93 protein-coding genes and 3 pseudogenes (1 of these 96 running past the window's edge) are annotated in these 104,847 nt (G+C 59.2%); 41 read left to right on the top strand and 55 right to left on the bottom strand.

The window, feature by feature from the left end; all coding sequences use genetic code 11:
- Window positions 1-249 precede the first annotated feature (249 nt).
- Together guaB and guaA are read left to right on the top strand one after the other, a co-directional pair.
- Window positions 250-1,719 (top strand): IMP dehydrogenase, encoded by a 1,470-nt coding sequence (guaB, locus tag AAEZ05_RS13525; protein WP_045062144.1) that lies wholly within the window; start codon window positions 250-252, stop codon window positions 1,717-1,719.
- A 99-nt stretch (window positions 1,720-1,818) separates the two neighbouring features.
- Window positions 1,819-3,396, top strand: coding sequence for a glutamine-hydrolyzing GMP synthase (guaA, locus tag AAEZ05_RS13520; protein WP_045062146.1), 1,578 nt, complete (start codon window positions 1,819-1,821; stop codon window positions 3,394-3,396).
- Between the two features lie 268 nt (window positions 3,397-3,664).
- Here guaA and AAEZ05_RS13515 read toward each other — a convergent pair whose 3' ends face one another.
- The 6 genes and pseudogenes from AAEZ05_RS13515 to AAEZ05_RS13490 form a co-directional block, all read right to left on the bottom strand.
- Complete coding sequence (locus AAEZ05_RS13515) at window positions 3,665-4,210, bottom strand: hypothetical protein (protein WP_082069250.1); 546 nt, start codon at window positions 4,208-4,210, stop codon at window positions 3,665-3,667.
- Window positions 4,211-4,234: 24 nt separating this feature from the next.
- Window positions 4,235-4,561 (bottom strand): hypothetical protein, encoded by a 327-nt coding sequence (locus tag AAEZ05_RS13510; RefSeq protein WP_045062148.1) that lies wholly within the window; start codon window positions 4,559-4,561, stop codon window positions 4,235-4,237.
- Window positions 4,562-4,585: 24 nt separating this feature from the next.
- On the bottom strand, window positions 4,586-4,897 hold the full coding sequence (locus AAEZ05_RS13505) for a hypothetical protein (RefSeq protein WP_010655636.1): 312 nt from the start codon (window positions 4,895-4,897) through the stop codon (window positions 4,586-4,588).
- Between the two features lie 872 nt (window positions 4,898-5,769).
- Window positions 5,770-6,081 (bottom strand): hypothetical protein, encoded by a 312-nt coding sequence (locus AAEZ05_RS13500; protein WP_045058059.1) that lies wholly within the window; start codon window positions 6,079-6,081, stop codon window positions 5,770-5,772.
- 103 nt (window positions 6,082-6,184) lie between these two features.
- A pseudogene (locus AAEZ05_RS13495) lies at window positions 6,185-6,526 on the bottom strand (hypothetical protein).
- Between the two features lie 67 nt (window positions 6,527-6,593).
- Window positions 6,594-7,388 carry an AraC family transcriptional regulator gene (locus AAEZ05_RS13490; RefSeq protein ID WP_045058058.1) on the bottom strand — a complete coding sequence of 265 codons (795 nt, stop codon included), beginning with the start codon at window positions 7,386-7,388 and terminating at the stop codon, window positions 6,594-6,596.
- An 88-nt stretch (window positions 7,389-7,476) separates the two neighbouring features.
- Here AAEZ05_RS13490 and AAEZ05_RS13485 point away from each other — a divergent pair, with 88 nt between their 5' ends.
- On the top strand, window positions 7,477-8,724 hold the full coding sequence (locus tag AAEZ05_RS13485; RefSeq protein ID WP_045058057.1) for an MFS transporter: 1,248 nt from the start codon (window positions 7,477-7,479) through the stop codon (window positions 8,722-8,724).
- Here the strand turns inward: AAEZ05_RS13485 and AAEZ05_RS13480 are convergent.
- On the bottom strand, window positions 8,637-9,548 hold the full coding sequence (locus AAEZ05_RS13480) for a LysR family transcriptional regulator (RefSeq protein WP_045058056.1): 912 nt from the start codon (window positions 9,546-9,548) through the stop codon (window positions 8,637-8,639). The genes AAEZ05_RS13485 and AAEZ05_RS13480 overlap by 88 nt on opposite strands.
- Window positions 9,549-9,693: 145 nt before the next feature.
- On the opposite strand from AAEZ05_RS13480, the gene AAEZ05_RS13475 reads away from it, so the two are divergent.
- Genes AAEZ05_RS13475 through AAEZ05_RS13465 form a run of 3 tightly spaced genes read left to right on the top strand, consistent with a single transcriptional unit; the run spans window position 9,694 to window position 12,476 of the window.
- Window positions 9,694-11,091 carry an amidohydrolase family protein gene (locus AAEZ05_RS13475; RefSeq protein WP_045058055.1) on the top strand — a complete coding sequence of 466 codons (1,398 nt, stop codon included), beginning with the start codon at window positions 9,694-9,696 and terminating at the stop codon, window positions 11,089-11,091.
- 11 nt (window positions 11,092-11,102) lie between these two features.
- Window positions 11,103-11,576 (top strand): DMT family transporter, encoded by a 474-nt coding sequence (locus AAEZ05_RS13470; RefSeq protein WP_045058054.1) that lies wholly within the window; start codon window positions 11,103-11,105, stop codon window positions 11,574-11,576.
- A 39-nt stretch (window positions 11,577-11,615) separates the two neighbouring features.
- Window positions 11,616-12,476 (top strand): SMP-30/gluconolactonase/LRE family protein, encoded by an 861-nt coding sequence (locus tag AAEZ05_RS13465; RefSeq protein WP_045058053.1) that lies wholly within the window; start codon window positions 11,616-11,618, stop codon window positions 12,474-12,476.
- Window positions 12,477-12,810: 334 nt separating this feature from the next.
- Here the strand turns inward: AAEZ05_RS13465 and AAEZ05_RS13460 are convergent, their stop codons facing one another.
- The 3 genes from AAEZ05_RS13460 to AAEZ05_RS13450 all read right to left on the bottom strand — a co-directional run bounded on the left by AAEZ05_RS13460 (window position 12,811) and on the right by AAEZ05_RS13450 (window position 16,698).
- A complete protein-coding gene (locus AAEZ05_RS13460) occupies window positions 12,811-15,114 on the bottom strand; it encodes an autotransporter family protein (RefSeq protein WP_045058052.1) in 2,304 nt (767 codons plus the stop codon).
- A gap of 327 nt (window positions 15,115-15,441) precedes the next feature.
- A complete protein-coding gene (locus AAEZ05_RS13455) occupies window positions 15,442-16,278 on the bottom strand; it encodes an alpha/beta hydrolase (RefSeq protein ID WP_082069120.1) in 837 nt (278 codons plus the stop codon).
- Between the two features lie 108 nt (window positions 16,279-16,386).
- A complete protein-coding gene (locus tag AAEZ05_RS13450) occupies window positions 16,387-16,698 on the bottom strand; it encodes a hypothetical protein (protein WP_045058051.1) in 312 nt (103 codons plus the stop codon).
- A gap of 275 nt (window positions 16,699-16,973) precedes the next feature.
- Here AAEZ05_RS13450 and AAEZ05_RS13445 point away from each other — a divergent pair, with 275 nt between their 5' ends.
- The 3 genes from AAEZ05_RS13445 (at window position 16,974) to tadA (ending at window position 19,560) form a co-directional block, all read left to right on the top strand.
- Complete coding sequence (locus tag AAEZ05_RS13445; protein ID WP_225569511.1) at window positions 16,974-17,531, top strand: hypothetical protein; 558 nt, start codon at window positions 16,974-16,976, stop codon at window positions 17,529-17,531.
- Window positions 17,532-17,692: 161 nt separating this feature from the next.
- The gene (locus AAEZ05_RS13440; RefSeq protein WP_045058049.1) at window positions 17,693-19,069 is read left to right on the top strand and encodes a multicopper oxidase family protein; all 1,377 of its coding nucleotides are present in this window, start codon (window positions 17,693-17,695) and stop codon (window positions 19,067-19,069) included.
- Window positions 19,069-19,560 (top strand): tRNA adenosine(34) deaminase TadA, encoded by a 492-nt coding sequence (gene tadA, locus AAEZ05_RS13435; RefSeq protein ID WP_045058048.1) that lies wholly within the window; start codon window positions 19,069-19,071, stop codon window positions 19,558-19,560. The genes AAEZ05_RS13440 and tadA overlap by 1 nt, the downstream gene beginning before the upstream one ends.
- Window positions 19,561-19,682: 122 nt before the next feature.
- Here tadA and cmoB read toward each other — a convergent pair whose 3' ends face one another.
- The 7 genes from cmoB to AAEZ05_RS13400 all read right to left on the bottom strand — a co-directional run bounded on the left by cmoB (window position 19,683) and on the right by AAEZ05_RS13400 (window position 29,402).
- A complete protein-coding gene (cmoB, locus tag AAEZ05_RS13430; RefSeq protein ID WP_045058047.1) occupies window positions 19,683-20,639 on the bottom strand; it encodes a tRNA 5-methoxyuridine(34)/uridine 5-oxyacetic acid(34) synthase CmoB in 957 nt (318 codons plus the stop codon).
- Complete coding sequence (cmoA, locus tag AAEZ05_RS13425) at window positions 20,636-21,415, bottom strand: carboxy-S-adenosyl-L-methionine synthase CmoA (protein ID WP_177328525.1); 780 nt, start codon at window positions 21,413-21,415, stop codon at window positions 20,636-20,638. The genes cmoB and cmoA overlap by 4 nt, the downstream gene beginning before the upstream one ends.
- Before the next feature lie 141 nt (window positions 21,416-21,556).
- Window positions 21,557-22,198: a lysoplasmalogenase gene (locus AAEZ05_RS13420; RefSeq protein WP_045058046.1), complete on the bottom strand. Its 642-nt coding sequence runs from the start codon at window positions 22,196-22,198 to the stop codon at window positions 21,557-21,559.
- 2 nt (window positions 22,199-22,200) lie between these two features.
- Window positions 22,201-22,593 carry a protease inhibitor I42 family protein gene (locus AAEZ05_RS13415; RefSeq protein WP_045058045.1) on the bottom strand — a complete coding sequence of 131 codons (393 nt, stop codon included), beginning with the start codon at window positions 22,591-22,593 and terminating at the stop codon, window positions 22,201-22,203.
- Window positions 22,594-22,786: 193 nt separating this feature from the next.
- On the bottom strand, window positions 22,787-25,204 hold the full coding sequence (lon, locus tag AAEZ05_RS13410; RefSeq protein WP_045058044.1) for an endopeptidase La: 2,418 nt from the start codon (window positions 25,202-25,204) through the stop codon (window positions 22,787-22,789).
- A 191-nt stretch (window positions 25,205-25,395) separates the two neighbouring features.
- Window positions 25,396-27,807 carry a glucose/quinate/shikimate family membrane-bound PQQ-dependent dehydrogenase gene (locus AAEZ05_RS13405; RefSeq protein ID WP_350647726.1) on the bottom strand — a complete coding sequence of 804 codons (2,412 nt, stop codon included), beginning with the start codon at window positions 27,805-27,807 and terminating at the stop codon, window positions 25,396-25,398.
- Window positions 27,808-28,019: 212 nt separating this feature from the next.
- A complete protein-coding gene (locus AAEZ05_RS13400) occupies window positions 28,020-29,402 on the bottom strand; it encodes a carbohydrate porin (RefSeq protein WP_045058042.1) in 1,383 nt (460 codons plus the stop codon).
- Window positions 29,403-29,823: 421 nt separating this feature from the next.
- On the opposite strand from AAEZ05_RS13400, the gene AAEZ05_RS13395 reads away from it, so the two are divergent.
- The 3 genes from AAEZ05_RS13395 to AAEZ05_RS13385 all read left to right on the top strand — a co-directional run bounded on the left by AAEZ05_RS13395 (window position 29,824) and on the right by AAEZ05_RS13385 (window position 32,182).
- The gene (locus AAEZ05_RS13395; protein ID WP_045058041.1) at window positions 29,824-30,054 is read left to right on the top strand and encodes a VF530 family protein; all 231 of its coding nucleotides are present in this window, start codon (window positions 29,824-29,826) and stop codon (window positions 30,052-30,054) included.
- Complete coding sequence (locus tag AAEZ05_RS13390; RefSeq protein ID WP_045058040.1) at window positions 30,051-30,689, top strand: Pr6Pr family membrane protein; 639 nt, start codon at window positions 30,051-30,053, stop codon at window positions 30,687-30,689. Before AAEZ05_RS13395 ends, AAEZ05_RS13390 begins: the two co-directional genes overlap by 4 nt.
- A gap of 278 nt (window positions 30,690-30,967) precedes the next feature.
- A complete protein-coding gene (locus AAEZ05_RS13385; RefSeq protein WP_152644238.1) occupies window positions 30,968-32,182 on the top strand; it encodes a hypothetical protein in 1,215 nt (404 codons plus the stop codon).
- A 71-nt stretch (window positions 32,183-32,253) separates the two neighbouring features.
- Here AAEZ05_RS13385 and AAEZ05_RS13380 read toward each other — a convergent pair whose 3' ends face one another.
- From AAEZ05_RS13380 to AAEZ05_RS13370, 3 genes are all read right to left on the bottom strand, one after another.
- A complete protein-coding gene (locus tag AAEZ05_RS13380) occupies window positions 32,254-32,454 on the bottom strand; it encodes a hypothetical protein (RefSeq protein ID WP_152644237.1) in 201 nt (66 codons plus the stop codon).
- A gap of 67 nt (window positions 32,455-32,521) precedes the next feature.
- Complete coding sequence (locus AAEZ05_RS13375; RefSeq protein WP_045058038.1) at window positions 32,522-33,307, bottom strand: siderophore-interacting protein; 786 nt, start codon at window positions 33,305-33,307, stop codon at window positions 32,522-32,524.
- Window positions 33,304-33,879, bottom strand: coding sequence for a PadR family transcriptional regulator (locus AAEZ05_RS13370; protein ID WP_045058037.1), 576 nt, complete (start codon window positions 33,877-33,879; stop codon window positions 33,304-33,306). Before AAEZ05_RS13370 ends, AAEZ05_RS13375 begins: the two co-directional genes overlap by 4 nt.
- A gap of 306 nt (window positions 33,880-34,185) precedes the next feature.
- Between AAEZ05_RS13370 and AAEZ05_RS13365 the strand changes: the two genes are divergently transcribed.
- Window positions 34,186-34,509 carry a hypothetical protein gene (locus AAEZ05_RS13365; RefSeq protein ID WP_045058036.1) on the top strand — a complete coding sequence of 108 codons (324 nt, stop codon included), beginning with the start codon at window positions 34,186-34,188 and terminating at the stop codon, window positions 34,507-34,509.
- Between the two features lie 65 nt (window positions 34,510-34,574).
- Here AAEZ05_RS13365 and AAEZ05_RS13360 read toward each other — a convergent pair whose 3' ends face one another.
- A complete protein-coding gene (locus AAEZ05_RS13360; RefSeq protein ID WP_350647722.1) occupies window positions 34,575-37,694 on the bottom strand; it encodes a transglycosylase domain-containing protein in 3,120 nt (1,039 codons plus the stop codon).
- A gap of 635 nt (window positions 37,695-38,329) precedes the next feature.
- On the opposite strand from AAEZ05_RS13360, the gene AAEZ05_RS13355 reads away from it, so the two are divergent.
- The 4 genes from AAEZ05_RS13355 (at window position 38,330) to AAEZ05_RS13340 (ending at window position 42,742) form a co-directional block, all read left to right on the top strand.
- Window positions 38,330-39,751 carry an amino acid permease gene (locus tag AAEZ05_RS13355; RefSeq protein WP_045058034.1) on the top strand — a complete coding sequence of 474 codons (1,422 nt, stop codon included), beginning with the start codon at window positions 38,330-38,332 and terminating at the stop codon, window positions 39,749-39,751.
- A 168-nt stretch (window positions 39,752-39,919) separates the two neighbouring features.
- Window positions 39,920-40,294, top strand: a complete 375-nt coding sequence (locus AAEZ05_RS13350; RefSeq protein ID WP_045058033.1) for a GtrA family protein — start codon at window positions 39,920-39,922, stop codon at window positions 40,292-40,294.
- A complete protein-coding gene (locus tag AAEZ05_RS13345; protein WP_350647719.1) occupies window positions 40,291-41,232 on the top strand; it encodes a glycosyltransferase family 2 protein in 942 nt (313 codons plus the stop codon). Before AAEZ05_RS13350 ends, AAEZ05_RS13345 begins: the two co-directional genes overlap by 4 nt.
- A gap of 1 nt (window position 41,233) precedes the next feature.
- Window positions 41,234-42,742 carry a glucosyltransferase domain-containing protein gene (locus AAEZ05_RS13340; RefSeq protein ID WP_045058031.1) on the top strand — a complete coding sequence of 503 codons (1,509 nt, stop codon included), beginning with the start codon at window positions 41,234-41,236 and terminating at the stop codon, window positions 42,740-42,742.
- Between the two features lie 27 nt (window positions 42,743-42,769).
- Here the strand turns inward: AAEZ05_RS13340 and AAEZ05_RS13335 are convergent, their stop codons facing one another.
- The 4 genes from AAEZ05_RS13335 to AAEZ05_RS13320 are packed head-to-tail and all read right to left on the bottom strand — an operon-like array spanning window position 42,770 to window position 48,817.
- Window positions 42,770-44,134 (bottom strand): ATP-binding protein, encoded by a 1,365-nt coding sequence (locus tag AAEZ05_RS13335; RefSeq protein WP_045058030.1) that lies wholly within the window; start codon window positions 44,132-44,134, stop codon window positions 42,770-42,772.
- A complete protein-coding gene (locus AAEZ05_RS13330; RefSeq protein ID WP_350647717.1) occupies window positions 44,131-45,942 on the bottom strand; it encodes a DAHL domain-containing sensor histidine kinase in 1,812 nt (603 codons plus the stop codon). The genes AAEZ05_RS13335 and AAEZ05_RS13330 overlap by 4 nt, the downstream gene beginning before the upstream one ends.
- Window positions 45,939-46,898: a cytochrome-c peroxidase gene (locus AAEZ05_RS13325; protein ID WP_045058028.1), complete on the bottom strand. Its 960-nt coding sequence runs from the start codon at window positions 46,896-46,898 to the stop codon at window positions 45,939-45,941. The genes AAEZ05_RS13330 and AAEZ05_RS13325 overlap by 4 nt, the downstream gene beginning before the upstream one ends.
- A gap of 44 nt (window positions 46,899-46,942) precedes the next feature.
- Entirely contained in the window at window positions 46,943-48,817 is a 1,875-nt protein-coding gene (locus AAEZ05_RS13320; protein ID WP_350647715.1) for a putative bifunctional diguanylate cyclase/phosphodiesterase, read from the bottom strand.
- A gap of 262 nt (window positions 48,818-49,079) precedes the next feature.
- On the opposite strand from AAEZ05_RS13320, the gene nosR reads away from it, so the two are divergent.
- The 3 genes and pseudogenes from nosR to AAEZ05_RS13305 form a co-directional block, all read left to right on the top strand.
- Window positions 49,080-50,447 carry a response regulator c-di-GMP phosphodiesterase, NosR family gene (nosR, locus tag AAEZ05_RS13315; RefSeq protein WP_350647713.1) on the top strand — a complete coding sequence of 456 codons (1,368 nt, stop codon included), beginning with the start codon at window positions 49,080-49,082 and terminating at the stop codon, window positions 50,445-50,447.
- Window positions 50,448-50,523: 76 nt separating this feature from the next.
- Window positions 50,524-50,952 (top strand): NUDIX hydrolase, encoded by a 429-nt coding sequence (locus AAEZ05_RS13310; RefSeq protein WP_045058025.1) that lies wholly within the window; start codon window positions 50,524-50,526, stop codon window positions 50,950-50,952.
- Window positions 50,953-50,976: 24 nt separating this feature from the next.
- Window positions 50,977-51,159, top strand: a pseudogene (locus AAEZ05_RS13305) (LysE family translocator); the annotation flags it as partial.
- A gap of 200 nt (window positions 51,160-51,359) precedes the next feature.
- On the opposite strand, the gene metR reads toward AAEZ05_RS13305, so the two are convergent.
- Window positions 51,360-52,277 (bottom strand): transcriptional regulator MetR, encoded by a 918-nt coding sequence (gene metR, locus AAEZ05_RS13295; RefSeq protein ID WP_350599818.1) that lies wholly within the window; start codon window positions 52,275-52,277, stop codon window positions 51,360-51,362.
- Between the two features lie 121 nt (window positions 52,278-52,398).
- Here metR and metE point away from each other — a divergent pair, with 121 nt between their 5' ends.
- The 3 genes from metE (at window position 52,399) to AAEZ05_RS13280 (ending at window position 56,625) form a co-directional block, all read left to right on the top strand.
- Entirely contained in the window at window positions 52,399-54,711 is a 2,313-nt protein-coding gene (gene metE, locus AAEZ05_RS13290; RefSeq protein WP_045058022.1) for a 5-methyltetrahydropteroyltriglutamate--homocysteine S-methyltransferase, read from the top strand.
- A gap of 167 nt (window positions 54,712-54,878) precedes the next feature.
- On the top strand, window positions 54,879-55,898 hold the full coding sequence (locus tag AAEZ05_RS13285; RefSeq protein WP_045058021.1) for an alpha/beta fold hydrolase: 1,020 nt from the start codon (window positions 54,879-54,881) through the stop codon (window positions 55,896-55,898).
- Window positions 55,899-55,956: 58 nt separating this feature from the next.
- Complete coding sequence (locus tag AAEZ05_RS13280) at window positions 55,957-56,625, top strand: DsbA family oxidoreductase (protein WP_045058020.1); 669 nt, start codon at window positions 55,957-55,959, stop codon at window positions 56,623-56,625.
- 1 nt (window position 56,626) lies between these two features.
- Here AAEZ05_RS13280 and AAEZ05_RS13275 read toward each other — a convergent pair whose 3' ends face one another.
- From AAEZ05_RS13275 to AAEZ05_RS13225, 11 genes are all read right to left on the bottom strand, one after another.
- A complete protein-coding gene (locus AAEZ05_RS13275; RefSeq protein WP_163019478.1) occupies window positions 56,627-56,956 on the bottom strand; it encodes a GlpM family protein in 330 nt (109 codons plus the stop codon).
- An 8-nt stretch (window positions 56,957-56,964) separates the two neighbouring features.
- Window positions 56,965-58,293 (bottom strand): two-component response regulator AauR, encoded by a 1,329-nt coding sequence (aauR, locus tag AAEZ05_RS13270; protein ID WP_045058018.1) that lies wholly within the window; start codon window positions 58,291-58,293, stop codon window positions 56,965-56,967.
- Window positions 58,290-60,191 carry a two-component sensor histidine kinase AauS gene (gene aauS / locus AAEZ05_RS13265; protein WP_205891653.1) on the bottom strand — a complete coding sequence of 634 codons (1,902 nt, stop codon included), beginning with the start codon at window positions 60,189-60,191 and terminating at the stop codon, window positions 58,290-58,292. The genes aauR and aauS overlap by 4 nt, the downstream gene beginning before the upstream one ends.
- Before the next feature lie 153 nt (window positions 60,192-60,344).
- Complete coding sequence (locus tag AAEZ05_RS13260) at window positions 60,345-61,079, bottom strand: amino acid ABC transporter ATP-binding protein (protein ID WP_045058016.1); 735 nt, start codon at window positions 61,077-61,079, stop codon at window positions 60,345-60,347.
- Window positions 61,076-61,747, bottom strand: a complete 672-nt coding sequence (locus AAEZ05_RS13255) for an amino acid ABC transporter permease (protein WP_045058015.1) — start codon at window positions 61,745-61,747, stop codon at window positions 61,076-61,078. The genes AAEZ05_RS13260 and AAEZ05_RS13255 overlap by 4 nt, the downstream gene beginning before the upstream one ends.
- On the bottom strand, window positions 61,747-62,493 hold the full coding sequence (locus tag AAEZ05_RS13250) for an amino acid ABC transporter permease (RefSeq protein ID WP_205891654.1): 747 nt from the start codon (window positions 62,491-62,493) through the stop codon (window positions 61,747-61,749). The genes AAEZ05_RS13255 and AAEZ05_RS13250 overlap by 1 nt, the downstream gene beginning before the upstream one ends.
- A gap of 190 nt (window positions 62,494-62,683) precedes the next feature.
- On the bottom strand, window positions 62,684-63,598 hold the full coding sequence (locus tag AAEZ05_RS13245) for a glutamate/aspartate ABC transporter substrate-binding protein (RefSeq protein WP_045058062.1): 915 nt from the start codon (window positions 63,596-63,598) through the stop codon (window positions 62,684-62,686).
- Window positions 63,599-64,089: 491 nt separating this feature from the next.
- The gene (glpD, locus tag AAEZ05_RS13240) at window positions 64,090-65,628 is read right to left on the bottom strand and encodes a glycerol-3-phosphate dehydrogenase (RefSeq protein WP_045058013.1); all 1,539 of its coding nucleotides are present in this window, start codon (window positions 65,626-65,628) and stop codon (window positions 64,090-64,092) included.
- A gap of 243 nt (window positions 65,629-65,871) precedes the next feature.
- Window positions 65,872-66,627 carry a DeoR/GlpR family transcriptional regulator gene (locus AAEZ05_RS13235; RefSeq protein WP_045058012.1) on the bottom strand — a complete coding sequence of 252 codons (756 nt, stop codon included), beginning with the start codon at window positions 66,625-66,627 and terminating at the stop codon, window positions 65,872-65,874.
- Window positions 66,628-66,723: 96 nt separating this feature from the next.
- The gene (glpK, locus tag AAEZ05_RS13230; protein ID WP_045058011.1) at window positions 66,724-68,229 is read right to left on the bottom strand and encodes a glycerol kinase GlpK; all 1,506 of its coding nucleotides are present in this window, start codon (window positions 68,227-68,229) and stop codon (window positions 66,724-66,726) included.
- 77 nt (window positions 68,230-68,306) lie between these two features.
- On the bottom strand, window positions 68,307-69,158 hold the full coding sequence (locus AAEZ05_RS13225; RefSeq protein ID WP_045058010.1) for an MIP/aquaporin family protein: 852 nt from the start codon (window positions 69,156-69,158) through the stop codon (window positions 68,307-68,309).
- Window positions 69,159-69,454: 296 nt separating this feature from the next.
- Here AAEZ05_RS13225 and ybaK point away from each other — a divergent pair, with 296 nt between their 5' ends.
- Window positions 69,455-69,925, top strand: coding sequence for a Cys-tRNA(Pro) deacylase (ybaK, locus tag AAEZ05_RS13220; RefSeq protein ID WP_045058009.1), 471 nt, complete (start codon window positions 69,455-69,457; stop codon window positions 69,923-69,925).
- 139 nt (window positions 69,926-70,064) lie between these two features.
- Here ybaK and AAEZ05_RS13215 read toward each other — a convergent pair whose 3' ends face one another.
- Together AAEZ05_RS13215 and argF are read right to left on the bottom strand one after the other, a co-directional pair.
- Window positions 70,065-71,174 (bottom strand): ABC transporter ATP-binding protein, encoded by a 1,110-nt coding sequence (locus tag AAEZ05_RS13215; RefSeq protein WP_045058008.1) that lies wholly within the window; start codon window positions 71,172-71,174, stop codon window positions 70,065-70,067.
- On the bottom strand, window positions 71,171-72,091 hold the full coding sequence (gene argF / locus AAEZ05_RS13210) for an ornithine carbamoyltransferase (protein ID WP_045058007.1): 921 nt from the start codon (window positions 72,089-72,091) through the stop codon (window positions 71,171-71,173). Before argF ends, AAEZ05_RS13215 begins: the two co-directional genes overlap by 4 nt.
- A gap of 396 nt (window positions 72,092-72,487) precedes the next feature.
- Between argF and plzR the strand changes: the two genes are divergently transcribed.
- The 3 genes from plzR to grxD all read left to right on the top strand — a co-directional run bounded on the left by plzR (window position 72,488) and on the right by grxD (window position 75,460).
- Window positions 72,488-72,778, top strand: a complete 291-nt coding sequence (plzR, locus tag AAEZ05_RS13205; protein ID WP_045058006.1) for a PlzR type 4 pili assembly inhibitor — start codon at window positions 72,488-72,490, stop codon at window positions 72,776-72,778.
- A gap of 134 nt (window positions 72,779-72,912) precedes the next feature.
- A complete protein-coding gene (locus tag AAEZ05_RS13200) occupies window positions 72,913-75,021 on the top strand; it encodes a molybdopterin oxidoreductase family protein (RefSeq protein WP_350647708.1) in 2,109 nt (702 codons plus the stop codon).
- Window positions 75,022-75,118: 97 nt separating this feature from the next.
- The gene (grxD, locus tag AAEZ05_RS13195) at window positions 75,119-75,460 is read left to right on the top strand and encodes a Grx4 family monothiol glutaredoxin (RefSeq protein ID WP_045058004.1); all 342 of its coding nucleotides are present in this window, start codon (window positions 75,119-75,121) and stop codon (window positions 75,458-75,460) included.
- Between the two features lie 207 nt (window positions 75,461-75,667).
- Here grxD and bfr read toward each other — a convergent pair whose 3' ends face one another.
- Together bfr and AAEZ05_RS13185 are read right to left on the bottom strand one after the other, a co-directional pair.
- Window positions 75,668-76,141 (bottom strand): bacterioferritin, encoded by a 474-nt coding sequence (gene bfr, locus AAEZ05_RS13190; RefSeq protein WP_045058003.1) that lies wholly within the window; start codon window positions 76,139-76,141, stop codon window positions 75,668-75,670.
- Window positions 76,142-76,340: 199 nt separating this feature from the next.
- The gene (locus AAEZ05_RS13185) at window positions 76,341-76,559 is read right to left on the bottom strand and encodes a bacterioferritin-associated ferredoxin (RefSeq protein ID WP_008057530.1); all 219 of its coding nucleotides are present in this window, start codon (window positions 76,557-76,559) and stop codon (window positions 76,341-76,343) included.
- Between the two features lie 302 nt (window positions 76,560-76,861).
- Here AAEZ05_RS13185 and AAEZ05_RS13180 point away from each other — a divergent pair, with 302 nt between their 5' ends.
- A complete protein-coding gene (locus AAEZ05_RS13180) occupies window positions 76,862-77,464 on the top strand; it encodes a peroxiredoxin (protein ID WP_017340570.1) in 603 nt (200 codons plus the stop codon).
- Window positions 77,465-77,533: 69 nt separating this feature from the next.
- Here the strand turns inward: AAEZ05_RS13180 and rnt are convergent, their stop codons facing one another.
- Both rnt and pyrC read right to left on the bottom strand, forming a co-directional pair.
- Window positions 77,534-78,208 (bottom strand): ribonuclease T, encoded by a 675-nt coding sequence (gene rnt, locus AAEZ05_RS13175; protein WP_045058002.1) that lies wholly within the window; start codon window positions 78,206-78,208, stop codon window positions 77,534-77,536.
- Window positions 78,205-79,251: a dihydroorotase gene (gene pyrC / locus AAEZ05_RS13170; RefSeq protein ID WP_045058001.1), complete on the bottom strand. Its 1,047-nt coding sequence runs from the start codon at window positions 79,249-79,251 to the stop codon at window positions 78,205-78,207. The genes rnt and pyrC overlap by 4 nt, the downstream gene beginning before the upstream one ends.
- 159 nt (window positions 79,252-79,410) lie before the next feature.
- Here pyrC and AAEZ05_RS13165 point away from each other — a divergent pair, with 159 nt between their 5' ends.
- From AAEZ05_RS13165 to AAEZ05_RS13155, 3 genes are all read left to right on the top strand, one after another.
- The gene (locus AAEZ05_RS13165; protein ID WP_045058000.1) at window positions 79,411-80,328 is read left to right on the top strand and encodes a flagellar protein MotY; all 918 of its coding nucleotides are present in this window, start codon (window positions 79,411-79,413) and stop codon (window positions 80,326-80,328) included.
- A gap of 129 nt (window positions 80,329-80,457) precedes the next feature.
- Complete coding sequence (locus AAEZ05_RS13160) at window positions 80,458-81,675, top strand: argininosuccinate synthase (protein WP_008032151.1); 1,218 nt, start codon at window positions 80,458-80,460, stop codon at window positions 81,673-81,675.
- A gap of 667 nt (window positions 81,676-82,342) precedes the next feature.
- On the top strand, window positions 82,343-82,969 hold the full coding sequence (locus AAEZ05_RS13155; protein WP_045057999.1) for a response regulator transcription factor: 627 nt from the start codon (window positions 82,343-82,345) through the stop codon (window positions 82,967-82,969).
- Window positions 82,970-83,034: 65 nt separating this feature from the next.
- Here AAEZ05_RS13155 and AAEZ05_RS13150 read toward each other — a convergent pair whose 3' ends face one another.
- The 8 genes and pseudogenes from AAEZ05_RS13150 to metG all read right to left on the bottom strand — a co-directional run bounded on the left by AAEZ05_RS13150 (window position 83,035) and on the right by metG (window position 89,626).
- Window positions 83,035-83,214, bottom strand: a complete 180-nt coding sequence (locus AAEZ05_RS13150; protein WP_030128194.1) for a PA3496 family putative envelope integrity protein — start codon at window positions 83,212-83,214, stop codon at window positions 83,035-83,037.
- A gap of 106 nt (window positions 83,215-83,320) precedes the next feature.
- A complete protein-coding gene (nth, locus tag AAEZ05_RS13145) occupies window positions 83,321-83,959 on the bottom strand; it encodes an endonuclease III (RefSeq protein WP_045057998.1) in 639 nt (212 codons plus the stop codon).
- 24 nt (window positions 83,960-83,983) lie between these two features.
- Complete coding sequence (locus AAEZ05_RS13140; protein ID WP_236695831.1) at window positions 83,984-84,460, bottom strand: Rnf-Nqr domain containing protein; 477 nt, start codon at window positions 84,458-84,460, stop codon at window positions 83,984-83,986.
- Window positions 84,461-84,486: 26 nt separating this feature from the next.
- Window positions 84,487-85,095 (bottom strand): RnfABCDGE type electron transport complex subunit G, encoded by a 609-nt coding sequence (locus AAEZ05_RS13135; protein ID WP_045057996.1) that lies wholly within the window; start codon window positions 85,093-85,095, stop codon window positions 84,487-84,489.
- A complete protein-coding gene (locus tag AAEZ05_RS13130) occupies window positions 85,092-86,084 on the bottom strand; it encodes an RnfABCDGE type electron transport complex subunit D (RefSeq protein ID WP_350647704.1) in 993 nt (330 codons plus the stop codon). Before AAEZ05_RS13130 ends, AAEZ05_RS13135 begins: the two co-directional genes overlap by 4 nt.
- Before the next feature lie 424 nt (window positions 86,085-86,508).
- Window positions 86,509-86,883: pseudogene (rsxB, locus tag AAEZ05_RS30760) on the bottom strand (electron transport complex subunit RsxB); the annotation flags it as partial.
- 17 nt (window positions 86,884-86,900) lie between these two features.
- Window positions 86,901-87,470, bottom strand: a complete 570-nt coding sequence (locus tag AAEZ05_RS13120; RefSeq protein ID WP_045057994.1) for an electron transport complex protein RnfA — start codon at window positions 87,468-87,470, stop codon at window positions 86,901-86,903.
- 104 nt (window positions 87,471-87,574) lie between these two features.
- Window positions 87,575-89,626, bottom strand: coding sequence for a methionine--tRNA ligase (gene metG, locus AAEZ05_RS13115; RefSeq protein WP_350647702.1), 2,052 nt, complete (start codon window positions 89,624-89,626; stop codon window positions 87,575-87,577).
- Between the two features lie 259 nt (window positions 89,627-89,885).
- Between metG and apbC the strand changes: the two genes are divergently transcribed.
- Entirely contained in the window at window positions 89,886-90,980 is a 1,095-nt protein-coding gene (gene apbC, locus AAEZ05_RS13110) for an iron-sulfur cluster carrier protein ApbC (RefSeq protein WP_045057992.1), read from the top strand.
- Window positions 90,981-91,105: 125 nt separating this feature from the next.
- On the opposite strand, the gene AAEZ05_RS13105 is transcribed toward apbC, so the two are convergent.
- Window positions 91,106-91,864 carry an SDR family oxidoreductase gene (locus AAEZ05_RS13105; RefSeq protein WP_045057991.1) on the bottom strand — a complete coding sequence of 253 codons (759 nt, stop codon included), beginning with the start codon at window positions 91,862-91,864 and terminating at the stop codon, window positions 91,106-91,108.
- A gap of 164 nt (window positions 91,865-92,028) precedes the next feature.
- Between AAEZ05_RS13105 and AAEZ05_RS13100 the strand changes: the two genes are divergently transcribed.
- From AAEZ05_RS13100 to groL, 4 genes are all read left to right on the top strand, one after another.
- The gene (locus tag AAEZ05_RS13100) at window positions 92,029-92,760 is read left to right on the top strand and encodes a HugZ family pyridoxamine 5'-phosphate oxidase (RefSeq protein ID WP_350599801.1); all 732 of its coding nucleotides are present in this window, start codon (window positions 92,029-92,031) and stop codon (window positions 92,758-92,760) included.
- 66 nt (window positions 92,761-92,826) lie between these two features.
- Complete coding sequence (locus AAEZ05_RS13095) at window positions 92,827-93,303, top strand: FxsA family protein (protein WP_045057989.1); 477 nt, start codon at window positions 92,827-92,829, stop codon at window positions 93,301-93,303.
- A gap of 248 nt (window positions 93,304-93,551) precedes the next feature.
- On the top strand, window positions 93,552-93,845 hold the full coding sequence (locus tag AAEZ05_RS13090; RefSeq protein WP_019827816.1) for a co-chaperone GroES: 294 nt from the start codon (window positions 93,552-93,554) through the stop codon (window positions 93,843-93,845).
- A gap of 49 nt (window positions 93,846-93,894) precedes the next feature.
- On the top strand, window positions 93,895-95,538 hold the full coding sequence (groL, locus tag AAEZ05_RS13085) for a chaperonin GroEL (RefSeq protein ID WP_045057988.1): 1,644 nt from the start codon (window positions 93,895-93,897) through the stop codon (window positions 95,536-95,538).
- A 203-nt stretch (window positions 95,539-95,741) separates the two neighbouring features.
- On the opposite strand, the gene AAEZ05_RS13080 is transcribed toward groL, so the two are convergent.
- Both AAEZ05_RS13080 and AAEZ05_RS13075 read right to left on the bottom strand, forming a co-directional pair.
- Complete coding sequence (locus AAEZ05_RS13080) at window positions 95,742-96,485, bottom strand: phosphatase PAP2 family protein (RefSeq protein ID WP_045057987.1); 744 nt, start codon at window positions 96,483-96,485, stop codon at window positions 95,742-95,744.
- 53 nt (window positions 96,486-96,538) lie between these two features.
- Window positions 96,539-98,488: an LTA synthase family protein gene (locus AAEZ05_RS13075; protein ID WP_045057986.1), complete on the bottom strand. Its 1,950-nt coding sequence runs from the start codon at window positions 98,486-98,488 to the stop codon at window positions 96,539-96,541.
- Between the two features lie 196 nt (window positions 98,489-98,684).
- Between AAEZ05_RS13075 and colR the strand changes: the two genes are divergently transcribed.
- From colR to AAEZ05_RS13050, 5 genes are all read left to right on the top strand, one after another.
- Window positions 98,685-99,368 (top strand): response regulator transcription factor, encoded by a 684-nt coding sequence (colR, locus tag AAEZ05_RS13070; RefSeq protein WP_205891663.1) that lies wholly within the window; start codon window positions 98,685-98,687, stop codon window positions 99,366-99,368.
- A complete protein-coding gene (locus AAEZ05_RS13065) occupies window positions 99,358-100,641 on the top strand; it encodes a sensor histidine kinase (protein WP_350647699.1) in 1,284 nt (427 codons plus the stop codon). Before colR ends, AAEZ05_RS13065 begins: the two co-directional genes overlap by 11 nt.
- Before the next feature lie 161 nt (window positions 100,642-100,802).
- Complete coding sequence (locus tag AAEZ05_RS13060) at window positions 100,803-101,471, top strand: class I SAM-dependent methyltransferase (protein ID WP_045057983.1); 669 nt, start codon at window positions 100,803-100,805, stop codon at window positions 101,469-101,471.
- 4 nt (window positions 101,472-101,475) lie between these two features.
- Window positions 101,476-102,189 (top strand): lipopolysaccharide kinase InaA family protein, encoded by a 714-nt coding sequence (locus AAEZ05_RS13055; RefSeq protein ID WP_045057982.1) that lies wholly within the window; start codon window positions 101,476-101,478, stop codon window positions 102,187-102,189.
- A gap of 2 nt (window positions 102,190-102,191) precedes the next feature.
- Window positions 102,192-102,419: a hypothetical protein gene (locus AAEZ05_RS13050; RefSeq protein ID WP_045057981.1), complete on the top strand. Its 228-nt coding sequence runs from the start codon at window positions 102,192-102,194 to the stop codon at window positions 102,417-102,419.
- A 158-nt stretch (window positions 102,420-102,577) separates the two neighbouring features.
- Here AAEZ05_RS13050 and AAEZ05_RS13045 read toward each other — a convergent pair whose 3' ends face one another.
- Window positions 102,578-104,847: the 3' portion of a multidrug efflux RND transporter permease subunit gene (locus AAEZ05_RS13045; RefSeq protein ID WP_045057980.1), read on the bottom strand. 757 nt of this gene lie beyond the right edge of the window; the window shows 2,270 of its 3,027 coding nt (coding positions 758-3,027); the start codon falls outside the window, past its right edge; it ends in the stop codon at window positions 102,578-102,580.

Here is a 104,847-nt window from a genome sequence, read left to right as displayed (position 1 = left end):
AGCACCAACGAGCTTAGACCTCTCTCGCTGGGTGCTGGGTCAACATACAAGGAGCTGCCGCAGGCTGCGATCTTTTGATTTTGATCTTCATAAAGCAAGATCAAAAGATCGCAGCCTGCGGCAGCTCCTACAGGGGCGATATGTTCCGTATATCTATAAGGTTGATAATAGACAGAGTTTTACATTGAACCCGAGGGGGTGTCTGACTATAATGGCGCGCTTCCATTTTCCCGCTCGGGAGCCCCCGCGATGCTGCGTATCAGCCAAGAAGCTCTGACATTCGACGACATTCTCCTAGTGCCCGGTTATTCCGAGGTGCTTCCTAACGAAGTCAGTCTCAAGACCCGCCTAACCCGTGGCATCGAGCTGAATATTCCTCTGGTTTCTGCCGCCATGGACACCGTCACTGAAGCCCGACTGGCAATTGCCATGGCTCAGGAAGGTGGCATCGGTATTATCCACAAGAACATGACCATCGAGCAGCAAGCTGCCGAAGTGCGCAAGGTCAAGCGTTACGAAGCCGGCGTGGTCAAGGATCCGATCACCATCGAGGCTGACGCCACGGTGCGTGAACTGTTCGAACTGACCCGCCTGCACAACATCTCCGGTGTTCCGGTACTGCACGATGGCGACCTGGTCGGCATCGTCACTTCCCGTGACGTGCGTTTTGAAAATCGTATGGAAGCCACTGTCCGTGAAGTGATGACGCCTAAAGAGCGCCTGGTCACGGTCAAGGAAGGCGCCGACAAGAACGACGTTCGCGAGCTGTTGCACAAACACCGCATCGAACGCGTCCTGATCGTCGACGGCAAGTTTGCCCTCAAGGGCATGATGACCGTCAATGACATCGAAAAAGCCAAGGCTTACCCGCTGGCCAGCAAGGACGATCAAGGTCGTCTGCGCGTAGGCGCTGCAGTCGGCACCGGTAAAGACACCGGCGATCGCGTTGCGGCGCTGGTAAATGCCGGCGTTGACGTGGTGGTGGTCGACACCGCCCACGGTCACTCCAAGGGTGTGATCGACCGCGTTCGCTGGGTCAAGCAGAACTTCCCTGACGTGCAGGTCATCGGCGGCAACATCGCCACCGGCGCTGCCGCCAAGGCCCTGGCCGAAGCGGGTGCTGATGCAGTCAAGGTCGGTATCGGCCCTGGCTCGATCTGCACCACCCGTATCGTCGCTGGTGTAGGCGTGCCGCAAATCAGTGCCATCGCCAACGTCGCCGCAGCCCTTGAAGGCACCGGCGTTCCGTTGATCGCCGACGGCGGCATCCGTTTCTCCGGTGACCTGTCCAAGGCCATCGTAGCCGGTGCTTCCTGCGTGATGATGGGCTCGATGTTCGCCGGTACTGAAGAAGCGCCGGGCGAAATCGAACTGTTCCAGGGCCGTTCGTACAAGGCTTACCGTGGCATGGGTTCGCTGGGCGCCATGTCCCAGGCCCAGGGCTCTTCCGACCGCTACTTCCAGGATTCCTCGGCAGGCGCCGAGAAGCTTGTACCTGAAGGCATCGAAGGGCGTGTTCCGTACAAGGGCACCCTGAGCGCCATCATTCACCAGCTGATGGGCGGCCTGCGTTCCTCGATGGGTTACACCGGCAGTGCCGACATCGAAGAAATGCGCACCAAGCCCGAGTTCGTGCGGATCACCGGCGCCGGCATGGCCGAGTCCCACGTGCATGACGTGCAGATCACCAAGGAAGCGCCAAACTACCGCGTAGGTTGAGGCTTCAAGCACAAAGTTAAGTAACCGGGGCTGTTTTCTTCAGCCCCGAGTTGTTTCTGAATCACGACTGTTTCTGAATTACTTAGACGAGACTGAATCATGTCCCTCGACATTCACGCTCACCGCATCCTGATCCTCGACTTCGGTTCCCAGTACACCCAGCTGATTGCCCGCCGCGTGCGTGAGATCGGCGTGTACTGCGAACTGCATCCGTTCGACATGGATGAAGACGCGATTCGCGAATTCGCTCCGAAAGGCGTCATTCTCGCCGGCGGCCCCGAGTCCGTGCACGAAGCCAACAGCCCGCGCTGCCCGCAGGCGGTGTTTGACCTGGGCGTGCCGGTCTTCGGTATCTGCTACGGCATGCAGACCATGGCTGAACAGCTGGGTGGCAAGGTTGAAGGTTCCGAGCTGCGTGAGTTCGGTTACGCCCGTGTCGACGTGGTCGGCAAGAGCCGCCTGCTCGACGGCATCGAAGACCACATCGACGCTGACGGCCTGTTCGGCCTCGACGTGTGGATGAGCCATGGTGACAAGGTCACCAGGATGCCGCAGGAATTCCACATCCTGGCCAGCACTCCAAGCTGCCCGATCGCCGGCATGTTTGACGACGCTCGCGGCTACTACGGCGTGCAGTTCCACCCGGAAGTGACCCACACCAAGCAGGGCGGTCGCATCCTGTCGCGTTTCATCCTCGACATCTGCGGCTGTGAAGCCCTGTGGACTCCGTCGAAGATTGCCGAAGACGCCATCGCCAACATCCGCGCCCAGGTGGGTACCGACAACGTACTGCTGGGCCTGTCCGGCGGCGTCGACTCCTCGGTGGTTGCGGCCCTGTTGCACAAGGCCATCGGCGACCAGCTGACCTGCGTCTTTGTCGACAACGGCCTGCTGCGCCTGCACGAAGGTGAGCAAGTGATGGCCATGTTCGCCGAGAACATGGGCGTCAAGGTGATCCGCGCCAACGCTGAGGACCAGTTCCTCAACAACCTGGCTGGCGAAAGCGACCCGGAGAAAAAGCGCAAGATCATCGGTCGCACCTTCATCGACGTGTTTGATGCCCAGTCCAACAAACTGGACAACATTAAATACCTCGCCCAGGGCACCATCTATCCGGACGTGATTGAGTCGGCTGGCGCGAAAAGCGGCAAGGCCCACGTGATCAAGTCGCACCACAACGTGGGCGGCCTGCCGGAAGAAATGAACCTCAAGCTGGTTGAACCCCTGCGCGAGCTGTTCAAGGACGAGGTCCGTCGCCTGGGCCTGGAACTCGGCCTGCCGTACGACATGGTCTACCGTCACCCGTTCCCGGGCCCGGGCCTGGGCGTGCGGATCCTCGGTGAAGTGAAGAAGGAATACGCCGACCTGTTGCGTCGTGCCGACCACATCTTCATCGAAGAACTGCGCAAGGCCGACTGGTACCACAAGGTCAGCCAGGCGTTCGTAGTGTTCCAGCCGGTGAAATCGGTTGGCGTGGTTGGCGATGGCCGTCGTTACGCCTGGGTCGTGGCCCTGCGTGCCGTGGAAACCATCGACTTCATGACCGCGCGTTGGGCACACCTGCCCTACGAACTGCTGGAAACCGTCAGCGGCCGGATCATCAATGAAATCGAAGGCATCTCCCGCGTGACCTACGACGTGTCGAGCAAGCCGCCAGCGACCATTGAGTGGGAGTGAGGTTTGGTTTCAACTATCTGATTTTATTGTAAAAATAAGAATTGATAGTGATCTTCACTACGTCATCAATGGCGTTTTTAATGGCGCCCATCGTACGTATGTGAGAGAGCTACATCGATACCATGTCCCGGACAAGGAATGCCGGCATGGTATCGAGAACGCTTAGCAGCGCAGATGTCAGCAATAACTGTTTGCCCATCTCCCCTATGGTGTTGGCGTGTGTTTTGAAGAACTTTACGCGCAACCTTCAACCCGCGCAGATTTCCGGCTAGAAGTTATCAATCGCGTTGCACATCGACACCTTCCCTGCTGGCTGCGGTTGGACCATCGCCCACTGCTTGCCGCCCGCCTCCAATTCATCCAGCTGGAACGAACAGTCCGCCGACATGGTGGCCTGCACCATGTAGTCCACGCCAGGCCGAGGGACGAAGGTCATGGTCTTGGCACACTGCCGGGAATATTGCAGGCGCCCCAGGTAATGGAACGCGATCGGCTTGTTCGCCGGCACCACCAGCTCCGACGAGACCGCACCGGCCCACGAAAAGATCGGTCCGGGAATGCCGAGGTTTTCGCCGTTATGGTCGGGGAAGCCGGGTTTCGCCGACGCCATCACCCCCGCGCCGGGCACGTTCCAGTCGAGGCAATCACGCTCCGGCACGGCGCGCACCAGGCCGTCGGTGAGCAGGCGGATACGCGCGGTCTCGCCGCCCTGCGGGGGCACATAGCCGGTGGACAGCGAACGCACGTTCGCCACTTGGCCGCAGCCGCCGAGCGATAGCAGCAGCACGGCGGGGATTACAGGCAACAGTCTCATCAGGAATCGACTCGTAGGGGGAAGTTAAGGCTGGCGGCAGTTCTGGTTGACCGACAGATGTGGCGCCGGCTCATAGCTCACGCGCTGCAAACCATCGGCGTCCTGGAACAGGAAGTATTTGACGCGACAGTCCTTGAACATCCCTGAGTAACCCTCCGCCCGGAAGCCTTGGCCATCGACCTGTTTGGTCACGGTATTGTTGCGGCTGACCACCGCGAGCACCTTCTGATAGCTGTCGCCCATGTTTACCCCAGGCTCGCCGGTGATCGCGGCCGAGGAGGCGCAACCACCCAGCGCTGTTGCCGCCAGGGCCAATGCGGCACCATACAATCCGTTGCGTAGATTGTTCATTCCCTGTGTCCTTTTGGTGATGGATTAACGGCGGCCGTCGCACACCGGCGATTCGCCAATACGACCGAGCTTGCACATGTCCAAGTTATCTTTGCGTTTGTAGCCTGCGTCTTTCATGCAATAGAAGTTCAGTAACCTCACATCGATTGGCGACCTGTCTCCTGCGCCGTCAACATTGGTATATCCGCACGCACGCATCGCAGCAATGATCCCGGTCTGCGATACGCCCTCCTTGTACCATTTTGTGTAATCCGGAGCCGGCGGTTGAAAGCCCCTTCCCGTGCAGCCAACCAGTAACACAGCGCAAAAACTCAGCAACAGGCTCCTCGTGAACATGGCGTTCTTCCTTATGGGTTGACTCGGATAAGTGTGGGACGCCGTAGGGTGAGTCGCTCTAGAAGGGTTTGCAAGCGGCCCCGGCATCCTCATAGCGGTTATGCACTGTTTGATTGCCGTCCAGCACGTTCAGTCATTCCCATAGGCGAGCATGTTTCAGCTTATGAAGTATTGGTCCATTTACCAACATTTCACTGACCGTAACTCCTGGTCTGCGAGTACTTTCCGGTATTGGATCTTGAGTCAATATAGGATCAGTGCGGAATTGGCAGACGGGTCAATTCCCCAGCCGAGCATGACATCGCATGAATGATGCATTGCGTGTGAAAACAGGTTTTCGTTTATGATATTTTTCGTGGTATCAGCAGAGATGATCAAAATAAAGATATGATTTATATTGGTTTTTTAAGATTGTTTATGTTCGAGTGGGAGTAGGCTGATTCGCAACTATTTGATTTTTATCTAAAAAATAAGAATAGATAGTGATGTTTGCTACGTTGTCAATGGCGTTTTTAATGGCGCACATCGTAAGTATTTGAGAGCGCTAGATCGATACCATGTCCCGGATAAGGAATGCCGACATGGTATCGAGAACGCTTAGCCGAGCAGATGTCAGCAGTAACTGTTTGCCAGTCTCCACTTCGAGTAACTCTCCGCACGGAAGCCTTGGCCATCGATCTGTTTGGTCACGATATTGCCGTTGCTGACCACGGCGAGCACCTTTTGATTGCCGTCCCCATGTTCACCCCAGGCTTGCCGTTGATAGCGGTCTAGGTGGTGCAACCACCCGGCGCTGATGCCGCCAACACAAGTGTAGTGCCGTACAGTCCGTTGCGTAGATCGTTCATTCCCTGCTTTCTTTTGCTGATGGGTTACCGGCGGCCTTCACACACCGGCGATTCGCCGATGCGGCCTTCCTTGCACAGATCAATGTTATCTGTGCGCTTGAAACCGGAGTCTTTCATGCAATAAAACTGCGTGAGTACCTCGTCAATAGGCGTCGTGTCCCCCGTCCCTGTCAGGTTGGTATAGCCGCATGCGGTCATAGCGCTCTTGACACCCTCTTGCGAGACCCCGCTTTTTTTCCAATTGGTAAATTCCGGCGGCGGCGGTTGAAAGCCCCTACCTGTGCAGCCGATCAGTAACAACGCGCAAAAACTCAACAGCAGGTTCCTGGTAAACATGGCGTCTTCCCTGATGGTATGACTCGGAAAGCATGTGATACGCCGTCGTCTGACTCTTTCTAGACAGGTCTGCGCATTCCCACGCGGAGTGTGCGAACAATCATTACCGGCGGCCTTCGCACACCGGCGATTCGCCAATGCGGCCTTCGCACACCGGCGATTCGCCAATGCGGCCTAGCTTGCACAGGTCGAGATTATCCCTGCGCTTGAACCCTGCGTCCTTCATACAGTAGAACCGCGTCAGCACAACATCAATCGGCGAGGTGTCTCCCGCGCCATGAAGATTGGTATACCCGCAAGCACGCATGGCGTTGTCGACGCCCGATTGGGTTACCCCCTTTTTCTACCACAGTGTGTAGTCCCCGGGTGGCGGTTGAAAAGGGGTACAGCCCCCAACTACTGCCAGAAGGCTCAGGCCCAACAACTGATTTCGAGTCAGCAACATCACATTCTCCATGTCCATGAGCGCCCCGGACTGTGCCCTGTTGACCCAATATTAGCGCTGCAGAGCGCTAACGTAGCGAGGAAAAATACTGTGTAGGCGGTTTACCCAGGGCTTTCTTGAACATCGTGATGAAGGCATTAACAGAGTCATATCCCAGAATGCCCGCCACACGCTGCACGGATACCCCCTCCGCCAAATGGCTCAGCGCGATCATCAAATGCAACTGTTGGCGCCAGCGTCCGAAGCTCAGCCCGGTCGTGCTTTCTACAAGCCTGGCCAGCGTTCGTTCACTGGTTGCAAGACGAGTGGCCCACTCGCGCAACGTGGTTCGGTCGCCTGGATCTGAGAAGAGCGTATCCGCGATTTGTTTGATCTTGGGGTGGTCTGATATCGGCAAATGCAACTCTTTCAGCGGAGCATCGGAAAGCTGCTCAAGCAGCACTGCAACCAGCCGCGCTGTCTTGCCCTCGGAATGGTAAGCAGGTTCCTGTTCAGCGAGATGCAGGATCATCTCCCGAACAAGGGGCGTAATGGCAACCGTGCAGCATTCTTCAGGCATGGCTGCCGCACCGGGCTCAACGAACAGAAAGCAGGTCCGGGCGTTTCTGGTCACTCGGCAACTGTGCGGCGTGCCGCCCGGGATCCATACGGCGTGCTGGGGAGGGACAAGCCAGAGTGCATTTTGCAGCTCACAGCTCACTGCGCCATGCAAAGACAGGATCAGCTGGCCTTTACGATGATCATGCGGGCGGGCACCCGAATCATTGAGGTCAGGCGCAACCTTGAGGGCAATCGCTGCCTGGGCGAAAAGATCTGAATCGAAATCTTCCGGCGAGGAAACGATATTTTTTGAGCTTGGCATAATTTAGGTATCTAGTGTCTTGATATCTATATTATACAGTTCTGAAGTTCTCTACAGTTGTCTTCTTTCAAGAGGACAGATAAAGAATATGTCAAATACAAAAAACAAGTGGCATGCCATCGCGCTCGTCGCAGGCATTCTGCTTATTGCCGTGAACCTGCGCGTTCCCTTTACCAGCATCGCGCCCGTTTTGCCGCTGATCCAGAATGATTTTGGCTTGAGCGCCTCAGCTCTAGGCCTGCTTACTTCACTGCCATTACTTGCCTTTGCAGCCTTCTCCCCGCTCAGCGCATCGGTCGCCCGCAGGTTCGGCATCGAGCGCACGCTTTTCGGTGCACTGTTGGTCATTTCAGCGGGCATCCTGCTCCGCTCCGCAGGCAGCGCGTGGGCGTTGTACGCCGGTACGATATTGATAGGCACTGGGATCGCCCTGGGCAACGTGCTGCTGCCCGGCCTTATCAAACGCGACTTCTCGACAAAAATGGCGTCCATGACCGGCGCTTATTCCATCACGATGGGCGCAGCGGGCGCTGTCGGTTCAGCCGTAATAGTTCCGCTGACCCAATCATGGGGATGGCCGATTGCCCTGAGTTTGTTGGTCGCAGCCCCGTTGTTGGCGCTGGTGGTGTGGCTGCCGCAGTTGAAAAAACACGAACACGTAAATCTGTCCGGTCCGAAACAAGCGCCAACCGTGGCCGTCTGGCGTTCGCCGCTGGCATGGCAGGTCACACTGTTCATGGGGCTGAACGCGATGCCTTTTTATGTCGCCGTCGGCTGGCTGCCGACCATTCTGATGGACCATGGCATATCCCCGGAGCAAGCAGGCACGGTACACGGCACGCTTCAACTGACCACGGCCATTCCCGGCTTGATTCTGGCGGCCACGCTTCGCCGTCTCAAAGACCAGAAACTGGCAGCCGCTACCGTCAGCCTGTTAACCGCCTCATCCCTGATCGGGCTCATTTACGCGCCAGACTTCGCCATGTTGTGGGCCGCGTTCCTGGGCTTCGGCTCTGGTGCCAGCATGATGCTCGGCCTGACCTTCATCGGCCTGCGCACAAAAAATGCCGGTGACACGGCGGCACTGTCAGGAATGGCGCAGTGCGTCGGCTACCTGATGGCAGCCGCAGGCCCCTTGCTGCTAGGCCAACTGCACGACTGGACCGGTGGCTGGACAGCACCGCTGCTGATCACAGCCGCAATCTCCGTAGCCGGCGCATTCATCGGAATGCTGGCCGGGCGCAACGTTCAACTTGAACCTGCTGAATCATCGTCGCGAACAAGACCAGCAATCCAGTCAGCGAATGCGCTCACAGCTGGCGATAGAAAGCGCTGATGCGGGTATAGCAGGTGCACAGGAACCGATGCGGGCTGCCAGTCAGCAAGTACTTCAACCAGCCGCCCTTTTCGCAGATGCTCGCTGACCACGTTCTCAGCGAGCTGCACCAGCCCTAAACCTTCAAGGCACATTTTGATGTAAAGCCCAGTCTCGTTGACAGCCGCTGTGCCGTTCACCGGGACTGAGATTTTTTCGGTGCCACGGGCAAAGCGCATTTCACCTGCTTGCCTTGCACGGCCCGAGAAGTAATGAATGGCCCGGTGGTGAGACAAATCTTGCGGATTTTGCGGAGTACCGTTCTCTTCGAGATAGGCGGCAGACGCACAGGTCACCCAGCGAAACCGACCGAGTGGGCGCGCAACGAGCGTTGAGTCATCGAGCTCGCCTGTACGAATAACGCAATCGACACCCTCTTGAACCAGATCAACCTGCCGATCGTTGACGCCTATCATCAGGTAGATATCCGGGTAGCGCCTGTAGAAGTCTTGCAGGTTTGGCATGACGATGAAGTGTGCAATGCCACCCGGCATATCGACACGCAAACGCCCCTGTGGCCGTTTTACGGAATCCGTCAGGCTGGTCTCTGTGTGTTCGATCAGCTCCAATATTTCCCTGCATTGCGCCAGATATTGAGCGCCCTCATGCGTCAGGCTGACCCGTCGCGTTGTTCTGTTCAGCAGGCGCACCTGCAAGTACTTCTCAAGATTTTTGACGCTGCTGGTAACTGTCGAGGCCGGCAGAGAGAGCGTCTGCGCCGCCTGGATAAAGCTTTCTGCTTCAGCCACACGAACGAAAACCTGCATCGCTTGAATACGGTCCATGACTGTTAGCAGCCTCAAAGCAGTGATCGGGGGAAGTCGTTATTATTCGTAAATATTGAATAATAAAAACAGTTTAACCATCTTTTTCCCGTAGTACCGCATTGCGTACATTGCTTCCAACGAAATTTGAAGAGGTGTACAGAAAATGGCTGAATATAACCGCAGCATCGTGCAGGCCCCGGCCGCTCCGGCCGCCCGCACCCTTATCCGCGGCGCCACTGTGCTGAGCATGGATGGTGATATCGGCAATCTGGCGCGCGGCGATATCCTTATCGAAGGCAGCACCATCACGGCCATAGGTGAAAACATTGAGGCCGGCGACGCTGTTGTTATCGAGGCATCCGGCATGATTGCCATGCCCGGCATGGTCGATACGCATCGTCACTCCTGGGAGGGCCAACTGCGTCGAATCAATCCGAATGCCGAAACCCTGGAAGATTACTGCAACGCCACGCACTTCTCGTTCGCCAAATACTATCGCCCGGCTGACATGTATATCGGCAACTTGCTGACTGCGCTGGGCTGCATCGATGCCGGCATCACCACCGTGGTCGATAACTCGCACAACAGCCGCACCGGCTCGCACTCCGATGCTGCGGTAGAGGCGCTGCTTGATGCTGGTATCCGATCTGTACACGCCTCTGGTGCGCCAGTTTCCGGTGAGTGGGACAAAGCCCACTGGCCCGGCAACCTGGAGCGCCTGCAGGAAAAATACGTCAAGAACGGCGACAATCCACTGCTCTCGCTGGCGGTGATGGCGCAGCTGGAGCCTGAGCTATGGGCTGAAGCCCGGCGCTTGGGGCTGCCGATCATTACCGAATTTTTCGGCGGGGACATGGCAGCTGAGTTGGAGGGTTTGCATCGCGAGGGTCTGCTGCGCCCCGATAACATCTTCAACCACTGCACAGCGCTGCCGGACGCCGGCTGGAAAATCCTTCGCGAGGCTGGCGTGCGGGTCAACGTATGCCCGCGTTCAGATGCCCACTACGGCATTGAATATGGAATGTTCGCCATGCAGTCGGCCCAGCGTCACGGCATCAGTCCGGGGCTGAGTGTCGATAACGAAACCTCCTACAGCGGTGACATGTTCATGGAGATGCGGGTGGCGTTCTACCTGCAGCGCGTCATGGGCATGCACCAGCAGCGCTGCTGCGGCGCAGAACATCATCCGGTGACCCTGCCTGCTCATGGCCTGCTCAAAGCCGCCACTCTCGACGGCGCTACCTGTGCCGGATTGCAGGACAAAGTCGGCAGCCTGGCCCCCGGCAAACAGGCCGACCTGATCCTTATCAATGCGCAGGACATCAACCTTTACCCGTCGGGTAACGCATTCGGCACCGTGGTACACGCGGCCGAACGCAGCAATGTCGACACGGTCATGATTGGCGGGCGCATCGTCAAGCGCGGCGGCAAGGTGCTGGGCGTGGACAGCGAAAGGCTGCGTGCAGCAATCGACGAATCCCGTGAGCATCTGTTTGCTGCCGCAGGCTACCAGCCGGATATTTTTGCCGAGACATTTATGCCGCTTGAGTCAGCCAAGTAAGGAGACGCGAGATGAACGCAGCCTACTACCTGCTGGCCATCGCCGCAGGGCTTGGCATAACCCTGCAGACCACGCTGAATGGTCAACTCGCTAAAGGTGTGGGTGGAGATTCCGTAGCGGCGGCGCTGTTCTCATTTACTGCCGGTGCGGTATGCCTGGGCGTCTTTTCATTGATGCGCGGCGGGATAGTGGCCTCACTGGCGGCTATACCTGCCCAGCCCTGGTGGAGCCTGCTGGGCGGTCTGCTGGGTGCCGGTGCCTTGCTTAGTTATGTGGTGCTTGCGCCAAAAATCGGTCTGTCAGCCCTGCTGGGCCTCGCTATCGCAGGGCAGATTGTCTCGTCACTGGTTATCGATCATTTCGGAATGATGGGGGCATCGGAAAGGCCGGTGTCTCTCGTCAAGTTGGCCGGGTCGATGGTGATGCTCGCAGGCTTGGCCATCGCCCTGTTCGGTGACAGGTGGTCAGCGCTGTTCTCCAACTGACTGCCTTGTTTACCCCATCCTGTTTCGTAGGACGCAACCATGTTTAAAACCCTAACCGACACCACCAGCCTCCTTGGCGAGTGCCCTATCTGGTGTGAAAGAACGGAACGCCTGTTCTGGACCGATATCCCAGGTTGCGAACTGCTTGCTCTGGACCCCGAAAGCGGCGAAGTGCAGCGTTGCTCCCTGCCAGAGCCGCTAGGGTCATTTGCCCTCACGGCAGACGAAGACATATTGCTGATGGGACTGGCATCCTGCCTGGGCTACTACAACCTGAGCACCGGTCGTTTCAGCAAAATCACAGCCACCCCTGGCGTGGCAGGAACCCGGATCAATGATGGTCGCTGCGACCGTATGGGAAACTTCGTATTCAGCACTATGGACACCGGCGAGCCGGTGCAAACCATAGGCAGATTTCACCGGCTCAATGCCGCGACGCTCGAGACAGAAACGCTGGACCTTCTCGAAGTGGCGATCCCGAACAGCATCTGTTTTAGCCCGGGCGGTTCCACCATGTATTACGCGGACTCCCTGCAAGGATGCATTTTCTGCTGTGATTACCCGTCGCTAGAAAACCAGCGTGTATTCACTACAGTCAACGGTCAGGGTGCTCCAGACGGTTCTTGTATTGATGCGCAGGGTTTTCTCTGGAATGCGGAATGGGGCGGTAGCAGAGTCGTGCGTTACGCGACTGACGGCAAAGTTGACAGCGTGATCGACTCCCCGTGTATTCAGACCACTTGCCCGGTGTTAGCGGGACCTGATTATGAAACGCTTTACTGCACCAGCGCACGGATAGGGCTGGATAAGCCGGCAGATTTCGATGGCACGCTGATAAAAGCCGAAGCGATTGTCGCTGCGGGACTTCCAGAAGAACGATTTACAGGGCTACTGAACTGAGTAGCTAAGCGTCAGCTCTCGGCAGCCTTTGCCCCGAGAGAGGCTAATCCGACTTCTTGAACGGTTTACTGTGCATGGCATTTTTCATGGTTGTTTAATTATCCAATGTCTGAAAGCTCTGTTTTATAAAGTTTTTTTCGATCAATTGATAATAGAGTGGGAATGATTGGACGTCCGGCATTGTCCGGCACCAACTAGCAAGAAATGCCCTGAAGCCCGCGTAATTGCGGGCTTTTGGCTTTTTGGGTCTGGCAAATTCTGGCAGCTTTGTGCATCAGCCTGAAACAACAAAGCCCGCCAATGCGGGCTTTGTTGTTTCAGGCGAAGACGTTGATCAGAAGTCGTAACGCACGTTCGCAGTGAAGGTGTCGGCGTCGAAACCACTGCTGGTCAGGTAGTTGTACGTTCCTCCCACACTCCACGCACCCACGCGGTAGTTCGCGCCCACTCCCAGCTCATAGCTGTCGCGCGCCGGTGTCGCGCCTGTGGTGGTGAACGGGGTACCGCCGAGCACGAAAGTGGAGGTGGTGGCGGCCTTGTCGCCGATGAAATCGTGCCAGGCCATCAGCTTGGCTTGCGGTTCCAGGCTGCCCACACCTACGTCAAAAGCAGCTGCCAGACGGGCACCCAGGCCCATTTCGCCGATTTCATAGCGCTGGCTGCCGACGTCGAGGGCGGCTGAGCTACCTTTTTCACGGTACGAATCCATCGATACGTTGGCATAGCGCGCACCGATCTGTGGTTCCAGCAGCCACTGCTTGTCGAGCTGGAAAGTATAGCCAGCCAGTGCGTTGACGCCGAAGATCTCACTGTCGTAGTCGGCTTTGGCGCGGGTACCGGCGATGTAGCGTTTGGACTCGTTGTCGTTCCAGCCATACATCAGCGAGGTGTCGACAAAGAAGTTGTCACGAGCCCAGTTGCCGTACAGCGTCAGTGCATGGCCGCTGACGTCGGTTTTTTTGCCCAGATCGGATTTGACGTCGCTGGTCAGGTAGCTGTAAGCCAGGCCCACCGTGGTATCGGCGTTGAGCTTGCCGTCGGCACCCACGGCGATGCCGTTGGTATTTGCGTCGTAGCCGTCGACACCATGGCGGGTGTCCTGGTTGGCATCGCTGGACAGTGCTTGCATCCATACGCCTTGTTCTGCCAAGACGTCACCGGAGGACAGACCGCTACGCGCTTTGCTGGCGCGGCGGTTGATGGCACTTGCGACCAGGTTCTGGCTGTTGGTGGCGGCGTTGATGACTCCACGGCTGACGTCCGGGGTCAGAGTTTCGGCAAGTTTGGCCAGGTCTTCACTGGTGGCTGCGTTGGCGAAACTCTGGAATACCGGGTCGCTTTCGTCCATCTGGCCCATGACCGTGTTCTTGACCGGCTTGATGGCGTTTACCGCGTTGCCCGAACCACTGGCACCCTGCAGGTCTTCCGTGATCACCTCATCACTGCGGGTGGCAACCAGTGCTTTCACGTCCTGGCCTTCAATGCCGAAGTTCCTCACCTCAAGCAGCGCCGATGAGGAAACCACGGACAGATTCTGCGGGTCTTCCCAAGTGCCAGAGTTGATGAGGGTGTAGCGCGTGCCCTGGGCTGACGTGCGGAAGTCGTCGGTTCGAGCCTGCAGTTCGATCTGGCTACCTGGAGAGAAGAAAGTATTACCGGTGACTTTCAGGATCGGCGTATTGGGCAGTGTGTTGTTATCCAGCAGCAGGCGCAGGCGCGCTGTTTCGCTGTCCATGTCGAGGTCGCCCACGATCGTAGTCTGCGGGCGAAGCAGCGTCAGGCGGCCACCGTCGATATCGACGAAACCGGCGCGGATGGTCGAGCCATCGAACATCGCGTCCCCTTGTACCAGTACACCACTCAGGCCCAGCAGGTCACCCTTGACCTGGCCACCTTGCCAGTAGAAATACGAAGGGGAGGCATTGTCGTCCGCCAGAATTGCTGCAGTGCCGCCTTCGATCAGGCCGCCTGTCTGCCTGATGGATAGGGTGTTGAAACCGCCGGAGGTGTCAAGACTGCGAAAGCGGATACCGACCCCGTCAGCGGAGATAGTCCCGCTGTTGTTGATATCGCTCTGGAAGGGAGCGCCTGTCATCTGACCGGTAAAGCGTGCCTCTTCGATGTCGATACCCACAGAGTCGATGCCGCGCGCGGTGATAGTGCCCGAGTTATTGATGCGCGCCTGGGTCGAGGTTATCAGCATGCCTTCGGCTTGTTCGCCAGCCACAGTGATGTTGCCGTTGTTGTTCACTTCACCTGCGATCTTCGCCAGATACAGGTCCAGGCCGACGACGGCGTTGCCGCTCACCGTAATGTCGCCATTGTTTATCAGGTCGCCACCGACGTTGGAATTGAGGGTCATGGCGATACCGGACGGGAAGTCGGTGGGGTTCGCAGCCGTCAGGTTAATTTTGCCCTGGTTGACCAGGTTACCCGCCAGGGTCACGTTGATCAGCTCTACACCTGCGTTTTGCGACGTCCCGGTGAAGGTGGCGTTATTGAAAACATCACCGGAGCTGCTGTATGCCCCTGTGCTCAGGTCGTGGTTGAAGTCGGGTGCGGGTGCGGCATGGACCGTGGCAGTAGTAGTCGCGACGGACAGCGCCAACAACGAGCGGCGCAGGTGGGAAATGTTCAAGGCAGTATCCTTACAGGGCAGAAACCGGCAGGGAACAACCCACGCGTCAGCGTCTGTTTTAGGCATCCCTGCCAGCTTGTCAGTGAAGTGCTGATTCAAGCGCGCTCAAATTTACACGATGCTTGTAGGATAATTCATCAAAAAAAGAACAAATGACGAGAAAATAGCTAAAAAATGTGACGCTACAGTTGTTTGTTTAGGCTTTTCGGGGTTATTCAGCAATAAATGGAACTTTAGGGTCGCAGTTGCGGTCGCGCCCGGGTCAGGCCCCAGGGGGATAGGATTCGGATGTTTTAAACGAACCTGCCCACCCTGAGTTTCATGATTTTAATGTGCCAACGGAGTGTTAGCCCATCGGCTCCATGTCGCTTCCCACCCCTTATCATGGCTTACTCTTAGTACATGGACGCACTGGGAGAGCGGCGAGCCAAGCGCCTGTTGGTACCTGTCAGCTAAACTACCTGGAATAATCAGGTCTGCTTCTGCGATGAGATGACGCTGGGGTAATAGGGCGAGTCGATTACGATAGTCCAGCGGATCCAGTGAACCGTTGAGTGGCGACAGTCCTTTCATCTTCGCCCACAGACGTGGACTGAGATTGCCAGCAAGGGTTTGCACCTGGGTAACATCATTGCGCTGCGCCGCTAACAATAATGCGAGAGCGGCGCCACCTGAATACCCCACTAGTTCGAACTCCCTATTGCCATATCGCTGTTTTAATTGATCCAGCGCCTGGCTGAGGCGGGTGACCACTTCCTGAGAAAATCGTCGATTGGTCCAGAGTGCTGATTGACAGGCTGCGGCCATGACGAACTGGCAGGGGCGTGCCAGGTACGTATTCGGTGTCGGATCATCGACCGCCAACCGTGGCACTAACAGATTGTGTGGGCTCGGATCCAGGCTGGGTTGAGTGGCCGTCGCCCAGGAATGGCCATCGCCTTCCAGGTAGACACGCAGGCGAGTCATCTTTTCTGCAGTTTGCGGCGCAAGTAACAAGAGGGGGAAGGCGTGTCCCGGCAGGACCTCCAATTGTCGGCCGTGCTCATCAGCCAGTTGTTGCAGTGCCTCGCGCGGCGATTGGCAGGCGATGAGAAGCGCGCTGATCGTCACCATCCAGGCTTTAGAGAGGCCGGTGCGACAGCAAGGAAAGTATCTACTCATCATATGTCATAGTGCACCATTGCCAATGGAGGCCTCGGCAGGTTACACCAGTGTGGTGCCGTACAGTCCGTTGCGCAGATCGTTCATTACCTGCTTTCTTTTGCTGATGGGTTACCGGCGGCCTTCGCACACCGGTGATTCTCCGATGCGGCCTTCCTTGCACAGGTCAATGTTATCTGTGCGCTTGAAACCGGAGTCTTTCATGCAATAAAACTGCGTGAGTACCTGGTCAATCGGCGTCGTGTCCCCCGTCCCTGTCAGGTTGGTATAGCCGCATGCGGTCATAGCGCTTTTAACACCCTCTTGCGAGACCCCGCTTTTTTTCCAATTGGTAAATTCCGGGGGAGGCGGTTGAAAGCCCCTTCCCGTGCAGCCAACCAGTAACGCAGCGCAAAAACTCAACAGCAGGTTCCTGGTAAACATGGCGTTCTTCCTTATGGTTTGACTCGGGTTAATGTGAGACGCCGTAGGGTGAATCTCTCCAGAAGGGCTTGCAAGCGGTCCTGCCATCGTCATAGCAGCTGTGCGCTGTTTTATCGCCGTCCAGTACGTCGGTCATTGGATCTTGAGTAAATATTATAAGGTCAGTGTGGTATCGACAGAGCGGTCAATTCCACAGCAGCACCGATAGAGTACAAGGAACTTTTACTCTGCAAATGGCTCCATACAGTCCTTCTTTTAGACGGTTCAGGGATTGAATGAAAATTTCTTTGGCGTTTCCGTTAGCAATCACTTTCGCTCTTATCATGACGGGCTGCAGCAGCCGTGAGTCGGGTGACCTTACTTCAGAGCCGGTAGTTCCACTGGCCATGAATGACCATCAAGCAAGCGTGACTTTCCGTACAATAGGCGGCGAGGGTGATCGTCCTGTCAGTTATACCTACGGGTATGCCAATGCTGGATTTGTGAGCGCGGGTGAACGGGTTTATGACTCTGCTTACTTCAAGCGTGTACCGGCTTATCTGAAGAAAATCGCAGGTGGTACTGACAGCATCAGTAAGCTGGTCGAGGCGGACAAAACTATGTACGTGCAAGGGGAGGTCAAGGACAAACCGTTTACCTTTAACGGTATTCCCATGCCTACGCCGTTCGACAAGGAGCAGCCTGTTGCGCAGCAATTCACGCCGCAAGCCAAGAGGAATTATGTGGTTGAAACCGTGATCGCCGACACCTGGGTCATGAACGTGTACGAAGTCTCCGCAACGGGTGAACGCAAAACCATTGGCGTTCCAAAAAGAGATGCCGGCGCAAACTGACCGCGCAGGGATCTTGGAGAGGCAAAGATCTTTTTCGGCTAGGCCCGCCTCCGGCTGCGGCCATCCGCCGCGCCGCCCTTACTGTTTCTCAACTGCAGGTGTATCGTATTCGCCTTTTACCGGCCCCCGGGCCGGTGCAGATAAGTGAGGTAGCTGAGTTCATGTCCTTTACCCGTCGCCAAATTCTCGGTGGCCTGTCCGGTCTTGTTGTCGTTGGTCTCGGAGCGGGTGGCGCCTCGCGGTACTGGCTGGGCAAGATGGCTGACGCCGACGCGGGTCATGACTACGAATTGATCGCGGCGCCACTGGACGTCGAACTGGTCCCTGGGCACACCACCCAAGCCTGGGCGTTCGGCCCTTCGGCGCCGGGCACCGAGTTGCGCGTGCGCCAGGGCGAATGGCTGCGAGTGCGTTTCATCAACCACCTGCCGGTCGCCACGACTATTCACTGGCACGGCATCCGCCTGCCGCTGGAGATGGACGGCGTGCCCTATGTGTCGCAGCTCCCGGTTCTGCCGGGTGAGTATTTCGACTACAAGTTTCGTGTCCCCGATGCCGGCAGCTATTGGTATCACCCCCACGTAAACAGCAGCGAAGAACTTGGCCGTGGCCTGGTCGGTCCGCTGATTGTGGAAGAGCGCGAGCCTACCGGTTTCAAATATGAAAAGACCTTGAGCCTGAAGAGCTGGCACGTCGATGAAGAGGGCGCGTTCGTTGCGTTCAGCATCCCTCGCGAAGCGGCCCGGGGTGGCACCGCAGGGCGCTTGTCGACCATCAACGGAGTGTCCCAGGCGGTGATCGATTTGCCCGCCGGGCAGATCACCCGCGTGCGCCTGCTCAACCTCGACAACACCCTGACCTATCGACTGAACATTCCCGGCGTTGAAGCGCAGATCTACGCGCTGGATGGCAACCCTATCGAACCGCGCCCGCTGGGCAAGGAGTACTGGCTCGGCCCGGGCATGCGCATTTGCCTGGCGATCAAGGCGCCTGCCGCGGGTGAAGAGTTATCCCTGCGCAACGGCCCGGTCCGCCTGGGGACCTTGCGCTCGGTGGCCAACACCGACGCGCCGAGCCAATGGCCCCCCGCACTGCCGCCCAACCCGGTGGCCGAGCCGGACCTGGCCAATGCCGAGAAACTCAACTTCAATTTCGAATGGGTGGGCTCGGTGTCGGTCAACGTCGATAACGGCAAGCCGCCCAGCCTTTGGCAGATCAATGGCCAGGCCTGGGACATCACCGATAAAACCTGCGCCGACCGGCCGATTGCCAAGCTCGAAAAGGGCAAGAGCTACATCTTCGAACTGAAAAACATGACCCAGTATCAGCACCCGATCCACTTGCACGGCATGAGCTTCAAAGTGATTGCCTCAAACCGTCACAAGGTCATTCCGTACTTCACGGACACCTACCTGCTGGGCAAGAACGAGCGCGCACAGGTCGCCCTGGTGGCGGATAATCCCGGCGTGTGGATGTTTCATTGTCATGTGATCGACCACATGGAAACCGGCCTGATGGCCGCCATCGAGGTGGCGTGATGCGGCAGATTCGCCCTGCTGCGATCATCGATCGCAGCCGTGACCAGGATTTCATGCGCGAGGCGCTGGCCCTCGCGGCCCAAGGCGCGGCATTGGGAGAGGTGCCCGTCGGTGCGGTGCTGGTGCAGGATGGAGAAATCATCGGTCGTGGCTTCAATTGCCCGATCAGCGGCAACGACCCCAGCGCCCATGCCGAGATGGTCGCGATCCGCGCTGCGGCATTGGCCGCCAGCAACTACCGCCTGCCCGGCAGCACGCTCTACGTAACCCTTGAACCATGCAGCATGTGCGCGGGGTTGATCGTGCATTCGCGGATTGCGCGGGTGGTGTACGGCGCCCTGGAGCCCAAGGCGGGGATTGTGCAGAGCCAGGGGCAGTTCTTTACCCAGGGTTTTTTGAATCACCGGGTGGTGTTTGAAGGCGGGGTTTTGGCCCAGGAGTGTGGCGCAGTGCTGAGCGAGTTCTTCAAGGCGCGCCGGGCCAAACCCTAATCACCAATCCCCTTGTAGGAGCGAGCTTGCTCGCGATGGTCGTCAACGAAAACGCTGGGAGCCTGATTCCCCACGGCGCTCTCGAGTTCATCGCGAGCAAGCTCGCTCCTACAGGGGGAAGTTTATTTGCGGGCTACGATGACGGCACGCATCGGCGCCGGCAGGCCTTCGATCGTCTTGCTGTGATCCTCTGGATCAAGGAAATCGTTCAACGACTGATACTTCATCCACTGCGTCCCGCGCTGTTCCTCGACAGTGGTCACGCTCACATCCACGCACTTCACTTCGGTGAAACCGGCGCGGCGCAACCAGAGCATAAGCGCCGGAACCGACGGCAGGAACCATACATTGCGCATCTGTGCGTAACGGTCTTCGGGTACCAGCACCTGCTGCTGATCGCCTTCGATCACCAGCGTCTCCAGCACCAGTTCGCCACCCTTGACCAGGCAATCCTTCAGCGCCAGCAAATGCTCGATCGGCGAACGGCGGTGGTAGAACACGCCCATCGAAAACACCGTGTCGAAGCCTTCCATGTTCGGCGGCAGGTCTTCGAACGGAAACGGCAGGTGCCAGGCATTCGGTTCGGACAGGTAACGCTGCACGGCCTGGAACTGGCAGAAGAACAGCCAGTTCGGATCAACGCCAATCACACTGTCGGCACCGGCACCGAGCATGCGCCACATGTAGTAGCCATTGCCGCAGCCGACATCGAGGATGCGTTTGCCCTTCAAATCCAGATGCGGCGCAACCCGCGACCACTTCCAGTCCGAGCGCCACTCGGTGTCGACGTGCACGCCGAACAAATCGAACGGCCCCTTGCGCCACGGTGACAAACCCATCAGCGCCGTGCGCATCTGCGCGCGGGTGTCGTCGTCGCAATCGGTGTCCAGGGTCAGGCCGTTGAGCAAATCGACTTCACTCGGCTGGATCTTCGGCAAGGCGTCCAGCGCGCTTTGCCAACGCTCCAGATCGCCATGGCCTTTTTCCATTTTCTTGTCGAGCTGGGCTTGCAGCGTGTTGGCCCAATCGGCCAGCGGGGTGCCAGCGAGACGGCGGGCGAGGGGAGACAAATCAATCATGGCAAGGCAATCAACGAGGCAAAGTTAAGACACTGGAACCACGGCACGACTTTCGAGAACCCGGCCGCGAGCAGGCGCTCCCGGTGTTCTTCGAGGCTGTCGGGCTTCATGACGTTTTCGATGGCGCTGCGCTTCTGGGCAATCTCCAGCTCGCTGTAGCCGTTGGCGCGCTTGAAGGCGACGTGCAGGTCGGTGAGCAGCGCATGTTCTTCAGGATCGTTGAAGCGCAGTTTTTCCGACAGAATCAGCGCGCCTCCCGGAACCAGAGCCTGGCGGATACGCGCGAGCAGCGCGGTGCGCTGCTCCGGGGCGATGAATTGCAGGGTGAAGTTAAGCGCCACCACCGAGGCCGGCTGGAACTCGAGCGCCAGGATGTCGCCTTCGATCACCTCCACCGGCAACAACTCCTGAAACATCGAGTCCTGGCCGTTGAGGTATTCGCGGCAGCGTTCAACCATGGCCACCGAGTTATCCACAGCGATCACGCGGCAGCCGTCCGTGCGCACGTGCCGGCGCAACGCCTGGGTCACGGCACCGAGGGACGAGCCCAGGTCATAGAGCACGCTGTCGGGCTGGGCAAACTGCGCGGCGAGCACCCCGAGATTCTCGACGATGGTTGGGTAACCCGGCACCGAGCGCTTGATCATGTCCGGGAAGACCCGCACCACATCCTCGTTGAAGGCGAAGTCAGGCACCTGGGCCAACGGCTGGGCGAAAAGGCGATCGGGTTCTTTGCTCACGGCGGTTCCAGCGGCATGGGTGGAAAAGGCCGGCATTTTAGCCAACTTGGCGCGCTGATGCGCGGGTTGTCTGATAAACCGTAAATCAAAAGATCGCAGCCTGGCAGCTCTTACCTTGCAACGCGATCCCCTGCAGGCGCTGCCGCAGGCTCGGGTCGCGTGCGGACGATTTTTTTCTCAGGCGCGGCGCGGTTCGGTGGCGAACGCCGAAGCCGCAATCCCCCACTGCCCCAGCCAATAGCTCAGGATGATCACATACGGCGCCGCCTCGAACGGCATCACGAAGCGACTGATGCCGATCACGCTGTCGGAAAACACGAAGGCCACTGCGCCGGCCGCCGCCAGCATGGCCGAACGTTGCGGCACATCGGTGCCCAGGCGGGCCAATGCGCGCCAGAGCATCGTGCTGATCGCCAGGCCGTAGACAATCACCGGGATCAGCAAAGGCCCCAAACCACTGGCAATCAGAATCCCCAATAACAGGGCACCGACAACCAGGGCCAGGATCAGCGGCATTACCGCCAACCGGCGGCAATCACTCAGATACGCCTTCAAGTACGCCAGATGCGCGACCAGAAAGGCCCCGAGACCAAAAACGAACAAATCCATCGGCCACGCCAGCAACACATCGCCCAGCAGGGAGAAAATCAGGCCGAGGCTGATCCAGCGGCGATATTCACTGGGCGGCGCATCATGCAACCAGCCGAGCAGGGCCAGTATTGGCAATGGCTTGACCAGCAGACACAGCAGCGTGGCATGCACGCTGAGGCCGTACAGGAACGTCACCGCGCCCATCAGCGCCAGAATCAGCCAGCCCATGGTCAGTTCACCGAGATCGCGCAGTCGAAGGTGTCTACCGGCAACACCTCAGGTGCCCAGGGTTGCTGGGAGGTCAGGCGCAGGCGTCCGGTGCCGGTGGCGAAGGCCTGGAAGCGCCAGGTCGAAATCCCTGCGGAGCCGACGATGCCGGCGTCTTCAGGGTTGCTGTACACCTCGGGGCCGAGGGCGTGCAGCACGCCGCCAGCCGAGTCCTGAATCGCCCAGCGGTAGCCCGTGGTCGGGTTGCTGGGCAGCGTCACAATCAGGTTCTGCCCGTTATGCAGCTTGGCCGGGCATTGGCTCTGTTTTTCCACGGTCAGGTTCTGACCCGGTTGCGAGGAGCAGGCGGCAAGCAGAGCGAGGCTCATGGGAACAAGCAGGCGAATCGGGGACATGGGCTCAACGGCTCCGGCGGTGACGACGAACGGCGAGCATAACTGAAGATGAGACAGAGTGTGACAGTCGCTCGGAGGCGACCAGGAAGAGGGTGGCGTCACTGCCGACGCTATCGCGAGCAAGCTCGCTCCCACAGGTTTGTCGCAATCCCTGTGGGAGCGAGCTTGCTCGCGAACGGTATTGCAGGCGCGATCAGAACAATATCTTCGCCACATCCGCAAAACGCTTGGCAAAGTGCACGGTGATCCCTTCCTTCAGGTACTCCGGCAACTCCTCAAAGCTCCCGCGATTGGGCTCCGGCAAGATCAATTCGAAAATCTTCTGCCGACGCGCCGCAATCACTTTCTCGCGCACCCCGCCAATGGGCAGCACGTGCCCGGTCAAGGTCAGTTCACCGGTCATTGCCACGCCTTTTTTCGGCGGCTGGTTGCGCGCCAGGGACAGCAGGGCGCTGGCCATGGTGACACCCGCGCTCGGGCCGTCCTTGGGCGTGGCGCCCTCTGGAACGTGCAGGTGCACAAAGGCTTCGTCGAAGAACTTCGGATCGCCGCCGAAAGACTTCAGGTTCGAGCTCACGTAGCTGTAGGCAATCTCTGCCGATTCTTTCATCACATCGCCCAGTTGACCGGTGAGCTTGAAGCCACGGTTGAGCGTATGGATGCGGGTTGCTTCGATCGGCAAGGTCGCACCGCCCATGCTGGTCCAGGCAAGACCGGTAATGACACCCGTACCGGAGAGCACTTGCTCGTTGCGGAACACCGGGTGACCGAGGGAGGCTTCGAGGTCTTTCGGGCCGAGCTTGATCACCGCTTTGGGTTCGTCGATCAGCTTCACCACCGCCTTGCGCACCAGTTTGCCCAGTTGTTTTTCCAACTGGCGCACCCCGGCTTCACGGGCGTAGCCATCGATCAACGCTTTCAGCGCGCTGTCGCTGATCGACAGGCTGCCCTTGGAGACGCCGGCTTTTTCCAGCTGCTTGGGCCACAGGTGACGCTTGGCGATGGCGATTTTTTCTTCGGTGATGTAGCCCGACAGGCGAATCACTTCCATCCGGTCCAGCAGCGGGCCGGGAATTGAATCCAGGGTGTTGGCGGTGCACACGAACAGGACTTTGGACAGGTCCATGCGCAAGTCCAGGTAATGGTCGAGGAATTCGACGTTCTGTTCCGGGTCCAGGGTTTCCAGCAGCGCCGAGGCCGGGTCGCCCTGGTAGCTCTGGCCCATCTTGTCGATCTCGTCGAGCATGATCACCGGGTTCATCACTTCGACGTCTTTGAGCGCCTGCACCAGCTTGCCCGGTTGTGCGCCGATGTAGGTGCGCCGGTGGCCCTTGATCTCGGCTTCGTCGCGCATGCCGCCGAGGCTGAAGCGATAGAACGGACGACCCAGGGACTCGGCGATGGATTTGCCGACACTGGTCTTGCCCACACCGGGCGGGCCGACCAGCAGCACAATGGAGCCACTGATTTCGCCTTTATAGGCACCCACGGCGAGGAATTCGAGGATGCGGTCCTTGATGTCGTCCAGGCCGGCGTGGTGTTTGTCCAGCACCTTGCGGGCGTGCCTGAGGTCCAGTTTGTCCTTGCCGTAGACGCCCCAAGGCACCGAGGTCGCCCAGTCGAGGTAGTTGCGGGTGACCGCATACTCCGGCGAGCCGGTTTCGAGAATCGACAGCTTGTTGATTTCTTCGGCAATGCGCTTCTGCGCCTGAGCCGAGAGTACCTTGCCTTCCAGGCGCTGTTCGAACTGTTCGATGTCGGCGCTACGGTCGTCCTTGGTCAGGCCCAGCTCCTGCTGGATGACCTTCAACTGCTCCTTGAGGAAGAACTCGCGCTGGTGTTCGCCAATCTTGCGGTTCACCTCGGCGGAGATTTCTTTCTGCAGGCGCGCGACTTCGACTTCCTTGCGCAGCATGGGCAGGACTTTTTCCATGCGCTTGAGCATCGGCACACAGTCGAGCACTTCCTGCAGCTCGTTGCCGGTGGCGGAAGTGAGGGCGGCGGCGAAGTCGGTCAGGGGGGATGGATCGTTGGGGCTGAAGCGATTGAGGTAGTTCTTCAGCTCTTCGCTGTACAGCGGGTTGAGCGGCAACAGTTCCTTGATCGCGTTGATCAGCGCCATCCCATAGGCCTTGACCTCGTCGGTCGGCTCGGTGGGTTGGTGCGGGTATTCGACTTCCACCAGATAAGGCGGGCGGTGGTGCTTGAGCCAGGTGCGAATGCGCACGCGGGTCAGGCCCTGGGCGACGAACTGCAGTTTGCCGTTTTCGCGGCTGGCGTGATGCACCTTGACCAGCGTGCCGTAGAGCGGCAGCGCCGAGGTGTCGAAATGGCGCGGGTCTTCCTGGGGCGTGTCCATGTAGAACAGGGCCAGGGAGTGATGCTCGGATTTGCTGACCAGATCCAGGGTTTCCGCCCAGGGTTCTTCATTGACGATGACCGGGAGTACCTGGGCCGGGAAGAAGGGGCGGTTGTGGATCGGGATGATGTAGACCTTGTCCGGCAGGTTCTGGCCGGGGAGTGCGAGGCCTTTGCCGGTGGAGTGGTGCTCGGCGTTCTCGGGGTCCGCGTACTCGCTGGGGTCTTCGGGGAATTCTTGCTGGTCGCTCATGGGGCACCTGCGCAATGGGATATGGGTCTTAGATGGGGCAGGTGGGGGGTGGTTTCAATGGCGAGGGATATTTCAGGGTATGTGTTCAGTGTTTTGACAGCATGGAGTCTTCGAATGCCGGACAAAATCCCGGGGCACAAAAAAGGCGACCCCCTCACAGGGGTCGCCTTTCGTTTAACCGCCGCTAATACTTACTCGGACAGTTTATAAGCAATTACGTAGTCACCCTGCTTGGTGCCCAGCGAGCCATGACCGCCGGCCATGACCAGCACGTACTGCTTGCCGTCCTTGCCGGTGTAGGTCATCGGCGTGGTTTGCGCGCCGGCAGGCAGGCGGCCTTCCCACAGCTGCTTGCCGTTCTTCACGTCGTAGGCACGCAGGTACTGGTCGAGGGTGCCGCTCAGGAAGCCCACGCCACCGGCGGTGACGAAGGTCCCGCCCAGGCTCGGAACGCCCATGCTCAGCGGGATCGGTACTGGCGAGCTGTCACGCACGGTGCCGTTCTTGTGCTTCCACAGGACTTTCGAGGTGGTCAGGTCGATCGCTGCCACGTAGCCCCAGGCCGGTGCCTGGCACGGCAGGCCCATTGGCGACAGCAGGGCTTCGAGGACGACGCCGTATGGCGCGCCTTTGTTTGGCTGCACGCCTTCGGTTTCGCTTTTACGCGGGCCTTGGGCAGCGATTTCGGCGGCCGGGATCATTTTCGATTTGAACGCCATGTAGCTTGGGTTCACGAAGGCGATCTGGCGCACCGGGTCAACCGAGATACCGCCCCAGTCGAACACGCCGAAGTTGCCTGGATACACGATCGAACCCTGCAGCGATGGCGGCGTGAACGGGCCGTCGTAGCGCATGGATTTGAAATCGATCCGGCAGATCAGTTGATCGAACGGGGTCACGCCCCACATGTCACGCTCCTGAAGCGGTGGTGGCATGAGGTTCAGGTCGGATTTGGGCTGGGTCGGCGAGGTGTGGTCACCTGCAACAGCGCCTTGCGGTACCGGCACTTCGTTGATCGGCACGATCGGCTTGCCAGTGCTGCGGTCCAGTACGTAGATGCTGCCCTGCTTGGTGGAGGCGAGCACCGCTGGCTTGACGCCATCAGCGGTTTTCAGGTCCATCAGGGTAGGCTGGCCACCGACGTCCATGTCCCACAGGTCATGGTGGGTGAACTGCATGTGCCAGCGCACCTGGCCAGTGGCGATATCCAGTGCGGTCAGGCCGGCAGCGTGCAGTTCCGACTCAGGAGTACGATCGCCACCGAATTGGTCCGGGGTCTGGTTGCCCATTGGCAGGTAGAGCATGCCGAGTTTTTCGTCGACCGCGAACATCGACCACATGTTTGGCGAGTTGCGGGTGTAGACCTGGCCTTCGGCAATCGGTGTGGTGTCGTCGGGTTTGCCGCTGTCCCAGTTCCACACCAGCTTGCCGGTGTGCACGTCGAACGCGCGAATCACGCCGCTTGGCTCGTCGGTGGAAACGTTGTCGGTGACGTGACCACCAATCACGACCAGGTCTTTGGTGACGGCGGGTGGCGAGGTGGAGTAGTAACCGCCGGCATTGAAGCCGCCGATGTTGGCGCTCAGGTCGACCTGGCCACCGTTACCGAAGTCTTCGCACATCTTGCCGGTGTCGGCGTTCAGGGCGATCAGGCGGGTGTCGGCAGTTGGCAGGAAGATGCGACGCGGGCAGGCGTTGCTGGCCGGCGCCGGGCTGGCAGTACCGGTCGGGCTTTGCTCGGAAGCGTAGACGGCGTCGTCGTGATACGACACGCCGCGGCAGGTCATGTGCGCCCAACCCTTGAAGTTCGCCGCGTTCTGCGTGGAGAGCTTCGGATCGAAACGCCAGATTTCCTTGCCGGTGTCCGGATCAAGAGCGATCACCTGGCTGTGCGGCGTGCACACATACAGCATGCCGTTGACTTTCAGCGGGGTGTTTTCCGCAGTGGTCTCGCCTGGATCGTTCGGCCCCGGGATGTCACCCGTACGGTATTCCCAGGCCGGAACCAGTTTGTGAACATTTTCCGGGGTGATCTGCGCCAATGGCGAATAGCGATCGCCGTGAGCGCTACGGCCGTAGGAGTTCCAGTCACCGTCCGGCATGGCCGGGGCGGTGTTGGCCATGCCCGGCACGCTGTCGCGGTCCAGTTGGCCCTTGATTTCACCCGGGTTGGTGAACTGGCTGGCCAGTGCGGTTGCACCGGCGATCACCACGGCCACGGCCAGAACGCCAGTGGTCATGGGGCCCGTGCCTTCGCGCAACATCGGACGGCGGAACCACGGCAGCAACATGGCGATGCCCAGGGCAAACAGCAGCGCCAGGCGTGGCACCAGTTGCCACCAGTCCAGGCCCACTTCCCACAGCGACCAGACGGTGCTGGCGAACAGCACCAGTGCGTACAGGCTCAGCGCAGCACGTCGTGCAGCGATCAGCAGCGCGCCGGTCAGCGTCAGGCCAATACCGGCCAGCAGGTAGTAAAGCGAGCCGCCCAGCATGCTCAGCTTGATTCCCCCGGCCAGCATGGCCAGGCCCATTAGCAAAAGCAGAATGCCGAGCAGAGTCGGCAATAGACGGCTTCGACTCAAAGCACCATCAGTGCTCATAGTGTGGTTCTCCGTGACGTTTTAAGTAGTCCCGCGCAAGTTCACTGTAGATGACGATCTGGCGTGGGCATGGTTCAGATAAAAAACGGCCCTCTGTAGGAGCGAGCTCGCTCGCGATGGTCGTTAACGATGACGCTGGGTGTCTGGTGCCCTGCGGTGTTCTCGGGTCCATCGCGAGCAAGCTCGCTCCTGCAGTGGGGTTAGGGTGTTGTTTAGAACGAAGACTGGATCTTGATCCCGCCAATCAGCGCGTCATCGACCTTGTCTACCCCACCCGGGTGGCGGATGTACTGCAGGTTCGGGCGCACGGTCAGCCAGTCGGTGACGTGCACGCCGTAATAGAGTTCGGCGCTGTATTCGGTGTCCTGCGGCGGCAGGTAGGTCGGATCGTCGAAGTCGGACACGGCGCGGGCCTGGTTGGTCGCCTCGGCGTTCTTGCGATAAGCCGGGTTGACGTGCACTCGCGCCATGGCGAAACCGATATCGTCCTTGGCCCGTGCATCGAACAGGCCCTTGTAAACGACCCCGGCCTGGACGTAGTTGTCGATGGCGTTGGTCTTCTTGTCGTGCATCGTGCCGTTGGCGAACACGCTCAGCCCCCGGGAGTTGTCACTGGCACGGCTGGTCAGTTGCTGCTGCACGCCTAGCCATAGGCCATGTTTGCTCGAAGCGCTGCGGTAGGCCTCGCCGCTCAGGGCTGCCGGCTGGCCATTGCTGTCCTTGTAGGCATCGGTGGCCTTGGCGTTGCTGTAGTAATAGCCGACGCGGTACTCGCCTGGCAGGCCCTTGACCTTGGGTGACCACACCAGCTCTACCGGCAGGATCGCCCCCTGGGTGCCGCTGCCACTGAGCTTGAAGCCATTGTTGCGGTCCAGGTTGGACGGGTTCTGTTCGTACGCCCCGACCTGCGCGTACAACTCCGGTGTCAGGTGATATTTGACGCGCAGGGCCCACTGGCTGACCGGCCAGTTGTACCAGATACCACCGACCCAGTTGCCGACCTGGGAGCCGCAGAACGCCAGGTTCTGGAAGTCGCACGGGAAGCTGTTGAAGTCTTCGCCTTCGCCGAAGCGGCCGGCCTTGATGTCGAGCTTCTGGTCGAAGAATTTTTGCTGGTACCACATTTGCGTCAGGCGCCAGGTCTGCCCGCGTCCCCAGACTTCCTGGGCCGAAGTAAACCCGCCGACGCGCGGGTCGTTGATGCGGTCATTACTGATGTTGTTGCCGCTGCGTTCGGTGACGGTCAGCTGGAATTCGGCCGCGTCCCAGCCGAGAATTTTCTGCAGGTCCAGATGGCTGCCCAGACCGAACTGGTCGCTGTAGCGTGCGGTGCGATCGTGGTCGTAGCCACCGTGCAGGTTGCTGCCCATTTCACCGGTGTAATCGACCTTGAAGTCATAGCCTTTTTCCGCAAGCTCGGTGCGGCTGCCGTTCCAGTCACCCAGCATCCAGGGCGATTCGCTATCGAAGGCAGGGGCGGCCTGGGCACAGGTAACCAGGCTCATCGCGGTGAAGCCGCCGATCAGGTGGAGCATTTTCAGGCGGGCAACAGGCGCACAGACAGCGCTGTCTTGCGAAACGTGCAAATCGGGCATGGGAAAAATTTCTTTGATCTTTTTCTGGGGGATGAACTGAAAAGCGCAAGGGTGGAGCAGGCAGCAGAAGCGTTTCAGCCGGGAAGGGCGTAAGGATAATGTTCTGTTACAAATAGAGAAAGCGCTTTTGCTGAGATGCAGCCTTTCGGATTTGGTAACAGTCGTGTGCGACCCCTTGCCGCAGGGATTGACAGGCAAAAACACACCCTATGGGAGCGGTCTCACATATTCCCAGGCGCCGGTATACGCCCCGGATGGCGATCACCCGGCGCATCGCGAGTCAGGCAAGTGCGCAAAACCGGAGCTGCCGAAGGCTGCGATCTTTTCTGGTTGGCCTACAGTTAATTGAGCCCTTTCACCAATCGAAGCCCTCGGCTAAGGTGCGCGGCTTCTTTATTCTTTCTTCGCGCAAAGGCCCGGCATGACCGAACAGAACAACAACCCGCTGCACGGCGTGACCCTGGAGCAAATCCTCAACGCCCTGGTCGAGCACTATGAATGGTCGGGGCTGGCCGAGCGTATCGACATTCGCTGCTTCAAGAGCGATCCGAGCATCAAGTCGAGCCTGACCTTCCTGCGTAAAACGCCATGGGCGCGGGAAAAAGTCGAGCAGTTGTACATCAGGTTGATGCGCACCAAGCGACCGCTTTGAACAGGCTCGCCCAAGCCGTGGCAAGGCGCCGTTTCGTCGCCGTGGCAGCCGTGCTCGGCTGGGCAGGGTTGAGCATTCAGCTGTACCTGATTCTCTATTCGCGCTTCACCCTTGAGGCCAGCCTGATGGGCGGGCTGGTGAGTTTCTTCAGTTATTTCACCGTGCTGAGCAACACCTTGGTGGCCACGGTCCTGACCTGTGAGCTGACCTCCCGGGAATCAGCCACGCGACGCTGGTTCCTGCAGCCGTGGGTGAGCAGCGGGGTGATGGTAAGCATCGTCGTGGTCGGGGTGGCGTACAGCCTGTTGCTGCGACATCTGTGGCACCCTGAAGGCTGGCAGTTCCTGGCCGACGAGCTGATGCACGACGTGATGCCGTTGCTGTACCTGGCCTATTGGTGGTTCTGCGTACCCAAGGGCACGTTGCGCCTGCGGCACATTGGCCTGTGGGTGATTTACCCGATAATTTACTTCGTGTATGTGCTGTTTCGCGGACACGCGTTGGCGGTGTACCCCTATCCGTTCATCAATGTGGACACGTTGGGTTATCCACAAGTCCTGATCAACGCCAGTGGCGTATTGGCCGGGTTCGTGGCGAGCGCGTTGATCGTATTGTGGTTGGATCGGCATCGCTAACAGCAAGTTTCGCAGCATGAAAACTCTTGAGTAGGCTGCTACGTAATAGTCAATGACGGCGGTCATTGTACCTGCGGATTCGCTGTGAGATTTCGGAGTATTCCTATATCACTTGATTGGGTGACGTGTATATCTAGCAGTGTTCTTCCTTCATTGCAGATGCGCAGTCGGATTTTTCGATTTCTCATAAACTTTGCTGTCTGGATTGCATCCGTAATGAAAGCGCTGAGTTAATGGAGGTCGGTGCCGTATTTAATGTTTAAAGGGAAGCAAGATAAATGGACCTATCGCGTATTTCTACTTCAATACTTCTTCGCGGTTTACTGGTAGCTGTCCTCGCAGGCGCTGCAGGGATAGCCTGTGCGGCTAACGTTGATATTGATTTTGAGTTTGTGCCAGACAAGGGCGCTCCCGACAAAAAATTCACTAACAAATCGTCTATCACCGGGATCTGTGCAGAGCACCCCGATAAGTGCGCCGCACCGCACACAGGAAGTTCGAAAGTAAATGTCCGGTTCAACAGTGGCCCCATCTATGACCTCCGAGAAAATACGGTCCAGTTCAGGATACCGTCTGCCTCGCGCTTCTCGGTAAAAGGCGTCAACGGAAAGCAATATTCGGTAACACTTCATATACGCGGTGTTGGTGCCCGATATGATCTTAGCCCTGCGACCGTCTTGTCTATCACGGGCAAGAACCCACCAGAGGGGCATAAGTCTTTGTGGGTCGGTGGATGGTTTCAGGACATCAATGCTCCATGCCGCGCTGTACCTGGCCTTGATTCGGGAAAGTCGATGGGTTTGTACAATTTTTTCTGGTACGGCCCGGAGGGGGCAGTCTGCGGGAAAAAGACACGGTACAGTCTTCCCGGGCTGTATCTTGACTCGATGAACTTTATTTATGAGGTCGATACACCCAACCCTTATGAAATGGATGCAGGGATCTACGAAGGCCTCATTAATTATAATGTGGCGACCGAGTTTGAACCTGGTTATTTTCTGACGCCGTATCAGAGCAATATCTCGGTGAAAGTCACGCTGAGAGTCACTCACGTGTTGCGGGTCAATATCTTTGGTGGCAATAAAGTGGTGCTTTCCCCTCCGAGAGGCTGGGATCACTGGGAGAGCATTGGGCGACCGCCAACATTTTTGCTGGGTCAAACTGGCTTCCATCTCGACGCTTCTTCACCGTTTACCGTGAAATTACGTTGCGAGATGACCCTGTCTAGTGACTGCGCTTTGAAAAGTACGACTGGCAAGCTTGTAAAGCTGGATACCTTTTTCCAAGCGCCTGCAGGCCTGATAGATGAGGCGGGAGGCTGGGTGCCAGTTTATAAGCTCTCGGCATTGATCCCGAAAAAATTCAAAGTTTCCAATTACGTTTCAGCTCCGGGGAGACTGTCTTTTGAAATCCCGGCCAGTAGGGTCCCATCGATGGAGACCGGTACGACGTATTCGGGCACTGTCACGGTGATCTGGGATTCGCAGGTTTGAACGCAGAACCAGCCACCGTCGAGTGACTGGTTTGCCAGCGGATCAGGAACCCCGCATTTAAAGGTCGAGATCTATGATTCTAATGTAACGTTCAGCATTTTGAATTCCTCCAGCGCCTGAATCAACGCCGGCATATCGTCGTAATTCCGACGCGCATGGAGCGGGTCGCAGGCGGCCTGCTGATCCAGGCCGGGCAGCCACTGCTGGGCTGGATTCGCCGCCGTAATGCCGCATACATGAGGACAATCTTTTTTCTTCAGTACCTGCCGCAATCCCCGGTAAGGCTCGGCAGGTCAGCGACGCTTTGAGGGCGGCGTTATGCGTTGCCCTGCGCCAGCTTCATTGTTCAACCGTGTCGTCCAGCCGCCAGTAACCCGCCGCCTTGACGAATTGATCGTCCAGCCCATGCTCATCCAGCAGCACCCGGCGAATCTGCCGCGAGGTCCTGGCCTCGGTCGCCACCCAGGCGTAAAGGTTGCCTGCAGGTACCTGCAGTTGTTTGACCGTGCGCAACAGGTGGTCCTTGCCACCTTCGCGCAAGACCCAGATCACCTGGACCTCGGCCGGGCTTTCAAGCTTTTGCTGCTCGGCGCCGTTCTCCACTTCGACGATCACCAGGGCCCGCCGATTGGCCGCCAGGCCTTCCAGGCGCCGGGCGATGGCGGGCAGGGCGGTTTCGTCGCCGATCAGCAGGTAACTGTCGAAGATATCCGGCACGATCATCGACCCCCGTGGCCCGCCGATGTGCAGGAACTGCCCGGGTTCGGCCTGTTCGGCCCAGGTCGCGGCGGGGCCGTCGCCGTGCAGCACGAAGTCGATGTCCAGCTCCAGCGTATCCAGGTCGTAGCGACGCGGGGTGTAGTCGCGCATGGCCGGCAGCGGTTGCTCGGTTTTGCCGGCGCCGAGTACCAGGGTTTCCAGCGCCGCTGTTTCAGCCGCATTCTGTGGGAACAGCAGTTTGACGTGGTCATCGGTACCGAGGCTGATGAAGCCCGCCAGTTCCGGCCCGCCCAAGGTAATGCGCCGCATGCGTGGTGTCAGGTCGACCACGCGCAAGACTTCCAGGCGCCGGCGTTTAATCTCGTGCGTGACACGGTGAATGGTTTGGGTCTGCACTGCAGTCATTCGGCTTTCTCCTGGGCTGCTTGAACGGCAGGGCCGTCGACGATGGCTTTGGCGGTGTTATTGAGCAGGCTGGCGACACGGACGATTTCTGCCGCGCTCCAGCGACCGTGGTGCAGTTGCAGGGCATGGCGCAGGTTATGCACCGCTTCGTGAATTTCAGCGGGGCGGTCATGGCCGCGTAACGACCGTTTGCTGACATCGATGCGCATGCGCACGCCGTCCAGCGCCACGGCTTGCTCGCTCAGGGACAAGCGGCCGGCGTCGGTGATGCGGTAACTTTTTTTCCCGCCGTCGGCGTCGCCCTGAATCATTTCGCTTTCTTCAAGGAAGGTCAGGGTCGGGTAGATCACTCCGGGGCTGGGGCTGTAGGCACCGTCGAACAGGCCTTCAATCTGGCGGATCAGGTCATAACCATGGCAGGGCTGCTCGGCGATCAGCGCCAGCAGCAGCAGCTTCAGGTCGCCCGGGGCGAACACCCGTGGGCCACGGCCGCCCCGCTCGCGGCCTGGGCGTTTTTCGAAGCCGTCGCGGCCATCGCCGTGTTCACGGTGGGGGGAATGATGGTCTCTCATTTTTCTTGCTCTATGTCGTGTTTAGATAGAGCGTAAGATATATCTTATTGATGGGCAATGTCGCTCGACGAACGGTTGCCTGGCAGGCAATACCCTAAAAGCGTTTTGCGCAGGCGAGTGCGAGGGCATGCGTGGGCGGCCGCTTATTGAAGCCAGGGAGCGGTTTATGAATGCGCCGTTCAAAAGGTTGTCAGGATGCTTACGCTCTTGATTTTGATAAGCTTTGCCAGCGATGTTTCCATGCAATGCGCTACGTGAGGTGCAAGCCCCAAGTTGTCCTTTATCTCAAGACCTTCCTGAACGCTCGTGCGCCGGGCCGCCTTCAGCCGGCGCCAGTGTACGGTTTTTGCGCACCTGGCTTGGAAGGCCCTGACTCATGTCCTGGATCAACTGATCTTCGATGGCTTGCTGGTCTTACGAGACCTCAAGGGCGCTGCCGATGAACACAAGGCGTTGCTGCAGGGCAATTACACCCGTCAGCACCAACTGCAACAACTGGCGGAGGCTCTTGAGCGCTTTGCGCAAAGGGTTGCCGACACTCCTGGGCCGTCACGGCAGACCTGCATGCGCTGGGCGCTTGCCTGGGCCGGATCGGCACCTGGCTCAAAAGCGTCGGCGATCAGTGGCTGACGCTGGAATTGCTCGTCTAGCAGGGTCATGCACAGCAACCACTGCTGGACAAGGCGGCGTCGCGATTAGTTCGAAGAAAGCCGAGAAACCACCGGCGGCTGGCACTGGGTCTGGCTACCGGGTTGCAGGTAGGGCGTGAGTATCGGCGCCATCCCCTTGAGCACCTGCACCGGCAGGGCAGAAGTGAACTTGAACGCTTCAGCCGTGCGACCGGGTACGAATGCGGTCATGGTGCCGAAGTGGGTATCGCCGATAAAAAACACGAAGGTGGCCGTGCGGTTGATCGACTTCGAACTGAGTATCCGCCCGCCCGAACCGATGGCTTCGATACGGTTATCCCCGGTGCCTGTCTTGCCGCCCATGGCCAATGGTTTGCCGTCGGGCGTGATGAAACTACCGGAGACCCGTTTGGCCGTGCCGGCATCTACCACCTGCGACAGGGCTTCGCGCATGGCCCTGGCAACCTCGGTTGGCATGACCCGTTTGCCGGCATCCGGATTACTGATCAAGCTGGTTTCATAGGGCGTGTTCACCGCGAAGTGAAGGCTGTCGATGCGCAGCGTCGGCATGCGCACACCGTCGTTGAGAATGGTCCCGATCAGCTCAGCCAGCGCCGCCGGGCGATCGCCCGAGCTGCCGATGGCAGTGGCCAGTGAGGGCACCAGGTGATCGAACGGATAGCCGACTTTCTGCCAGCGCTGGTGAATGTCGAGGAAAGCCTCGATCTCCAGCATGGTGCGGATGCGACTGTCCCGGGCGCCTTTGTGTCGGCTCTTGAACAGCCAGCTGTAGACTTCCTGGCGCTCGAACTGGCTGGCCTTGACGATCTGGCTGAACTTGGCGTCGGGGTTGTTGAGCAGGTAACCCATCAACCACAGGTCCAGGGGGTGGACCTTGGCGATGAAGCCCTGGTCGGGCAGGTCGTAGGCGCCAGGACGATAGTTTTCGTAGAGCCGCTCAAGGCGTTCGTCCGTGAGTTTTTCCGTGAGCTTGGCGCCTTTGAGGTGCGAACGGACGAAGCTGTTGAAGCTTTCCTGGCTGGCTTGCGGCAGCAGGTAACGATGCACTGCGGCCATGCGAATCGGCGTCGGCCGCATGCCGTCGAGGAAGGTTTCGAGGCGCGCCTGGGTGTCCTTGTTCTTGTACTTTTTCCAGAATTTCAGCAGGAACGAAGTGCCTTCGCGGTCGGCGAAACTGGCCAGGTACTCTTGGCGTCTGGGGTCGCGGTCGTCCTTGAGCAATTCGGCACTGTTGTTCGGGCCGGAGTAGGTGGTGTAGCGCACCAGGTCGCGCATCAGGCGGATGAAAGGCAAGTTGATCGACTCACGCAGCGCGTCGCGCAAGGTGGGCAGGCGTCCGTTGTCCTCTTTGCGAAAGTTGTTGAAGGTGTGCAATCCGCCGCCGGTGAAGAAGGCTTCGCCGGGGCTGGCGGAGTATTTTCGATCAAGCGCGGCACCGAGCATGGTTTGCAGGTTGCGGTCCTTGTTCTGGATGAAGTAATCGATGGCCCAGCGGCTCAGGCGATCCTGGTCCGGGACCTCGACTTTCTTCAGTTCCGGCACGGTCATGGCGGCATATTTATCATGCAGCTCGGCGATGATTTGCAGATAAGTCGTCATCACCCGCATTTTCGCGGTTGAGCCCAGCTCCAGCTTGCTGCCTTCGTTGATGTCGAAGGGCTGGTCGGTGCTGTCGGTCTGGACTCGTACCCGGGAACCGTCCGGGGTCAGTTCGAACAGGGTGAAGCTGTAGCGCACCTGGGCGGTGCTGGTGGGGGTCAGCAGACGTTCGCCCATCAGGCCGATTTGCGCGGCGAAGACGGGGTCGGCCAAGTGCTTGAGGTACTCGGTGGCCTGGGTTTGCAGGTCGCCTTGCAGGGTGCTGGTGGCCGACAGGTCAAGCCGGTCGAGATCGTACAGCGGACGGTTGAGCAGGCCGCCGAGACGACTGCGGGCGACGCTGATGCCTTTATTGGTTTCGATCGGCTGGATAGTCGGCTGCGTGGCCCAGTCGCGATAGGTGACTTTGCTGGCCAGTGCGGCGGCCGACAGCGGCGCGTCGATCACGCCATTCTGCGCCAGTAAGCGAATGTGGCTGTCGGTGAGGCTGGCCAGTTCATCGTGGCCTTTGGTCAGGTAATGCGAAGGGCGGCGCTGGGCGATCATCAGCGATAACATTTCGCGCAGGGCCAGGCCTTTTTCCGCCAGGCTTTTCGGATCCGTCTGAGTGCTGGCCAGGCGTTGGTTGGCCTGGTTGAAATCGGCTCCGTACCAGACGCGCAAACCCTCGGCCATGCCGTGCACTTCGCCATGCCCGGGCACGGCGGACAGGGGCACGCTGTTGAGGTAGTCACGCACAACGTTTTGCCGGGCGACCAGGGTGTCGGGCCCGGCCTGATAAGCGCGCACGGTGGCTGAAATCATCTGCCGGATCTTTTCCGCACCGGACACCGTCAGGCCATCGGGCGAATGCCGGTATTTTTCCAGCTGGGTCGCCAGTGTGCTGCCGCCTGCCGACTGACCGGGCATGTGCAGCAATTTTGCAACCTGCGACCAGGCGGCCATGCCGAACCGTGGCCAGTCCACCGCCGGGTTGGCATGGGGCTGACGCGGGTCGAGCAGGAAGCGGTTTTCGATAAACAGCAGGCTGCTGACCACCACTGGCGGAATCGCATCGAAGCTTGCGTACAACTGTTGCGGGTATTTGTATTGATACAAGGGGGCCGCCCGGCAGTCAGTGATTGACAGCCCGGCCTGGATTTTTTCCGCGTAGGGGACAAACAAGCCTTTGTCGCTGTAGTCCATCAACGCCTGGGAGAAACGGGTTTGCGACTTCACCACGTAATCACGCTTGATCAGGCGTGGTAGAAATTCCCCGAGGGAGCTGTAGCCCAGGCGCAGGTCAAAAGGACCCGCGCCGGGATAGCGAATGGCATCGCTTGGACCGGGTTGCAGGTCGTAATTGAGCGTCGCGGCATACTTGCTGACCTCCCTGGACTGGAATTTCGAGGTGCGCATTTCCTTGGCGGCCGCCAAGCCGACGACGATGAGGATAATCAACAGCAACAGGAAAAAAGCCTTCCACCCATGTTTTGAACCACGGGGTTTTTCAGGTGACGGCGCTTCATCCACAGCTTCAGTCTGGACCACGGTTTTACTCGAATCGGTTTGCCACAAAGCGCCCATAGTCGACTGATCCATTCACGCAGATTGATCGGACTTGTCTGAAGCTTAGTCGGTGGTTGGCGATGGCGAAAAAATTGTGAACAAGCTTGTGCGCAGGAGCCTACAGGAGCCCGCAGGAGCCCGTAGGAGCTGTCGAGTGAAACGAGGCTGCGATCTTTTGATCTTGTGTTTAAAAAAACGGATCAAAAGATCGCAGCCTCGTTTCACTCGACAGCTCCTACAAGTTGTATTGCAAGTTGGAATGCAGGTTGGAATGCAAGTAATGCCCAGGATTTGCCCGACAGGCTTGAGATAGAGCTGTTCGCGGGTAAATACGGCCTAAGTAGGGACATGACGACGCACCAATAGCGTGCAATACTTCGCGCCGTTTTAGCTGCGAAAATTCCTACAAGGTCCAGGTAATGCCCCTCCGCAAACCGGTCTTTCCCCGAGAGTTCTCGCTGAATGTCGTGGTTTATAGAGTGAAAAACCCTGCCGTAAGCTTTTTATACTGCACGCCCCGCTGATCTTGGAGGTTTTGTCCTACAAGACGGTTCTGCCCACGAAGCAGGTCCGGTTTCAGGCAAGCAATGGCGACCCGCCCGCGCTTGGTTACTCGGTGGTCATATCCAATAACAAGACGAGGTTGTACCCCCATGCCAGTCGGCAATCACCTGCCCCACGGCGAGACCGCTCAGGGCGGCCCGCTTAAACGCGAACTCGGCGAACGGCATATTCGCTTGATGGCGCTCGGTGCCTGTATCGGCGTCGGTCTGTTCCTTGGTTCGGCCAAGGCCATCGAAATGGCCGGCCCGGCCATCATGCTTTCCTACATCATCGGCGGTCTGGCGATCCTGGTGATCATGCGCGCGCTCGGTGAGATGGCCGTGCATAACCCGGTCGCCGGGTCTTTCAGCCGTTACGCTCAAGATTACCTGGGCCCGTTGGCGGGCTTCCTCACCGGTTGGAACTACTGGTTCCTGTGGCTGGTGACCTGCGTGGCGGAAATCACCGCCGTGGCGGTGTACATGGGTGTGTGGTTCCCCGAGGTACCGCGCTGGATCTGGGCCCTGGCGGCGTTGATCAGCATGGGCTCGATTAACCTGATCGCTGTGAAAGCCTTCGGCGAATTCGAATTCTGGTTCGCCCTGATCAAGATCGTCACCATCATTGCCATGGTGATCGGCGGTGTTGGCGTGATCGCGTTCGGCTTCGGCAACGACGGCGTGGCGCTGGGGATTTCCAATCTCTGGGCCCACGGCGGTTTCATGCCCAACGGCGTACAGGGCGTGTTGATGTCCCTGCAGATGGTGATGTTCGCCTACCTCGGCGTCGAGATGATCGGCCTGACCGCCGGCGAAGCGAAAAACCCGCAGAAGACAATCCCGAACGCGATCGGCTCGGTGTTCTGGCGCATTCTGCTGTTCTACGTCGGCGCGCTCTTCGTGATCCTGTCGATCTACCCGTGGAACGAAATCGGCACCCAGGGCAGCCCGTTCGTGATGACCTTCGAGCGTCTGGGCATCAAGACTGCAGCCGGTATCATTAACTTCGTGGTGATTACCGCTGCGCTGTCGTCCTGCAACGGCGGCATTTTCAGCACCGGGCGCATGCTTTACAGCCTGGCGCAGAATGGCCAGGCCCCGGCCGGTTTTGCCACGACCTCGAGCAACGGCGTACCGCGTCGCGCACTGCTGCTGTCGATCGGCGCCTTGCTGCTGGGCGTGCTGCTCAACTACCTGGTGCCTGAGAAAGTCTTCGTCTGGGTGACGGCAATTGCCACCTTTGGCGCGATCTGGACGTGGGTGATGATCCTGTTGGCCCAGCTCAAATTCCGCAAAGGCCTGAGCGCCAGCGAACGTGCCGGCCTGAAATACAAGATGTGGCTGTTCCCGGTCAGCTCGTACCTGGCGCTGGCGTTCCTGGTGCTGGTGGTGTGCCTCATGGCCTACTTCCCGGACACCCGCGTGGCGCTGTATGTCGGCCCGGCCTTCCTGGTGCTGCTGACGGTGTTGTTCTACGTGTTCAAATTGCAGCCGACCAATGTATCCCAGGGTGCGGTGCGTTCAGCTCCCTGAGTCTACGTAGGTGAAATGCCCAAGCCCCGGTCTGTCGATCGGGGTTTTTTTTTTGAAAAGGACCTCACCGCCGGTCTGAAAAATACCCCCGCCTGTGATTTCTGACAGTCGCCAAGCTCAAACCCTTATGTGCCGAGGATGACGGTAGTCAGCAACGGAGGGGGCGCCATGAGACGCTTGTGGAAAGGAATGTCCAGCTACACGGTGATCGGGATTGCAAATACGCTGATCCATTGGCAGATTTTTTTCCTGCTCAGCGTGGCGGCTGACTTCAGCCAGGCCAGCAGTAACCTCATGGCGTTCTGCGTGGCCGCCTCTTTCTCTTTCTACATGAACGCGCAATTCACCTTCGACGGCAAAACGTCGGTCGCCAACTATGCTCTATTCCTGGTGACCATGGGTGCCTTGAGTCTGGGGGTGGGCCATGTTGCCGACGTCTGGCGACTGCATGGCCTGCTCACGGTCGGGCTGTTTTCCGCATTGAGCCTGGTGCTGGGTTTCCTCTTCTCCAAATACGTTGTCTTCCGCGAGCATCAGGTATGAAAATCTCGCTCATCGTGCCGGTGTTCAATGAAGAGCAGGCCATCAATCTGTTTTACCAGGCCGTGCGCAACGAGCTGAAACTGGACCAGACCGAAGTCGAAATTGTTTTCATCAACGACGGCAGCACGGACCGTACAGCCGAACAGGCGGCCGCGCTCGCGCAGGTCGACGAGCAGGTCGTGCTGATCAATTTTTCGCGTAATTTTGGCAAGGAACCCGCGCTGTTCGCCGGCCTTGAACATGCCACCGGCGATGCGGTGATTCCCATGGACGTCGACCTGCAGGACCCGATCAGCGTAATCCCGTTGTTGATCGAACAGTGGTTGAAGGGGGCGGACGTGGTGCTTGCCAAGCGCCGTGATCGCAGCGCCGACAGCTACATGAAGCGCCACAGTGCATCACTTTTCTACCACCTGCTCAATCGCATTTCCTACACCCGCATCGAAGAAAATGTCGGCGATTTCCGGCTGATGGACCGCAAGGTCGTCGACGTGATTCGCGCGCTGCCGGAACATCAGCTGTTCATGAAAGGCGTGCTGTCCTGGGCCGGTTTCAACACCGTGGTGGTGGAGTCCGAGCGCGCCTCGCGTGTGGCCGGCAACAGCAAATTCAACGGCTGGAAACTGTGGAACCTGGCGTTGGAGGGCGTGACCTCGTTCAGCACGGTGCCGTTGCGCCTGTGGACCTACATCGGTGGTGCCATTTCAGTCTTTGCCGTGCTGTATGCGGTGTACATGGTGCTGGACAAGATCTTCTTTGGTAACAGCGTCCCTGGGTACCCCTCGCTGATGACCGCCATTCTGTTTCTCGGCGGTGTTCAACTGATCGGCATCGGCATTCTCGGCGAGTACGTCGGCCGCATCTACATCGAGGCCAAGCATCGACCGCGTTATGTGATAAGGGACATCGTAGGCGCCAGGCAGGGGCGCGATCTTTAACATGGGCCGACTGCGTGACGCTCTCACCCGTGAGCTGGGGCGGCGCCAGGCCTGGTGGTTGTTTGTGCTGGCGACGCTGGTGTATGTGTTGCCGCTGATCCTTGCCGACTACCGCTATATCGATGACAACTGGCGCGCGTTGTCGGGCGGCATGGAATGGGCAGGGCAGGGACGGTTGTTCGCCGAGCTGATGTACAACGCCCTGACTTTGAGCCCTGGCGCGCCGAACATTTTTCCGTTGCCGCTGTTGATCGCCACGCTGGCCATGGCTTCGGCCTTGACCCGCCTGACGTTTCACTACTGGCGCGAGCCCAGGGTCTCCAACTGCCTGGTGGTGTTGCCCCTGTGGTACAACCCGTTTTTTCTGCAGAACCTGTCTTATCAATACGATGGCCCTGCGATGGCATTGAGCGTGGTGGCGGTCGTCTACGCGATCAGTTTTCACCACCCCTCGCGCATCCTGCAGTGGCTTGTGCCGGCCGGTCTGGTGGCGCTGGGTTTGGGCTTGTATCAGATTAGTTTTAATGTGTTCCTGGGCTTGTGCTGCCTGGAGGTCCTGAAGGGCGCCCATGACCAGCTGGAATGGCGCAAGTGGCGAGATCTGATCGGCTGGAGAATCGCCCAGGCGGCCCTTGGCGCGTTGATCTACGGCGTGACCGCCTACCCGTTTACCGAGGCAAATCGCACCTTGTTATTGAACCTGGACGCCGATCCCTGGCTGCAGGTGCTGATCAATATCGGCCGCGTACTGGAAAAGGTGCAGTTGCTGTTCCATGGCGGCTTTACCTGGGTGTTGGCCGGGCTGCTGTTGTGTGCAATAGCGGGCGCCGCAGGGCTGGGGCGCGAGATTTCCAGGCGTCCGGACAGCGCAGCCAAACGCCTGTCCATCGGCCTGGTATGCCTGCTGACCCTACCGCTGGTGACCTTGCTTGTGTCGGGCATGGCGCTGTTATTTCGCGACTTCAACGAAGGCGCCAGAACCTTGATGGGCTTCGCCGTGCTGCTGGTGCTGCTGTTCTACCTCGGCCACCTGGCATTGGCGCGGCTTCACCCGCGCCTGCCGCTGCTGCTGGCCTTACCGCTGCTGGCGATGCTGTCGCTGTCCTACGCCTACGGCCGGGTGCTGACCGTGCAGAAAGCCTTCGCCACCCAGGCCCTGGGCAGTCTTGCGCAAGACATCAGCGCCCATCGCGAGCTGCGCGAAGCCAAGCGTATCTACCTGTCGGTGACCTATTCCGACCACTGGCTGACCGGCGCGGCCGGTTCGTTCAGGCAGATGCCGGTGCTGCATTACCTGCTCAACATCGACTTCTACATACTGGCCGAGAACCTTCCCGGCGTCGGCATCACCAATGTGGTCGCCGAGAAGGAACGGCGCAATGCCACGCGCGTGGGATACCTGGCCTATCCAGCGCTGGTGGACAGGCCGTACTACCGGATATACCTGATTGGCGACTACGGGTTTATCGTCGTCAAGGAACCACCGCCGATCAAGACTTTGCGCTGGTGAACCCGCTGATGCCAGCCTCGCGGGGCGTCAGTCGACCTGGCTGCTCTGGCGAATGGGTAACTCGACCCGGAATGTGGTGCCCACGCCGACTTCACTGCGAACCGTGATTTCTCCGCGATGCTTCTTGATAATGCCGTAGGACAAGGACAATCCCAGGCCTGTGCCCTGGCCCACGGGTTTGGTGGTGAAAAACGGGTCGAAGATTTTCTGCAGGTTCTGCGGTGCGATGCCGGAGCCGGTGTCTTGCACTTCGATCCATACCGACTGCGCAGCATGCCCGGTGCGCAGGGTCAGGGTGCCGCGTTCCGGGCCAATCGCCTGGGAGGCATTGACGATCAGGTTCATGAACACCTGATTGATTTGTGAGGGCAGGCACTCGATGTCGGGTAGCACCTGATACTCCCTGAGCACATCGGCCTTGTACTTGAGTTCGTTGGCGACGATGTTCAGGGTCGACTCGATGCCCTGCTGCAGGTTGATCCACTGCCATTCCTGATTGGCGTCCACCCGGGAAAAATCCTTGAGGTCCCTGACTATCCGGCCGACCCGGTTGATGCCGTCCTTGGACTCCTTGATCAGCAGCGGAATGTCCTCGCGCAGGAAGTCCAGTTCAATCCGTTCGCGCAGCTGCTGCAGGCGTTCGGCCCACTCACCGGCCTGGATCAAGGTCTCTGCCTGTCCATAGGCATCGAGCATTTCCTGCAGTTGCTGGAAGTAGCCATCGAGCGTGCCGAGGTTGGATGAGATGAAGCCGATGGGATTGTTGATCTCATGGGCAACGCCGGCGGCGAGCTGCCCCAGCGACGCCAGTTTTTCCGATTGCACCAGTTGTGATTCAAGCTGTTTGCGCTCGTCGACTTCCCGCTGCACCAGATGCTCAAGATGATTCATCTGCAAGCTGGCCCGTTCTGTCATGTCCCATTTGGCCAGCAGGGTATTGGCCATTTGCTGCACTTCCACATTGTCGAACGGCTTTTTCAGAATCAGTACCCGGTCATGGGCGTGCAGGCGGTCGAGCAGTTCATCCCAGGAATAATCGGAGTAGGCGGTACACACCACCACTTGCAAGCGCGGGTCTGCCTGCCACAGTTGTTCGATGGTCTGGGCGCCGTCCCAGCCTTCGGGCATGCGCATGTCGACGAAGGCCAGGGCATAGGGTCGCTGTTGGTCCAGTGCCCACTTCAGTTTATTCAGGCCTTCCTGCCCTCCGTAGGCCGAATCCAGCTCAACCGTCACGCGGGTCGGTGCGGTCTCGCTGCCGAACAGGGTCGCTTCCATCGCATCCATCTCCTGCGTCTGCACCGGGGGAGGCATGAGGATCTTGCGAAAATCCGCATGAATGGACGGAGTGTCGTCGATCAGCAGGATGCGTCGGTTGAAACCCTCGCTCATGCTGGCTCCTGTACGAGGTGCAGCGGGATCCGCAAGGTGAACAGGGCGCCTTTGCCCGGGCCGTCGCTGTGGGCGGTGAGGTGGCCGTTCATCTCGATGGCGGCGAGGGCGCAGCTATGCAGACCGAAGCCGTGACCTTCCTTGCGGGTGGTAAAACCGTGGGCAAAGATCCGCGTGATGTTTTCCTCGGCAATGCCTTCGCCGTCGTCCTTGACGCTGACTTGCAGGGTTGTGTCATCGATGATTTTCACCGCCAGGGTCATTTGCCGCGCACGATTACTCAGGCCCGACATCGCGTATTTGGCGTTGCTGATCAGGTTGATCAGAATCAGCAGCAGCCGGTGCTTGTCACCCATGACTTGCGGCAATGCGCTGTAATCCTTGACCACCGTCACCTGATGTCGGGTCAGGGCGCCCGCGTTCATGCGCAGGGCGTCTTCGAGCAATTCGCTGATGTACAACGGCTCCATGAGGCTGTTGGCGCCCGCATAGGATTGCTGGGTGGCGACGATGTCCTTGATGTGATCGACGCTCTTGCTCAACTGCGCCAGTTCCTCGCTCATGCCCTGCTGCTCCAGGGCTATCGCTTCCACCAGTTGATTGAGGTAACCGGGAAGCAGTTTGCCTTTCGGGTCCTGGGTCAGGAAGGTGCCCAGATCCCCTGGATGATCGTTAATCAGCTGCATCGCCTTGGCCAGGCCCTGGGCCTTGCTGGCGCGCAGTTTACGAGTCACCAGGTCGGCGGAAATGTTGACGCTGTTGAGTACGTTGCCGACGTTGTGCAGCACGTTGGTCGCTATCTCGGCCATCCCGGCCTGGCGTGCAGTGTCGAGCAGTTCACTCTGGGTATCGCGCAGTTCACGGGTGCGTTTTTCTACCCGCAATTCGAGGTCGTCATTGGCGGCTTCCAGGGCTTGGTTGACTCGCTGGATCACCCTGAAACTGCGCATCAGGTGAATGGTCAGGTACACCAGGCACAGCACCAGCAACACTGAAAATATCAGCATGGAAAAGTGGTAGCGCTGGTCGACGGCTTCGGTCCTGTGCTGGTCAGTGTTGAGCAGGTCGGTAATGTCGTCCAGGCGTTCGGCCACGGGGATGGCCTCGATGTTTTCCAGCAGCCGGTTGACCAGTGGTTGTTCGCGCAGGATCAATGAGATATGGCTGCTGAGGATGTCGATCGGGCTGTGAAACTGCTCGGGCAGGCGTTCTTTGTTGACCTTCAGTTTGTTCAAGCCGAGCAGAATGTCGGCAGCCTTGCCATCAGAGGTGACCTGGGCGAATTCCAGGCTGCTGAGCAGCAAGTCATAGGTGTCAGTGGCGATGTTCTGCAACTGCAGTTTGTCGCCGTCCACCAGTTCGGCCAGTTGCGCCTGGATGTCGTCCTCGGCGGTGGGCAGAAACGCCAGTGAATTACGCAACACGGCGTTGTGCGACTTGAATTGTTCGACCAGGCGGGTTTTTTCCTTGAGGGCGGCAAGGAAGGCATCATGACTGGTGCGCCAGGCGGCCGAGGCATTGCGGTCGTGGCTTGACTCCATCGAATCGAATCGTTGCCAGAGCCGGGTCATCTCGGTGAGTGGCGAAACCAATGGGTCATAATTGTGGCTGATGGCGATCCTGGCCTTGAGGATTTCGGTTTCCCACTGCGCATTCAGCTGTTTGATGCGGCCGATCAAGTCCCTGGATTCGGCGTAGGTCGTGGTCTGGTCCGCGCTGGATTTGAGGTACAGGAACAGCAGCGTCGAGGCCAGCATCAGGGCGACGATGCCCAACAGCGTCATGTTGCGTCGGTAGGACAGTGTCATAAGGCTTTACCCTCCCATTCGCCGGTCAGGGTCTTGAGAAACTTGATGATCAGGTTTTTATCTTCGGCCGAAGGAATACGGCCGAGCTGGAACTTGAACATCACGTCCACCGCCTCTTCGAGCGTCGCGGCCGAGCCGTCGTGAAAATACGGCGCGGTGATTGCGACGTTGCGCAGGCTGGGCACCTTGAACACGTTGCGGTCCTCTTCGTCCCCGGTTACCAGGTATCGCCCCAGGTCGGCCTCCACCGGGTTGCCCCGCACCTGGAAGTAATCGCCCAGGACGCCGAACTTCTGGTACATGTTCCCGCCGATGTTCACCCCCTGGTGGCAAGCGATGCAGCCGTATTCCTTGAAACGCTGATAGCCGTACTTTTCCTCGCGACTGAGTATCTGGGTATCGCCCAGCAGGTACTGGTCGAACCGCGAGTTGGCGCTGATCAGCGTGCGCTCGTAACTGGCGAGGGCGTTCTGCACGTTGTCCCTGGTCACCCCGTCGGGGTAGGCGTTGGCAAATGAAGTGCGGTAGGCCGCATCGGCGGACAGGGTCTGCACCACGTGTTGCCAGTTGCTGCCCATCTCGCTGGGGCTCTGTACGACTTCGTCGATCTGGGCTTCCAGGGAGTCTGCGCGACCGTTCCAAAACTGCCGGAAATTCAGGCTGGCGTTGAGTACGCTGGGGGTATTGACCGCCACCGGAAGACCGGTAAAGCCAATCGAAAAGGCCTTGTTGTCGGCGCCGCCCCTGGTCAGATGGTGGCAGCTGGCACAGGACAGTGAACCATTGACCGACAAACGCGTTTCGTTGAACAACTGGCGCCCCAGTGCTACCCGCTGAGCGTCCTGTTGAGGCACCGCCGGCAGGGGTTTGAGCGGTTCGTCCAGCGGCGCGGCTTCGGCGCTCAGGCACACCCCGAGCACGGGTATCAGCAGCAGGTGGTGAAAGCGCAACCTCATCTGGTGTTTCCTTGGCGCTGGGCATGAGTGTCGTTGGATCGGATTCACGGGAGGTTCGACAAGGAGGGCCTCAGCGACTCCACATAGCGAACGAATACCTCGGGCTCCACCGCTTTGCTGAAGTAGTAGCCCTGGACTTCCTCACAGTGCTGGGCCTTGAGGAAGTCCAGTTGCTCAGCGGTTTCCACCCCTTCGGCAATGATGGTCAGCTTGAGGCTGCGCCCCAGGCTGATGATGGCGCTGACCAGCGCTGCGTCGTTGCTGTCGCTGCCCAAGCCGCGAATGAATGACTGGTCGATTTTCAGGACGTCGATGGGAAAGCGCCGCAAGTAACTCAGGCTGGAGTAACCGGTGCCGAAGTCGTCGATGGCCAGGCGCACCCCCAGTGCCTTGATCCGTTGCAGGGAGGTAACGGTGGACTCGATGTTTTGCATCAACACGCTTTCGGTGATCTCCAGCTCCAGAAGGGCCGGCTCCATGCCGGTTTGCGCGAGGATCTGCTCGATGCCATCGACAAAATCCCGCTGACGGAAATCAATGGCTGACATATTCACTGCCATGCAGATCGGTGGCAGCCCGGCTGCCCGCCACGCGCAGCTCTGTTGACAGGCTTCGGCCAGGACCCATTTGCTCAGCGGCACGATCAGGCCGCTGTCTTCGGCCACTGCGATGAATGCCGATGGATAGACCAGGCCGTGGCCGGGCTTGTGCCAGCGGATCAAGGCCTCGGCGCCGACCACCTGGCCACTGCGAAGGTCCAGCTTGGGTTGGTAGTGCAGGACAAATTCGTTGCGAGCCAGCGCCAGGCGGATCCCGGTCTCCATGCTTTGCTGGTACAAGGCGCGCTGGTTCATTTCTTCGATGAAAAAGCGGTAGCTGTCCGGGCCGGTCTCCTTGACGTTGCGCATTGCGGTTTCCGCTTTCTTGATCAGCGAAATCGCATCAAAACCGTCGTCCGGATAGAGGCTGATACCCAGGCTGGCGGTGACCCTCAATTCGTGGCCGGCAATGTGCTGGGGCGCCCGGATCGCGTTCAGGAGTTTCTCGGCGATGCCGGTGGTCTGCTGGGGATGGCGAATGTCGGCGAGGATCACCACGAACTCGTCCGAGCCATAGCGGAACACCGAGTCGGACGCACGCACCGCCGCCACCATGTTGCGCCCGACCAATTTGAGCATCTGGTCGCCGGCGGGATGGCCGAGCGCGTTGTTGATGCGCTTGAAGCGATCGAGCCCGAAAAACATCACCGCCAGTTGTTTGTCATGGCGCCGGGACAGGGCCAGTGACTGGTTCAAGCGGTCCCCGAGTAACGTGCTGTTGGGCAGTTCGGTGAGCACGTCGTATTGCAGCAGGTGCGAGACCTTGAGCAGTTCGTGCACCCGTGCCTCGATGGTCTGTTCCAGGCTCAAGACTTTTAATGCCGCGTCCTGGGCCATCTGCCATTTCCAGGTCATGGCGCTGGCCATCTGGCGGATTTCCAGGCTGTCGAAAGGCTTTTTCAGCACCAGCAATTGATCGCCGAATTCCAGCCGCTCGGCGATGTCTTCCCAGCTGTAGTCGGAGTAAGCCGTACACAGGGCGATCTGCAGCTGCGGGTCGGCCTTCCACAGTTGCTCGATGGTTTCCAGGCCATCCCAGCCCGGTGGCATGCGCATGTCGATGAAGGCCATCGCATAAGGTCGCCCCTCCACCAGGGCCTGCTGGACTCGCGCCAGGGCTTCCTGCCCCTGATAGGCGGAGTCGAGCTGGAATGTCAGGCGCTCCACCGGCTGCGTGCCGAACAGGGCTTCCTCGGCGTCGGCCAGGGCCAGTTCGTCGTCGATGGCGGGAGCGAGGATCTTGCGGAAATCCGCATGAATCGACGGTGCATCGTCGATGATCAGAATGCGCCGGTTGGTCCGCGCCAGCAGGGTCGTCATTGACGTGAGCCGAAGCCGGCAACGGTTTCGTGGAGTGTGCTCATAGGAGGGGTATCCTTTCCCTGATCACCTGGCCGAACGTACAGATAAAGGATCCGAGTCACCTGAGCATAGACCTCTGGCCAGTGCTTCGCGCTGGCAAAATGAAATCATTTGCCGGAAGGCGCTCAATTTCATCTAGCCTGTAGGCCAGACTCCGCTTTCAGGCGCTGTCCACCCCGCCCGGACCCGGCGATGCAGCAGTGTTATCCGAGGTGACATCATGGAAGAGCAACCCCCCACCACTTTGAGTCATAAACCCAAAGTGCTGCTGGTTGATGATGAGGAGTCGATTCTCAATAGCCTGCGCCGCCTGCTGCGCGGTCAACCCTACGACGTGCTGCTGGCAACCGGTGGTGCCCAGGCGCTGGAGATCATGGCGCTGCAGCCCATCGACCTGGTGATAAGCGATGCCCGCATGCCCAATATGGATGGCGCCACGTTCCTGGCGCATGTCCACCAGCTTTATCCCCATACCACGCGAATCATGCTTACCGGCTACGCCGATCCCGCGGCCATCATCAAGGCGATCAACGAAGGGCAGATTCATCGTTACATCAGCAAGCCCTGGCACGATGAGGAGCTGCTGCTCACCCTGCGCCAATCACTCGCCTACCAGCACTCGGAGCGCGAACGCCTGCGCCTGGTGCAGGAAACCGATCAGCAGAACGAGCAGCTGAAGCGACTCAATGCCACGCTGGAAAAGCATGTGGCCGCGCGCACTGCCGAATTGCAGCAGACGGCCGATATGCTCGACCTGGCCTACGAAGAGCTCAAGCGCAGCTACGTCACGGGTACCGAGGTGTTTTCACTGCTGGCCAATTTGCGCTTGCCGCCGGCCAAGCAGACCAATCGCCAGATCATCGAGCTGGTGCGGGTGTACTGCAACCGCCATGGGGTGGATGAAGGCACCGGTCGCGACCTGACCATGGCCGCAGCGCTCTACAACATTGGCAAGCTGAGCTGGACGGACAGCATGATGACCGCCCCGGCGGACTTGCTGCATCACAACGACCGCGAACGTTATCGCGGTTATCCGAAACAAAGCGAGACGTTGCTGATGACCCTCGACCCGATGAAGGATGCGGCCCGCCTGATTCTTCACCATCAGGAGCGTTGGGACGGCACCGGTTTTCCCGACCGGCTCAAGGGCGAGGCCATTCCCTTCGGTTCGCGGCTGCTGAAACTGGCGGTGGATTTCATCGAGTTGCAACGCGGGCTGATTCTGGAGCGGCAGATGAACAGCGATGAAGCTCTGCTCTATATCCGCAACTATGCGGGACGGCTCTATGACCCGGGGATGGTGGAAGATTTCATCCAGGTCTGCGCCGCCTGCCAGAGCGATGTCTCGCTGGCCGACCCTGCGGTCAAGGTGCTGACTACTCGCGACGTGGCGGCGGGCATGATCCTGGCGCGCAACCTCAATGCTGACAATGGCATGCTGCTGCTTAACGCCGGCAAGGTGTTGAACGGGGCACTGGTGGAGAAACTCATCGCCTTTGAAGCCATGGAAGGGGCGAAGTACAGCATCTTTGTAAAGGTCCCGCAGGAGCCGCCGGCTAATGTTGCGCACGCGCAGGAGAGGGCTTAGGCGTTGTACTGATCCATTGGGAACGGACAGGCGGACCTGTATCCTTGGGTTTTTTATCCAGGGCAGGTTTTCCTTCATGACCGTTACTTCAACCCCCCGCGTCATCCACATTGCCGCGGCGCTGCTGATCGGCCCGGACGGGCGCACGCTGCTGGTACGTAAACGCGGTACCACCGCCTTCATGCAGCCCGGTGGCAAGATCGAAGCCCAGGAGCAACCGGTGCACGCGCTGGCGCGGGAGTTGGAGGAAGAGTTGGGGCTGTTGATCGATCCTGCGCACGCCGCCTACCTCGGCCAGTTCAGCGCCCCGGCCGCCAATGAGCCGGGTTTTGTCGTGCAGGCAGAGCTGTTTCAGCTGGCGATTGCGACTGACGTGTCGCCGGCGGCGGAGATCGAAGAGGTGATCTGGATCGATCCGGCCACCGATGGCGATGTCTTGCTGGCGCCATTGACGCGGGACCTGATCCTGCCGTTTTATCGAGCTTCGCTCATCGCGACTGCCTGATCTTTTACGGACGAAGGATTGCCCATGATTCCACTCCACGACCTGTTGATTTTCGCCGCCGCGGCGTTGCTGATGGTGCTCACGCCCGGGCCGAACATGATCTATCTCATTTCCCGCTCCATCTGCCAGGGACGCAAGGCTGGCGTGGTTCGTGCACAACCCGGGCTGGCTGGCAGTGCAGCGGTATTTCATGGGGGGTGTGCTGGCGGCGCTGGCGGTGCGCTTGATGCTGGAGCAGCGTAAGGCAACCTGAAAAGCCCAGGGACGGCTCAGGCTGTGAGGCTTTCCACGTAATCGATGTCAGCCGAACCGTGTAGGAGCGAGCTCGCTCGCGAAAAACCTGAGTGCGCCGAGGGGTGTCAGGTTTCCCGCGTCATCGTTGGCGTCCATCGCGAGCTAGCTCGCTCCTACCGGACGGCACTGACGCCATCGAGCGTCGAGAACGAGGTGTCCTTGGCGGTCAGCAGGAAGTCGCGCATGTAAGGCGCATCCAGCATGTCCGCACGAATTCCCGCGTACAACGTCGCGAACAAGCCTTTCTCGCCAAGGCGCTTGGCCTTCACATAACCCCGTGAGCTGTATTCATGCAATGCCCAATGGGGCATGCCGCATACGCCGCGACCGCTGGCCACCAGTTGCATCATCATCACCGTGAGTTCGGAGGTGCGAACCTGCGCCGGTTCGGTGTCGGCCGGCTCCAGGAAGCGGGTGAAGATGTCCAGCCGGTCGCGTTCCACCGGGTAGGTGATCAAGGTCTCGCTGATCAGGTCTTCGGGCACGATGTACGCCTTGCTCGCCAGACGATGCTGATTGGCCACTGCAAGCATTGCCTCGTAAGTGAACAGCGGCACATAGGTGATACCCGCCAGCTCCTGCGGGTCCGAAGTCACCACGAGGTCCAGATCGCCGCGCGCCAGGGCCGGCAGCGGGGCGAAGGAAAAGCCCGAGGCCAGGTCCAGTTCGACTTCCGGCCAGGCGTCGCGGAACTGGTCGATGGTCGGCATCAGCCACTGGAAGCAACTGTGGCATTCGATAGCCATGTGCAAGCGTCCCGCCGTGCCGCCAGCCAGCCGGGCAATGTCGCGCTCGGCGCCACGCAGCAGCGGCAGTGTCGCATCAGCCAGTTGCAGCAGGCGCAAACCCGCGCTGGTGAAGCGCACAGGCTTGGTTTTGCGCACGAACAGCGGCATGCCCATGCGTTCTTCCAGCTCTTTGAACTGGTGGGACAGGGCCGACTGGGTCAGGTGCAGGCGGTCGGCCGCATCGACCAGGCTGTCAGCTTCGCGCAAGGCGTGCAGGGTTTTCAGGTGGCGGATTTCAAGCACCGGGGGGTCTCCATGAGGAAAACTTGTGATCAACACGAAAAGGTTGAGTTTGTCTCATGTTGCCCTGTCTGTCGACAATAGCGCCATGTTTCACGTCCCCTTTTGATTGAGAGCATTCCCCATGGCGTTGGCCCACACACTTGGTTTTCCCCGCATCGGCGCAGACCGCGAACTGAAAAAAGCCCTTGAATCGTATTGGAAGGGCGACCTCGACCAGGATGCGCTGCACAGCGTCGGCCGGCAGTTGCGTGCCACCCATTGGCAGCTGCAGAAAGACGCCGGCATCGATTTGCTGCCGGTAGGCGACTTCGCCTGGTATGACCAGGTGCTGACCCATTCCCTGACCTTCGGCGTGATCCCACAGCGTTTTGACGGCGCCAAAGACGAGAACGGCCTGCCGACCCTCGATACCCTGTTCGCCATGGCCCGTGGCGCCACCGCCAGCTGCTGCGGCAGTGAGCATGGCCAGGCGCAATACGCCCAGGAACTGACCAAGTGGTTCGACACCAACTACCACTACCTGGTCCCGGAGTTCAGCGCCGATCAGCAGTTCAAACTCAGCTGGGAGCAACTGTTCGACGAGGTCGACGAAGCCTTGGCGCTCGGCCACACCGTCAAGCCGGTGATCATCGGCCCGCTCACCTACCTCTGGCTGGGCAAGGCCAAGGGCGACGACTTCGACCGGCTCGATCTGCTCGAACGGCTGTTGCCGGTCTACAACGAAATCCTCAGTCGCCTTGCCGCGCAAGGCGTGGAATGGGTACAGATCGACGAACCGATTCTGACCCTGGACCTGCCCCAGGCGTGGAAAAGCGCATTCGAACGCGCCTACCACATCCTCCAGTACTCACCGCTGAAAAAACTCCTGGCGACCTACTTCAGTGGTCTGCAAGACAACCTCGGCCTGGCGGTCGGCCTGCCGGTGCAAGGCCTGCACATCGACGCCGTGCGTGCGCCGGATCAACTCGGCCAGGTGCTTGATCGCCTGCCGACCTACAAAATCCTGTCCGTGGGCCTGGTGAACGGGCGCAATGTGTGGCGCTGCGAACTGGAATCGGTGCTGGCGCAATTGCAACCGGCCCAGGAACGCTTTGGCGACAACCTGTGGGTCAGCAGTTCCTGCTCGCTGCTGCACAGCCCCGTGGATCTGGACCGCGAAGACAAACTCGATCCGGAACTGAAAAGCTGGTTGGCGTTTGCCGTGCAAAAGTGTGGCGAGATCGCCGTGCTGCGTGACGCGCTTAACGATCCACAAGCGCCCAAGGTGCGAGCGGCGCTGGCTGAAAGCAATGCCATTGAGGCCAGTCGTGCCGAATCGCCGCGTATTCACAAAACTGCCGTGCAGGCTCGTGTTGCGGCGGTAAGTGCCGCTGACAGCCGGCGCCAATCACCGTTTGCCCAGCGTATTGAACAACAGCGTGCTCGCCTGCAGTTGCCAGCATTTCCCACGACCACCATTGGCTCGTTCCCGCAGACCGGTGCGATCCGCCTGGCGCGCCAGGCATTCAAGCAGGGCAAGCTGTCTGCCAACGACTATACCGATGCCATGCACAGCGAAATCCGGCACGCCGTGCAAGTCCAGGAGCGCCTGGGCCTGGATGTGCTGGTGCATGGTGAAGCCGAGCGCAACGACATGGTCGAGTACTTCGCCGAGCAGCTCGACGGTTATGCCTTCACCCGGTTCGGCTGGGTACAGAGTTACGGCTCCCGTTGTGTGAAACCGGCGATCATCTATGGCGACCTGAGCCGTCCCAAGGCCATGACGGTGGACTGGATTACCTATGCCCAAAATCAGACCGAGAAGGTGATGAAGGGCATGCTGACCGGGCCGGTGACCATGCTGATGTGGTCGTTCCCACGGGAAGATGTTTCGCGCAAAGTCCAGGCTCAACAGTTGGCCCTGGCACTGCGTGACGAAGTGGTGGACCTGGAAAAAGCCGGCATCAAGATCGTGCAAATCGATGAGGCTGCGTTCCGCGAAGGCCTGCCAATGCGTCGGGCGCAATGGCAGGAGTACCTCGACTGGGCGGTGGAAGCGTTCCGATTGACCGCCTCGGGTGTCCGTGACGAAACCCAGATCCACACCCATATGTGCTACAGCGAATTCAACGACGTGATCCAGGCCATCGCGGCCATGGATGCCGATGTAATCACCATCGAAACCTCACGTTCGGATATGGAATTGCTGGAGGCTTTCAAGGCGTTCGACTACCCGAATGATATCGGCCCGGGCGTCTACGACATCCACTCGCCGCGAGTGCCGGATACTGTCGAGATGATCAACTTGCTGCGCAAGGCCGCCAAGCGGATTCCGGCCGAGCGCCTGTGGGTCAATCCCGATTGCGGACTGAAGACCCGTGCATGGCCGGAGACCGAAGCTGCGCTGGTGAACATGGTTGCGGCGGCTCGGCAGTTGCGCACTCGATTGGCATAGCCTGGCGGCGCATGCTCCGGGCGGCGATCCGACCATCAACGATCGCATGGTTGCGAATATGACCGCTCGGCACTCTTCATCAAACTGTCATGGAACTGTGGCAGCGCGCTTGAACAAACTTCATCAGACTCGCGCTCTACTGGGGTTCTGCGTTTCGGTGTTTTTTCATGCGTTTATTTCTTTTACTGGCCGCGTTGTTGTTCGGCCTGCCGTTGATGGCGGCTTCGCGTTGCGATGTCGATGTTCCAACTGAACGAGCCGATCTGGCACAGGTAAGCCTGGCTTATCAGAGTATTGGCCGTGCTTCGGATCCGGCGCTGTTGCTGGTGATGGGACTTGGCGGCCAGTTGATTCACTGGCCGGACGAAGTGGTTGTCGCGCTGTGTCAGCAAGGCTTTCGGGTGATCCGTTATGACAACCGCGATGTCGGTCTCTCGACGTGGCGCCAGGCACCCGTCGACGCCAACCTGACCTTCGAGGTGCTGCGCTACAAACTTGGTTTGCCAGTGTCCGCGCCCTACACCCTGACCGACATGGCTGATGATGCGTTTGGGTTGATGGATGCCTTGCACGTTGAGCAGTTCCACGTGCTGGGCGCGAGCATGGGCGGAATGATTGCCCAGCACATGGCGGCGATGGCGCCGCAACGGGTCGAGAGCCTGACCCTGATCATGACCAGTTCCGGTGCCGAAGGACTGCCGGCACCGAGTGCGGCGTTGGTGCAGTTGCTTGCGCGTCGTGGTGCGCCGAATCGCGAAGCAGCGCTGGAACAACAGGCTGATCTGCTCGCGGCGCTGGGCAGCCCGACGGTGAGTGATGATCGCCAGGCGTTGCTGCAACAGGCGGCGCAATCCTATGACCGGGCGTTCAACCCCGAAGGCGTGAAACGCCAGATCATGGCCATCCTCGCGGAACCGAGTCGGGTGGCGCTGCTCAATCAACTGCGGGTGCCAACCCTGGTGGTGCACGGTACGGCTGATCCGTTGCTGCCGGTCATGCATGGCGTGCACCTGGCGGCGCATATTCACGGAAGTCAGTTGAAGCTGATTCCGGGACTGGCACATCGATTCCAGGAAGCGTTCAAGGCGCCGCTGTTGGCGGCGGTGCTGCCCTATTTGCAGGCTCACCGCGAAGACACGTCGCATTGGGCGCAGATCGATCCGCTGCCGGCCCCCAATCTCCTCTAACCCCCCTACAGGTGTATCGTCTGGGCTTTGCGACGCGTTCCAGTCTTCGAGGTGAGTGATGACTACCCCCCTGAAAATCGATTTTGTCAGCGATGTGTCCTGCCCCTGGTGTGTCGTCGGCCTGTACGGCCTGACCCAGGCCCTTGATCTGTTGGGTGACGAGGTCCAGGCCGAGATCCGGTTCCAGCCATTCGAGCTGAACCCGAAGATGGGACCCGAAGGCCAGAACATCACCGAGCACATCACCGAGAAATACGGCTCCACGCCTGAGCAGTCGCAGAAAAATCGCGAGATGATCCGCGAGCGCGGTGCCGAGGTCGGTTTTGCTTTCCGCACGGACGGCAACAGCCGCATCTACAACACCTTCGATGCCCATCGCCTGTTGTATTGGGCAGGGCTGGAAGGGTTGCAGTTCAACCTGAAGGAGGCGCTGTTCAAGGCGTATTTCAGCGATGGAGCCAACCCGTCCGATCATCAGCAACTGGCGCGGATTGCCGCGAGTGTCGGGCTGGATCAGCAGCGGGCCGAGGCGATCCTGGCGTCAGACGAATTCGCCCGGGAAGTTCGGGAAGAAGAACAGCTCTGGTTGTCCCGCGGAGTGAGTTCGGTACCGACCGTGGTCTTCAACGGTCAGTATGCGATCAGCGGCGGACAACCTGTGGAGACGTTCGTGGGTGCAATTCGGCAGATCATGAGTGAAGCCAAGGGCGGCACGGTGAATCAATAGCTCAGGTTTGAAAGCGCACCCACACGCCGACCAACACGGTGGCCGCAATCAGCCAGGCCACCGCTGCCACCGCCAGTGAGGCTTCCAGCCGCATCTTGTCGACCATCACGTACAACGTGGCCAGGTAGATGAAGTACGGGATGATCGACCACATGCCAAACACGATGGTGGTCTTCAGATCATCCAGCGACCGGCCTTTGCCGACGATGTAATGCGCGATCAGGGCAAAGGTCGGGAACAGGGGTACCAGCCCGGCGATGTAATAGTTTTTGGTCCTGGCCAGCGCGGCGAGGATCAGCACCACCGCCGCGCCCAGGCTCGCCTTTAGAATCAAGTCCATCAGTGGCTCAACCCGTATTTTTTCACTTTGTCGAACAGCGTGGTCTTGGCCATTCCAAGTTCCTGGCTCGCCTGGGTCAGATTGCCGCCGCTGCGCTGCAACGCATCCACCAGCAAATTGCGCTCGAAGGCTTCGACCGCTTCGGCGAACGCCAGGCCCTGATTGCTGCCGCTGGCGCCGGATTTCTTGAAGGCCGGCAGGCCGAGGGCGAAGCGCTCGGCGACGTTGCGCAATTCGCGCACATTCCCCGGCCAGTCATGGCTCATCAGGTTCGACAGGGTCTGGTTGTCCAGGTCAGGCACCGCGCGGTCGAAGCGCAGGGAGGACTGCTGCAGGAAATGCTCGAACAGTTGCAGGATATCCTCGCGGCGTTCTCGTAGCGGTGGCAGTTCCAGTGTGACCACATTGAGTCGGTAATACAGGTCGCTGCGGAACTCACCCGCTTTGCTCGATTCGTCCAGGTCGGATTTGGTCGCGGCGATCACCCGGCAGTCCACCGCCACGCTCTGGTTCGAACCGAGGCGCTCCAGGGTCCGTTCCTGCAGAACCCGCAGCAGTTTGATTTGCAGCGGTAACGGCATGCTTTCCACTTCATCGAGGAATAGCGTGCCGCCGTCGGCGTGTTCGATCTTGCCGATGCGCCGTTTGCCCGCGCCGGTAAAGGCATTGGCTTCGTGACCGAAGATCTCGCTTTCGAACAGATTCTCCGGCAGGCCGCCGCAGTTCAACGCGACGAACTGCCTGGCATGGCGCCGGCTGAAATCGTGCAGGCAACGCGCGACCAGCTCCTTGCCGGTGCCGGTCTCGCCTTCGATCAGTACGTTGGCCGAGGTGTCGGCGACGTTGGCGATCAACTCCCGCAGATTCTGCATGGCCGGTGAGCGGCCGATAATCCGGCCTTCCAGCGAGTCGCGCTCGGCCAATTGCCGGCGTAGCGAGGAGACTTCCCGCGCCAGGCTACGTTGCTCCAGCGCGCGACGGGCGACGTCGACCAGGCGTTCCGGGGAGAACGGCTTCTCCATGAAGTCATAGGCGCCTTTTTGCATGGCGCCGACCGCCATGGAAATGTCGCCATGCCCGGTAATCAACACCACGGGCAGGCTGCGGTCACGTTCCTTGAGCCGGGTCAGCAGTTCCAGGCCGTCGATGCCAGGCAGGCGGATATCGCTGATGACAATCCCGGCAAAGTTTTCGCCGACCCGCTCCAGTGCTTCCTCGGCGCTGCCCACGCCTTCGCAGGGAATGTCTTCCAGGGTCAGCGCCTGCTGGCAGCCCAGCAGCACATGAGGGTCGTCTTCGACGATCAGCACACTCAGTTCGTGGTTCATAGGGGCTCGGCGTGAAGGGGGCTTACCAACGGTAAACTGAGAACGAAGGAGGTTCCACCATTGGCCGGGTGCTCGACACCCAGGTGCCCGCCAGTGGCGGCGGCCAGGCTGGCGGACAGGGTCAGGCCGAGGCCCAGGCCCTGTTCGCCGGGTTTGGTGGTGAAGAAGGGTTCGAACAGATGTTTGCGCGCCTCGGCGTCGATGCCATGGCCATTGTCACGCACCCGCAGGCGATATTTGCCATCGTGGGGTTCACCCTCCAGCCACAGTTGCGGCAGGGGCTGGGCCTGCATGGCATCCAGGGCATTACCGATCAGGTTGACCAGAATCTGCTCAAGGCGAGTCTGGTCGATCTGCACCTGGACATCGGCGAATTCGCGGTGCAGCTGCAAGTGCGCGCTTTCCAGACGGGCACCGAGCAGTTGCAGCGCAGCCTCTACCGCCTTGCCGAGGCTGGCCTGGCCCTTGTCGTCACCACGACGGGCGAAGGAACGCAGGCTGGCGGTGATCCGGCCCATGCGATCGATCAGCTCGTTGATGGTCTTGAGGTTGGTACTGGCGACGTCGAGCTGACCGCGTTCCAGAAAACGCACGGTGTTGCCGGACAAGGTCCGCAGGGCGGCGAGCGGCTGGTTCAGTTCGTGAGCAATGCTGGTGGACATCTGGCCAATCGCCGCCAGTTTGCCTGCCTGTACCAGTTCATCCTGGGCCCTGCGCAACGTCTCTTCAGCCTGGCGCCGTTCGCGGATCTGGCCCTTGAGTCGTTCATTGCTGGCGCGCAGGTCACTGGTGCGTTCGGTAATCCGACGCTCGAGTTGATTGTTCGCTTCCTGCAGGGCTTCCCGGGCGGCAAGGCGGGTAGCGATAACCTTGCGCCGTTCGTTCCAGGCAATCAGCAGGAACGCCACGAGGGCGAACGCGACAGCCACCAGGATGCCCTGGTTGATCGCTTCACGGCGCAAGTCCTGCAGGGGCGTGAGCAGGGTGAAATTCCAAGGTGTGTCGCTCAAGGGGCGGGTCTGCGACAGGTAGCTGATGTCCTCCTGGGCGGACTCCACCTCGCTGTTGGCGGGGAAGGTCAGTTTCTCCTCACCCTCGGCCAGTTTTTCCCGCGCCAGGGGTTGCAGCTCATTCAGCGGGAACCAGTAATACTGCAGGCTGCGGGCGAGTTTTTCCTTGGTTTCGTCGCTCAACGGGATGACCGACTTGAGCCGTCGTGCCGGATCGCTGGACAGAATGATGATGCCGTTTTCATCACTGACGAAGGCTTCCAGGCGAGCACGCTGCCAGCGTTCTTCCATGGCTTCCAGCCTCACCTTGACCACCGCGACGCCGATGATCTTGCCCTGTTCCTCAAGGCCGTGGGCCAGGTAATAACCCGGTTCGCCGTTGGTGCTGCCAATTCCGTAGAAGCGCCCCGGCTGACCGCGCACGGCGTTCTGGAAATAGGCGCGAAAGGACAGGTCTTCGCCCAGGTAACTGTCGACATCGCGCCAGTTGCTGGTGGCCATGACGCGGCCGGTGGTGTCCATGACATAGATGGCCCGGCTGCGGCTGCGCCGATTCAGGCCTTCGAGGTATTCATTGACCGTCTGCCGGTGTTCCGGCGATGGATCGTCGAGCAGCTTTGACACGCTGGATTCAAGTTCCAGCAGGCTGGGCAGGTAGGTGTATTTGCTGATTTCGCTTTCGACGGCGCGGGCATGCAGTTCCAGCTGGCGCTGGCCGTTTTCGCTGAGGCTGCGGATGCCGAAATGTTCACTGACCCAGAAGCCGACGTAACCCAATCCAATCATCAGGGCGATGACCAGTGGCGGCAGGAACAGATGGCGAATCAGACGGGGTTTCACGGCGAGTGATGGCGGCGCGGCGCGATAGAGAGTGGGGTCGCATTTCATCACAGATGCCTTGGGTCAACCACAACAACAGGTCATCCGGCATCCCGTGTAGGAGCTGCCGAAGGCTGCGATCTTTTGATCTTCGAACAATCACCAGATCAAGATCAAAGATCGCAGCCTGCGGCAGCTCCTACAGGGGGAGACCGTTGGCTTTTAGTGCTGCAGAATCTTGTTGAGGAAATGCTGCGTACGCTCGGCGCGGTGGCTGATGTCGCCGAAGAATTCCTCTTTCTTGCAGTCTTCGATGATCTTGCCTGCGTCCATGAAAATCACGCGGTCGGCCACTTTGCGGGCAAAGCCCATTTCGTGGGTCACGCACATCATGGTCATGCCTTCGTGGGCCAGTTGCACCATCACGTCGAGCACTTCGTTGACCATCTCCGGGTCGAGCGCCGAGGTCGGTTCGTCGAACAGCATGACGATAGGGTCCATCGCCAGTGCGCGGGCAATCGCCACGCGCTGCTGCTGGCCACCGGAAAGCTGGCCCGGATGCTTGTGCGCATGGGCAGACAACCCGACCCGCTCAAGCAACTGCAGGCCCTTTTTCGTAGCTTCTTCCTTGCTGCGGCCGAGCACCTTGATCTGCGCGATGGTCAGGTTTTCGGTGATGGTCAGGTGTGGGAACAGTTCGAAGTGCTGGAACACCATGCCGACGCGCGAGCGCAGTTTTGGCAGGTTGGTCTTGGGGTCGGCGATGGATGTGCCATCGACTACCACGTCACCTTTCTGGAAGGGTTCCAGGGCGTTCACGCACTTGATCAGGGTGGATTTGCCGGAACCGGAAGGCCCGCACACCACGATCACTTCGCCTTTCTTGACCTCGGTGCTGCAGTCAGTCAGTACCTGGAAGTCGCCATACCACTTGTTGACATTCTTGATAGAGATCATACGGCAAACCTTTTTTGCAGACGCTTGACCAGCAGCGAGGCGGCAAAGCTGATTGTGAAGTACACGAGACCTGCGAAGATCAGGAACTCATTGGAGCGGCCGATGATGTCGCCACTGGCGCGCGAAGCATTGAGGAAGTCCACCAGGCCGACGGCGTAGACCAGCGAGGTGTCCTGAAACAGAATGATGCTCTGTTGCAGCAGCAGCGGGGTCATCTTGCGGAACGCCTGGGGCAGGATGATCAACCGCATCATCTGGCTGTACGTCATGCCCAGGGCCTGGGCCGCGCCCATTTGTCCCTTGGGAATCGACTGCACGCCGGCCCGGACGATTTCGCAGAAGTACGCCGCTTCAAACATCATGAACGCCACGATGCACGAGGCGAACGCGCCGATCGGCGTGTCTTCGCCGGTGATCCAGCGCAGCACGAACGGCACCGCCAGGTAGAACCAGGTGATGACCAGCAGCAGCGGGATCGAACGGAAGTAATTGACGTAGGCACCGGCAATGTTCGACAGCACTTTGCTGTGGGACAGGCGCATCAACGCAAGGATGGTGCCCAGGATGATCCCGCCGACGACGCCCAGCGCCATCAGTTGCAGGGTCATGACCATGCCGTTCCACAAGCCCGGCAGGGACGGGATGATGCCCGAGAAGTCGAATTCCATCATTTACCCCCTACGGAGATCAGGCCCGGCACGGCAACTTTCTTCTCGACCAGGCGCATCAGCAGCATCAGGCTCATGTTCAAGGTGAAGTAGATCAGTGTCGCCAGGGTGAAGGCTTCGAACAGGTTGGCGGAGAACTCGGCGGTCTGCTTGGTCTGTGCGAGCAACTCCATCAGGCCGATCAGCGAGGCGACGGACGTGTTCTTGAAGACGTTGAGAAATTCCGAGGTAAGCGGCGGAATGATGATCCGGTAAGCCTGGGGCAGCAGCACGTTCCAGTAGATCTGCGACAGCTTGAAGCCCATTGCGCGAGCAGCGGCTTCCTGGCCACGGGGCAATGCCTGGATGCCGGTACGCACCTGTTCGCAAACGCGAGCGGTAGTGAACAGGCCAAGGCACACCACGACGCTGAGGAAGGCCGAAGTGGTCGGGTTGAGGTCCTGCTTGTACCAGTCCTGCAGATTCTGCGGCAGCAGGTCGGGCACCAGGAAGTACCAGATGAACAGCTGTACCAGCAGTGGCACGTTACGGAAAAGTTCGACGTAGCAGGTCGCGATGCCCGATACGAAGCGGTTCGGTACGGTGCGCATGACACCCAGGATCGAGCCCAGTGTCAGGGCAATGATCCATGCCACGATGGCGATGGCGATGGTCCAGCCCAGACCGGTGAGGTACCAGTCGAGATAGATCTCGCTGCCCACGCCGGTGGACTTGAAGAACACGCTCCAGTCCCAGTTGTAATTCATTCGGGTCTCCCCTCGGATCGATATACAAGTGCCCGCTTGGGGAAGCTCCGTTCCCGCCCCGACCATAATAGTCAGGCACACACGAGCGGCTCGACAGCCACCGGTTCGAGTGTTTCCAGAAAATGCCAGCAGGGAGTGACAACCTCCTGAAGGGATTTTGGTCCCGTCAGGAGGTAAGGTTAGTCAGAAATCAGGATTTCTTGTCGTCAGCCGCTTTATCGGTCGGATTGGCGATCAGGGCCTTGAGCTCGTCGCTCATCGGGAAGTTCAGGTTCAGGCCTTTTGGCGGGATTGGCGCCATGAACCATTTTTCGTAGATCTTGTTGATCTCGCCCGACTTGTAGGTGGCCACGATGGCAGCGTCTACAGCCTTCTTGAACGGCTCGTCGCCCTTGCGGACCATGCAGCCGTAGATTTCGTAGGACTGTGGATCACCGGTCACTGCCCAATCAGTGGCCTTCTTGGCTTTGGCGGCTTCACCGGCCAGCAGTGCGTCGTCCATCATGAACGCAACGGCGCGGCCCGATTCCAGCATCTGGAAGGACTCGCCGTGGTCTTTGGCGGAAATGACGTTCATGCCCATTTGCTTGTCGGCGTTCATCGACTTGAGCAGGCGCTCGGACGTGGTGCCCGCAGTGGTCACGACGTTCTTGCCCTTGAGGTCGTCGAAGTTCTTGTACGTGGAGTCTTTCTTGGAGAGAAGACGAGTACCGATTTCGAAGATGCCGACGGAGAAGTCCACTTGCTGCTGGCGTTCAACGTTGTTGGTGGTTGAACCGCACTCAAGATCCACGGTGCCGTTCTGCACCAGCGGGATACGGGTTTGCGAGGTGACCAGGTTGTATTTGACCTTCAGGTCCGGGAGGTCCAGGTCTTTTTTCAGCGCTTCGACCACTTTCAGCTGAATGTCGTGGGAGTAGCCGACCGGTTTACCGGAAGCGTCCGCGATGTAGGAAAACGGAATGGAAGCGTCACGATGCCCGAGGGTGATGGTGCCGGACTCTTTGATCTTCTTCAGTGTGCCGGTGAGTTCGGCGGCGAAAACTGGAGTGCTAATCAGAGCGGCAGCAATGGCTGCGCCCAGGAGGTGGGGAACGATACGCATCAAATTTTCCTCGACATTGTTTTTTTTATGGAGCCAGTTCATCGGCCCTTTTTGTGCTTCGAATGCCTGGTGCGCCTGATGGATCGGCACAACAGGTATTCGTCCAAGAGTGTAGAGCATGACTCGTGCCAGGCCTGGGGCTGTAGATCAAAGTGTTGATTTATAAGGGGATTAATTATTTGTTGCGGGTTTTAGAGAGTGCAATGATCCGGTTAACCGAATAGATCGACAGGTAGCGTTCGGAAAACCGAATGCGATGCAGGGATTAGCTGCGCGAGCAACTGTCTTCTCCCTGCCACATCAACGTCGAATGTGCAGACGCCATCGCGGGCAAGCCCGGCTCCCACAGTGATCTGCGCCGAACACAAATGCTGCGTCCACCACCAACACCCTGTGGGAGCGGGCGCCTGCAAGTAACCTGGAGTGCAGCGCAGAATGCAAAAACCCCTGGATCTCACAATCCAGGGGCTTTGCGTACCGCCAGCTAACGATCAGGCCGCTTCAATCTTGCTGCGGTTCTGCTCGACCTTGCTCAGGTAATCCGCCAGCTTCTGTTGCTCTGCCGGGGTGGTGAACAGCCCCAGTTTGCTGCGGCGCCACAGGATATCGTGGGCGGTGGTTGCCCATTCTTCGCTGCACAGGTAGTCCACTTCGCGGGTATAGAGACCGCCGCCGATGTGTTCGCCCAAGTCGTTCAGGTCGCGCACGCCTTCGAGCATGCGCCAGGTGCGGCTGCCATAGGTGGTGGCCCAGCGGCGGGCGATTTCGGTGGGCACCCAGTCGAACTTGTCACGGATCAAGGCGCTTAGCGCCTGCGGGGTGCTCATGTCCTCGCCACCGGGCAGGGTCGCGTGGGCGGTCCAGCTTGGCTTGATGTGCGTGAAATACGGGGTCAATTGCGCCAGGGCCGACTCGGCCAGCTTGCGATAGGTCGTCAGCTTGCCGCCGAATACCGAGAGCAATGGCGCTTCTTCGCCGCTACCAGACAGCGCCAGGGTGTAATCCCGGGTCACGGCCGACGGGTTATCGGATTCGTCATTGCACAGAGGACGCACTCCCGAATAGCTGTGCAGAATGTCTTCGCGGCTGACCTGCTTCTTGAAGTGCGCATTCACCACTTTGAGCAGGTAATCGGTCTCGCCTTCGGTAATCGCAACTGCCGCCGGGTCGCCGGTGTACTCGCGGTCGGTGGTGCCGATCAAAGTGAAGTGATTCAGGTAGGGAATGGTGAACACGATGCGCTGGTCTTCGTTTTGCAGAATGTGCGCGTGTTCGCCTTCGTACAGCTTCGGCACGATCAGGTGACTGCCCTGGATCAAGCGGATGCCGTAGGGCGATTCCATCTTCAAGTCGTCACGAATGAATTTCGCCACCCATGGCCCGGCAGCATTCACCAGGGCCTTGGCGCGGATCGAAAACAGGCTGCCGTCGGCGCGTTCCAGGTGCAGATGCCACAGGCCCTTGGTGCGACGGGCGCTGACGCAGCGGGTCTGGGTGTGAACGTGGGCGCCTTTCTCGCGGGCGGCCATGGCGTTGAGTACCACCAGGCGTGCGTCGTCTACCCAACAATCGGAATATTCGAAGCCTTTGGTGATTTCGCTCTTCAGCGGGCTGTCTGGACCGAACTTGAGGCTTTTTGAACCTGCCAGCTTTTCCCGTTTGCCGAGGTTGTCATAAAGGAACAGGCCGGCACGGATCATCCACGCCGGACGCAGGTGCGGGCGGTGGGGCAGCACAAAACGCATCTGCTTGACGATGTGTGGCGCCTTGGCCAGCAGCACTTCACGTTCGGCGAGAGCTTCACGCACCAGGCGGAATTCGTAATGTTCGAGATAGCGCAGGCCACCGTGGATCAGCTTGCTGCTGGCCGAGGAGGTGTGGCTGGCCAGATCGTCCTTTTCGCAAAGGAACACAGAAAGGCCGCGACCGGCCGCATCCGCTGCGATCCCCACGCCATTGATCCCGCCACCGATGACGGCAACATCGTAGACCTCGGAGAGTGGGGGGGTAGGCAAGGTAGAAGTGGGCATCGGCTAGCCTCTGGTTTTTGGTTATCTATATTTGAATTCGAACATTAATGTTCATTTGTGAAAATGGTAGCCCATAAATACGCGCACAGCCAGCCAACTTCGATTGAAAATACTGATCGAAGGGCGGGGAAAGGAAAATTTTCGAACATTTAAAGCAAAAGATCGCAGCCTCCGGCAGCTCCTACAGGGGTGAGTGAACCTGTAGGAGCTGCCGAAGGCTGCGATCTTTTGAGGCAGAAAGCCTTAAACGACTTCCAACCGAATCTTGTGCTGACTCAACAACTGCGCCAACGCCGGCACGGGTGGCTGATCAGTCACCAGGCAATCGATCAGGCTGATCGGCCCCAGGCGAATCATGGCATTACGCCCGAACTTGCTGGAGTCCGCCGCGAGTATCACCTGCCGGGCATTGGCAATGATCGCCTGGGAAACCCGCACTTCCTGATAGTCAAAATCCAGCAGACTGCCATCTTCATCAATGCCACTGATCCCGACCAGGGCAAAGTCGACCTTGAACTGGTTGATGAAGTCGACACTGGCCTGGCCCACCACGCCGCCGTCTCGGCGCACATTGCCGCCGGTCAGCAGCACGTCGAAGTCATCCTTGGCGCTGAGCATCGAGGCCACGTGCAGGTTGTTGGTGATGATCTTCAGGTGGCTGTGGTTGAGCAGGGCGCGGGCAATCGACTCGGTGGTGGTACCGATGTTGATGAACAGTGAGGCGTGATCAGGGATTTGTGCGGCAATCGCTTCGCCAATCCGCTGTTTTTCATCGCGCATCTGGTCGGCGCGCATGGCGTAGGCGGTGTTTTCGACGCTGGAATCATAGGCTGCACCACCGTGGTAGCGGCGCAATAAATTGGCTTCCGCGAGCTGATTGATGTCGCGGCGGATAGTCTGCGGTGTGACGACGAACAGCGTAGCCATTTCCTCGATACTCACGTAGCCGCGTTCGCGGACCAGTTCGAGGATTTGCTGCTGACGGGGAGGCAGATTCATGGGGCTTCCTTTGGGCTGCCGGGCAAAATTTGCCCATGATGCCGCAGGAATCTGCTCCCGACCAGTTACATGCCGATACTGAGTGCCTTGGCTGGCTTATTCATCGCCTTCGTGGGGTTCCCAGTCGCGGGTGCGGCTCACGGCTTTTTTCCATCCGGCGTAGAGTTTTTCCTTGGCGGTTTCGTCCAGGGTCGGTTCGAATTCACGCTCGATCACCGCCTTGCCGCGCAGCTCATCGAGGCTGCCCCAGAAGCCGCAGGCAAGGCCCGCCAGGTACGCAGCGCCGAGTGCCGTGGTTTCGCGCATTTGCGGACGCTCGACCTGGGTGCCGAGGATGTCGGCCTGGAACTGCATCAGGAAGTTGTTCGCTACCGCGCCGCCGTCCACGCGCAGGGCCTTGAGGCGTTCGCCGGAGTCCTGTTGCATGGCGTCCAGGACATCGCGGGTCTGGTAGGCAATCGACTCCAGCGCGGCACGGATGATGTGATCCACGCGCACGCCGCGGGTCAGGCCGAACAGTGCGCCACGGGCATACGGGTCCCAGTACGGCGCGCCGAGGCCGGTGAAGGCGGGCACCAGGTACACGCCATTGCTGTCTTTGACCTTGTTGGCGAAGTACTCGGTGTCGTGGGCGTCATTGATGATTTTCAGTTCGTCACGCAGCCATTGAACGGTCGAGCCGCCGTTGAACACGGCGCCTTCCAGCGCGTAAGCGACTTCACCGCGCGGGCCACAGGCGATGGTGGTGAGCATGCCGTGTTGGGATTTCACTGCCTTGTCGCCGGTGTTCATCAGCAGGAAGCAGCCGGTGCCGTAGGTGTTTTTAGCCTGGCCAGGCTCGACGCACATCTGGCCGAACAGCGCGGCCTGCTGATCGCCTGCGATGCCCCCGATGGCGATGCCGCTCTTGGTGTGGCCGTAGATTTCCGAGGAGGACTTAACTTGCGGCAGCATCTCGCGCGGAATATCCAGCACCTCCAGCATTTTCGCATCCCACTCCAGGGTGTGGATGTTGAACAGCATGGTGCGCGAGGCATTGGTGTAGTCGGTGACGTGCACTTTGCCGCCGGTAAATTTCCAGATCAGCCAGCTGTCGACGGTACCGAACAGCAATTCGCCGTTGCGCGCACGCTCGCGGCTGCCTTCGACGTTGTCGAGGATCCACTTGAGCTTGGTTCCGGAGAAGTAGGGGTCGGTGACCAGGCCGGTGGTGTCGCTGATGTATTGCTCGTGGCCGTCGCGCTTGAGCTGCTGGCAGATCTCGGTGCTGCGCCGGCATTGCCAGACGATCGCGTTGTAGATCGGCCGGCCGGTGGTCTTGTCCCAGACCACGGTGGTTTCGCGCTGGTTGGTAATACCAATGGCGGCCACCTGGTCGTGGTGCAGGCCGGCTTGCGCCAGGGCTTCGACCATCACGGCGCTCTGGGTGGCGAAGATTTCCATCGGGTCATGCTCGACCCAACCGGCTTGCGGGTAATGCTGCACGAATTCGCGCTGGGCGGTGCACACCACGTTTGCATCACGGTCGAAAATGATCGCGCGCGAGCTGGTCGTGCCCTGATCAAGGGCAATGATGTAGTTCTTATTCTGAATGTCGGTCATGTCGATTGCCTTGGGACGAATAAAAGGGAGTGGAGTCAGGCGCGGGACCAGATTGGCAGGATCACGCGCCTACGGTATCAAGAAGTGCGCGGTTTGCCGTCAATGGCCGGTACTGCATCCGTGGTCTCGGGCGCGGCGCTGGGCAGATGACGGGCAATCAGCCCGCGATAGGCGGCAGCGCCGAGGCAGGCACCGACAATCGGTGCAAAAATCGGAATGAGGAAGTAGGGGATATCACGCCCTCCGGTCAGGGAAATTTCACCCCAGCCGGTGAAAAAAGTCATCAGTTTCGGACCGAAGTCCCGGGCCGGGTTCATCGCAAAACCGGTCAGCGGGCCCATCGAGCTGCCGATCACCGCGATCAGCAAGCCGATCAGCAGCGGGGCCAACGGGCCCTTGGGCAAGCCGTTGTTGTCGTCGGTGAGGGACATGATGACGCCCATCAGGATGGCAGTGATGGTGACTTCAACCAGAAACGCCTGGGCCGTGGACAGGGCCGGGTGCGGGAAGGTCGAGAACACCGAGGCCAGTTCCAGGCTTGCCTGGGTGCCGCGAACCATTTGGTGGGTTTGTTCGTAATCGAAGAACAGGTTGCTGTAGAGCGTGTAAACCAACAAGGCGCCACAGAAGGCACCGGCGACCTGGGCGAGGATGTAAAAGGGCAGTTTGCGCTTTTCGAAGTCAGTAAAGATGCACAGCGCGATGCTGACGGCGGGGTTGAGGTGAGCCCCGGAAACGCCGGCGGTCATATAGATCGCCATGCTCACGCCGATACCCCAGATGATGCTGATTTCCCACAAGCCGAAGCTGGCACCCGCGACCTTGAGCGCAGCCACACAACCGGTGCCGAAAAAGATAAGCAGGGCAGTGCCCAGGAACTCGGCCATGCACTGGCTCGAGAGCGGCGGTTGTTGTAAAGCAGTTGTCATTGAAAACCTCGTTGTTGTTTTTGTCTGCGTGCAGCGTAGGACCATTCGTACAGCATTCGTATTCGAAAAAATATAGACAAGAAACACTGCTGTCAAAGGTCGAAAGTGAACCATCGGTCACATTTCAACTATTAGTCATGTGAATGATCCTATTGTTCACCCGGCAGGAGGAATGCGGACGAGTGGTAAACCGCTGCTGCGCACCGATGAAACAGTGGCGCTATAGAGCCTTTTAGGGGGCAATGACCTAGAATCCGCCAGTGGATTTTTCTACCGCCGCCCAGTCTGGAGCTGACATGACCCCCGCATTGGATTTGTTGAAAAAAGTTCGAGCCGAACATCGTGTGCACAGTTACGAACATGATCCCAAGGCCGCTTCTTATGGTTTGGAGGCCGCGGAGAAGCTCGGCCTTGATCCGGCACAGGTGTTCAAGACATTGCTGGCGGCCAGTGAAAAAGGCGAACTGTTGGTGGCGGTGGTGCCGGTCGTCGGAAGTCTCGACTTGAAGGGCTTGGCGCACGCTGCGGGGGTGAAGAAGGTCGAGATGGCAGATCCCGCGGCAGCGCAGCGCTCGACCGGGTATTTGCTGGGGGGGATCAGCCCGCTAGGGCAGAAGAAGCGCTTGCGCACTTTTATCGATAATTCAGCTCAGGTGTTTGACAGCATCTTTGTCAGTGCGGGGCGCAGGGGGCTGGAAGTGGAGCTGGCTCCTGCGGTGCTGGCCGAGCATACCCAGGCGAAGTTTGCGGATATCGGGCGTGCCTGACACCGCTCCTGTAGGAGCGAGCTTGCTCGCGAAAGACTGCAGTGCGCCGCTGGGTATCAGGATCTTCGCGTAATCGTTAACGTCCATCGCGAGCAGGCTCGCTCCCACAGGGGAACGAGCCGGTTCAACTGCGCTTGGCTCAGCTGGCTGTGCTGTACCGTCGAACGCCGGTCTCGGTTGCCGGAATCTGCGCCGCCGTGCTGCCGGAGGCCTGGAACAACACCAGGTGTTCAGCCGCGACACGAATGCCCACTTCAGCACCGACCAGATGATCGGCGTGGCTCGGGAAAATCGACTCCAGCTGTGCACCCGTCGGCAATTGCAGGCGATACAAGGTCGAAGCCCCCTGGAACGACTTGCCGACGATCCGCGCTCTCAAGCCGCTGTCCGGTGCATAAACGATATCGTCGGGACGCAATAGCACGTCCACGGCGCCGCCGACCGGCCAGGTATACGCCCGATTACCGCGCAACTCGCCCAGTTCGGTCTGCACCGACTCGGGACTGTCCAGCCTGCCGCGAATGAAATAGCCCTGGCCGATGAAGCTTGCGACATAAGGTGTCAGCGGTTCGTGGTACAGGTTGTAGGGCGTGTCCCACTGCTCCAGGCGCCCCTCCTTGAATACCCCTACATGATCGCTGACAGCGAAGGCTTCTTCCTGGTCGTGGGTCACCAGAATCGCGCTGGTGCCACGGGCCTTGAGGATGTCGCGCACCTCATGGCTGAGCTTGCGTCGCAACTCGCCATCAAGGTTGGAAAACGGTTCGTCGAGCAGCAGCAATTGCGGCTCCGGCGCGAGGGCGCGGGCCAGGGCGACACGCTGCTGCTGGCCACCGGAAAGCTCGTGCGCAAAGCGTTTGCCGAGGCCTTTGAGGTTGACCAGTTCCAGCAACTCTTCGGTCACACGATCTTTTTGCGGGTGCTTGCGAATGCCGAAAGCGATGTTTTCGGCGACGCTCAGATGCGGAAACAGCGCGTAATCCTGGAACACCATGCCGATCCGGCGTTTCTCCGGCGCGAGGGTGAATCCGGCGCTGGAGATCGTCTCGCCCGCCAGGGTAATTTCCCCTTCGTGCACCGGTTCGAAGCCGGCAATGGCGCGCAGGGTGGTGGTCTTGCCGCAGCCCGAAGAGCCCAGCAGGCAACCGATATCACCGGCATTCAAATGCAGGTTGAGGTTCTGCACGACTCGCTGGTCTTGATAGCCGCAGGCGAGGTTGCGCAGGTTTAGCAATAATGGCTGGCTCATGCGTGGTGGTACGCCGGTTCGACGAGAAATTCGAGCAGGGCCTTCTGTGCGTGAAGACGGTTTTCGGCCTGATCCCAGGCGACCGAGCGCTTGTCATCGAGCAGGTCGAGGCTGATTTCCTCGCCACGGTGGGCAGGCAGACAGTGCATGAACAGCACGTCCGGAGCGGCCAGGTCGAGCAGCGCACGGTTGACCTGGAAGGGAGCAAACAGCTTGAGACGCTTGGCGGTTTCTTCTTCCTGGCCCATGGAGGTCCAGACGTCGGTGCTCACCAGGTGCGCACCGTGTACGGCGTCTTTCGGGTCGCGGACGATGGTCACACGATCGCCGGCCTTGGCCACGAATTCCGGATTGGGCTCATAGCCTACCGGGCAGGCAATGCGCAACTGGAAGTCGAACTGGATCGCCGCTTCTATATAGCTGTTGCACATATTGTTGCCGTCGCCGATCCAGGCCACGGTCTTGCCCTGGATCGAGCCCCGGTGTTCGAGGAAGGTTTGCATGTCGGCCAGCAACTGGCACGGGTGCAGGTCATCGGACAGGCCATTGATGACCGGCACGCGGGAGTTGGCGGCGAATTCGGTCAGGGTGCTGTGGGCGAAGGTGCGGATCATCACCGCGTCAAGCATGCTCGACATAACGATCGCGCAGTCACTGATCGGCTCGCCGCGACCCAGTTGGGTGTCGCGCGGCGACAGGAAGATCGCCTGGCCACCCAGCTGGATCATGCCGGCTTCGAACGAAATACGGGTGCGCGTCGAGGACTTCTCGAAGATCATCCCGAGTACGCGGTTTTTCAGAGGCTCGAACAGTACGCCGCGGTTACGCAGGTCCTTGAGCTCAACGCCTCGACGGATCACGCTGACCAGCTCTTCGGGCGTGCAATCCATCAGGGAGAGAAAGTGCCTTGCGCTCATCATTGACTACCTTTTTGCAACAGACCGCAGATACTCAAAGCCTTGTTTAACTGAAAAACGGGCGAGACCTGCGGCGTAAGCCGCACGGGGCGACGAAATAGGGGAAGGCGCGATATTATAATTAAATGTCGCGTCTTACCAATAGGGCTACGGTTTTTAGGGGATTCGGAGGGGCTACGGGATTACCGCAGTAGCGCTTTTGAAGCCTGTTTCCTGACAGCAGCGCACCATTTGTACACTGCGGCCCCGGGGCTTTGCAATCAAACCGGGCAGGCAGAGTCGATTTCTGACCTTTCGTCCAGCCACGGCAACGCGCCTGTTTCTGGTCTGAAAGTTTTGCTAATACAAAGTGCTGGGTTATAACTAACGCACGAACGACGCAGGAAGCCCTTCGGAATGGAATCGAAAGAACAGCAACTCATGGAACTGCTCGGCCTCACGGCCCGCTCCCTTACTCACCTCACCGCTTCCATGACTTCGATGTCCTTCGAGCTGCTGCGCAGCAATGACGAAGTTACCAAGGCCGCCGGCCGCCGCATGATCGACCGCATGGCCACCATCAGCAGCGGCCTGGACGAACACTGGCGCCTGATCGGCGAGCTCACCGGCGTGCATGTCGGCCATGAGCAGATCGAGACCGTCCAGGAAATCCAGCAGCAACTCCCCCCCAGGCTGCCGCCGAACTGATTCCTTGTGTGCATCGGCTGGCCTGATGGCGGCCGATTCACAAGACGAACGTCGCTGGCGAAGTGGCAGGGCAGGCGCCATAGTTTTGTTCCCGCGGTCGCTATTGCCCGCCCAGAACAAGACAGAGACTGGCCATGACCAAGACTCTCCACCACCGTGCGTGCCACCTGTGCGAGGCCATATGCGGCCTGACCATCGAAACCACTGAAGTCGAAGGCGCGGGCGTGCAGATCACCTCGATCAAGGGTGATGCCCAGGATACGTTCAGTCGCGGTCACATCTGCCCCAAGGCGGTGGCCCTGCAGGATATCCAGAATGATCCGGATCGCCTGCATCGGCCGATGCTTCGAGTGGGCAGTGAATGGCAGCCGATCGAGTGGGAGGCAGCGTTCAGTCTGGTGGCCGAGCGCCTGGCGCAGATTCAGGAGCGTCACGGACAGAATTCGGTGGCGGTCTACCAAGGTAACCCCAGCGTGCATAACTACGGGCTGATGACCCACAGCAACTACTTCCTCGGCCTGCTGAAAACCCGCAACCGCTTTTCCGCGACCTCGGTCGACCAGTTACCCCATCACCTGACCAGTCACCTGATGTACGGCCACGGTCTGCTGCTGCCGATCCCGGATATCGATCACACCGACTTCATGCTGATCCTGGGCGGTAATCCCCTGGCCTCCAACGGCAGCATCATGACCGTGCCGGACGTGGAAAAACGCTTGAAGGCCATTCAGGCCCGGGGCGGCAAAGTGGTGGTGGTCGATCCGCGGCGCAGTGAAACGGCGGCGATCGCCGACCAGCATCTGTTCGTGCGTCCCGGCGGCGATGCGGCGCTGCTGTTTGGTCTGCTCAACACCTTGTTCGCTGAGGGCCTGGCCAAGGGCAGTCACCTGCCGGTGGATGGCCTGGACGAAGTGCGTGCGGCCGTTGCGCCATTCACAGCCGAGACCATGAGCCCGCTGTGCGCGGTGCCGGCCGAGTCCATCCGCCAGCTGGCCCGTGATTTCGCCGGCGCGCCTACGGCGGTGTGCTACGGACGCATGGGGGTGTCGACCCAGGCCTTCGGCACGCTGTGCCATTGGCTGGTGCAATTGATCAACCTGGTCACCGGCAACCTTGATCGGGTGGGTGGGGCGCTGTGTACCGAGCCCGCAGTGGACCTGGTGGCGTCGACTTCCGGCGGGCATTTCAATTTGTGGCAGAGCCGCGTGTCCGGGCGGCCAGAGTATGCCGGCGAGCTGCCAGTCTCGGCGCTGGCCGAGGAAATGCTCACCGAGGGCGATGGGCAGGTGCGGGCGCTGATTACCGTGGCGGGCAACCCGGTGTTGTCCACGCCCAACGGTCGCCAGCTGGAGCAGGCGCTGGATGGCCTGGAGTTCATGGTCAGTATCGACCTGTACATCAATGAGACCACGCGTTACGCCGACCTGATCCTGCCGTCGACCTCGGCCCTGGAGAACGATCACTACGACACCACGTTCAACCTGTTCGCGGTGCGCAACGTCAGCCGCTTCAACCGGGCGATCCTCGCCAAGCCTGAAGGCGCGCTGCACGACTGGGAGATTTTCGTGGGGCTGGCCCAGGCCTTTGCCGCCAGGACCGGCAAGGCGCTCAAACCGACGATTGCGCCCGCGCAGATGATCGACCTTGGCCTGCGCATGGGCGCCTATGGCGACGCTTCCGAGCACAAGTTGTCATTAGCGACCTTGTTCGATCACCCCCATGGCGTCGACCTGGGCGCTTTGAAACCCAACCTGGCGCAGCGCCTGAAAACCGCCAACCAGCGACTTCAGGCGGCGCCGCCGGTGATCCTCGCTGACCTGACACGTTTCGCTGCCCTGCAGGCGCCGGCCGCCGATGAGCTGTTGATGATTGGCCGCCGTCATGTGCGCAGCAACAACTCCTGGATGCATAACTATCACCGTCTGGTGAAAGGCAAACCGCGCCATCAGTTGCTGATGCACCCTGAAGACCTGAGCAAGCGCGGGCTGGTCGATGGGCAGCGGGTGCGGGTGAGTTCGCGGGTAGGGGTGATTGAAGTCGAGGTGATGGCGAGCCTGGACATGATGCAAGGTGTGGTCAGCTTGCCTCACGGTTGGGGCCATGCCCGCCCCGGTGTGCAGATGACCATCGCCAGCGGCCAGCCTGGCTCGAGCGCCAATGACCTGACCGATGAATGCCAGCTCGACGAACTTTCAGGTAACGCGGCGTTGAACGGCGTACCAGTGACGGTGGCGGCGGCGTGATCGTGTCTGTCGGGGAGACCGAGCATGGCGCTCGGGTTTCCGTTACAATGCGCCACCGTGCCGACCCTTGAGTCGGAAAGTTCAGCCGAGGTGCTCCATGGATATCATCGAAACGATTAAAGAGCAGATTGCTAACAACACCATTCTGCTTTACATGAAAGGTTCGCCGAATGCCCCGCAGTGCGGCTTTTCCGCAAAAGCTGCTCAGGCCGTGATGGCATGCGGTGAAAAGTTCGCTTACGTGGACATCCTGCAGAACCCGGAAATTCGCGCCAACCTGCCAAAATACGCCAACTGGCCAACTTTCCCGCAACTGTGGGTCGGTGGTGAGCTGGTCGGTGGTAGCGACATCATGACCGAGATGGCTGCTGACGGTTCGTTGCAGACTACGATCAAGGCTGCTGTCGAAGCGGCTGCTACGACCAAGACCGAAGCCTGAAAACGATTGGCTCCGCTGTAGGAGCTGTGTAGGAGCTGTCGGGTGCAGCGAGGCTGCGATCTCGTGATTTCCGGCAACTAAAAAGCCCCGCCCTCGGAAGAGGAGCGGGGCTTTTTATTGCGGTTGATAAGTTGTGTCGAGGTCGAGTTTGAGGTTGCCATCGAAAAGATCGCAGCCTCGTTGCACTCGACAGCTCCTACAGTGCTATTACTCTTCGCCCATCTGCGACTGCAGGTAGTTCTCAAGACCAATCTTGTCGATCAGGCCCAACTGCGTTTCCAGCCAGTCGATATGTTCTTCTTCGGATTCAAGAATGTCTTCAAGCAGTTCGCGGCTGCCGAAGTCGGCAACGGTTTCGCAATGCGCGATGGCCACCTTGAGGTCGGCATGCCCGGTGCGTTCGATGCGCAGGTCACACTCGAGCATTTCCCGGGTGTGCTCGCCGATCTGCAGCTTGCCCAGGTCCTGGACGTTCGGCAGGCCTTCCAGGAACAGGATGCGCTTGATGAGCTTGTCGGCGTGCTTCATCTCGTCGATGGATTCTTTGTACTCATGCTTGCCGAGCTTGTTCAGGCCCCAATCTTCGTACATGCGCGCATGCAGAAAATATTGATTGATCGCGACCAGCTCATTGGCAAGGATCTTGTTGAGATGCTGGATGACTGTAATGTCGCCTTTCATGATGGGGTCCTGCCCTGTATTAACTGTCTATAAGGCAGAGTTTGAGCCGCTCAACTAAGAGTGTCAAACCTAAGTTATTGAAAGATAAGTGAAAATTAATCGGAATAAGAATGTTTGTGTTCCGCGTCTAGCGTCTAAGCAATTGATTTAAAGGCATAAAAAAACCGGACATGAAGTCCGGTTGTTTGAAATAGGGTATTTAAGCGGCAGTAAATTCCACCGGGAAGGGGATCGCCGCCTGGGCGGTTTGCAGCTTGGTCAGGGTTTCACGCACCACTTCCTTGGCAAGGCAGGCGCATTTACCGCATTGGCTGGCTACGCCGGTAGCCTGACGGACTTCCTTGTAGCTGCAGCAACCTTCATAGATTGCATCGCGGATTTGACCGTCGGTGACGCCAGTGCAGAGGCAGACATACATAAGTGAGAACCGTCGCTGGTTGTGACTCAATTGCGATGGATCTTAATGTTAACGAGAATGATTGTCAAAGTGGTTTATGAAAGCATCTCGTTATAAGGGCGTGTCTCTGACGAACGGTTCAGACTAACGAAATCATCGGCCACGATATTTTGTGGCGCTCGGGAAATCCGTTGGGGATAGGTTAAAAACCCAGTGTATGATTGCCGGTCCTTATGAAGCGGGTTCGTGTCACAGGGCTGTCGCCTGAAGGTGGCAGGCTGGCACCGACCCGGCACTTCACGTTTCTACACCAGGAGATATCAATGAGCGTACTCGTAGGCAAGCAAGCCCCTGACTTCACCGTACCGGCCGTACTCGGCAATGGCGAAATCGTAGACAGCTTCACCCTGTCGTCGGCCATCAAAGGCAAATACGGCCTGGTGTTCTTCTACCCGCTGGACTTCACTTTCGTTTGCCCGTCCGAGCTGATCGCTCTGGACAACCGCATGTCTGACTTCAAGGCACGCAACGTCGAAGTGATCGCAGTGTCGATCGACTCGCACTTCACTCACAACGCATGGCGCAACACCCCGGTGAACAATGGCGGTATCGGCCAGGTTCGCTACACCATGGCTGCCGACATGAAGCACGAAATCGCCAAGGCCTACGACGTTGAGTCCGAAGGCGGCGTGGCTTTCCGTGGCGCGTTCCTGATTGACGACAAAGGCGTTGTCCGTTCGCAGATCATCAACGACCTGCCGCTGGGCCGTAACATGGAAGAGCTGATCCGTCTGGTCGACGCTCTGCAATTCCACGAAGAGCACGGCGAAGTCTGCCCTGCCAACTGGAAGAAAGGCGACAAGGGCATGACGGCTTCGACTGAAGGCGTTGCTGCTTACCTGACCGAGAATGCTGCTGCCCTGTAAGGCGCATTCGAGGCAAAAAAAACCGGCCATTGCGGCCGGTTTTTTTATGGATGGGATAAACCGACTGCGTCAGTCGTTGAAGTCTTCCCAGCCGCCCATCTGCTTCCAGCGATTGACGATGCCGCAGAACAGCTCAGCGGTTTTCTCGGTGTCGTAGCGAGCCGAGTGCGCCTCACGACCGTCGAAATCGATGTCGGCGGCCTGGCAAGCCTTGGCCAGTACGGTCTGACCGTAGGCGAGACCGGCGAGGGTTGCGGTATCGAAGCTGGAGAACGGATGAAACGGGTTACGTTTCATGTCCAGGCGCGCAACGGCTGCGTTGAGGAAGCCCAGGTCGAAGCTGCTGTTGTGGCCGACCAGGATCGCGCGCTTGCAACCGTTGGCTTTGAGTGCCTTGCGGATGCCGCGGAAAATATCAGTCAGTGCAGCTTCTTCGCTCACCGCCATGCGCAGCGGGTGATCGAGCTTGATCCCGGTGAACTCCAGTGCTGCCGCTTCAATGTTCGCCCCTTCAAAAGGCTCTACACGGAAGAAGTAGGTGTGGTCCGGATACACGAAGCCTTTTTCATCCATGGCAATCGTGGTGGCGGCGATTTCCAGCAGGGCGTCAGTGGCAGAGTTGAAACCACCGGTTTCAACGTCGACAACGACTGGCAGGTACCCACGGAAGCGGGCAGCCATCGGGTGGCGTGAACCACCGCCGCCTTGACCTTCCTGTTCGTCGTCGTAATGGTCTTCACTCACGCGTGTTCCTCCAGCAGGCGCCAGCGCAGTTTTTCACCGGCGCGCAGCGGGATAACGGTCAGCTCGCCAAATGGCAGGCTGGTAGGGGCGGTCCACTCCTCGCGGACCAGGGTGATGCGATCGGTGTTCGCCGGCAGGCCGTAAAAGCGCGGGCCGTTGAGGCTGGCGAAGGCTTCGAGCTTGTCCAGCGCGTTGCGTTGTTCAAATGCCTCGGCGTACATCTCGATTGCCGCATAAGCGGTGTAGCAACCGGCACAACCGCAGGCGGCTTCTTTAGCGTGCTGGGCGTGCGGCGCCGAATCGGTACCCAGGAAGAACTTGGCGCTGCCGCTGGTGGCGGCGTCGAGCAGGGCTTCCTGGTGGGTATTGCGCTTGAGGATCGGCAGGCAGTAGAAGTGCGGCCGAATCCCGCCCACCAGCATGTGATTGCGGTTGTACAGCAAGTGATGCGCGGTGATGGTTGCGCCGACGTTGGCCGAGGCTTCGTTGACGAACTGCACGGCGTCTTTGGTGGTGATGTGTTCGAACACCACCTTGAGGGTCGGGAAACGCTCGACCACTCGACGCATGTGCTCGTCGATGAAGATTTTCTCCCGATCGAAGACGTCGACATCGCCACGGGTGACTTCACCATGGATCAGCAAGGGCATACCGACTTCGGCCATGGCCTCGATTGCCGGGAAGATCTTGTCGATGCTGGTGACGCCAGAGTCCGAGTTGGTGGTGGCACCGGCCGGATACAGCTTGGCGGCGTGCACGAATCCACTGGCCTTGGCCTCGCGAATTTCTTCAGGCTGGGTGCGGTCGGTCAGGTACAGCACCATCAGAGGTTCGAACTGGCTGCCGGATGGGCGCGCGGCGAGAATCCGCTGGCGATAGCCATCGGCTTCAGCCGCATTGCGTACCGGAGGTACCAGGTTGGGCATGATGATGGCGCGACCAAAGGTGCGCGCGACATCCGCGACGGTATTGGTCAACACGGCACCATCGCGAAGATGAATGTGCCAGTCGTCGGGACGCAGCAGGGTCAGGCGGTCGGACATGAGGAGATTCCAGGCGGGTCAAACTGAGGGGAATGCTACCGGAAAAGACTCTTCCAGGCACTCGCTATCAAGTTTTGCGACAACCTTCCGATATCCAACAGGTACGCCGTAAACAAGTCGGCGTCCGTCTTTCAGTTGTCGAAGCCAGTGGAGCCTCCCGTGCGCCAGCGATATTTAGCCTTGCTCAGTGTGTTTACCAGCGTCCCCGCGATGGCGCTGACTTTCCAGACCCGCCTGGAGAACACCGAGTGGACGGTCGCCGGCGACCGGTTCGAATGCCGTCTGGCCCAGCCCATCACGGACTTCGGTGCGGGCGAGTTCGTTCGCCGCGCGGGCGAGCAGGCGGTGTTCCGCCTGACGGCCTACAACGCGATGATCGGCGGCGGGTCGGCGACGCTGCTGGCCGCTGCGGCTCCCTGGCAGCCGGGACGTGGCGACATCAACCTGGGCTCGGTGCATATCGGCAGTGGCAACGTGCTTTTTAATACGTCCCAGGTCCAGGCAGGCCGCTTGATCAGCGGCTTGCTCGACGGCCGCAGCCCGGTGATCCGGCATTCGTCAGGCGATGGGCGAGTGTCGGAAGTGCGCCTGTTACCAGTCAGGTTCAGTCAGGCGTTCAATGAGTACCAAGGCTGCGTGGCGAAGCTGTTGCCGAAGAATTTCGAACAGGTGAGGCAGTTACAGATCGGTTTTCCCGGAGAAAGCCTGGACCTCGACGCGCGCGCCAAGGCTCAGTTGCAGGTGATGCTGGAGTACATGAAGGCCGATCCAACGGTCAATCACATCGAACTCGATGGGCACTCCGACAACAGCGGCAACCGCCTGACCAACCGTGACCTGTCACGTCGCCGAGCGCTGGCGGTGATGGAGTTCTTCAAGGCCAATGGCATCCTGGAGTCGCAGGTAACCCTGCGTTTCCACGGCGAGCGGTATCCGTTGGCACCCAATACCAACGCCGCCAACCGGGCGAAGAACCGGCGGGTGGCCGTGCGTCTTGAGCGCGTGGCTGCAGACAAGGCCGCCCCTCAAGTCGCCCCGCAGACCAACACTCCCGGGGCCGCGCCTGCAACTTCCTGACCGGCGAGTCATCGTCGCGCTCTCGACAGAATCTGTCGCTTCGTCGTCATAAGCTGTCGCGCCTCTGTAAATTAACGCGCATGACCGGTAGACTCGACGGCTTTCCGTAGAACCCCGTGGAGTGATGGCATGGCGGACGTAAACAAGGTCGTTCTGGCGTATTCCGGCGGCCTGGACACTTCGGTGATCCTCAAGTGGCTGCAGGATACTTATAACTGTGAAGTGGTGACTTTCACCGCTGACCTGGGTCAGGGCGAAGAGGTCGAACCTGCACGCGCCAAGGCTCAGGCCATGGGCGTCAAAGAGATCTACATCGACGACTTGCGCGAAGAGTTCGTGCGCGATTTCGTTTTCCCGATGTTCCGCGCCAACACCGTTTACGAAGGCGAGTACCTGCTGGGTACTTCCATCGCTCGTCCGTTGATCGCCAAGCGCCTGATCGAAATCGCCAACGAAACCGGCGCTGACGCCATTTCCCACGGTGCCACCGGTAAAGGTAACGACCAGGTTCGTTTCGAACTGGGCGCGTATGCCTTGAAGCCTGGTGTGAAAGTGATCGCTCCGTGGCGTGAGTGGGACCTGCTGTCCCGTGAAAAACTGATGGATTACGCCGAGAAGCACGCGATTCCGATCGAGCGTCACGGCAAGAAGAAGTCCCCGTACTCGATGGATGCCAACCTGCTGCACATCTCCTATGAGGGCGGCGTGCTGGAAGACACCTGGACCGAGCACGAAGAAGACATGTGGAAATGGACCGTCTCCCCGGAGAAGGCTCCAGACAAGGCGCAATACCTGGAACTGACCTACCGCAACGGCGACATCGTCGCGCTGGACGGCGTCGAGATGACCCCGGCCACCGTGCTGGCGACCCTTAACCGCATAGGTGGCGAACACGGCATCGGTCGTCTGGACATCGTCGAGAACCGCTATGTGGGCATGAAGTCCCGTGGCTGTTACGAGACCCCAGGCGGCACTATCATGCTGCGCGCCCACCGGGCGATCGAATCGATCACCCTGGACCGTGAAGTGGCTCACCTCAAAGACGAGCTGATGCCTAAATACGCCAGCCTGATCTACACCGGTTACTGGTGGAGCCCTGAGCGTCTGATGCTGCAACAGATGATCGACGCATCCCAGGCCCACGTGAATGGTGTTGTGCGCCTGAAGCTGTACAAAGGCAACGTGATCGTCACCGGTCGCAAGTCTGACGAATCCTTGTTCGATGCCAATATCGCAACGTTCGAAGAAGACGGCGGAGCCTACAACCAGGCGGACGCAGCGGGCTTTATCAAGCTCAACGCGTTGCGCATGCGCATTGCCGCGAACAAGGGCCGCAAGCTGTTCTGAGCCCTGTGAGCCAATGAATGAAAGGCCTTGTCATCGACAAGGCCTTTTTTTTTGTCATTCGTGCCTGCCATCGGCGGTGCGCGTTGGTTTGCGTGTGTCCACTGGCGTCCCGCCTCGGCAGGCTTCAGATAACGTTGCGAATATCGCAAATATTGACATGGGGTTGGTTGGTGTTTGCTTGATTCTGTCCATTGTTTTTACTTGTTTGATTGTATGTTTAATTAGCAAATAGTTTGAACATTGTGGGTGTTGGCCGGTGCATGATAAGCGTCCAGAGTTGTTCGTTTAATGTGCCTGCTTTTCACTAGGATCGATCAAGGCTTTTTTCGGTAATTATTGCTCACTGTTGCGCATCTATCGTGGTTACTTCATTTGTTTTATTGTTGGTGCTGATCTGATAAGTCGTGCCGAATACGTAAATATCTGGAATTGTAAGAAATCCCCGATCTCGCATTCCGATACAAAAAAACCCGGGCAAACGGATTTTGGTGGTCAGTACCCTCACTCCTGTTCGCTCAGTTCAAGGATTTTTTGTAGGAATTTTCTTTATGTTTTGTAGGGTATGTCTCTTGGTGAGGGCGCGCAGGGGACGCACCGTGCCAAGGGTGAAACGACTAGGCTATTGTGCTGGTTCTAAAAATTCGAACAGCGAAAATTGGACTTGCCCATGAATAAAGTGCTGATCGTGGATGATCACCCCGTCATTCGTCTTGCGGTGCGTTTGCTGATGGAACGTCATGGCTACGAGGTCGTTGCAGAGACCGATAATGGTGTAGACGCATTGCAACATGCCCGCGACTATACGCCGGACATTGTCATTCTGGATATTGGGATACCGAAGTTGGACGGGTTGGAAGTCATTGCGCGGCTGGCATCTTCTGCGATGCCGATGAAAGTACTGATATTGACATCGCAGGCGCCGGGGCGTTTTTCCATGCGTTGCATGCAGTTGGGCGCTGCCGGGTATGTCTGCAAACAGCAGGATCTCACAGAGTTGTTAAGTGCGATCAAAGCGGTGCTGTCGGGCTACAGTTACTTTCCCAATCAGGCGCTGCATACAGTGCGCTCCAGTCTAGGCAATGCCAGTGAAGCCGATATGGTGGATCGGCTATCGGGGCGCGAAATGATGGTCTTGCAACAATTGGCAAGAGGAAAAACCAACAAGGAAATTGCCGACGGAATGTTCCTCAGCAACAAGACCGTCAGCACTTACAAAACCCGCTTGCTGCTTAAACTCAATGCACGCTCCCTGGTCGACCTGATCGAGTTGGCTCAACGCAATGGCCTGGTGTGAAGGCGCAGGCCCTAATCATGCTTCATACAAAGTAAAAAGCCTCCGTTTCGGGAGGCTTTCAGGTTTCACAAGTCAAAATCGTAATCGGCCAATTGCTTTTGCAGTCGGCGCTCCTCCAACATATTATCGATGGTGCGGCGCTTGCTCAGGTTGGTCTTTGCCACTTCCACCACCGGTTCGGCGTCATCAGCCTCCACGGGAGTAAAATCGTCTTCGACGTCCAATTGCTCTTTGCCAGTGCTCATAGGTTAACTCCGGGCTAAAGATGCCTTTGGCGCCTCTTATATCGATAATCTCCCAGCGGGTAAAAAAGATTTTTTCAATCGGTTGATAAAGAAACCTAATAGTCACTCAATCGTCCGAAGTCTTGTGCTTGTATTCGCACAGGTCTTCGATGCGGCAACTGCCACACCGCGGCTTGCGGGCCAGGCACACATAGCGCCCGTGGAGGATCAGCCAGTGGTGGGAATCAAGCAAAAACTGCTTGGGCACAAACTTCATCAACTTGGTCTCGACCTCCACCACGTTCTTGCCTGGCGCTATACCCGTTCGGTTGCTCACCCGGAAAATGTGAGTGTCAACGGCCATGGTCAATTGCCGAAATGCGGTGTTGAGGACCACATTTGCTGTTTTGCGACCCACGCCCGGCAGCGCTTCCAGTTCTTCGCGGGTTTGCGGCACTTCACCGCCGTGGCGTTCCACCAACAGGCGACAGGTCTCGATGACATTCTTCGCCTTGCTGTTGAACAGGCCGATGGTCTTGATGTACTCCGACAGACCCTCGATCCCCAGCGCATGAATGGCCGCCGGAGTATTGGCGACCGGGTAAAGCCTGGCTGTGGCTTTGTTGACGCCTACGTCGGTTGACTGCGCCGAGAGGATTACCGCGATCAGCAGTTCGAAGGCAGAAGAGTAGGCAAGCTCGGTTTTCGGTTCCGGGTTGTCTTCATGCAGCCTGCGGAAAATTTCCAGACGTTTTGCGGCATTCATGTGAAGTGCGTTTCCTCGCAGGAGTCAATTCGATGAGATGGGGCGCGCCCAGGCTTGCCGTGCAGCGATCAGCAGTCCGAGCACAATGAACCCTCCCGGGGCCAGCGTGGCCAGGCGCAGCCCGCTGTCGCCAAGCAGCTCGCGCAACAGGCCCAGGCCTACCATCAGTACGCCAAATATTGCGGCCTGGCGCAGGCGATCAAGCACTGGGCGCTGATGAAATCCACTGTATTCGAGCACCACGCATTGCAAGGCAATCAGTCCTGAGTAAAGTCCCAGTTGCTGGTGCCACTGCAAGGCCATAGCTTGCAGGGCCAGTTGCAGGCAACTGGTGAACGTTGCCGCGACGATCACTGCGGCCACCAGCCGGCTTGCGGGCGTCAGCCGCAGGCGCAGCCCCGCCATGGCCAAGCCGAACACGCTGATGACGACAACGAACATCAGCCATACGCCCAGCGCGGGCATCCACGAATACGTGGCACCGATCAACGGTGTCAGCATCAGAGCACCTGGCAAGGATGACCTTTTCATTCGTCACTACCCCCAATCAAGGCCTGCCGATGTTCGTCGAAATAGCGTAACGCGTCATGGATGGCATTGATCGCCGCCCGTGAGGTGATGGTTGCGCCGGCAATCTGGTCGAACTGCCCCTGATCCTTTTTCAGCGCCCATCCCGCGTCGACAGGATCGGCGCGTGACCGGCCGGCAAACACCTGGAGCCAGCCCTGCGGCCAGTCGGCGATATGAGCGCCGAGCCCCGGAGTTTCCGAGTGCTTGAGGGTCTTGACTGCCAGCAGCCTGCCGTCGGGACCGATGGCGATCATCAAGTCAATGCTGCCCGCATAACCCAGGGTCTGGCTGCGCAGCAACAAGGCAATGACCTGTCCGGATCGCGTCGCGCGGTAGCCGCCGAGCAGGGTGCTATGGGCCAGCTTGACGTCGGCGAGGCTAAGCGGTTGCTCCAGTGGCTGATTGTCATAGCTGTCAGGCGCGAGCATGTCGAGCAAGTGACGACTGTCGAGCAGGCGTTGTTGCTCGGCAATACGCGGTGCGGCCGTATGCTGGACGAACCAGGTCCCGCCGGTGCCCAGCACCGCCAGTAACGCCAGGGTGGCAATGCTCGTGGTTCGATTCATCGCGCAAGCCTTTCCTGCCGCGACGCCACCAGTCGGTCCAGCGCGGGTACGCCCAGATTCATCAGCAGCACGGCAAACGCCACCCCATCAGGATAGCCACCCCAGGTGCGAATCACGTAGGTCAGCAGCCCCACGCCCGCGCCGAACAGCAGGCGCGCACCCGGGGTCCTGGGCCCGGACACCGGTTCGGTGGCGATGAAAAACGCGCCCAGCATGCTCGCGCCGGTCAACAGGTGAAACAGCGGCGAGCCATTGGAATCGGAGCCCGAGCCGTTCCAGCACAGCAGGCTGATGACGAACAGGCTGGACAGCATCCCGGCCGGCGCATGCCAGGTGAACACCCGGCGCTGCAGCAAAAAAACGCCCCCGGCGAGAAACGCCAGGTTGACCCATTCCACGCCGTGGCCACCATAGCGGCCGAACGCCGGATTGGCCGTGAACAGCTCGTCCATGGTCAGGCTTTTATTGATGCGCAGGCTGTCCAGCGCAGTGGCTTGGGCCCAGGCGTCCGGCGCCTGATCCACGCCAAGACCGAAGACGTGCTGCAGGCCCTTCAACAGGTCCATGCCATGGGACACCGGCCAATGCGTCAGCTGTTGCGGGAAACTCACCATCACCAAGGCGAAACCGAGCATCGCCGGGTTGAAGGGGTTGCTGCCGACGCCGCCGTACAGGTGCTTGCCGAATGCCATCGCGCAGAGGGCGGCGCTGACAGTCACCCACCAAGGGCAATACGGGGGCAGGGCCAGCGCCAGGAGTGTCGCCGTGACGAGCGCGCTGCCGTCTTGCAGGGTTGGCCACAACGGGCGCTTGCGCAATTGCAGCACCAGCGCTTCGGTGGCCAGGGCGGAAATACCCGCCAGAAGCAGATTGATCAGCATGCCCCAGCCGTTCAGCCAGAACATCACTGCCATACCGGGCAGCAGCGCCAACAGCACCAGCTTCATCGCCTGCTGCAAGCGCTCATCGACCGGTTCAAGGGGAGGCATGGGCGTGCACCAGTTTCGCCAAGGCCTGCTCGGCGGCTTCGAATTGCTGTTGCAGTACGATCAACTGCGATTGCTGGTCGAAGGTTGGGGGATGCCCGAACGCCTTGAGTGATTTGTTCAGCTGGGCGCGGCTCATGGCCACTTCAATCTTGGCCTTTTTCAACGCCGCGTCAGCGCCTGCGGCCTTCTGCGCGCGAACCCGTTCGAGGGCGGCCCGGACCGGATCCTGCGCAATCTCGTCAGCCTTGGGTACGGCCTGCTGCGCCCGGGCCAGGCGCTCGGCGATTCTCTGTTGTTCCTCGCGCTGCAAACGCGCATTGCGCTGTTCGAAGCGGCCGCGGGCGTGGTTGCGTTTGACGGCTCGTGCGCGGTGTTCTTCAAGGCTTATGGCGAGCCCACCGACGACCGGCACCACCGTTTTCAGTGGCAGCGGCCGCATCTCGATGCAATCCACCGGGCAGGGCGCTACGCAGAGATCACACCCGGTGCACTCATCGATGATTACGGTGTGCATCAATTTTGCCGCGCCGACAATCGCATCGACAGGGCAGGCCTGGATGCACTTGGTGCAACCAATGCACTCGGCTTCGCGTATGTAGGCAATTTGCGCCGGCGCCGCGCCGCGGCTGATATCCAGCTCCAGCACCGGAACCTTCAACAGCTCGGCGAGCGCGCTGATGGTCTCGTCGCCCCCGGGCGGGCATTTGTTGATCGGCTCCCCGGCGGCGATGCCTTCGGCGTAGGGTTTGCATCCTGGATGGCCGCACTTGCCGCATTGGGTCTGCGGCAGAAGGGCGTCGATGCGTTGAATCAGACTCATGTTTTGATCAGTCCGCTGAATCCGAGAAAAGCCACTGCGATCAGTCCGGCGCCTATCAGATCGATCGGCAGGCCGCGGAAGGGCAGGGGGACATCATTATCACGTGTACGTTGGCGCAAGTCGCTGAACAGGCTCAGCACCAGCCAGAAGCCCAAGCCCGCGCCGAGGCTGAGGGCCGTGGCGCGCAGCATACCCAGGTCGTCCCGCGCGTTGAGCAGCATCAGGCCCAGGACGGCGGCGTTGCCCAGTACCAGCGGCCATAGTCGTTCAAAGCAGAGCTGGGGCAATGCAGCAGACAGTAACTTCAGCACCGGACTGATCAGCAGCACGCTCAGCGGCAGGAAGACCAGCAATTGCAGCGATGTCAGTTGCAGGGGGACCAGCAGCCACCGATGGAGCGCATGAGCGAGCAGGCCGGCGATCAGCATCAGGCTCGTCGTGGCGATGCCCAGTGCATGCACCTGGCGGCGCTCGGCCCCCAGCAGTGGATCGACGCCCAGCGGCCAGTGCAACACGAAATTGTTGATCAGGGCTGCGCTGACAAGCGTAAGAATAATTTCGCTCATGATCGTCCGAGGTTGCAGGCTCCTATGGGGTAATTATGGGCCAGACATGAAAATCCCACAGTCATGCCGGGCACGACTGTGGGATCGGTCGAGCAGATCGAACCTTACTTGATGCGCTGACCTGGCTTGGCGCCGCTGTCCGGGCTGAGCAGGTAAATCTCTTCACCGCCTGGGCCCGCTGCCATCACCATGCCTTCGGAGATGCCGAACTTCATTTTTCGTGGCTTGAGGTTGGCGATCATCATGGTCAGGCGACCATTGAGCCTGGACGGATCAGGATAAGCGCTCTTGATCCCGGAGAACACATTGCGCTGCTCATCGCCGATGTCCAGGGTCAGGCGCAGCAGTTTGTCGGCACCTTCCACGGCTTCGGCCTTGAGGATCAGCGCAACGCGCAGGTCGACGGCGGCAAAGGCGTCGAACTCGATTTCCGGCGACAACGGATCCTTGATCAACTCGCCGTTGCCGACCTGGGCAGCTTCGCCGGTGTCGGTGGCGCTGGCGGTCAGGTCTTCTTTCGAGGCGTCGGTCATGGCTTGCACTTTTACCGGGTCGATACGAGTCATCAACGGCTTGAACTCGTTCAACGGGTGGTTACTGAGCAGGGTAGCGTGGTCATTCCAGGTCAGCGGCGCGACGTTCAGGAACGCCTCGGCGTCGGCGGCCAGCAACGGCAGTACCGGCTTGAGGAAGATCACCAGCTGGCGGAACAGGTTGATACCCAGGGCACAGATGGCCTGGACTTCGTCCTGCTTGCCTTCCTGTTTGTTCAGCGACCAGGGTGCCTTGTCGGCGATCCACGCGTTGGCGCGGTCTGCCAGGCCCATGATCTCGCGCATGGCGCGGGCAAAGTCACGAGCCTCATAGGCCTCGGCGATGCTCGGTGCGGCAGCCAGGAACGCGTCGGTCAGTTCCGGTGCGACGTTGCCGGCCACCAATACGCCGGCGTTGCCTTTATGGATGAAGCCGGCACAGCGACTGGCGATGTTGACGACTTTGCCCACCAGGTCGGAGTTGACCTTCTGCACGAAGTCTTCAAGGTTCAGGTCCAGGTCATCGACGCCACGGCCCAGCTTGGCCGCGTAGTAGTACCGCAGGTACTCCGGGGACAAGTGGTCCAGGTAGGTCCGCGCCTTGACGAAGGTCCCGCGGGACTTGGACATTTTCTGGCCGTTGACGGTCAGGTAGCCGTGCACGTTGATGCCGGTCGGTTTACGGAAACCGGCGCCTTCAAGCATCGCTGGCCAGAACAGGGCGTGGAAGTTGACGATGTCCTTGCCGATGAAGTGGTACAGCTCGGCGGTGGAGTCCTTGGCCCAGAACGCGTCGAAGTCCAGGTCTGGACGACGCGCGCAGAGGTTCTTGAAGCTGGCCATGTAGCCGATTGGCGCGTCCAGCCAGACGTAAAAATACTTGCCTGGCTCACCCGGGATTTCGAACCCGAAGTACGGCGCGTCGCGGGAAATGTCCCACTGTTGCAGGCCTGCATCCAGCCATTCGGCGATCTTGTTCGCCACAGCGTCCTGCAGCGTACCGCTGCGGGTCCATGCCTGGAGCATTTGCTGGAAGTCCGGCAGCTTGAAGAAGAAGTGCTGGGAATCCTTGAGCACCGGGGTGGCGCCAGAGATCGCCGACTTCGGATCCTTCAGGTCGGTCGGTGCGTATGTCGCGCCGCATTTTTCACAGTTGTCGCCGTACTGGTCTTCAGTGCCGCATTTAGGGCAGGTGCCCTTGATGAAACGATCGGCCAGGAACATTTTCTTTTCCGGGTCGAAATACTGGGTGATCGAGCGCTGGTCAATGTGCCCGGCGTCACGCAGCTTCAGGTAGATCTGGCTCGACAGCTCACGGTTTTCTTCGGCGTGAGTGGAGTGGAAGTTGTCGAAGTCCACCAGGAACTCGGCAAAGTCGGCGCTGTGTTCGGCCTGGACGTTGGCGATCAGTTGCTCCGGAGTGATGCCTTCCTTTTCCGCGCGCAGCATGATGGCCGAACCGTGGGCGTCGTCGGCGCAGACATAGATGCATTGGTTGCCGCGGTGCTTCTGGAAGCGCACCCACATATCAGTCTGGATGTATTCCAGCATGTGGCCAAGATGGATCGAACCATTGGCATAGGGCAGGGCGCTGGTGACGAGGATCTTGCGTGGCTCGGACATGGGGCTCGGCTACTTGATGAAACGGAGGTCGGCCACTATAAAGCGCTGGCGCAGATTTTTCACCCCGTGAGGTTGTTTCCTCCGATGATTGAATCGGTGGTGCGGCCAAAAGCTCGCAGCCTTCGGCAGCGCCCACAGGCGCGTAGGCGCTGCCGAAGGCTCGGGCCGCGTTCGGACGATCTTTTCTCGGCATCCCGCGAAACGATCAGAACAGGTACGATACCCGCCTGATTTTCCAGTCTTGCTATCGGAGTTGCCCATGAGCGCCGTCAATCGCGCAGCGGTGGAAGCCGTCCTTCGCCAATACACCGACCCTTACCTGAACCAGGACCCGGTCAGCGCCGGGTGCGTGCGCACCATCGACATCCAGGGTGATCGCGTCAGCGTCCAGCTGGAGCTCGGTTACGCCGCCGGTCTGTTCAAGACGGGCTGGGCGCAGATGCTGGAAATGGCCCTCCAAAACCTGGACGGCGTGACCAGCGCCCGCGTTGATATCACCAGCGTCATCGCCGCACACAAGGCCCAGGCGCAGATTCCGGGCCTGGCCAACGTGAAGAACGTAGTCGCCGTGGCCTCCGGCAAAGGCGGCGTCGGCAAATCCACCACCGCTGCCAACCTGGCGCTGGCGCTGGCGCGCGAAGGCGCCAAGGTCGGTATTCTCGACGCGGACATCTACGGCCCGAGCCAAGGCATCATGTTCGGTATTGCCGAGGGCACACGGCCCAAGGTCAAGGATCAGAAATGGTTCGTGCCGATCGAGTCCCATGGCGTAGAAGTGATGTCCATGGCGTTCCTCACCGACGACAACACACCCATGGTCTGGCGCGGCCCGATGGTGTCCGGTGCGTTGTTGCAGCTGGTGACACAAACCGCTTGGGGCGACCTGGATTACCTGGTCATCGACATGCCGCCAGGCACCGGCGACATCCAGTTGACCCTGGCGCAGAAAGTCCCGGTGGCGGGTGCCGTGATCGTCACCACCCCGCAGGATCTGGCCCTGCTGGACGCCCGCAAAGGTGTCGAAATGTTCCGCAAGGTCAACATTCCGGTACTGGGTGTAGTGGAAAACATGGCCGTGCACATCTGCTCCAATTGCGGGCATGCCGAGCATCTGTTCGGTGAAGGCGGAGGAGTGAAGCTGGCCAATCAGTACGGCGTTGAACTGCTGGCCTCGTTGCCGCTGGCGATGGCTATCCGCGAGCAGGCCGATGGCGGCAAGCCCACGGTGATCGCCGAGCCGGACAGCCCGATTGCGCTGGTGTATCAGGAACTGGCTCGCCATGTAGGCGCGCGCATTGTGCTGCAGGAAGCGGCTTCGCCGGCGATGCCGAACATCACTATCAGCGACGATTGATCTGCTGATCGGCGTCGCTTGTTGAAAGATCGCAGCCTCGTTTCACTCGACAGCTCCTACGGGAGAGGGGGCATTCCCTGTAGGAACTGTCGAGCGAAGCGAGGCTGCGATCTCTTGATCTTGCTTTAGATCCGCAACCCGCCATCCATTTCCAGAATCCGCCCGGTGTAGTAGTCATTCTCGAAGATATAAGCTGCCGAATGCGCGATCTCGTCCGGTTTGCCCATGCGCTTGAGCGGAATACCGGCAGTCATTTTCTCCAACGCTTCAGGCTTCATGCCCAGGGTCATCTCGGTTTCGATAAAGCCTGGCGCAATGCCCGCTACGCGGATGCCGTAGCGTGCCAGCTCCTTGGCCCAGGTCACGGTGGCTGCGGCGACACCGGCCTTGGCTGCCGAGTAGTTGGTCTGGCCGACGTTGCCGGCGCGGGAAATCGACGAGATGTTAATGATCGCGCCGCTGTTGTTCAGCTCAACCATTTTCGCCGCGACCTCACGGGTGCACAGGAACACGCCGGTCAGGTTCACATCGATAACCGCCTGCCACTGGGCCAGGCTCATCTTGCTCATTACGCCGTCCTTGACCTTTAGCAGCAAGCCATCACGCAGGATGCCGGCGTTGTTGATCAGGCCATGGATTGCGCCGAAATCCTCGGCTACCTGGGCGACCATGTGCGACACCTGTTCTTCATTGGCGACGTTGCACAGGTAGGCACGGGCCTCGACCCCTTGGGCCTTGCACGCGGCAACCGCAGCGTCGAGTTTTTCCTGATTCAAGTCCACCAGCGCCAATTTGGCGCCTTTTGTTGCGAAATACTCGGCCATCGAACGGCCTAAACCCTGGCAACCGCCAGTGATAATGATTACTTTGTCAGTGAGTTGCATTCGCATGCCCTGGTCGCAGTTTGAGGGGTCTTCCTTCTAGAGAGCCGCCCTTATCTGCACCGGTCGTGGACGGGTTGCACATGAGAATTGCCCGATGGCGACTGGGAACTTATCCCCAGTCGCCCGTCCGTTTTTTCGACGGATTCTATATAAGGAGTCATAAATTGAGCGTTGAAGCGGCCAAGAATGCCCGAGAATTGCTTCTCAAGGAATACCGTGGCGTGCTGTCGACCCACTCCAAGGCCATGCCCGGTTTTCCATTCGGTTCTGTCGTCCCGTATTGCCTGGACGAGCAGGGGCGGCCGCTGATCCTGATCAGCCGCATCGCCCAGCACACCCATAACTTGCACAAAGATCCAAAATGCTCGTTGTTCGTGGGCGAGCGTGGCGCTGAAGACGTGCAGGCCGTCGGCCGCCTGACCTACCTCGCCGAAGCCGAAAAAATCGACGACCCCAGGGCCATCGAGGCTGCTGCAGAGCGTTATTACCGCTATTTCCCTGATTCGCAGAATTATCACCAGGCCCATGATTTCGACTTCTGGATGCTCAAGCCCGTGCGCCATCGCTACATCGGCGGTTTCGGCGCGATCCACTGGGTGGATCAACTGACCCTGGCCAACCCCTTCGCCGGGAAGGCGGAAGCGAGCATGGTCGAGCACATGAACGCCGATCATGGCAAAGCCATCGCGCACTATGTTGAACTGGCCGGCCTGCCCAAAACCGAGCCGGCCCTGCTGGCGGGTATCGATACCGAAGGCATGCACCTGCGCATCGGTCAGAGCCTGTACTGGCTACCGTTCCAAACGCCGTGTAATACGCCGACACAAGTGCGCGAGGCCTTGGTTTTCCTGGCTCACGCCGAGCATTGGCCAAAAAATCCGGTGGCTGGCGCTTGAATTCACGAAATGGCGACGTCATCTAGGGATTACTGGCAAGGCATTCTTGCGTTGAGGAACCATTTGATGCGCCCTTTTTTATTGCTCTTTGTACTGTTTCCGGTGTTGGAGCTGTTCGTATTCGTCAAGGTGAGTGGGGCGATCGGGTTTTTCCCGGCCCTGCTCCTGGTGATTCTCGGCTCGATGCTCGGCGTGTTCGTGCTGCGTATCGCCGGGCTGGCCACTGCGTTGCGTGCTCGTGAAAGCCTGAACCGCGGCGAATTGCCTGCCCAGACCATGCTTGAGGGCCTGATGCTGGCTCTGGCCGGTGGTCTGTTGATCCTGCCGGGTTTCGTCACTGACGTCCTGGGCCTGATCATGCTGCTGCCGATCTCCCGTCGACTGCTGGCCAACAAGATGCGCCAGCGCGCCGAAGAAGCGGCGATCCGTCAGCGCGCATTTGCCGACGACCTGCAGCCGCGGGGCGGCCCCGCTCCACGACAACCGCTGGGTCGTGAGCCTGATGTGATCGAAGGCGAGTTCGAACACCGCGATTCCAAGTAACACCTTCCATCGACACGGCACCCTCGGGTGCCGTGTTCATTTGCAGGCGCTCCAGCTAAAAAATTTTCAATGCCCACTCTTGTAATAAGCTTATGTGCCCATATGTAACGGTCACCGCAAGGTTTCTGGCGATCACGCCAGACAGACTTCCGCGTCACGCTCGTCGAGACGCACCCGGCACCGCCGGATTTGTTAAACCCGCCGGGACTACACCGGCCGATGAAAACCACAATTAGGAGAGATCGACAATGAAGCTTCGTCCTCTGCATGACCGCGTCGTCATCCGTCGCAGCGAAGAAGAAAAGAAAACCGCTGGCGGTATCGTCCTGCCAGGTTCGGCTGCTGAAAAAGCCAACAGCGGCGAGATCCTCGCTGTCGGTACCGGCCGCGTGCTGGACAACGGTGAAGTGCGTGCGCTGGCCGTGAAAGTGGGTGACAAGGTTGTGTTCGGCCCTTACTCCGGCAGCAACACTGTGAAAGTTGACGGCGAAGACCTGCTGGTAATGGCTGAGAACGAGATTCTCGCTGTTATCGAAGGCTGATACCCCGCTCATTTTCCCGCTACTACAAAGTATTTAAGGAATATCGATCATGGCTGCTAAAGAAGTTAAATTCGGCGATTCCGCCCGCAAGAAAATGCTCGCCGGTGTCAACGTCCTGGCTGACGCAGTAAAAGCGACCCTGGGCCCTAAAGGCCGTAACGTGATCATCGAGAAGAGCTTCGGCGCTCCGACCATCACCAAGGACGGCGTTTCCGTAGCCAAAGAAATCGAGCTGAAAGATCGCTTCGAAAACATGGGCGCGCAGCTGGTCAAAGACGTTGCCTCCCGTGCCAACGATGACGCAGGCGACGGCACCACCACCGCTACCGTTCTGGCTCAATCGATCGTCAACGAAGGCCTGAAAGCCGTCGCTGCCGGCATGAACCCGATGGACCTGAAGCGTGGCATCGACAAAGCGACCATCGCTATCGTCAAAGAGCTCAAAGCCCTGTCCAAGCCTTGCGCTGACACCAAGGCCATCGCTCAGGTCGGCACCATCTCGGCCAACTCCGACAGCTCCATCGGCGACATCATTGCCGAAGCCATGGAAAAAGTCGGTAAAGAAGGCGTGATCACCGTTGAAGAAGGCTCGGGCCTGGAAAACGAACTGTCGGTTGTAGAAGGCATGCAGTTCGACCGTGGTTACCTGTCCCCGTACTTCGTCAACAAGCCAGAAACCATGACTGCCGAGCTCGACGGTCCGCTGATCCTGCTGGTCGACAAAAAGATCTCCAACATCCGCGAAATGTTGCCAGTACTGGAAGCCGTTGCAAAAGCCGGCCGTCCACTGCTGATCGTTGCTGAAGACGTTGAAGGCGAAGCCCTGGCGACTTTGGTTGTGAACAACATGCGTGGCATCGTTAAAGTCGCAGCCGTCAAGGCTCCAGGCTTCGGCGACCGTCGCAAGGCCATGCTGCAGGACATCGCTGTTCTGACTGGCGGTACCGTAATCTCCGAAGAGATCGGTCTGAGCCTGGAAAGCACTACCCTGGAACACCTGGGTAATGCCAAGCGCGTGATCCTGTCCAAAGAAAACACCACCGTGATCGACGGTGCCGGCGTTGAGGCTGATATCCAGGCTCGCGTCCTGCAGATCCGTCAGCAAGTGGCTGACACTTCGTCCGACTACGACCGTGAAAAACTGCAAGAGCGTCTGGCCAAGCTGTCCGGCGGCGTTGCAGTGATCAAGGTTGGCGCTGGTTCCGAAGTTGAAATGAAAGAGAAGAAAGCCCGCGTTGAAGACGCCCTGCACGCTACCCGTGCAGCCGTTGAAGAAGGCGTGGTACCTGGCGGCGGCGTGGCACTGGTTCGCGCTCTGCAGGCTATCTCCGAACTGAAAGGCGACAACGCTGATCAAGACGTTGGTATCCAGTTGCTGCGTCGCGCTGTTGAAGCGCCACTGCGCCAGATCGTTGCCAACTCCGGCGACGAGCCAAGCGTAGTAGTCGACAAGGTCAAGCAGGGTTCGGGTAACTACGGTTACAACGCTGCTACCGGCGAATACGGCGACATGATCGAAATGGGCATCCTTGACCCGGCTAAAGTGACTCGTTCGGCTCTTCAGGCAGCGGCTTCCATCGCCAGCCTGATGATCACCACCGAAGCGATGATCGCCGAGATCAAGGACGACGCTCCAGCTGGCGGCGGTATGCCAGACATGGGCGGCATGGGCGGTATGGGCGGCATGATGTAAGCCAGCCTCACCCCTTGCATAAAAACCCCGCCTGCGTGAAGCAGGCGGGGTTTTTTATTGGCTGTCATAAAGACAAAGTCAAAAGATCGTCCGATCGCGGCCCGAGCCTTCGGCAGCTCCTACAGGGTGATTGCATATTCCCGTAGGAGCTGCCGAAGGCTGCGATCTTTTGATCTTTTGATCTTTTGATCTTTTATCTTCTGTCAGGCGCCTGCAGGTGCCGCCTCGGCAACCGCTTCAACCCGGCAAGCCGGTCGATAAAGAATGTAGTAATACGCCCCCAAACAAATCAGCCAGCAGAAAATTGCCGTCCACACGTTATGGGAAAAGAAGTGTGCGCCTTGCATCATCCGGCTCACCGAAAACACCGTGCCCAGGGCAAAGGCGAATACGAACGCCTGCCGCGCCAGGCGCGGGCGACGATCACGCAGGGCGAAGAACAAGGCGAACAAGGTAAAACCGGTGGCCGCATGCCCACCCGGCCAGCACCGGCCAGGCTTGTCGGTGGCGGGCCGCGGGCTGAGCAATTCACTGTAGGTCTCATGCCCGCCGAATTGTTCCAGGCTCCAGGGGCACTGCACGGCCGTGACTGCTTTCATGGGCGTAACAAAGGAAGTGGCCAGCGCCAGTGACAGGACCAGGCAACCCAGCTCGCGCTTGAATGGCTTGAGCCTGTCGATGAAAAACGCCCCGGTGAAGCCCAGTATGGCGAACACCGAAAAGATTATGACGACCTGCTTGGCGCGGTCATGCAGGATGTCCTCCAGGAAGTAGCTGTGGCGCCCGATAAACTGCCCGGCAACCGGATCATAAAACAGCCTGGCCAAATCCATATCCAGTGAGGTCAGTTCGAGCAGTACCAGGATGATTGCGGCAATCGCGGGTACTCCCAAGCACACCCAGAAGTTGAGGGGGCGTGAGATGGGGCGGACAACAGTTGATGGCATGGTGAGTCCTGAACAGAGGAAAATGCCCCCAGCATCAGCCCGGGGACATTCGGTTAGCGTTCGCCGACTTGGAGGTCGCCATCCTTGGGCGCTTTCCAACCAAGCAGCTGTTGCTTGAAGCCATAGCTGGCGGTTTGGTAATAGGTAATGGCGCGAGTGATCAGCGGGTCACTGGCTTGTGCCTTCGATTCGCGGCTTTCGGTCAACGCATCGTCATGCCGGCGCAGCCCTTGGCGCGGGCTGAGGATCGCCAGGTCTTTACCGTCGAACAGTCCCAAGTATTGATAGTTGCCAACGACCACCCGTGGTGGCAACGGATTATCCTGTAAAAGATTGCGGCCAAAGAATGTCGATTGGTAGTCCATATTCAGCAAACCCAGCAGGGTGGGTGCCAGATCAATCTGGCTGGCCAGTTGCGCAGTTTCCCGCGCATCAATCAATTTGGGCGCATAGATGAACAAGGGAATCTGGTAGTTGCTGATCGGCAAGTCTTCCTTGCCGGCGCTGCCCGCCGTGTGATCGGCGACGAACACGAAGATCGTATTGTCGAACCAAGGCTTCTGGCGCGCTTGCTCAAGGAAATGTCCGATGGCGTAGTCGGTGTACTTCACTGCGCCGTCGCGTCCGTTGCCGGACTTGATGTCGATCCGGTTGTCAGGGTAAGTGTAAGGGCGATGGTTGGAGGTGGTCATCAGTTGCAGCAGGAATGGCTGCTGTTTGGCGTAATCGGCGTCGGCCAGCTTCAGAGTCTGGGTATAGAGGTCTTCGTCGGCCATTCCCCAAGCGTTCTTGAAGTGAATTTCTGCTTCATCGACACTGCTCTGATCGACCACGCGATAACCGTTGCCGCTGAAAAAAGCATTCATATTGTCGAAGTAACCGCGCCCGCCATAGACGAACACGCTGTCGTAACCGACGGCATTGAGCTGTTGGCCCAGGCTGGCGAAACCGCTTTCGCGACCTACGCGTTTAACGATTGAGCGCCCCGGCGTCGGTGGGATCGCCAGGGTAATGGCTTCCAGACCTCGGTCGGTGCGGGTCCCGGTGGCGTAGAAATTGTTGAAGTACAGGCTCTCTTTACGCAGTGCATCGAGGTTTGGCGTCAGATTGCGTTCATCGCCGTTGCTGCCCATATACTTGGCGCTGAAGCTTTCGAGGGTCACTAGCACGATGTTAGGGCTGCGCGCGGTACCCGGGTTATCGATGTTGCGACGAATGTCTTGCGGGTCCTGGCCAACGAAACGAACGTTTGGCTCGCTTAGCTCTACACGGATCTGCTGGGCAACTACTTTGGACGGCAGGCTTTCATAGAACTGTTGGTAATCCAGTTCGTTGTTCCGGAATGCGGCGAAGAACTGGTAGGGGCCATTGCTCGCCAGTTCGTTTTCGTAGGCGTTGCCGCCTTGGACGCGCGGTGCGTCCTGGCTGAGCAGTTGCAGGCTCAGGCCTGCGATGATCAACAGGCCCAAGGCACTGAGCAGGCGTCGGCGTAGCGGGGGTAGCGGGGCGTCCAGCGCAGCATTGAATGGCTTGCGCAGCACAAAACTCAGGACCACGGCGAGCACCGCAAGGATGCTCAGCAACTGGCCGATCGGGTAAGACTCCAGCAAGTTGTTCAATACCTCGTCGGAGTACACCAGGTAGTCGACCGCGATGAAGTTGAAGCGCACACCGAACTCGTCCCAGAACAACCACTCGGCGACGCAGGTGAACAGCATGGCGAACAGGCTGATCGTCAGCAGCCCCTGTAAAAACCATCGATGGCCACGGCGGCGCCACAACGCTGGCGGGCAGAGCAGGAGATAGAGGCCCATCGGCAAAGCCGCATAGGCCAGGAAGCCCAAGTCGTAAAGAAGACCGATCCCAAAAACCGACCGAAAGCCGTTACCGGCCTCATCCAGGTGAGTAAGCAGCAGAGCTGTTCGGGTCAGAAAGAAAATTACCAGCCATGCACCGGTGACGAGCAATAACAAGCGCATCGGCGCAGTTTTGAAAACATCCATTAGTAACATTCCTTTTTTCACAATCCGCGCGAATTTAGCCCTCCAACTGTAGTGGACTTGTGAGCTGATAGTGAAAAACTCGTCAACCCTGGCTTTTGATTGATTGAACTGAGGCCGGCGATACCCCTGGCTCTGAGCCACCTGAGGCCTTAAGCTGCGCGGGCCATGACGGCTGTTACTGTGTAGAGGAGTACCCATGCGAATTCTGGTGGTTGAAGACAACCGCGATATCCTCGCCAATCTGGCCGATTACCTGGGGCTCAAGGGTTACACCGTGGATTGCGCGCAGGACGGCTTGTCGGGCCTGCACCTGGCCGCCACCGAGCATTACGACTTGATCGTGCTCGATATCATGCTGCCCGGCATCGATGGCTACACGTTGTGCAAACGGCTACGCGAAGACGCGCGCCGCGACACCCCGGTGATCATGCTGACCGCGCGCGATCAGCTGGACGACCGACTGCTGGGGTTCAAGTCCGGCGCTGATGACTACCTGGTCAAACCCTTCGCGCTGTCCGAGCTGGCAGCACGCATCGAAGCCGTCATGCGCCGTGCCCAAGGTGGCGGCCGCCGAATCCTGCAGGTCGGTGATTTGCAATATGACCTCGATACCCTGGAGGTCACTCGCGAAGGGCGCCTGCTCAAACTCAACCCGGTGGGCCTGAAATTGCTCGCGGTGCTGATGCAAAAAAGTCCACACGTACTGCGTCGCGAAATTCTAGAAGAAGCGTTGTGGGGTGATGATTGCCCGGACAGCGACAGCCTGCGCAGTCATGTCCACCAGTTGCGCCAGGTGATCGACAAACCGTTTGCCAAACCCTTGTTGCAAACAGTGCACGGTGTCGGTTATCGCCTGGCCGAGGGTCGAGATGGAGTTTAGACAGAGCCTCGCTCAACGGATCATCATCGCCTTTGCGTTGATGAGCGCGCTGGTGGCGGGCGCCTTTGCCATGGGCATCGTCGCGACTGTGCACCTGGTCGAGGAAAAACTGATTTCCGCGGGACTGGGCGGTGACCTGCAGCGTCTGCTGTTGATGGACAGCGTGGCGGACTGGAGCCATCGACCGGAGCCGGACCAGCTGTTCTATTTCACCGGCGGCCCGGGTGATTTCGATGTACCCAAGGACCTGCGCCACCTGGACCCGGGATTCCACGAAGTGTTTCGTGACCAGCTGTCGTATCACGCGATGGTCGAGGTCGTCGACGGCCGGCGCTACGTGCTGCTGCAGGACCAGAGCGATTTCGAAGAACGCGAGCGGGTGCTGTTTGCCGTAGTGCTGGTGGGCTTTGTCCTGAGCCTGGCGCTGGCGGTATTTCTCGGCTGGGTGCTGGCTCGCAAGGTCATGGCGCCGGTAGTGCGCCTGGCCCGGCAAGTGCGCCATCGTGACCAACTGCTGGGTATGGCGCCACCGCTTGCACCGGACTACGCCGCTGATGAAGTGGGCGAACTGGCCGTGGCCTTCGACGCCACGCTCGGGCGCCTGCGCCAGGCGTTGACCCGGGAGCGGTTGTTCACCAGTGACGTCAGTCACGAGCTGCGCACGCCATTGATGGTGCTGGCCAGTTCCTGCGAACTGTTGCTGGAGAATCCTGCTATCGACCCGCGTGGGCACGCGCAGGTCGAGCGCATCGCCCGCGCCTGCGCAGAAATGCGCGAGCTGGTGCAAACATTCCTCGTTTTGGCCCGCGCGCAACGCGAGGATGCCAGCATGGCACCTCAGCAAAGCCTCAGTGAAGTGGCCGACGGTTTGCTCAACCTCTGGCGCGAGCCGATCGAGAACAAAGGGCTGGAGTTGCAGTTTGTGCCGGGCGATCCGGCCGGCACCCGCTACAACGCCACCCTCCTGCATGCGGTGATGGGCAACCTGTTGCGCAATGCACTGCATTACACCGAGCAGGGGTTCATCCGCCTGACCCTGACGCCGACGGGGTTCCTGGTAGAAGACAGTGGGGTCGGTATTCCCGAAGAGAAACGCGAGGCGATGTTCGAGCCGTTCGTGCGGGGTGCCGAGAAACGCGGCGAAGGCCTGGGCCTGGGGCTTTCGCTGGTGCAAAGGATCTGCGAGAACCAGGGCTGGAGCGTCAGCCTGACCACGATGGAGCCCAACGGCTGCCGATTTAAAGTAGAGCTGCATCCGGTAGATGTGAGCTGACTGATCCCTTCCTGCAGCACTGGCCCATAGATATTATGCGCGCCATGTAGAACCCTGAAATACTTCAGGGTTTTACATAACAAATCTTTCACAAAGTCATGACCTGACGCTGACATGGCCCTACCTATGGTGGTCGTCATCAGCAATTAGGAAACTTGGCTATGGACAATCCGATCAAACTCGATTTTTCCAAAAAGTATGACGAACAACATGCTTTAAGATACCTTCAGAAACATAAGAACGGTTTGGGCCGCCGCCTGTCTCATTGGCGGGATATTCAGCTGGCGCGTAAAGCGCTGACGTTGGCGGGCGAGCCCGGACTGGTCCTTGATTTACCCTGTGGTGCCGGACGTTTCTGGCCTTTGCTGGCTGAGAAGAGCAATCGAGCCATTATCGGAGCCGACAACTCCGAATCGATGCTCAACGTCGCTATGCAGGCGCAACCTGCCGACGTGGTGAAAAGGGTACAACCCTTGCAGACATCTGCATTCGACATTGCCTTACCCGATAACGCCGTCGACAGTATTTTTTGCATGCGTCTGTTGCACCACATCGGTGAGGCCGAGCATCGATTGGCCATTTTGCGTGAATTCGAGCGAGTCACCCGTGACAGCGTGATCATTTCTCTGTGGGTGGACGGCAATTTCAAGGCCTGGAAACGCAAGCGCTCGGAGAGCACTCGCGGGCAGGAAGGTTACCAGAACCGTTTTGTGTTACCGGTTGTTACGGTCGAAAAAGAATTTGAGCAAGCCGGTTTCCGTATCCAGGAACGGATGGATTTTTTACCGCTCTATGCCATGTGGCGAGTTTACGTATTACGCAAGAGGTAACAGGATGGCAGTGCAATGTGCACCAGAAGTGGATGTCGATGCCGATGAGCGGTTCGACTATTTCTGGAATCAGCGCGGTGAATGGGTAGAAGAACCCAATGTGCGGCGCGGTGGCGAAAGTGGCGTGCAGCGGGTCAGGGGCAGCGATGGGCAACTGTTGTATGCCAAGCGTCAGACCGGGCACATCTACCGCAGCTGGCTGCACCCCTTTGGTCGGCCGACTGTATTGCGCGAGCTGGATGCGCTGACCGGTCTGCACAAGATCGGCGTGCGGGTACCGCAGGTGGTGTTCTGCGGCGCTCAACGCGACCCCGTTCACAAGTGGCGTGCATTGCTGGTCACCAAATCCCTGGATGGCTTTGAGGAAATCGAACACTGGTATGCCGGCGGTGGCCGTGAGCGCCATGGCGAGGCCGTTCACGACCGGGTCCTGAAGGATCTGGCGGACAACCTGGCGCGCATGCACAAAGGACGCTGGCAGCACAGCTGCATCTACATCAAGCATGTTTTCGTGCGTGTCAGCGGCGAAGGCGAGGCGGCCACGGTCGAGGTTGCATTGATCGACCTGGAGAAATGCCGGCAGCGCCTCACCGCTCGTCAGGCGGGCGCCCATGACATGAAGCAACTGCGTCGCCATTCGTCGTTCAGCTCGGCGGACTGGCAGAAACTCGTCTATTTTTATGAGACGGCGTTTGGCAGCGCTATCAAGGGTTTATAGCGATGAAACTCGAAATTGCACGAGGTTTGTTTCTCATAGGAGCCTTGGCAGTTGCTTCAATCGCGGTGGCGGCTTGGGAGCAGCCCCGCTCGCAGGTCCTCAGTTCAGTGGGCGGCGACGCTCACTGTCCAATGCCACGGGTTGCCAAGGCAAACGTGGCGTCCCAGCCTGACCATGACTTGTTACTGTTCATGTTTGGACTATCACAGGGAATGAGGCCGCAAAGTTGACTGGATTGAAGCCAAAATAAAAGGCCTCGCGTATGCGGGGCCTTTTGTTTTGGAAGCAAGTCCAACAGATCGCAGCCTCCGGCAGCTCCTGCATTAGGACCGCGTAAACCTGTCGGAGCTGCCGGAGGCTTTGGCAGCGATCGGACGATCTTTTGACGCTAGGGTTTGTCGGGTTTGGCCAGCAATGTGTACACGCATGGCAACACAAACAGCGTAAACAACGTCCCGATCGACATTCCTGTGGCAATCACCGTACCGATATCAAACCGGCTCACCGCCCCCGCGCCCGTGGCAATGATCAGCGGCACCATGCCGAACACCATCGCCGCAGTGGTCATCAGCACCGGTCGCAAGCGAATCGCCGCCGCTTCTTCCACCGCCTCGCGCGGCGACAGGCCCTTTTCCTTGCGCAGCTGGTTGGCGAATTCGACGATCAGGATCCCGTGCTTGCTGATCAGCCCGATGAGCGTCACCAACCCCACCTGGGTATAGATGTTCATGCTCGACCAGCCCAGGAACAGCGGGATCAACGCCCCGCAAATCGACAGCGGCACCGTCACCAGAATCACCAGCGGATCGCGGAAACTCTCGAACTGGGCAGCCAGCACCAGGAAGATAATCGCCAGGGCCAGGGCAAAGGTTACCCACAGCGCGCTGCCTTCCTGGATGAATTGTCTTGAGGCGCCGGCGTAATCCACGGAGAACCCTGCCGGCGCTTCTTCCCGGGCGATCTGGCGCACGGTGTCGAGGGCTTCACCCATGCTCACCAATGGCACCCCGGACAGGATCGCCGAGTTGAGTTGCTGGAACTGGTTGAGTTGCCGCGGACGCGCGCGGTCAGTAACGGTGATCAGGGTCGACAGGGCCAGGAGCTCACCCTTGGTGTTCCTGACGTAGTAGTTGTTGAGCCAGTCGGGGTTGTCGCGGAAGGGGCGCTCGACCTGGGCGATCACCTTGTAGCTGCGGCCTTCGATGGTGAAGCGGTTGATCTCCGCTTCGCCGAGCATGGTCGCCAGCGTGCCACCCAGGTCCTGCATCGACACGCCCATCTGCGCCGCTTTGGCCCGATCGATGTCCACCACCACTTCAGGCTTGTCGAATGCCAGGTCGACGTCGACGAAAGCGAATTTGCCAGACTCCATTGCTCGCTTTTTCACCCTGTCCATGACCTGCAGCAGTGACTCATAGTCGTTGGCAGAGTTGATCACGAACTGGAAGGGCAGGCCCTCGCCCGTACCCGGCAGGGAGGGCAGGTTGAAGCCGAACACCTGCAAGCCGGAAATATTCCCCAGCTTGGCCTGGAGCTCCGGCAGGATTTCCATCTGGGTGCGGCTGCGCTCATTCCATGGCTTGAGCAGGAAACCGCCAATCCCCGATTGCACGCCGTTGACGCCGTTGATCTGGAACGAGGAATAGTATTCCGGGAACTCCTTGAAGATTTGGATGAACTCGTCGGTGTAGGCGTTGAGGTAATTGAGGTTGGTCGGCTGCGGCGCGTTGGCCAGCATGAAGATAATGCCCTGGTCTTCGTCGGGGGCCAGCTCGGACTTGGTGAACTTGAGCAATACCGGAATCAGGCACAACACGATAACCGCGAACACCAGCACCACGGGCCGGGTGTTCAGGGTGCCGTGCAACATTTTCTGATAACGGCGCTTGATGGTTTCGAAAGCCCGGTCCAGGCGATGGGAAAATCCGCTGGGATTTTCATCGTGGCGCAGCAAAAAAGCGCACATCATCGGCGATAGGGTCAGCGCGACGACACCTGAGATAACTACCGCGCCGGCCAGTGTGAGGGCAAACTCCTTGAACAACGCCCCGGTCAGTCCGGTGAGGAAGCCGATGGGCGCATAGACCGCCGCCAGGGTGATGGTCATGGAAACCACCGGCATGGCGATTTCCCTGGCGCCCTCAAGGGCGGCATCCATGGGCGTCTTGCCTTCCTCGATATGACGGTGGATGTTCTCCACCACCACGATGGCATCGTCCACCACCAGGCCGATAGCCAGGACCATGGCCAGCAGGGTCAGCAGGTTGATCGAGTAACCCATCATCTGCATGAAGAACATCACGCCAATCATCGATAGCGGGATGGTCACCACCGGGATCACCACCGAGCGCAGCGCACCCAGGAACAGGAATACGACAACTATGACGATGAGTACGGCTTCGAACAGCGTCTTGACCACCTCATCGATCGAGGCCTGGATGAACAAGGTCGCATCATAGGCAATTTCACCCTTGAGGTTCGGCGGCAGCTGGGCCTCCAGGTCCGGCATGATCTTGCGGACTTCCTTGATCACGTCCAGCGGGTTGGCGCCCGGCGTGGCCTTGATGCCGATGTACACCGACGGGGTGCCCCCGAAGGAACTGATGGTGTCGTAGTTCTCCGCGCCCATCTCCACCCGGGCGACGTCGCCGAGCAGCA

Source organism: Pseudomonas sp. HY13-MNA-CIBAN-0226, assembly GCF_040310305.1.
Taxonomy (GTDB): Bacteria; Pseudomonadota; Gammaproteobacteria; order Pseudomonadales; family Pseudomonadaceae; genus Aquipseudomonas; species Aquipseudomonas gregormendelii.
This window is presented reverse-complemented; position numbering and strand designations above follow the sequence as displayed.

Bases quoted from the DNA above. Each gene is read 5' to 3' on its own strand.
- guaB (WP_045062144.1), top strand. From the start codon at position 250: ATGCTGCGTATCAGCCAAGAAGCTCTGACATTCGACGACATTCTCCTA.
- guaA (WP_045062146.1), top strand. From the start codon at position 1,819: ATGTCCCTCGACATTCACGCTCACCGCATCCTGATCCTCGACTTCGGT.
- AAEZ05_RS13515 (WP_082069250.1), bottom strand. From the start codon at position 4,210: ATGAGACTGTTGCCTGTAATCCCCGCCGTGCTGCTGCTATCGCTCGGC.
- AAEZ05_RS13510 (WP_045062148.1), bottom strand. From the start codon at position 4,561: ATGAACAATCTACGCAACGGATTGTATGGTGCCGCATTGGCCCTGGCG.
- AAEZ05_RS13505 (WP_010655636.1), bottom strand. From the start codon at position 4,897: ATGTTCACGAGGAGCCTGTTGCTGAGTTTTTGCGCTGTGTTACTGGTT.
- AAEZ05_RS13500 (WP_045058059.1), bottom strand. From the start codon at position 6,081: ATGTTTACCAGGAACCTGCTGTTGAGTTTTTGCGCGTTGTTACTGATC.
- AAEZ05_RS13490 (WP_045058058.1), bottom strand. From the start codon at position 7,388: ATGCCAAGCTCAAAAAATATCGTTTCCTCGCCGGAAGATTTCGATTCA.
- AAEZ05_RS13485 (WP_045058057.1), top strand. From the start codon at position 7,477: ATGTCAAATACAAAAAACAAGTGGCATGCCATCGCGCTCGTCGCAGGC.
- AAEZ05_RS13480 (WP_045058056.1), bottom strand. From the start codon at position 9,548: ATGGACCGTATTCAAGCGATGCAGGTTTTCGTTCGTGTGGCTGAAGCA.
- AAEZ05_RS13475 (WP_045058055.1), top strand. From the start codon at position 9,694: ATGGCTGAATATAACCGCAGCATCGTGCAGGCCCCGGCCGCTCCGGCC.
- AAEZ05_RS13470 (WP_045058054.1), top strand. From the start codon at position 11,103: ATGAACGCAGCCTACTACCTGCTGGCCATCGCCGCAGGGCTTGGCATA.
- AAEZ05_RS13465 (WP_045058053.1), top strand. From the start codon at position 11,616: ATGTTTAAAACCCTAACCGACACCACCAGCCTCCTTGGCGAGTGCCCT.
- AAEZ05_RS13455 (WP_082069120.1), bottom strand. From the start codon at position 16,278: ATGATGAGTAGATACTTTCCTTGCTGTCGCACCGGCCTCTCTAAAGCC.
- AAEZ05_RS13450 (WP_045058051.1), bottom strand. From the start codon at position 16,698: ATGTTTACCAGGAACCTGCTGTTGAGTTTTTGCGCTGCGTTACTGGTT.
- AAEZ05_RS13445 (WP_225569511.1), top strand. From the start codon at position 16,974: ATGAAAATTTCTTTGGCGTTTCCGTTAGCAATCACTTTCGCTCTTATC.
- AAEZ05_RS13440 (WP_045058049.1), top strand. From the start codon at position 17,693: ATGTCCTTTACCCGTCGCCAAATTCTCGGTGGCCTGTCCGGTCTTGTT.
- tadA (WP_045058048.1), top strand. From the start codon at position 19,069: ATGCGGCAGATTCGCCCTGCTGCGATCATCGATCGCAGCCGTGACCAG.
- cmoB (WP_045058047.1), bottom strand. From the start codon at position 20,639: ATGATTGATTTGTCTCCCCTCGCCCGCCGTCTCGCTGGCACCCCGCTG.
- cmoA (WP_177328525.1), bottom strand. From the start codon at position 21,415: ATGCCGGCCTTTTCCACCCATGCCGCTGGAACCGCCGTGAGCAAAGAA.
- AAEZ05_RS13420 (WP_045058046.1), bottom strand. From the start codon at position 22,198: ATGGGCTGGCTGATTCTGGCGCTGATGGGCGCGGTGACGTTCCTGTAC.
- AAEZ05_RS13415 (WP_045058045.1), bottom strand. From the start codon at position 22,593: ATGTCCCCGATTCGCCTGCTTGTTCCCATGAGCCTCGCTCTGCTTGCC.
- lon (WP_045058044.1), bottom strand. From the start codon at position 25,204: ATGAGCGACCAGCAAGAATTCCCCGAAGACCCCAGCGAGTACGCGGAC.
- AAEZ05_RS13405 (WP_350647726.1), bottom strand. From the start codon at position 27,807: ATGAGCACTGATGGTGCTTTGAGTCGAAGCCGTCTATTGCCGACTCTG.
- AAEZ05_RS13400 (WP_045058042.1), bottom strand. From the start codon at position 29,402: ATGCCCGATTTGCACGTTTCGCAAGACAGCGCTGTCTGTGCGCCTGTT.
- AAEZ05_RS13395 (WP_045058041.1), top strand. From the start codon at position 29,824: ATGACCGAACAGAACAACAACCCGCTGCACGGCGTGACCCTGGAGCAA.
- AAEZ05_RS13385 (WP_152644238.1), top strand. From the start codon at position 30,968: ATGGACCTATCGCGTATTTCTACTTCAATACTTCTTCGCGGTTTACTG.
- AAEZ05_RS13375 (WP_045058038.1), bottom strand. From the start codon at position 33,307: ATGACTGCAGTGCAGACCCAAACCATTCACCGTGTCACGCACGAGATT.
- AAEZ05_RS13370 (WP_045058037.1), bottom strand. From the start codon at position 33,879: ATGAGAGACCATCATTCCCCCCACCGTGAACACGGCGATGGCCGCGAC.
- AAEZ05_RS13360 (WP_350647722.1), bottom strand. From the start codon at position 37,694: ATGGGCGCTTTGTGGCAAACCGATTCGAGTAAAACCGTGGTCCAGACT.
- AAEZ05_RS13355 (WP_045058034.1), top strand. From the start codon at position 38,330: ATGCCAGTCGGCAATCACCTGCCCCACGGCGAGACCGCTCAGGGCGGC.
- AAEZ05_RS13350 (WP_045058033.1), top strand. From the start codon at position 39,920: ATGAGACGCTTGTGGAAAGGAATGTCCAGCTACACGGTGATCGGGATT.
- AAEZ05_RS13345 (WP_350647719.1), top strand. From the start codon at position 40,291: ATGAAAATCTCGCTCATCGTGCCGGTGTTCAATGAAGAGCAGGCCATC.
- AAEZ05_RS13340 (WP_045058031.1), top strand. From the start codon at position 41,234: ATGGGCCGACTGCGTGACGCTCTCACCCGTGAGCTGGGGCGGCGCCAG.
- AAEZ05_RS13335 (WP_045058030.1), bottom strand. From the start codon at position 44,134: ATGAGCGAGGGTTTCAACCGACGCATCCTGCTGATCGACGACACTCCG.
- AAEZ05_RS13330 (WP_350647717.1), bottom strand. From the start codon at position 45,942: ATGACACTGTCCTACCGACGCAACATGACGCTGTTGGGCATCGTCGCC.
- AAEZ05_RS13325 (WP_045058028.1), bottom strand. From the start codon at position 46,898: ATGAGGTTGCGCTTTCACCACCTGCTGCTGATACCCGTGCTCGGGGTG.
- AAEZ05_RS13320 (WP_350647715.1), bottom strand. From the start codon at position 48,817: ATGACGACCCTGCTGGCGCGGACCAACCGGCGCATTCTGATCATCGAC.
- nosR (WP_350647713.1), top strand. From the start codon at position 49,080: ATGGAAGAGCAACCCCCCACCACTTTGAGTCATAAACCCAAAGTGCTG.
- AAEZ05_RS13310 (WP_045058025.1), top strand. From the start codon at position 50,524: ATGACCGTTACTTCAACCCCCCGCGTCATCCACATTGCCGCGGCGCTG.
- metE (WP_045058022.1), top strand. From the start codon at position 52,399: ATGGCGTTGGCCCACACACTTGGTTTTCCCCGCATCGGCGCAGACCGC.
- AAEZ05_RS13285 (WP_045058021.1), top strand. From the start codon at position 54,879: ATGCGTTTATTTCTTTTACTGGCCGCGTTGTTGTTCGGCCTGCCGTTG.
- AAEZ05_RS13280 (WP_045058020.1), top strand. From the start codon at position 55,957: ATGACTACCCCCCTGAAAATCGATTTTGTCAGCGATGTGTCCTGCCCC.
- aauR (WP_045058018.1), bottom strand. From the start codon at position 58,293: ATGAACCACGAACTGAGTGTGCTGATCGTCGAAGACGACCCTCATGTG.
- aauS (WP_205891653.1), bottom strand. From the start codon at position 60,191: ATGAAATGCGACCCCACTCTCTATCGCGCCGCGCCGCCATCACTCGCC.
- AAEZ05_RS13260 (WP_045058016.1), bottom strand. From the start codon at position 61,079: ATGATCTCTATCAAGAATGTCAACAAGTGGTATGGCGACTTCCAGGTA.
- AAEZ05_RS13255 (WP_045058015.1), bottom strand. From the start codon at position 61,747: ATGGAATTCGACTTCTCGGGCATCATCCCGTCCCTGCCGGGCTTGTGG.
- AAEZ05_RS13250 (WP_205891654.1), bottom strand. From the start codon at position 62,493: ATGAATTACAACTGGGACTGGAGCGTGTTCTTCAAGTCCACCGGCGTG.
- AAEZ05_RS13245 (WP_045058062.1), bottom strand. From the start codon at position 63,598: ATGCGTATCGTTCCCCACCTCCTGGGCGCAGCCATTGCTGCCGCTCTG.
- glpD (WP_045058013.1), bottom strand. From the start codon at position 65,628: ATGCCCACTTCTACCTTGCCTACCCCCCCACTCTCCGAGGTCTACGAT.
- AAEZ05_RS13235 (WP_045058012.1), bottom strand. From the start codon at position 66,627: ATGAATCTGCCTCCCCGTCAGCAGCAAATCCTCGAACTGGTCCGCGAA.
- glpK (WP_045058011.1), bottom strand. From the start codon at position 68,229: ATGACCGACATTCAGAATAAGAACTACATCATTGCCCTTGATCAGGGC.
- AAEZ05_RS13225 (WP_045058010.1), bottom strand. From the start codon at position 69,158: ATGACAACTGCTTTACAACAACCGCCGCTCTCGAGCCAGTGCATGGCC.
- ybaK (WP_045058009.1), top strand. From the start codon at position 69,455: ATGACCCCCGCATTGGATTTGTTGAAAAAAGTTCGAGCCGAACATCGT.
- AAEZ05_RS13215 (WP_045058008.1), bottom strand. From the start codon at position 71,174: ATGAGCCAGCCATTATTGCTAAACCTGCGCAACCTCGCCTGCGGCTAT.
- argF (WP_045058007.1), bottom strand. From the start codon at position 72,091: ATGAGCGCAAGGCACTTTCTCTCCCTGATGGATTGCACGCCCGAAGAG.
- plzR (WP_045058006.1), top strand. From the start codon at position 72,488: ATGGAATCGAAAGAACAGCAACTCATGGAACTGCTCGGCCTCACGGCC.
- AAEZ05_RS13200 (WP_350647708.1), top strand. From the start codon at position 72,913: ATGACCAAGACTCTCCACCACCGTGCGTGCCACCTGTGCGAGGCCATA.
- grxD (WP_045058004.1), top strand. From the start codon at position 75,119: ATGGATATCATCGAAACGATTAAAGAGCAGATTGCTAACAACACCATT.
- bfr (WP_045058003.1), bottom strand. From the start codon at position 76,141: ATGAAAGGCGACATTACAGTCATCCAGCATCTCAACAAGATCCTTGCC.
- AAEZ05_RS13185 (WP_008057530.1), bottom strand. From the start codon at position 76,559: ATGTATGTCTGCCTCTGCACTGGCGTCACCGACGGTCAAATCCGCGAT.
- AAEZ05_RS13180 (WP_017340570.1), top strand. From the start codon at position 76,862: ATGAGCGTACTCGTAGGCAAGCAAGCCCCTGACTTCACCGTACCGGCC.
- pyrC (WP_045058001.1), bottom strand. From the start codon at position 79,251: ATGTCCGACCGCCTGACCCTGCTGCGTCCCGACGACTGGCACATTCAT.
- AAEZ05_RS13160 (WP_008032151.1), top strand. From the start codon at position 80,458: ATGGCGGACGTAAACAAGGTCGTTCTGGCGTATTCCGGCGGCCTGGAC.
- AAEZ05_RS13155 (WP_045057999.1), top strand. From the start codon at position 82,343: ATGAATAAAGTGCTGATCGTGGATGATCACCCCGTCATTCGTCTTGCG.
- AAEZ05_RS13150 (WP_030128194.1), bottom strand. From the start codon at position 83,214: ATGAGCACTGGCAAAGAGCAATTGGACGTCGAAGACGATTTTACTCCC.
- nth (WP_045057998.1), bottom strand. From the start codon at position 83,959: ATGAATGCCGCAAAACGTCTGGAAATTTTCCGCAGGCTGCATGAAGAC.
- AAEZ05_RS13140 (WP_236695831.1), bottom strand. From the start codon at position 84,460: ATGCTGACACCGTTGATCGGTGCCACGTATTCGTGGATGCCCGCGCTG.
- AAEZ05_RS13135 (WP_045057996.1), bottom strand. From the start codon at position 85,095: ATGAATCGAACCACGAGCATTGCCACCCTGGCGTTACTGGCGGTGCTG.
- AAEZ05_RS13130 (WP_350647704.1), bottom strand. From the start codon at position 86,084: ATGCCTCCCCTTGAACCGGTCGATGAGCGCTTGCAGCAGGCGATGAAG.
- AAEZ05_RS13120 (WP_045057994.1), bottom strand. From the start codon at position 87,470: ATGAGCGAAATTATTCTTACGCTTGTCAGCGCAGCCCTGATCAACAAT.
- metG (WP_350647702.1), bottom strand. From the start codon at position 89,626: ATGTCCGAGCCACGCAAGATCCTCGTCACCAGCGCCCTGCCCTATGCC.
- apbC (WP_045057992.1), top strand. From the start codon at position 89,886: ATGAGCGCCGTCAATCGCGCAGCGGTGGAAGCCGTCCTTCGCCAATAC.
- AAEZ05_RS13105 (WP_045057991.1), bottom strand. From the start codon at position 91,864: ATGCAACTCACTGACAAAGTAATCATTATCACTGGCGGTTGCCAGGGT.
- AAEZ05_RS13095 (WP_045057989.1), top strand. From the start codon at position 92,827: ATGCGCCCTTTTTTATTGCTCTTTGTACTGTTTCCGGTGTTGGAGCTG.
- AAEZ05_RS13090 (WP_019827816.1), top strand. From the start codon at position 93,552: ATGAAGCTTCGTCCTCTGCATGACCGCGTCGTCATCCGTCGCAGCGAA.
- groL (WP_045057988.1), top strand. From the start codon at position 93,895: ATGGCTGCTAAAGAAGTTAAATTCGGCGATTCCGCCCGCAAGAAAATG.
- AAEZ05_RS13080 (WP_045057987.1), bottom strand. From the start codon at position 96,485: ATGCCATCAACTGTTGTCCGCCCCATCTCACGCCCCCTCAACTTCTGG.
- AAEZ05_RS13075 (WP_045057986.1), bottom strand. From the start codon at position 98,488: ATGGATGTTTTCAAAACTGCGCCGATGCGCTTGTTATTGCTCGTCACC.
- colR (WP_205891663.1), top strand. From the start codon at position 98,685: ATGCGAATTCTGGTGGTTGAAGACAACCGCGATATCCTCGCCAATCTG.
- AAEZ05_RS13065 (WP_350647699.1), top strand. From the start codon at position 99,358: ATGGAGTTTAGACAGAGCCTCGCTCAACGGATCATCATCGCCTTTGCG.
- AAEZ05_RS13060 (WP_045057983.1), top strand. From the start codon at position 100,803: ATGGACAATCCGATCAAACTCGATTTTTCCAAAAAGTATGACGAACAA.
- AAEZ05_RS13055 (WP_045057982.1), top strand. From the start codon at position 101,476: ATGGCAGTGCAATGTGCACCAGAAGTGGATGTCGATGCCGATGAGCGG.
- AAEZ05_RS13050 (WP_045057981.1), top strand. From the start codon at position 102,192: ATGAAACTCGAAATTGCACGAGGTTTGTTTCTCATAGGAGCCTTGGCA.